Source organism: Rhodococcus sp. MurmanLake-1, assembly GCF_056945715.1.
Window position 1 is genome coordinate 57672 of record NZ_JBWZNF010000004.1, and the last position, 115343, is coordinate 173014.

General features: G+C 62.9%; 98 protein-coding genes and 3 tRNA genes (2 of these 101 cut by a window edge). 63 read left to right on the forward strand and 38 right to left on the reverse strand.

The window, feature by feature from the left end:
* Together AC2ETI_RS13140 and gdhA are read right to left on the reverse strand one after the other, a co-directional pair.
* A protein-coding gene (locus tag AC2ETI_RS13140) for a PucR family transcriptional regulator (RefSeq protein ID WP_046378785.1) crosses the window boundary here: on the reverse strand, positions 1–208 show its start. It extends 1052 nt beyond the left edge of the window; the window shows 208 of its 1260 coding nt (coding positions 1–208); it begins with the start codon at positions 206–208; its stop codon lies off the left edge, out of view.
* A gap of 486 nt (positions 209–694) precedes the next feature.
* Positions 695–2038 carry an NADP-specific glutamate dehydrogenase gene (gene gdhA, locus AC2ETI_RS13145; protein WP_003945368.1) on the reverse strand — a complete coding sequence of 448 codons (1344 nt, stop codon included), beginning with the start codon at positions 2036–2038 and terminating at the stop codon, positions 695–697.
* Between the two features lie 270 nt (positions 2039–2308).
* Between gdhA and AC2ETI_RS13150 the strand changes: the two genes are divergently transcribed.
* The gene (locus tag AC2ETI_RS13150) at positions 2309–3643 is read left to right on the forward strand and encodes a glycoside hydrolase family 183 protein (protein WP_195791420.1); all 1335 of its coding nucleotides are present in this window, start codon (positions 2309–2311) and stop codon (positions 3641–3643) included.
* Between the two features lie 84 nt (positions 3644–3727).
* On the opposite strand, the gene AC2ETI_RS13155 is transcribed toward AC2ETI_RS13150, so the two are convergent.
* Entirely contained in the window at positions 3728–5905 is a 2178-nt protein-coding gene (locus AC2ETI_RS13155; protein ID WP_019749120.1) for a glutamine synthetase III family protein, read from the reverse strand.
* Between the two features lie 225 nt (positions 5906–6130).
* Between AC2ETI_RS13155 and AC2ETI_RS13160 the strand changes: the two genes are divergently transcribed.
* On the forward strand, positions 6131–6400 hold the full coding sequence (locus tag AC2ETI_RS13160; protein WP_256921976.1) for a putative quinol monooxygenase: 270 nt from the start codon (positions 6131–6133) through the stop codon (positions 6398–6400).
* A 364-nt stretch (positions 6401–6764) separates the two neighbouring features.
* On the opposite strand, the gene AC2ETI_RS13165 is transcribed toward AC2ETI_RS13160, so the two are convergent.
* From AC2ETI_RS13165 to AC2ETI_RS13190, 6 genes are all read right to left on the reverse strand, one after another.
* Positions 6765–7580, reverse strand: a complete 816-nt coding sequence (locus tag AC2ETI_RS13165; RefSeq protein ID WP_477847572.1) for a class E sortase — start codon at positions 7578–7580, stop codon at positions 6765–6767.
* A 66-nt stretch (positions 7581–7646) separates the two neighbouring features.
* Entirely contained in the window at positions 7647–7790 is a 144-nt protein-coding gene (locus AC2ETI_RS13170; protein WP_003945342.1) for a hypothetical protein, read from the reverse strand.
* A 125-nt stretch (positions 7791–7915) separates the two neighbouring features.
* Positions 7916–12535 (reverse strand): DUF5979 domain-containing protein, encoded by a 4620-nt coding sequence (locus AC2ETI_RS13175; RefSeq protein WP_483634087.1) that lies wholly within the window; start codon positions 12533–12535, stop codon positions 7916–7918.
* A gap of 1132 nt (positions 12536–13667) precedes the next feature.
* Positions 13668–13811 carry a hypothetical protein gene (locus AC2ETI_RS13180; protein ID WP_021333432.1) on the reverse strand — a complete coding sequence of 48 codons (144 nt, stop codon included), beginning with the start codon at positions 13809–13811 and terminating at the stop codon, positions 13668–13670.
* Positions 13812–14263: 452 nt separating this feature from the next.
* Entirely contained in the window at positions 14264–14422 is a 159-nt protein-coding gene (locus AC2ETI_RS13185) for a hypothetical protein (protein ID WP_259119225.1), read from the reverse strand.
* A 119-nt stretch (positions 14423–14541) separates the two neighbouring features.
* Positions 14542–14617 (reverse strand) — tRNA-Arg (locus AC2ETI_RS13190).
* 97 nt (positions 14618–14714) lie between these two features.
* Between AC2ETI_RS13190 and AC2ETI_RS13195 the strand changes: the two genes are divergently transcribed.
* Complete coding sequence (locus tag AC2ETI_RS13195) at positions 14715–16850, forward strand: bifunctional copper resistance protein CopD/cytochrome c oxidase assembly protein (protein ID WP_259119227.1); 2136 nt, start codon at positions 14715–14717, stop codon at positions 16848–16850.
* A gap of 181 nt (positions 16851–17031) precedes the next feature.
* Positions 17032–17445: a single-stranded DNA-binding protein gene (gene ssb / locus AC2ETI_RS13200; RefSeq protein ID WP_007733347.1), complete on the forward strand. Its 414-nt coding sequence runs from the start codon at positions 17032–17034 to the stop codon at positions 17443–17445.
* Positions 17446–17449: 4 nt separating this feature from the next.
* Here ssb and AC2ETI_RS13205 read toward each other — a convergent pair whose 3' ends face one another.
* Positions 17450–17908 carry a MarR family winged helix-turn-helix transcriptional regulator gene (locus AC2ETI_RS13205; RefSeq protein ID WP_020970009.1) on the reverse strand — a complete coding sequence of 153 codons (459 nt, stop codon included), beginning with the start codon at positions 17906–17908 and terminating at the stop codon, positions 17450–17452.
* A 106-nt stretch (positions 17909–18014) separates the two neighbouring features.
* Here AC2ETI_RS13205 and AC2ETI_RS13210 point away from each other — a divergent pair, with 106 nt between their 5' ends.
* From AC2ETI_RS13210 to AC2ETI_RS13240, 7 genes are all read left to right on the forward strand, one after another.
* Positions 18015–19832, forward strand: a complete 1818-nt coding sequence (locus tag AC2ETI_RS13210; protein WP_049940979.1) for an ABC transporter ATP-binding protein — start codon at positions 18015–18017, stop codon at positions 19830–19832.
* A 95-nt stretch (positions 19833–19927) separates the two neighbouring features.
* Entirely contained in the window at positions 19928–21106 is a 1179-nt protein-coding gene (locus tag AC2ETI_RS13215) for an acyl-CoA dehydrogenase family protein (RefSeq protein ID WP_020908243.1), read from the forward strand.
* A gap of 166 nt (positions 21107–21272) precedes the next feature.
* On the forward strand, positions 21273–22952 hold the full coding sequence (gene ettA, locus AC2ETI_RS13220) for an energy-dependent translational throttle protein EttA (protein ID WP_007730925.1): 1680 nt from the start codon (positions 21273–21275) through the stop codon (positions 22950–22952).
* Between the two features lie 4 nt (positions 22953–22956).
* Entirely contained in the window at positions 22957–23376 is a 420-nt protein-coding gene (locus AC2ETI_RS13225) for an acyl-CoA thioesterase (RefSeq protein ID WP_019749099.1), read from the forward strand.
* A gap of 99 nt (positions 23377–23475) precedes the next feature.
* Complete coding sequence (locus tag AC2ETI_RS13230) at positions 23476–28323, forward strand: NAD-glutamate dehydrogenase (RefSeq protein WP_483634021.1); 4848 nt, start codon at positions 23476–23478, stop codon at positions 28321–28323.
* Positions 28320–28739, forward strand: a complete 420-nt coding sequence (locus AC2ETI_RS13235; protein WP_029255682.1) for an acyl-CoA thioesterase — start codon at positions 28320–28322, stop codon at positions 28737–28739. Before AC2ETI_RS13230 ends, AC2ETI_RS13235 begins: the two co-directional genes overlap by 4 nt.
* Positions 28732–29418, forward strand: a complete 687-nt coding sequence (locus AC2ETI_RS13240) for a DUF8010 domain-containing protein (RefSeq protein WP_020970006.1) — start codon at positions 28732–28734, stop codon at positions 29416–29418. The genes AC2ETI_RS13235 and AC2ETI_RS13240 overlap by 8 nt, the downstream gene beginning before the upstream one ends.
* A 66-nt stretch (positions 29419–29484) precedes the next feature.
* Here AC2ETI_RS13240 and AC2ETI_RS13245 read toward each other — a convergent pair whose 3' ends face one another.
* Complete coding sequence (locus tag AC2ETI_RS13245) at positions 29485–31083, reverse strand: glycoside hydrolase family 13 protein (protein WP_060939155.1); 1599 nt, start codon at positions 31081–31083, stop codon at positions 29485–29487.
* A 106-nt stretch (positions 31084–31189) separates the two neighbouring features.
* On the opposite strand from AC2ETI_RS13245, the gene AC2ETI_RS13250 reads away from it, so the two are divergent.
* Positions 31190–31681, forward strand: coding sequence for a cupin domain-containing protein (locus tag AC2ETI_RS13250; RefSeq protein ID WP_078377508.1), 492 nt, complete (start codon positions 31190–31192; stop codon positions 31679–31681).
* A 4-nt stretch (positions 31682–31685) separates the two neighbouring features.
* Here AC2ETI_RS13250 and AC2ETI_RS13255 read toward each other — a convergent pair whose 3' ends face one another.
* Complete coding sequence (locus AC2ETI_RS13255) at positions 31686–32093, reverse strand: globin (RefSeq protein ID WP_003944464.1); 408 nt, start codon at positions 32091–32093, stop codon at positions 31686–31688.
* A 182-nt stretch (positions 32094–32275) separates the two neighbouring features.
* Between AC2ETI_RS13255 and AC2ETI_RS13260 the strand changes: the two genes are divergently transcribed.
* The 3 genes from AC2ETI_RS13260 to AC2ETI_RS13270 all read left to right on the forward strand — a co-directional run bounded on the left by AC2ETI_RS13260 (position 32276) and on the right by AC2ETI_RS13270 (position 33878).
* On the forward strand, positions 32276–32974 hold the full coding sequence (locus AC2ETI_RS13260; RefSeq protein ID WP_020908239.1) for an HNH endonuclease: 699 nt from the start codon (positions 32276–32278) through the stop codon (positions 32972–32974).
* A gap of 174 nt (positions 32975–33148) precedes the next feature.
* Positions 33149–33412: an aa3-type cytochrome oxidase subunit CtaJ gene (gene ctaJ / locus AC2ETI_RS13265; protein WP_007730943.1), complete on the forward strand. Its 264-nt coding sequence runs from the start codon at positions 33149–33151 to the stop codon at positions 33410–33412.
* Complete coding sequence (locus AC2ETI_RS13270) at positions 33399–33878, forward strand: DUF5130 domain-containing protein (protein ID WP_019749092.1); 480 nt, start codon at positions 33399–33401, stop codon at positions 33876–33878. Before ctaJ ends, AC2ETI_RS13270 begins: the two co-directional genes overlap by 14 nt.
* A gap of 71 nt (positions 33879–33949) precedes the next feature.
* Here the strand turns inward: AC2ETI_RS13270 and pepN are convergent, their stop codons facing one another.
* Together pepN and AC2ETI_RS13280 are read right to left on the reverse strand one after the other, a co-directional pair.
* Positions 33950–36529 carry an aminopeptidase N gene (gene pepN / locus AC2ETI_RS13275; protein ID WP_283384931.1) on the reverse strand — a complete coding sequence of 860 codons (2580 nt, stop codon included), beginning with the start codon at positions 36527–36529 and terminating at the stop codon, positions 33950–33952.
* A gap of 65 nt (positions 36530–36594) precedes the next feature.
* On the reverse strand, positions 36595–37830 hold the full coding sequence (locus AC2ETI_RS13280) for an NAD(P)/FAD-dependent oxidoreductase (protein WP_020908238.1): 1236 nt from the start codon (positions 37828–37830) through the stop codon (positions 36595–36597).
* Positions 37831–37996: 166 nt separating this feature from the next.
* Between AC2ETI_RS13280 and AC2ETI_RS13285 the strand changes: the two genes are divergently transcribed.
* The gene (locus AC2ETI_RS13285; RefSeq protein ID WP_003944541.1) at positions 37997–38620 is read left to right on the forward strand and encodes a DsbA family oxidoreductase; all 624 of its coding nucleotides are present in this window, start codon (positions 37997–37999) and stop codon (positions 38618–38620) included.
* Here the strand turns inward: AC2ETI_RS13285 and AC2ETI_RS13290 are convergent.
* A complete protein-coding gene (locus tag AC2ETI_RS13290; RefSeq protein WP_021333424.1) occupies positions 38608–39486 on the reverse strand; it encodes a M48 family metallopeptidase in 879 nt (292 codons plus the stop codon). The two genes, AC2ETI_RS13285 and AC2ETI_RS13290, sit on opposite strands and share 13 nt — an antisense overlap.
* 100 nt (positions 39487–39586) lie before the next feature.
* On the opposite strand from AC2ETI_RS13290, the gene AC2ETI_RS13295 reads away from it, so the two are divergent.
* Positions 39587–40060 carry a ribose-5-phosphate isomerase gene (locus AC2ETI_RS13295; protein ID WP_003944571.1) on the forward strand — a complete coding sequence of 158 codons (474 nt, stop codon included), beginning with the start codon at positions 39587–39589 and terminating at the stop codon, positions 40058–40060.
* A 15-nt stretch (positions 40061–40075) separates the two neighbouring features.
* On the forward strand, positions 40076–40873 hold the full coding sequence (locus AC2ETI_RS13300) for an Fpg/Nei family DNA glycosylase (RefSeq protein WP_483634022.1): 798 nt from the start codon (positions 40076–40078) through the stop codon (positions 40871–40873).
* Here the strand turns inward: AC2ETI_RS13300 and AC2ETI_RS13305 are convergent.
* Both AC2ETI_RS13305 and AC2ETI_RS13310 read right to left on the reverse strand, forming a co-directional pair.
* Positions 40870–41664, reverse strand: a complete 795-nt coding sequence (locus tag AC2ETI_RS13305) for a DUF1542 domain-containing protein (RefSeq protein ID WP_483634088.1) — start codon at positions 41662–41664, stop codon at positions 40870–40872. The two genes, AC2ETI_RS13300 and AC2ETI_RS13305, sit on opposite strands and share 4 nt — an antisense overlap.
* 193 nt (positions 41665–41857) lie before the next feature.
* Positions 41858–41931: transfer RNA gene (locus AC2ETI_RS13310), tRNA-Gly, on the reverse strand.
* A 399-nt stretch (positions 41932–42330) separates the two neighbouring features.
* Here AC2ETI_RS13310 and AC2ETI_RS13315 point away from each other — a divergent pair.
* From AC2ETI_RS13315 to clpX, 5 genes are all read left to right on the forward strand, one after another.
* Positions 42331–42404, forward strand: a tRNA-Pro gene (locus tag AC2ETI_RS13315).
* A gap of 115 nt (positions 42405–42519) precedes the next feature.
* Positions 42520–43893 (forward strand): trigger factor, encoded by a 1374-nt coding sequence (tig, locus tag AC2ETI_RS13320; RefSeq protein ID WP_019749086.1) that lies wholly within the window; start codon positions 42520–42522, stop codon positions 43891–43893.
* Positions 43894–44109: 216 nt separating this feature from the next.
* Complete coding sequence (locus tag AC2ETI_RS13325) at positions 44110–44697, forward strand: ATP-dependent Clp protease proteolytic subunit (RefSeq protein ID WP_007730960.1); 588 nt, start codon at positions 44110–44112, stop codon at positions 44695–44697.
* 48 nt (positions 44698–44745) lie between these two features.
* On the forward strand, positions 44746–45408 hold the full coding sequence (locus AC2ETI_RS13330; RefSeq protein WP_003944539.1) for an ATP-dependent Clp protease proteolytic subunit: 663 nt from the start codon (positions 44746–44748) through the stop codon (positions 45406–45408).
* 369 nt (positions 45409–45777) lie between these two features.
* Positions 45778–47058 carry an ATP-dependent Clp protease ATP-binding subunit ClpX gene (gene clpX, locus AC2ETI_RS13335; protein WP_003944582.1) on the forward strand — a complete coding sequence of 427 codons (1281 nt, stop codon included), beginning with the start codon at positions 45778–45780 and terminating at the stop codon, positions 47056–47058.
* An 84-nt stretch (positions 47059–47142) separates the two neighbouring features.
* Here clpX and AC2ETI_RS13340 read toward each other — a convergent pair whose 3' ends face one another.
* The 3 genes from AC2ETI_RS13340 to AC2ETI_RS13350 all read right to left on the reverse strand — a co-directional run bounded on the left by AC2ETI_RS13340 (position 47143) and on the right by AC2ETI_RS13350 (position 51639).
* Positions 47143–48480, reverse strand: a complete 1338-nt coding sequence (locus AC2ETI_RS13340; protein ID WP_483634023.1) for an MFS transporter — start codon at positions 48478–48480, stop codon at positions 47143–47145.
* 190 nt (positions 48481–48670) lie between these two features.
* A complete protein-coding gene (locus tag AC2ETI_RS13345; RefSeq protein ID WP_060939201.1) occupies positions 48671–50893 on the reverse strand; it encodes a glycoside hydrolase family 3 C-terminal domain-containing protein in 2223 nt (740 codons plus the stop codon).
* A gap of 71 nt (positions 50894–50964) precedes the next feature.
* Complete coding sequence (locus AC2ETI_RS13350; RefSeq protein ID WP_269577847.1) at positions 50965–51639, reverse strand: TetR/AcrR family transcriptional regulator; 675 nt, start codon at positions 51637–51639, stop codon at positions 50965–50967.
* Positions 51640–51766: 127 nt separating this feature from the next.
* On the opposite strand from AC2ETI_RS13350, the gene aroQ reads away from it, so the two are divergent.
* The 3 genes from aroQ to AC2ETI_RS13365 are packed head-to-tail and all read left to right on the forward strand — an operon-like array spanning position 51767 to position 55004.
* Complete coding sequence (gene aroQ, locus AC2ETI_RS13355; protein ID WP_046378774.1) at positions 51767–52216, forward strand: type II 3-dehydroquinate dehydratase; 450 nt, start codon at positions 51767–51769, stop codon at positions 52214–52216.
* On the forward strand, positions 52216–53094 hold the full coding sequence (locus AC2ETI_RS13360) for a shikimate dehydrogenase (RefSeq protein ID WP_269577846.1): 879 nt from the start codon (positions 52216–52218) through the stop codon (positions 53092–53094). Before aroQ ends, AC2ETI_RS13360 begins: the two co-directional genes overlap by 1 nt.
* The gene (locus tag AC2ETI_RS13365) at positions 53091–55004 is read left to right on the forward strand and encodes a TIM barrel protein (protein ID WP_483634024.1); all 1914 of its coding nucleotides are present in this window, start codon (positions 53091–53093) and stop codon (positions 55002–55004) included. Before AC2ETI_RS13360 ends, AC2ETI_RS13365 begins: the two co-directional genes overlap by 4 nt.
* Here AC2ETI_RS13365 and fdhD read toward each other — a convergent pair.
* Complete coding sequence (fdhD, locus tag AC2ETI_RS13370; protein ID WP_428691933.1) at positions 54955–55824, reverse strand: formate dehydrogenase accessory sulfurtransferase FdhD; 870 nt, start codon at positions 55822–55824, stop codon at positions 54955–54957. The two genes, AC2ETI_RS13365 and fdhD, sit on opposite strands and share 50 nt — an antisense overlap.
* A gap of 1 nt (position 55825) precedes the next feature.
* Entirely contained in the window at positions 55826–58135 is a 2310-nt protein-coding gene (locus AC2ETI_RS13375; RefSeq protein WP_189637310.1) for an FdhF/YdeP family oxidoreductase, read from the reverse strand.
* Positions 58136–58255: 120 nt separating this feature from the next.
* Between AC2ETI_RS13375 and AC2ETI_RS13380 the strand changes: the two genes are divergently transcribed.
* From AC2ETI_RS13380 to AC2ETI_RS13390, 3 genes are all read left to right on the forward strand, one after another.
* Positions 58256–59263, forward strand: coding sequence for an iron-siderophore ABC transporter substrate-binding protein (locus AC2ETI_RS13380; protein ID WP_019749076.1), 1008 nt, complete (start codon positions 58256–58258; stop codon positions 59261–59263).
* A gap of 63 nt (positions 59264–59326) precedes the next feature.
* Entirely contained in the window at positions 59327–59941 is a 615-nt protein-coding gene (locus AC2ETI_RS13385; protein WP_003944518.1) for a GNAT family N-acetyltransferase, read from the forward strand.
* 12 nt (positions 59942–59953) lie between these two features.
* The gene (locus AC2ETI_RS13390; protein WP_069146890.1) at positions 59954–61987 is read left to right on the forward strand and encodes a S9 family peptidase; all 2034 of its coding nucleotides are present in this window, start codon (positions 59954–59956) and stop codon (positions 61985–61987) included.
* Positions 61988–62058: 71 nt separating this feature from the next.
* Here AC2ETI_RS13390 and AC2ETI_RS13395 read toward each other — a convergent pair whose 3' ends face one another.
* The gene (locus AC2ETI_RS13395; RefSeq protein ID WP_483634025.1) at positions 62059–62760 is read right to left on the reverse strand and encodes a hypothetical protein; all 702 of its coding nucleotides are present in this window, start codon (positions 62758–62760) and stop codon (positions 62059–62061) included.
* Between the two features lie 172 nt (positions 62761–62932).
* On the opposite strand from AC2ETI_RS13395, the gene AC2ETI_RS13400 reads away from it, so the two are divergent.
* The 9 genes from AC2ETI_RS13400 to proB all read left to right on the forward strand — a co-directional run bounded on the left by AC2ETI_RS13400 (position 62933) and on the right by proB (position 75415).
* Positions 62933–65614 (forward strand): valine--tRNA ligase, encoded by a 2682-nt coding sequence (locus tag AC2ETI_RS13400; RefSeq protein ID WP_483634026.1) that lies wholly within the window; start codon positions 62933–62935, stop codon positions 65612–65614.
* The gene (folC, locus tag AC2ETI_RS13405; RefSeq protein ID WP_019749072.1) at positions 65611–67050 is read left to right on the forward strand and encodes a bifunctional tetrahydrofolate synthase/dihydrofolate synthase; all 1440 of its coding nucleotides are present in this window, start codon (positions 65611–65613) and stop codon (positions 67048–67050) included. The genes AC2ETI_RS13400 and folC overlap by 4 nt, the downstream gene beginning before the upstream one ends.
* The gene (locus AC2ETI_RS13410; protein ID WP_019749071.1) at positions 67047–67502 is read left to right on the forward strand and encodes a DUF4233 domain-containing protein; all 456 of its coding nucleotides are present in this window, start codon (positions 67047–67049) and stop codon (positions 67500–67502) included. The genes folC and AC2ETI_RS13410 overlap by 4 nt, the downstream gene beginning before the upstream one ends.
* An 18-nt stretch (positions 67503–67520) precedes the next feature.
* Positions 67521–67940: a nucleoside-diphosphate kinase gene (gene ndk, locus AC2ETI_RS13415; protein ID WP_042952256.1), complete on the forward strand. Its 420-nt coding sequence runs from the start codon at positions 67521–67523 to the stop codon at positions 67938–67940.
* 471 nt (positions 67941–68411) lie between these two features.
* Positions 68412–71660 (forward strand): translation initiation factor IF-2 N-terminal domain-containing protein, encoded by a 3249-nt coding sequence (locus tag AC2ETI_RS13420; RefSeq protein ID WP_483634027.1) that lies wholly within the window; start codon positions 68412–68414, stop codon positions 71658–71660.
* A 319-nt stretch (positions 71661–71979) separates the two neighbouring features.
* Entirely contained in the window at positions 71980–72291 is a 312-nt protein-coding gene (gene rplU, locus AC2ETI_RS13425) for a 50S ribosomal protein L21 (RefSeq protein WP_003944533.1), read from the forward strand.
* Between the two features lie 42 nt (positions 72292–72333).
* Positions 72334–72603 carry a 50S ribosomal protein L27 gene (rpmA, locus tag AC2ETI_RS13430; RefSeq protein WP_003944532.1) on the forward strand — a complete coding sequence of 90 codons (270 nt, stop codon included), beginning with the start codon at positions 72334–72336 and terminating at the stop codon, positions 72601–72603.
* A gap of 212 nt (positions 72604–72815) precedes the next feature.
* On the forward strand, positions 72816–74267 hold the full coding sequence (gene obgE, locus AC2ETI_RS13435; protein ID WP_019749068.1) for a GTPase ObgE: 1452 nt from the start codon (positions 72816–72818) through the stop codon (positions 74265–74267).
* A gap of 44 nt (positions 74268–74311) precedes the next feature.
* Entirely contained in the window at positions 74312–75415 is a 1104-nt protein-coding gene (proB, locus tag AC2ETI_RS13440) for a glutamate 5-kinase (protein ID WP_019749067.1), read from the forward strand.
* Here the strand turns inward: proB and AC2ETI_RS13445 are convergent.
* On the reverse strand, positions 75388–76245 hold the full coding sequence (locus tag AC2ETI_RS13445; RefSeq protein ID WP_060939165.1) for an NAD-dependent protein deacetylase: 858 nt from the start codon (positions 76243–76245) through the stop codon (positions 75388–75390). The two genes, proB and AC2ETI_RS13445, sit on opposite strands and share 28 nt — an antisense overlap.
* 50 nt (positions 76246–76295) lie before the next feature.
* Between AC2ETI_RS13445 and AC2ETI_RS13450 the strand changes: the two genes are divergently transcribed.
* The gene (locus tag AC2ETI_RS13450; protein ID WP_029255668.1) at positions 76296–76817 is read left to right on the forward strand and encodes a VOC family protein; all 522 of its coding nucleotides are present in this window, start codon (positions 76296–76298) and stop codon (positions 76815–76817) included.
* Between the two features lie 44 nt (positions 76818–76861).
* Here AC2ETI_RS13450 and AC2ETI_RS13455 read toward each other — a convergent pair whose 3' ends face one another.
* The 9 genes from AC2ETI_RS13455 to AC2ETI_RS13495 all read right to left on the reverse strand — a co-directional run bounded on the left by AC2ETI_RS13455 (position 76862) and on the right by AC2ETI_RS13495 (position 86885).
* On the reverse strand, positions 76862–77794 hold the full coding sequence (locus AC2ETI_RS13455) for a D-isomer specific 2-hydroxyacid dehydrogenase family protein (protein WP_007731007.1): 933 nt from the start codon (positions 77792–77794) through the stop codon (positions 76862–76864).
* 9 nt (positions 77795–77803) lie between these two features.
* The gene (locus AC2ETI_RS13460) at positions 77804–78202 is read right to left on the reverse strand and encodes an ectoine synthase (RefSeq protein ID WP_003944463.1); all 399 of its coding nucleotides are present in this window, start codon (positions 78200–78202) and stop codon (positions 77804–77806) included.
* 15 nt (positions 78203–78217) lie between these two features.
* A complete protein-coding gene (gene ectB, locus AC2ETI_RS13465; protein ID WP_020969986.1) occupies positions 78218–79480 on the reverse strand; it encodes a diaminobutyrate--2-oxoglutarate transaminase in 1263 nt (420 codons plus the stop codon).
* Between the two features lie 48 nt (positions 79481–79528).
* Complete coding sequence (ectA, locus tag AC2ETI_RS13470) at positions 79529–80044, reverse strand: diaminobutyrate acetyltransferase (protein ID WP_019749063.1); 516 nt, start codon at positions 80042–80044, stop codon at positions 79529–79531.
* Between the two features lie 159 nt (positions 80045–80203).
* Positions 80204–82303 (reverse strand): RecQ family ATP-dependent DNA helicase, encoded by a 2100-nt coding sequence (locus AC2ETI_RS13475; RefSeq protein ID WP_416315476.1) that lies wholly within the window; start codon positions 82301–82303, stop codon positions 80204–80206.
* A 39-nt stretch (positions 82304–82342) separates the two neighbouring features.
* A complete protein-coding gene (locus AC2ETI_RS13480) occupies positions 82343–83164 on the reverse strand; it encodes a MerR family transcriptional regulator (RefSeq protein ID WP_019749061.1) in 822 nt (273 codons plus the stop codon).
* Between the two features lie 53 nt (positions 83165–83217).
* The gene (locus tag AC2ETI_RS13485; protein ID WP_416315474.1) at positions 83218–84099 is read right to left on the reverse strand and encodes a ribokinase; all 882 of its coding nucleotides are present in this window, start codon (positions 84097–84099) and stop codon (positions 83218–83220) included.
* Positions 84096–85538, reverse strand: a complete 1443-nt coding sequence (locus AC2ETI_RS13490) for an MFS transporter (RefSeq protein ID WP_019749059.1) — start codon at positions 85536–85538, stop codon at positions 84096–84098. The genes AC2ETI_RS13485 and AC2ETI_RS13490 overlap by 4 nt, the downstream gene beginning before the upstream one ends.
* A gap of 243 nt (positions 85539–85781) precedes the next feature.
* Positions 85782–86885, reverse strand: a complete 1104-nt coding sequence (locus tag AC2ETI_RS13495) for an NADH:flavin oxidoreductase/NADH oxidase (protein ID WP_020908218.1) — start codon at positions 86883–86885, stop codon at positions 85782–85784.
* A gap of 172 nt (positions 86886–87057) precedes the next feature.
* Between AC2ETI_RS13495 and AC2ETI_RS13500 the strand changes: the two genes are divergently transcribed.
* The 11 genes from AC2ETI_RS13500 to holA all read left to right on the forward strand — a co-directional run bounded on the left by AC2ETI_RS13500 (position 87058) and on the right by holA (position 98629).
* A complete protein-coding gene (locus AC2ETI_RS13500) occupies positions 87058–88344 on the forward strand; it encodes a glutamate-5-semialdehyde dehydrogenase (RefSeq protein ID WP_020969982.1) in 1287 nt (428 codons plus the stop codon).
* A 41-nt stretch (positions 88345–88385) separates the two neighbouring features.
* A complete protein-coding gene (locus AC2ETI_RS13505; RefSeq protein WP_019749056.1) occupies positions 88386–89297 on the forward strand; it encodes an AAA family ATPase in 912 nt (303 codons plus the stop codon).
* Between the two features lie 8 nt (positions 89298–89305).
* A complete protein-coding gene (locus AC2ETI_RS13510) occupies positions 89306–90769 on the forward strand; it encodes a vWA domain-containing protein (RefSeq protein WP_483634028.1) in 1464 nt (487 codons plus the stop codon).
* Positions 90770–90787: 18 nt separating this feature from the next.
* The gene (gene nadD / locus AC2ETI_RS13515) at positions 90788–91504 is read left to right on the forward strand and encodes a nicotinate-nucleotide adenylyltransferase (protein ID WP_003944462.1); all 717 of its coding nucleotides are present in this window, start codon (positions 90788–90790) and stop codon (positions 91502–91504) included.
* Between the two features lie 46 nt (positions 91505–91550).
* Positions 91551–91997 (forward strand): ribosome silencing factor, encoded by a 447-nt coding sequence (gene rsfS, locus AC2ETI_RS13520; protein ID WP_003944502.1) that lies wholly within the window; start codon positions 91551–91553, stop codon positions 91995–91997.
* Positions 91994–92668 (forward strand): histidine phosphatase family protein, encoded by a 675-nt coding sequence (locus AC2ETI_RS13525; RefSeq protein ID WP_019749053.1) that lies wholly within the window; start codon positions 91994–91996, stop codon positions 92666–92668. The genes rsfS and AC2ETI_RS13525 overlap by 4 nt, the downstream gene beginning before the upstream one ends.
* Positions 92655–93437, forward strand: a complete 783-nt coding sequence (gene octT / locus AC2ETI_RS13530) for a diglucosylglycerate octanoyltransferase (protein ID WP_019749052.1) — start codon at positions 92655–92657, stop codon at positions 93435–93437. The genes AC2ETI_RS13525 and octT overlap by 14 nt, the downstream gene beginning before the upstream one ends.
* 4 nt (positions 93438–93441) lie before the next feature.
* The gene (locus AC2ETI_RS13535) at positions 93442–94296 is read left to right on the forward strand and encodes a DegV family protein (RefSeq protein WP_019749051.1); all 855 of its coding nucleotides are present in this window, start codon (positions 93442–93444) and stop codon (positions 94294–94296) included.
* A gap of 81 nt (positions 94297–94377) precedes the next feature.
* Positions 94378–95298 carry a ComEA family DNA-binding protein gene (locus AC2ETI_RS13540; RefSeq protein ID WP_070797099.1) on the forward strand — a complete coding sequence of 307 codons (921 nt, stop codon included), beginning with the start codon at positions 94378–94380 and terminating at the stop codon, positions 95296–95298.
* Positions 95295–97655: a ComEC/Rec2 family competence protein gene (locus AC2ETI_RS13545; RefSeq protein WP_483634029.1), complete on the forward strand. Its 2361-nt coding sequence runs from the start codon at positions 95295–95297 to the stop codon at positions 97653–97655. Before AC2ETI_RS13540 ends, AC2ETI_RS13545 begins: the two co-directional genes overlap by 4 nt.
* Complete coding sequence (gene holA / locus AC2ETI_RS13550) at positions 97652–98629, forward strand: DNA polymerase III subunit delta (RefSeq protein WP_003944476.1); 978 nt, start codon at positions 97652–97654, stop codon at positions 98627–98629. Before AC2ETI_RS13545 ends, holA begins: the two co-directional genes overlap by 4 nt.
* Here the strand turns inward: holA and AC2ETI_RS13555 are convergent.
* Complete coding sequence (locus tag AC2ETI_RS13555; RefSeq protein ID WP_139120592.1) at positions 98541–99137, reverse strand: cytochrome d ubiquinol oxidase subunit II; 597 nt, start codon at positions 99135–99137, stop codon at positions 98541–98543. The two genes, holA and AC2ETI_RS13555, sit on opposite strands and share 89 nt — an antisense overlap.
* A gap of 158 nt (positions 99138–99295) precedes the next feature.
* Positions 99296–99556, reverse strand: a complete 261-nt coding sequence (gene rpsT / locus AC2ETI_RS13560; RefSeq protein ID WP_003944567.1) for a 30S ribosomal protein S20 — start codon at positions 99554–99556, stop codon at positions 99296–99298.
* 197 nt (positions 99557–99753) lie between these two features.
* Between rpsT and AC2ETI_RS13565 the strand changes: the two genes are divergently transcribed.
* Genes AC2ETI_RS13565 through AC2ETI_RS13580 form a run of 4 tightly spaced genes read left to right on the forward strand, consistent with a single transcriptional unit; the run spans position 99754 to position 104076 of the window.
* Positions 99754–101376, forward strand: a complete 1623-nt coding sequence (locus AC2ETI_RS13565) for a circularly permuted type 2 ATP-grasp protein (RefSeq protein WP_019749047.1) — start codon at positions 99754–99756, stop codon at positions 101374–101376.
* Between the two features lie 56 nt (positions 101377–101432).
* Positions 101433–102404, forward strand: coding sequence for an alpha-E domain-containing protein (locus AC2ETI_RS13570; protein WP_019749046.1), 972 nt, complete (start codon positions 101433–101435; stop codon positions 102402–102404).
* An 8-nt stretch (positions 102405–102412) separates the two neighbouring features.
* The gene (locus AC2ETI_RS13575; RefSeq protein WP_007731033.1) at positions 102413–103243 is read left to right on the forward strand and encodes a transglutaminase family protein; all 831 of its coding nucleotides are present in this window, start codon (positions 102413–102415) and stop codon (positions 103241–103243) included.
* A 59-nt stretch (positions 103244–103302) separates the two neighbouring features.
* Entirely contained in the window at positions 103303–104076 is a 774-nt protein-coding gene (locus AC2ETI_RS13580; RefSeq protein ID WP_019749045.1) for an aquaporin, read from the forward strand.
* 30 nt (positions 104077–104106) lie between these two features.
* On the opposite strand, the gene AC2ETI_RS13585 is transcribed toward AC2ETI_RS13580, so the two are convergent.
* Positions 104107–104640: a type II toxin-antitoxin system PemK/MazF family toxin gene (locus tag AC2ETI_RS13585; protein ID WP_041815038.1), complete on the reverse strand. Its 534-nt coding sequence runs from the start codon at positions 104638–104640 to the stop codon at positions 104107–104109.
* 72 nt (positions 104641–104712) lie between these two features.
* Between AC2ETI_RS13585 and lepA the strand changes: the two genes are divergently transcribed.
* From lepA to AC2ETI_RS13600, 3 genes are all read left to right on the forward strand, one after another.
* Positions 104713–106605, forward strand: a complete 1893-nt coding sequence (lepA, locus tag AC2ETI_RS13590) for a translation elongation factor 4 (RefSeq protein ID WP_003944564.1) — start codon at positions 104713–104715, stop codon at positions 106603–106605.
* A 6-nt stretch (positions 106606–106611) separates the two neighbouring features.
* Positions 106612–107541, forward strand: a complete 930-nt coding sequence (locus AC2ETI_RS13595; RefSeq protein WP_020908208.1) for an NAD(P)H-dependent flavin oxidoreductase — start codon at positions 106612–106614, stop codon at positions 107539–107541.
* Positions 107542–107621: 80 nt separating this feature from the next.
* Positions 107622–108602 (forward strand): ABC transporter substrate-binding protein, encoded by a 981-nt coding sequence (locus AC2ETI_RS13600; protein WP_257207966.1) that lies wholly within the window; start codon positions 107622–107624, stop codon positions 108600–108602.
* Positions 108603–108659: 57 nt separating this feature from the next.
* Here AC2ETI_RS13600 and AC2ETI_RS13605 read toward each other — a convergent pair whose 3' ends face one another.
* A complete protein-coding gene (locus AC2ETI_RS13605) occupies positions 108660–110618 on the reverse strand; it encodes a glycoside hydrolase family 15 protein (protein ID WP_003944557.1) in 1959 nt (652 codons plus the stop codon).
* Positions 110619–110700: 82 nt separating this feature from the next.
* On the opposite strand from AC2ETI_RS13605, the gene AC2ETI_RS13610 reads away from it, so the two are divergent.
* From AC2ETI_RS13610 to AC2ETI_RS13635, 6 genes are all read left to right on the forward strand, one after another.
* A complete protein-coding gene (locus AC2ETI_RS13610) occupies positions 110701–110907 on the forward strand; it encodes a hypothetical protein (RefSeq protein ID WP_003944489.1) in 207 nt (68 codons plus the stop codon).
* Positions 110908–111030: 123 nt separating this feature from the next.
* Complete coding sequence (locus AC2ETI_RS13615; protein WP_309599318.1) at positions 111031–111120, forward strand: Ms4533A family Cys-rich leader peptide; 90 nt, start codon at positions 111031–111033, stop codon at positions 111118–111120.
* A 196-nt stretch (positions 111121–111316) separates the two neighbouring features.
* Positions 111317–112348 carry a sulfate ABC transporter substrate-binding protein gene (locus AC2ETI_RS13620; protein ID WP_003944569.1) on the forward strand — a complete coding sequence of 344 codons (1032 nt, stop codon included), beginning with the start codon at positions 111317–111319 and terminating at the stop codon, positions 112346–112348.
* Between the two features lie 7 nt (positions 112349–112355).
* Positions 112356–113204, forward strand: coding sequence for a sulfate ABC transporter permease subunit CysT (cysT, locus tag AC2ETI_RS13625; protein ID WP_003944556.1), 849 nt, complete (start codon positions 112356–112358; stop codon positions 113202–113204).
* A complete protein-coding gene (gene cysW, locus AC2ETI_RS13630) occupies positions 113201–114007 on the forward strand; it encodes a sulfate ABC transporter permease subunit CysW (RefSeq protein ID WP_003944503.1) in 807 nt (268 codons plus the stop codon). The genes cysT and cysW overlap by 4 nt, the downstream gene beginning before the upstream one ends.
* On the forward strand, positions 114004–115053 hold the full coding sequence (locus tag AC2ETI_RS13635) for a sulfate/molybdate ABC transporter ATP-binding protein (protein WP_020908203.1): 1050 nt from the start codon (positions 114004–114006) through the stop codon (positions 115051–115053). The genes cysW and AC2ETI_RS13635 overlap by 4 nt, the downstream gene beginning before the upstream one ends.
* Before the next feature lie 125 nt (positions 115054–115178).
* On the opposite strand, the gene AC2ETI_RS13640 is transcribed toward AC2ETI_RS13635, so the two are convergent.
* Positions 115179–115343, reverse strand: the 3' portion of a protein-coding gene (locus tag AC2ETI_RS13640; protein WP_019749037.1) for a universal stress protein. The gene runs 732 nt beyond the window's last position; only the last 165 of its 897 coding nucleotides appear in the window; its start codon lies beyond the right edge, outside the window; the stop codon is at positions 115179–115181.

Below are 115343 nucleotides of genomic sequence, written 5' to 3' on the forward strand. Positions count from 1 at the left end.
ACTGGATCCCCACTTGGAGCCCCTGCACGATCACCGCAATCAGTTCCCGACGAACTGCCTCCGTTTGGAGGGAAGTCAACGTCGGGTTGGCACGGGACAGGTGATCTACGAGATCGCTTGCCAGTGGGATGACGTCGTAGACCGCTGTGGAGGCGGGCTTGCCTCCCAACATGAGCGGTCCCGGGTTGTTCAGCAGCGCTGGGGACATGGGTGGCCTCCTCTAGACAGGTGCGTCGCCTGGCACAGGCACCCGGAGGCTCGGCGCGTTACGAAGCGGGGTACACGCTGAGGCCTTGTTCGGGGGCATACTCGCCGCTGAAATTTGCGGATCGAATTGCGCCAGGCGTTGTGATTTCTACCACATGAACGATCGTCCAACTGTGAAATGGACAAATGTGAAGATAAGTCCATATGCCCCACGCGCTGCGGACCTAAACAATCGTCCACTTACGGTGTTTTTCGACGTCAGAGCGGAAAACGGATTCGGAGGACACCACGAGTTCCGTCTGGGATCATTGCCGGCGCCGACGGTGCTCGTCGCGGGCGATTTGCTCAGATCAAGCTCGAGGGCCCTGGGTCCTCGAGGACCCAGGGCCCTCGAGGCCTAGGTATTGATTCGACCGGTCCGATGTACGGGAACCGGTTCAGGGTGAGATCACCCCTTTTTGTACTGCTGTCTGTATTGCGGAAATCTCTAGATGACGCCCAGCGAAATCATGGCGTCGGCCACCTTCACGAAGCCGGCAATGTTCGCGCCGTGCACGTAGTCGCCCGGCTTTCCGTACTCGGCAGCGGTGTTGATGGTGCGCTTGTGAATGCCGCGCATGATTCCGGCGAGACGCTCGTCGGTGTACTCGAAGCTCCAGGAATCACGCGAAGCATTCTGCTGCATTTCGAGGGCGGAGGTTGCGACGCCACCGGCGTTGGCCGCCTTGCCGGGCGCGAAGGCTACGTTCGCGTCACGGAAGAGCTGGATGCCGCCGGGGGTGGTGGGCATGTTCGCGCCTTCGGCAACGGCCTGAACGCCGTTGGCGATCAAGGTCTTTGCGGCATCTTCGTCGAGCTCGTTCTGAGTCGCGCAGGGGAGTGCGACGTCGCACGGCACGTCCCAGATGGAACCATCGGCGATGAACTCGGCATGCGGAACTGCGTCGGCGTACTCGCTGATGCGGCCGCGGCGAACTTCCTTGATCTCCTTGAGGAGGTCGAGATCGATGCCCTTCTTGTCCACGATGTATCCCGAGGAATCCGAGCAGGCGATCGCGACGCCGCCGAGCTGGTGGATCTTCTGGATTGCGTAGATGGCGACATTGCCGGATCCGGAGATCACGACGTTCTTGCCTTCGAGGCCTTCACCCTTTGCCTTGAGCATTTCGGCGACGAAGTACGCGACGCCGTAGCCGGTGGCCTCGGTGCGAACCTGCGATCCGCCCCAGGTGATGCCCTTGCCGGTGAGGACGCCCGACTCGTACGTGTTGGTCAGCCGCTTGTACTGACCGAACAGGTAGCCGATCTCGCGACCGCCGACGCCGATGTCGCCGGCCGGAACGTCGGTGTATTCACCGATGTGACGCTGCAGTTCGGTCATGAAGGACTGACAGAAGCGCATGACCTCTGCGTCGGAGCGGCCCTTGGGATCGAAGTCCGAGCCACCCTTGCCGCCGCCGATGGGCAGGCCGGTGAGTGAGTTCTTGAAGATCTGCTCGAAGCCGAGGAACTTCACGATGCCCAGGTTGACGCTGGGGTGGAAGCGCAGGCCGCCCTTGTAGGGGCCGAGTGCACTGTTGTACTGCACGCGGAAGCCACGGTTGACGTGAACGTTGCCCTGGTCGTCGGTCCACGGCACGCGGAAGATGATCTGGCGTTCCGGCTCGCAAAGCCGCTCGATGAGTCCGGCGTCGGCGTAGCGGGGGTGGCGTTCGAGCACTACGTGAAGAGACTCGAAGACCTCTGCGGCGGCCTGATGGAACTCGGGCTCTCCTGCATTGCGAACCAAAACCTGATCGTAAATCTGCGCTACGCGGTCACGTACGGACACCGCTCACCTACCTCGTTGTGAGAACTCTTTTACATTTCCGTTACATACTAGGCGCCTTTATTGCTGTATCGGACAACTGTCCTGTGAAGGTGAAATCGGACACAGCTGTCACTTGTGTCAGTTGAACGGGCGATTTATAACAATTTGCTCAGCTTTCACTCTCTTAACACAGTCCAAATGGTTTGCTTCTGCGGTCGGGGATCACTGTGCCTGTGGTCCGAACGGGAGTCGAATTGATCAGAGGGGCTGCACGTGCGTAAAAAACACTCCATGTCGGCGATGTTGTCGATAGGCGTCGTCACGATTGCCGCGACGATTGCCGCAGCGCCGTCTGCGTCTGCGATCGGTGGACCGTGTGGGTCGGGAGGAAGTGGTTCCGCCGGATCGATGACGGGTTCGCTCGGTTCGCTGACCGGATCACTTGGCAGTGGTTCCGCCGGTACCGGCTCCCTCGCCAACGCGTTGCCGTGGATCACCGGCGCGCCCAACGGTGCTCTGCCGGTGCTGACCGGCCGCACCAAAGCGATCGAAATGGTCACTGGCCCAGGCAGTCCCAACAACACGATCGAGCGGTTCAACGTGTCGGGAACCGACCTCGGAATCATGTGGGACAACGGTCTTTCGGGGCCGGATCACGACGTTCTGATGGCATTCGGCGATACGGTTGGCGACTGCGACACCCCGGGTGACGACTGGCGCAGCAACGTGTTGTTCCGCAGCAACGACACCGCCATCGCCGACGGCATGAAGATCGACAGTTCTCCTTTGGATGGCCCCAATCATTCCAAGGAGATCATTCCGGGATTCGGCATTCCGGGCGAGTTCACCACCATCCCGACCGCTGGAATCTCTTACGGTGGTGTGCAGTACATCAGATTCATGTCCGTTCGGTCGTGGGACGAACCAGGAGCCTGGACCACCAACTATTCGGCTCTGGCTTTCTCCACGGACAACGGTGAGAACTGGGAGCTCGATCCGGCGACGGTTCGCGCGAACACGGAAGGACTCGGTATCCCGGGGATTCCGGCGGTATCACCGATCAATTCCAACTTCCAGCAGAGCGCCTTCCTCGACGGACGCGATGGTTACCTGTACGAATACGGAACTCCCTCAGGCCGTTTCGGTAAGGCGATCCTGGCGCGAGTTGCCGGAGCCGACATCAGAAACCTCGGCGCGTACGAATACTGGGACGGCTCCGGTTGGAGTCCGCGAGATACCGATGCGGTGCAGGTCATCAAAGCGCCGGTCAGTGAACTTGCCGTGCAGTGGAACGACTACCTGAACAAGTACGTCGCGATGTACACCAGTGCCGAGGGCAACCTCGTGATCCGTCAGGCCGACCAACCGCAAGGCCCGTGGAGCGGCACCCAAACTCTGTTGAGCGGAATCACGTTGCCCGCGTTGTACGGCGGATTCATGCACCCGTGGGCGAGCGGACAGTTCCTCGAATTCGTCGCGACCACGTGGGACCGTTACAACGTCATCTACATGCGAACCGACTTGAACGGACTCAAGATGGCGTCGTCGGATTCGCGCGATCGTCCTGACCCCGCGACCACCGGTGAGGCTCGCGTCCTCGAAGTCACGATGCCGGAAGACCGCTAGCCCGAGCAAGATTCGACAACTGTGGCCTGCAACTCGATCGAGTTGCAGGCCATAGTTCTGTGGGTAGTGATATTCGGGTGATGCTCAGAGAATGAAGAGCATTTCCTGATACGTCGGGAGTGGCCAGTGATCGTCGGCGACGATGGTTTCGAGGAAGTCGGCCGCTGCACGTACCTCTGCCATGGCGGGCAGGAGTGCGTCCTGTGCGTGCTTGGCCTGATCGAATGGCGACTCGCCGGCGTCGGTGTCGATTGCTGCGCGCAGGGCCGCGAGCGCTGTGCGCAGAGCCGCAACGGGCGCCGACACTTCTTCGAGCGGAGCTGAATCCGGTTCGAGGCCGGCGGACTTCAGTGCGACGAAGTTCTGCGCAACTTCCGTCTGGTGGCGCACTGCAGCCGGAAGGATCAGCGTCGTACCGATTTCGGCGGCCAGGCGTGCCTCGACGCCGATGCTCAGTGCGTACTGTTCGAGTCCGACCTCGTAGCGACTGTGCATCTCTCGGTGGTTGAAGACCTTGTACTTCTCGAAGAGTTCCATCGAGGACTCGGTGATCAGTTCAGGAAGGGCGTCCAGCGTCGTGCGAAGGTTCGGCAGGCCGCGAGACTCGGCCTCGATCTGCCAGTTCTCCGAGTAGCCGTCGCCGTTGAAGACAACCGCACCGTGGTTGGTGATGATCTCGGTGAGCAGATTCTGGACGGCGGTGTCGAAATCGGCGCCGTCGGCGACCGCGGCCTCCAGTTCGGTGGCCATGTAGTCCAAGGCCTCGGCCATGATCGTGTTGATGGTGACCATCGGGCCGTTGACTGTTTGCAGCGATCCTGGTGCGCGGAACTCGAAACGGTTGCCGGTGAAGGCAAATGGGCTCGTGCGGTTGCGGTCGCCCGGATCGGTCGGCAGGACGGGAAGGGTGTCGGCTCCGATCATCATGGTGCCCTTGTCCTTCGACGATGTTGCCGCGCCCTTGGCGATCTGCTCGAAGACGTCGGCCAGTTGATCGCCGAGGAAGATCGAGATGATTGCCGGGGGAGCCTCGTTGGCACCGAGACGGTGATCGTTGGTTGCCGATGCGACCGACGCGCGCAGGAGGCCGGCGTATTTGTGGACGGCCCGGATGACTGCGGCGCAGAATACGAGGAACTGGGCGTTGTCATGCGGATTGTCGCCGGGGACAAGCAAACTGCCGAGTTCGGAGTTGCCCAGCGAGAAGTTGACGTGCTTGCCGGAGCCGTTGACACCGTCGAACGGCTTCTCGTGGAACAGACATTCCATGCCGTGCTTCTTGGCGATGGTTTTGAAGGTGGTCATCAGCAACTGCTGGTGGTCGGCGGCGATGTTGCCTCGCTCGAACATCGGGGCGATTTCGAACTGGCCGGGCGCAACCTCGTTGTGCCGTGTCTTGGCGGGGATGCCGAGTTTGAACAGTTCCCGCTCGGTGTCCATCATGAATCCGAGCACACGTTCCGGGATCGCCCCGAAGTAGTGGTCGTCGAACTCCTGGCCCTTGGGCGGCTTTGCGCCGAAGAGTGTTCGGCCGGCGTTGAGGAGGTCGGGGCGGGCGAGGAAGAAGTGTCGATCGATCAGGAAGTACTCCTGCTCGGGACCGCAGAACGACACGATGTGCTCGGGGTCGTCGTGGCCGAACAACTTCAGGATTCGTTCGGCGTGGAAACCCATTGCCTGTTGTGAACGCAGCAGGGGAGTCTTGTGGTCGAGCGCTTCGCCGGTCATCGAAACGAACACGGTCGGGATACACAGTGTGTTGCCGTTGGGGTTTTCGAGAACGTAGGCCGGGCTCGTGACATCCCAGCCGGTGTATCCGCGAGCCTCGAATGTGTTGCGCAGCCCGCCGTTCGGGAAACTCGAAGCGTCGGGTTCACCTTGGATCAAGGTCTTGCCGGCGAACTCCGCCAGTGCACTGCCGTCGCCGACCGGCTCGAGGAAGCTGTCGTGCTTCTCGGCCGTCAACCCGGTCAGTGGATAGAAGACGTGGGCGTAGTGGGTTGCGCCTTTCTCCAACGCCCAGTCCTTCATCGCGGACGCGACCGCATCGGCGACCATGGGATCAAGCGGTTTGCCTTGCTCGATCGTCGCCATCACCGACTTGTAGACGAGCTTGGGCAGTCGCTTCTGCATGACCACCTTGTTGAAGACGTTGGCACCGAACACCTCGCCGGGTGTCTCGTCGGTGGTGAAACTGACCACCGGAGGTGTGTAGGCCTCGACGTCCTTGATCGCTTGCAAGCGAACTGCATTTCCACTCATGTGCTTACCCCTCGCCCGGGCCCAGGGCTGCGCTGCTGATTGCGAGCCCGACTTCGGCAAACCCTACGAACCTCCGGAGTCGGGGGTGTTTCGTAGATATTGCGCCTGTCCGCAAACTTCGAGTCACAACGGAAATGTCGATCTGTCGGAGGTCTACGGCAGACTTCGAGCCGACGGGCTATTGCAGGACAGTCGAATCGGAGAGTCTTTGTGATCAGGGTGTTGGTGTCAACAACGGTGGAGCAGGGCGATCTCGCGGAAGTGCTTCGGTTGTATGACGAACTTGTCACCGAGACCCGAAAAGAGGACGGCTGCATCAATTACGAGTTACTGCAGCGCACCGACAATCCCTGCGAGCTCGTGTTGGCGGAGGAATGGGAATCGCAGGAGCACCTCGACGCCCACACTCATACCGAGCACTTCGTCAGGTTGGTTGAGGCGCTGGACAAGCTCGAGACGGCAGCGCCGGCGCAGATCTTCACGAAGGTTCTGTAGCGGCGGAGTCCGGTCTCAGTGCTCGCTCAGGCGTCGAACGAACATTCCGGAGGCCCTCGAGCGTCAACTAGGCGAGCCGTTCCGACACACGCGGAAACTGGTTTGCATCGACACGCTAGAATCATCGTAGGTCCGTCGAGTCCGATGTAGGACAGCGCCTTCGGGCTCCAGCCGGGTCTTGTGCCGGTGTCGGCCGACCTGCACGGGCGCTCTATACGGTCACGTCGGAGTAGGGCATATGCTCTGACACCCAAGGAAATACGACTTCCATGAGTAGCAGCACCACCGCGACCAAGAGAACGATCGCCAGCAGGGCCTTCACTGGTCGGGGGCCGGGGAGCGCGCCCCAGAGGTAGCCGTACATTCATTGCTCCTGGAATGCCGCGGGAATGGTGCCCGAAGTCTTCGAGATTGTTTCGACGAGAACCGCGTGGACGATCAAGCGTTCGCTGTTCGAGTAGAGCGGATGGCACGTGGTCAGTGTCAACATACTTTCCAGCGTGGCGTCGGGCTCGGCCCAAGGGCTTCCGGGCAGCGGGTTGACGACCGCAACATCCCCGGGCACGGTGATGTGCCGCCCGAGGAGATGGGCGTAGTCGCCTTCGGAAACCCGATCGGCTTGCTCGGGATTCAAGCAGGCTTTCGCCGCAGCGCGACGTTCGGGCGAGGCCTGGTCGAGTGGGAGTAACCGGTACGTCATCCACTGGGACTCGGTCTCCACGACGACGGCATCGCATGCATCGAGTCGATCCAGGTGTTGGAAGACTGCGCCGGAACCATTGCGGTGCCCGGCGAGCGCGAAGTTTCCGGCTTCGCCGGGCATCTGCGAGTCCGGGTAGTGGCCGGGGCCGGCCCGCAGGTCCTCGTTGCGTGTGCCCTCGACGATTGCGTACGCGGCGCCGAGTGTGGGGAAATGCACGCGCGCGAATCCCTCGCCGAGCACAGGGATCAGCGGGGACACCGGCTGACCGTCGATCGCTCCTGGGGCTTCGGGGACTTCGGCCCAGGATTCCTCCAGACTGTTGTTGAGCTCGTCCTGGAGCCGCCCTGAGACGATATTGGTCCAGAACGCCTCATAGATGACGAACAGCAGGACGACGACCCCGGCCGTGAGGAGCAGTTCGCCGATTACCTGGCCTGTGCCCGGCCGCCGACGCCCTGGAACTTTGGTATCGCTCACGGACCGGGGTCTCCTCTTCACAGATCTACCGAGCTAGCTGATGTGTCGAATTGGTGCCGTATCGAACTAGCTGCCCGCGTTGATCGTGGCGCTTCCGGTACCGCCGAGGAGATCGTAAAGGAGTACGGACAGGCGACCGAGCCCGTCGATCGCGGCAGAACCAGTGGTCTCGATGCCTTCGATGACGATCGGGAACGGGAGGAATGACATGGTGTTTCTCCTTCGAGGGGTGGGCCACGGGGGCCGCGAGATAGATACGCCGTGACGGTGAAACAGGGCGGGGGCGACCAGGCGTAGGTCGCCACCCGCCCTGTTTCGGTATTCCTGGTTGGGAGTTACTCCCGGCCGGGTGCACGCTTGCGGTTACGCAGGGTGAGCCATGCGCCACCGCCGATCAGCGCCAGCGCCAGACCGGCGAGCCAGATGACGTTCGCGCCGGTTACCGGCAGGGACGATGACTGGTCCGGTTTGGCCTGAGCAGGATTTCCCGGAGCAGGCGTGCCCGGAGCACCGTTGTGTCCACCACCGTTATTGCCGGGAGTGTTGTTGCCGGGAGTCGACACGTCGGTGCCTGGTCCTCCGGGTACCTCAGAGCCCGGCCACGTCGGGATTTCCCACGGCGGCAGCGGGATCGGGATCGGGATGATGATCAGCCCATTGCTGCTGGTTTTGTTCTCGAGTCCCAGGACCACCGACTTGTTTGCTTCGCCGGTGAGCTTGACGGAAGTTGCGGTCGGTTCGCCGTCGATATTCGAGACGTCCGCCTTGCCTTCCTTGACGCCCCAGATCACTTCACCCCACTTGACGTTGGTGACGTCAGTTTGAGCACCGGTTTCTGTGAAAGTGATGTCGGTGTTCAGCGGGAACTGGACCCGGCCGTCGATGACGGCTGCGTCGCACTGGGCGGTCGGAGTGACCGAAGCGCCCGGTCTGACATCGAGAACACAAGACCTCGCCTCATTGTCGATGTCCGTCCACGTAGCCGTGACCTGGAAGATCGTGGATCCGTCCTTTGCCACCTGGCCGCCCTTGGGGCCGGTCACGATCTTGTCGATATCCACCTCGGTGGTCGGGATCGGGCGGTTGTGGATCTCCACCACAGCCTTCTCACCGGCTACCGCCTTGACGGTGTCGCGGTATTCGGCGTCACCGGCATCCGCGGACACGTAGTAATACGGCCGCGCCCAGTCGATACCGGCCAGGGGCTTGGGGTCGACCTCGGAGAAGGTGATCACGGTGTTCCGCGGCACAACCTCGTCGGACGTCCAGCTCCAGTCGTTTCCGGCATCGAGGGTGATGGTCTGGCCCACTGCCGGGAAATCGGTTCCGGCGGGGAGCGCCGGATCGATTCCGTCGATACGGACCTCAAACGTCGCGCTGTCAGGCAGGTCGGCCTCGGGGGCGCGGACGGGGTTGCCGTCAGCGTCGAGGATGAACTTCGTGAATTCGACCGATCCGAATTTCCACAGCGCCTCGTTCGACAGCGTGATCAGTCGACCGTCGGTCGGGTCGTCGGAGACTATGCCCGTCGCGATGCCGTCGAGGTTCGAATGCAGCCACGATTCGCCTTCCGGGCTGGTTCCCCAGGAGATCGTGCCCCACTCGACTCCGTCGACATCGGGACGGCCGGTCTCGGTGAAGGTCACCTCGGTGCCGACGGGGAGGTCGACGCCGAGCGGTGTGGTCTGTCCCTGCTTGACGCTCAGCACCTGGGTGCGGTATTCCACACCGTCGCGCCAACGCGCCTCGACCGTGAACTCCACGTCGTCGCCGACGGCCTCGGCGGCCTCACCGCCGACCTGCTTTGCGATGCGCAGAGTGCCGTCGTTGACGTCGACGAAGTTCGACACCTCGATCTTGCGCAGATCCTTGCCGATGGTCACCACGGCTGCGTTGTCCGGATTGATCCTGACATTCCCGGAGTATGCGGGCACGCCATAGGCGAGACCGTCACCGTTTGCCGGAACCAGCTCTGTCAGTGTGACTTCGGTGCCGCCGGGCAGGTTCTCGCCGAACGGAACCGCGGTGCCGTCGGACGGAAGAGACAGTGTCTTGCTCTGCGGTTTGTCGTCCGTATCGAGCCAGGTGGCAATCACGTCGAAGCTCGCCGGTACGGCCCTGTCGAACGCCTTCGGGCCCGTGAGTTTCTTGCTCACTTCGAAGGTGCCTTGCGTGATCTTGGCCTCGTTGGTGACGGAGACCGTGTTCGCCGACGCATCGGTGCCGATGGTGAGCATTTTCGGGTTGATCACCGGCTCCGACCAGGTCACGAGGTCGGTGTTCATCGGTTGTACCTCGGTGAAGGTGACTTTCGCTCCGATGGGCAATTTGCCCAGTTCGTAGTGCTGACCGTCCTTCAGAGTGAATTGACGCAACTCGTTGCCGGCGGCGTCGTCACCAAAGGCGATCTCTGCGTTGACGACGAAAGCCTCGAGTCCCGTGCGCGCTCCGTCACCGATGACGGACTTGGTGATCCGCGCCGATCCCAGACTCGCTTTGTTGAGCAGTGTGACACCGACATTGCTCTTCGGCGTGATGGTCACCAGCGCCTCGGTGCGGTCCCCGTTGAGCGTCACACCCTCTGACGGGCGGAAAGTCCCTCTCTCGAAATACACACCGTCAACGGTGGGGAGGTTGATCTCGGACAGTCGGATCTGCCAGCCGGTTCCGCGGGGGTTGATCCCACTGACCGGTGTCCCGTCAGCCTTCACCTTGATCTCGTAGGAGCTCACCGGGGCGTCGGTCGCTGGGATTTGCCCGGGGGCGAACTCCTCGACTTTCACGGTGAACTCGGTGTCTTGCGGGAATTTCTCGGAGAAGGGAGCGATCTCCTTCAGAAGCGAGAACGAGCCCCGCGACACACCTTGACCGGTGCCGCCACCGCCCCATTCCTGCTTGACACTCTGCGTCGACTGAGTCTTGCCGTTGTAGAAGACCGAGTTCCCGTAAACCGTGCCGCGCTGATCCAGCCCACCGCTGCTGGTGCAGAGGGTGTATTCGACGTAATAGCGTGTCTCACGGTTGTAGTCGCCCGCGTCCTTCGGGAGGGTGATGGCAATCCCGTTGTCGCCGCTGCGTGTGACCGTGGTGCCCGCGGTGATGTCCGTCCCGCCCTCTTTTGCAAGGAAGTCGCGCGCGGTGACCTTGAAATTGAGGTCCTTCTTCAGATCGCCGCTGACATCACACACCGCCAAGCTGTCGGAGAACGTGTCGGTGATGACCGCCGGTGCGTCGAGGCCCTCGAGGGTGTGCCCGGAGACCTGCACCTTCCAGTCGATGGTCGTGCCGGCAGGCTGCTTCTCGCCCGCGACGTCCTTCGGTTCGGTGTTGAGCGTGCCGGTCTTGCCGCCCTCGAACTTGGGCCCCGTCACCGAAGCGTCTTTGGAGATGCCGTTGACGACCGCCGTATTGGTGAACACATCAGAGGAGTCCGGCACCTCCTTCTCGATCACACAGGACCGGAACTTCACGTAGTAGTACTGCGTCGAGTCTTGCTTGATCTTTTCCTTCGGCGTGATGGTCATGCTGAAGGATTGGGCACTCGCCGTGGCACCGGAAGCGTCGATGTCGAACTCGGAGGTGACGTTGACGTGGTTGGTTGTTTCACCGTTCAGCCCGGGTAGACGGTTCGCGCGCCAGACCGTCGGGACGAGGCCGCCCTCGCAGACCTCGTGATTGGCGCCGAGAGTCTCCTTGATGATGACTTTCTGGTCGGGGAGGCTCGCGATGAAAGTGCCCGGAAGCGTTATGCTCCAGTCGATCTCGCTGTACCGGGTGCCCCCGGCCCAACCGCCGGACTTCGACGGCCCGGTCTGTGGCGACCAATCCTGGCCGACGCCTGCCGCGCCTACGGTGTTCCCGCCGATGGTCACGGAGTTGTCGTAGACGGTGCCCGTGTTGTCCACTTCGCCGCTGGTTGTGCACGAGGTGTACTCGATGCGGTAGAGCTTGTTTCTTTCGAAGGGGCCGCCGTTGTCGAGCGCGATGCTGACTGGATCTCCAGCGGCACTCTGGGTGACGGTGACGCCGCCTGCGACCGGCTTGAGATCGTTCGGGCGACCGGACAACAGCTTCGCGTTGAGCAGGTTGCCCGTACACAGCTTCATGTTCTCTGAGAGCGCGTCGCTCAGGGTCACCGAACCGGTGCCGCCCGCGTCCAGTGCGGCCAGATCGGCACCGGGAATGTCGATGGTCCAGCGCACAGACTGCTTGTTGCCCTGGAGTTGGCCGGACTTCTTGGCAGCGCTGATCACGCTGCCGTCGCTGATGCCGCCACCGCCGGGTAGCTCGTGCGTCACGTCGAAACTGCCGTTGATCGTGAAATCAACTTTCTCTTCGGTGGTGTACGCGACAGCCTTGGTGTAGACGAAGAAATCGCCCTTCACCTCGTCCGGGCGATCCGCCACGGCATCGGAGAGAACACACGTCATCAGATTGGTGGAAGCAACCAGATCGCATGTGCCCCAAACCGTCCCGTCGTCACCCTCGAGCGCGATCGTCGGGTTGGACTGGAGCTTCAACTCGTCAGGGAATCCGATGGTGAACTGGTCGCCCGGTTGCGGGCTCGCGCTTGACGCGTCCCAGGTGCCCTTCACCGTGACGGAGTCCCCGACCGTGATCTGCTGGTCGTTCTTTCCCTCGACCTGGACGTCGGTGATTTTCACATCGATGCCGGGATTGACTCCGCGTGCGGCCAGTCGCTGCGCCGCCACAGAAGTCGTAGACGGGGGCGCCGTGGTTGTGATCGGCGGTTTCGCAGAAGTGGGTGACTCCGACGTGGAAGTAGGCGGCGCCGTCGTTTTCGGTGGCGCCTCCGTCGTAGTCGCGGGCGGCTTCGTTGTGGTCGGAACTGTGGTGGTCGGACCTGTGGTGGTCGAGGTCCCGATGTCATCTGCTGAGGCAACTTGGACGAATGAGAACGACGATATGACCAGCGCCAGGACCGCAACGATCATCCCCAAAGCTGCCCACCGAGACACCACCCCCTCCCCGGCACGGCGTGGGAAGACACGGTTACGCATGACGAACACCTTTCGTTCAGAACACATGATTTGGGCCCCGTTTCCGGGGCCGTCGAATTGCGAAACGGGACCTTTGAGCAGCTCTGGAGCCTGGATGCGAGCGTTGGTGATTCTCAGGCGTCCTATTGCGGAGCCGAACAGTTGGTAATCGGACCTGGTTGGCGCCAGCGCAGACCGACGGCCGGCTCTGGGTAGGCCAGGAAATTCCAAGAAAGATCGACCGCCGGTATTACCTAACGCGACGACCTACGAGGTACTAAAGGCTGCGGCCGAGGATCTTTCCTGCGCGATTCATTGCAGTTCGGGCATGAGCACCATCCCGGATAGCAATAGCAACAGTGCGATGGCTCCGAGGGGGAGTCTTCGTGCTGCGTGCTTCGCTGCCGTGACGGTTTTCATGAAATTCCTTTCTTTGGCACAACGTAAAGAAATGTGCGCGGGGCCGTTCGCGAGAAGATGCAAATTCCGCGCAAACAACGCAGAAGGCGCAAACCGGGCGATGCGCAATCAGGAATCTAACACGAGCAAATCGCATAGCTGGACACGCCATGGACGTGCGTCCATGCAAGAAAAACTGCGCTTACCTGGGTATATCTATCTTCCGTTGATTTCTTTCAAGTTAACTGGCTGGTTCATCACAATTCGATCTCGACCATCAGTTGCATGCCTGCCTTGGCCCTTGTCGACAATCGGTGAGCGGCCGAGCCGAGTCGGCGCTGCTGTACCGAATGGGCCTTTATGCAGTTCACCGCCCCTTATTTGCTGTCGGAACGACAAGGCGTGGAGCGAATTATCTGTGCACACACGCTCGACATAAATGCAAATCATTTTTCTGTGTATAGGAGGAGGGTGAATTAGGGGGTGAATTCAGTCGCGCGTCATCGAAGCCCCTGTTCTGAAAGGATCCAGAGATAGGGGTCACATTAGATTCGTTTTTCTTAGCAGATTGGATTTCGGCCTGAGTTAACCGTCGCTAATGCTTCGGGGGCCGACATGGCATTTCGAGACGAAGAATCGCCCAGCTTTTCGTAGAAAGCCTTCGGTACGGTTACGTCAGTCCAGCTGATCACGCGCCGCAGCGACTTTTGGCGACGCTCTTGTGCGCACGGATGAGGCACTGCCTGGGATGTGAGTGGATCTCGGAAAATGCCACGTCGGAGGCTTCTTCGAAGATCTCGAGACCTCGCAAGTTCAGGTCGTTCTCGCGCATCTCGGCACGATGAAATGGCTTACTTTTCGAGCGCTTTCGATGCCCGGAGTCAAATGGTGACGGTCGTTGCGTAGTCGCTGACGGCGGATGCGGCCGGTTCGGTCGGTGCGCAGTCGCCACATCCGAGCAACCGCACCGAGTAGCCGCGAGGTCCCAGAGCCGGCGCCTCTCGCGGCTCCCTGGAAACTTCGAGAAATTAGAACTTCGAATCGAGTTCTCGCTCAACCATTCTGACGCAGCTTGTGTCAATGGTGCTACGCCCACGGCCGCCAGCAAGGTCCGACTACTCCGGCTGCTGTTACGCCCTGGGATCCGGAGCCCAGAGATTCTGTGACACTGTGCGGCGGCTCTGCTTAGCGTGTTGCATGCGACTCAGCCGGCAGTGGTGGATTCTTGGCTACCGGCTCGTTGTCGTAGAACTTCGTGAGACGACCTTTGCCACAGGGGAAGGGCTACAACGATTGGTCGGGTCCGGTCAACGAGGCGGGACCGGTCGTCGGGTGGTGTGCGCCGGTGAACCTCTCGACGACGGATACCACGACGATCGCGAGTGCCAGGATTCCAACGGTCCGGGCGAGTGACTTCAGGGTCTTCGGAAGTGCCTTCTTCATGCGTGGCAGATTACTGCGGACGGCACGTAATTTGTGGGCTAGGTTTCGGTCCGTATCGGACTGCTCTGCCCAGTGGCCGCTCGTCCACGCAGTGTGACTATCCGTGAATCAAAATCTTGTGGTGCCCCCGGCAGGATTCGAACCTGCGACCAAGAGATTAGAAGGCTCTTGCTCTATCCCCTGAGCTACGGAGGCGCGTGGAACATCATACTCGAGGGTTCGGGATGTGACGCGCGCCGCCCAACTCCGACGCGTTGTCGTAGTCGGTTCGCGAAGGTCCTACCCTTGAGGTATGGCTACACCCGACCTCGCGCCGACAGATTCCCCACCGGAGTCCACACAGCACAGCGGTGCACCCGCTTCTTCGACCGCGATATTCGTGGTCAGTGGACTCATCGCAGGGCTCACCGCAGCCGTCGTGGTGGGATTCTCCGCGTCGCAGGCACTGACTCTTCTGGGTATCCCGGATCCAGGTCCGATCACCACATACGGCCTCCCCGCGATGCGTGCACTGGGGGAGATCGCCGCGGTCATCGCGATCGGGTCACTGCTGTTGGCCGCGTTCTTCGTGCCGCCGCAGAAGTCGGGCGTCCTCGACGTCGATGGCTATCGAGCAGTCCGAACTGCATCGCACGCCGCGATCGTGTGGGCAATCTGTTCGTTCATGATGGTGCCTCTGACGCTCTCCGACACGTCGGGTCAGCCGTTCGCCGAAGCGATCAAACCGGCAAACCTCTGGTCGGGACTCGATCAGGTCGAGATCGCCGGCGCCTGGCGCTGGACGGCGATCATCGCGGTTGTTCTGGCGATCCTGGCCCGACTGACACTGCGCTGGTGGTGGACACCGCTCCTGCTGCTGGTCGGTCTTCTCGGACTGATGCCGCTTGCTCTCACCGGTCACTCGTCTTCGGGCGGCTCGCATGACATCGCTACCAATAGTCTGATCCTGCACCTCGTGGCGGCTTCGCTCTGGGCCGGCGGGTTGTTCGCGCTACTGGCACACGCGCGCCGCGGCGGCGATTACACCGACGTAGCGGCTCGACGCTTTTCGACGGTCGCATCCATCTGCTTCGTCGTCATGGGATTCAGCGGCGTCATCAACGCGATTGTCCGTCTGCCTCTCGACGACGTTTTCACCACGACGTATGGACGATTGATCGTCGCGAAAACGGTTGCACTGATCATCCTCGGGTTCTTCGGTTGGGCTCAGCGGAGTCGGGCGCTGCCGGCACTGGCGGAGAACCCGAAGAGTCGCTCTGCTCTGATTCGATTTGCCGGCGCTGAAACGATCGTGATGGCGGCGACCATCGGTCTCGCGATCGGCCTCGGTCGTACCCCGCCGCCTCCGCCGCTGTCGATTCCCTCGATCCCCGAGGTCGAACTCGGTTACAACCTTCCGGACCCGCCGTCGTTCATGGCGTTCGTGACGGACTGGCGATTCGACCTCATGTTCGGCACCGCCGCAATTGCTGCGGCGATTCTGTACGGCATCGGCCTGCGCAAGCTGGCCAAGCGTGGAGACTCCTGGCCCGTCGGCCGAACCATCGCCTGGATGAGCGGTTGCGCGGTGCTCCTGATCGCCACGTCGTCCGGTGTCGGCAAGTACGCGCCGGCAGTCTTCAGCGTTCACATGGGCGCACATATGGCGCTGTCGATGTTGGGCCCAGTCCTGCTGGTTCTGGGTGCGCCGATCACTTTGGCTCTGCGGGCGCTCGATCCGGCGGGCAAGGACGGCGTGCCAGGCATTCGCGAGTGGATTCTGACCGCGCTGCACAGCCCGTTCTCACGATTCATCACCCACCCGATCGTTGCGGCAGTTCTCTTCGTCGGCGGTTTCTACGCGCTGTATCTCGGCGGAATCTACGGCGCGACCGTCGACTCGCACAGCGCTCACCTGCTGATGAACCTGCACTTCATCCTCAGCGGCTATCTCTTCTACTGGGTGGCGATCGGAATAGACCCGTCACCACGCCAATTGCAGCCGGTGACCAAGCTGGCGATGGTCTTCGGCTCACTTCCGTTCCACGCGTTTTTCGGCGTGGCATTGATGAGCACCACCGCCGTCATGGGCGGCGCGTACTTCCGCTCGCTCGGACTCGGTTGGAACAACGACCTGATCGGCGATCAGCAGCTGGGCGGCAGCATCGCGTGGGCGACCGGCGAGATCCCACTCATGGTGGTCATGCTCGCGCTGCTGGTTCAGTGGTCGCGCAGTGATGGAAGGACCGCGCGCCGAACGGACCGTGCGGCCGAGCGTGACCACGACGCCGACCTCGCTGCTCACAACGCCATGTTCGCCGAATTGGCCAGGCGGGACCGCGAGGGGTGGAAACCGCGTGAGGCTGCTGACGCGGAGACTGCAAGCGAGGACTCTGCGGACGAGACACCCAGCGAGAAGAAATCCGACGAATCCTCCACTAGCACTTAGCTCCGACACTGCCCGGGCCGTTTGGCTCGGGCAGTGCTGTTTCTCCACAGCTGTCCCGCCGATGCACAGGTGGAAATCGAAATCCCGAGCCAGGCGTTTGCCGTTCCACAATCGAAACTGCCGACGCAGTGATCGGCCCCGCGGCAGTTGGCGGGTTCTGGAGTTCGAAGGGGGATCGGACATGTACGAAACGCATGCAACGGTTGTCGGAACCGTCATCACCAATCCGGTGAAGCGGCAGACAACCAATGGCGAAGAGGTGCTGAGCTTTCGGATGGCGAGCAACACGCGTCGCAAAGACGCGGTGACCGGAGAGTGGACGGACGGAGCGACCCTCTATCTCACGGTCAGCTGCTGGCGGCGGTTGGTCACCGGCGTCGGCGCATCCATCATGAAGGGTGATCCGGTCATGGTGGCGGGGGAGTTGCGCACCAACGAGTACACGACCAAAGAGGGTGTGCCTCGTTCCGATCTCGAGTTGCGGGCGACGGCAGTTGGCGCGGACCTTGCTCGTTGCATCTCGAAGATCGAGCGTCAGAGCAAGCCGACGTCGGCGGAGAATGTCGAGGACGCAGTCGACACCGTCGCTGCGTGAGAACTCAGATCGAGGGTTTCGGGCAGTCGCGGGGCCGAGAGTCGTGCCCCGCGTCCACTCGCTCGAGAAGTTCGGTGAGAGTTGCTCGCTCCGATTCGTCGAGGTCGTCGAACACATCCGAGGATTCTCGTCGTTGAGCTTTCGCGACGTCGGCAGCGAGGGTAGCGCCGGCGTCGGTGAGCTCGAGTAATACAGCTCGCCGATCGTTCGGATCGGGAGTGCGGCGCACCCATCCGGCCTCTTCGAGGGAATCCACGACGTCGGTCGCCGACCGCGGAACGATGCGCAATCGCTCGGCAAGAAACCCGAGTCGAACCGGCTCGCCCACTCGGGTCAGTACTCGCAGCGCTCGGCTTTGCGACGGCGAGAGACCGAATGGTTCCAGCGCTGCCACTTGGCGTCGGCGGATGAGCCGTGCCACGGACATCACGACGTCGGTGAGTTCGCGCTCTCGGGAATGCATGGCGTCAGTCTAGCGTTGTTGGTGTCAGCCTCATAGTGAGGTAACCTCATCAATATGAAACTAGGGTGAGAAAGCCTCCAGGAGGTAGAACGTGAAACCAGATCACATGCGAAACATCGAACGATCCGCTGTCGAGATCACTCCGGCGGACTCCGTACCGGCAAAGCGCGTACTCGGACTGTTCGCGCCGTATCGAACTCAGATCGCCATCGTCACCGCGGTCATCACACTCAGCGCGATCGTGGCGTTGGGCAGTCCGCTGCTCCTACGCGAAATGCTCGACAAGGCGATCCCGGACAAGAACCTCGGACTCGTCAGCGTTCTGGCCATCGGCATGATCGCCATTGCCGTGATCACGAGCTGTCTCGGCGTGGCGCAGACTTGGATGTCCAACAGCATCGGTCAGAAACTGATGCACCAACTGCGTGTGCGGGTCTACTCGCATCTGCAGAATCAGTCGCTCGGATTCTTCGCTCGAACCCGAACCGGAGAAGTTCAGTCGCGCATTGCCAACGACATCGGCGGTATGCAGTCGGTGGTCACCAACACGGCAACGTCCATCGCGCAGAATGCAACGACCGTGGCAGCCACCATTGTTGCTCTGTTCCTTCTGGATTGGCGGCTTGCCATCTTCTCGCTGGCGATCTTGCCGGTGTTCATCCGTATCGCACGCAAGATCGGTGACGAGCGCCGCAAGATCTCGGGTAAGCGGCAGAAGCTACTCAGTGATCTGTCGGTCCAGGTGGAGGAATCTCTCTCCGTCAGTGGCATTCTCCTCGGCAAGACGACCGGCGCGAAGTCGGCTCTGACGGATCGATTCACCGAGCGTTCAGCGGAAGTCGCGGACGTCGAACTCCGGGCCATGATGGCCGGCAAGTGGCGCATGGCGACCATGTCGATCACTTTCGCGGCCATGCCCGCACTGGTCTACTGGTTTGCCGGTTTCACTCTCGATCACGGCAACACCATCACCGTCGGCACCCTCGTCGCATTCACCACACTGCAGACCCAATTGTTCCGCCCCACCATGATGCTGCTCAACACGGGCGTCGAGGTGCAGAGTTCGATGGCACTGTTCAGTCGCGTGTTCGAGTACCTGGATCTGCCGATCGACATTGCGGATCCGGAAGAGTCGAAGAGCTTCGACCGCACCAAGATGTCCGGCGAACTTCGGTTCGACCACGTCGACTTCTCGTATCCAGGAACCGACAGCAAGACTCTCGACAACATCGACCTCACGGTCCCGGCCGGCGGAACCTTGGCGCTGGTCGGCTCCACAGGTTCGGGCAAGACCACCCTCGGATACTTGGCGGCACGTCTGTACGACCCGACTGCGGGATCGGTGAGAATCGACGACATCGATCTGCGGGACCTCGATCTGGCGACGGTCTCCGATCTGGTGGGCGTGGTGTCGCAGGAGACGTACCTCTTCCATACGACGATTCGTGAGAACCTTCGGTTCGCGAAACCCGATGCCACCGACGCCGAGATCGAGCAAGCAGCGCGCATCGCGCAAATCCACGAGTTCATCTCCGGTCTCGACGACGGGTACGACACCATGGTCGGCGAGCGCGGCTACCGATTCTCCGGTGGTGAGAAGCAGCGCATCGCGATCGCGCGCACAGTTCTGCGGAATCCGCCGATCCTGGTCCTCGACGAGGCGACGAGCGCCTTGGACAATCGCACTGAACGTGCGCTGCAGGACGCGCTCGACGAGCTGATGGTCGGACGCACCACTCTTGTTGTAGCGCACCGACTCTCCACGGTTCGAGATGCGGATCTCATCGCGGTCCTCGACCAGGGCGTGGTTGTGGAAAAGGGCACCCACGACGAACTTGTGCAACAAGGTGGGCGATACGCACAGTTGCTTGCGGCCTCGGGTAGCGACGCCGTCGAACTCCCGTCGGAACTGCAGACCGTGTGAGTGCAAGAAATATCGGCCATTTCACTTCCGCAAATTTCTAGAACGTGTTCTACTTTAATGGTCGTTGATCGACTATCAGTGGAGGCGGAAAGATCATGGGTCAGGTTCTGGACAACATCTCACAGTTCGCCGACGAGATCCGCGCCGACGGAGTCGAGGGCGACAAGCTGATGCGCTTGACGGACGGCAGCGCGAAGCGTTTGCGCGACGCCGGCGTCATCCGGATGTTGCAGCCGAAGGAGTTCGGAGGCCTCGAGGCGCATCCGCGTGAATTCGCCGAGACGGCAATGGCTATCGGTGCGATGGACGGTGCCACGGGCTGGGTCAGCGGCATCGTCGGTGTTCATCCGTGGGAGCTTGCGTTCTTCGACCGCAAGGCTCAGGAAGAGGTGTGGGGAACCGATCCTGATACGTGGATGGCGTCGCCGTATGCGCCGATGGGTGTGGCGAGGCCGGTCGAGGGCGGCTACATCCTCAACGGTCGTTGGTCGTTCTCGTCCGGTACTGATCATTGTGACTGGATCATGATCGGTGCGATGGTCGGTGACGAGTCCGGTAAGCCGTTGATGCCGCCGAAGATTCTGCACGTGTTGTTGCCGCGCTCCGATTACGACATCGACCAGGACAGCTGGAATGTCGTGGGCCTGCGCGGTACGGGGTCGAAGGATCTGATCGTCAAGGATGCGTTCCTGCCGACGTATCGGACTCTTGATGCGGGAAAGGTTTTCGACGGGACGGCGTGGAAGGAAGCGGGCCGTACGGAGACGTTGTACAAGTTCCCGTTCTCCTGCATTTTCCCGTTGGGGATCACTTCGTCGTTGATCGGTATCGCGGAGGGTGCGTTGGCGTGCAATATGGCGGCGCAGCGTGAGCGTGTGACGGTCAGTGGTGTTCCGATCAAGGAAGATCCGTACGTGTTGTTCGCGATCGGTGAGGCTGCGGCCGAGATCGCTGCTTCTCGGGCTGCGATCTTGGAGACGGTGGATCGTTTCTGGGACATGACGGAGAAGGGGCAGGAAGTTTCGTTCGAGCTTCGTGCGATCGGTCGGCGTACGCAGACTGCTGCGGCGTGGCGGGCGGTGCGGGCGGTGGACGAGATCTTTGCTCGTTCCGGTGGTGGCGCGTTGCAGTTGAACACGCCGATGCAGCGGTTCTGGCGTGATGCTCATGCCGGTCTCGCGCACGCGATCCATGTGCCTGGTTCCATTTTCCATTCGTCGACGCTCTCGCAGCTCGGTGGCGAGCCGAAGGGCATCCACCGGGCAATGATCTGAGCCGTCCTGGGGACACCTGGAGGTGTCCCCATCGCGGTTTTCGTGGGGGTCGATGAGCGTGTCGGCGAATCTGGTCGGTGACCTCGGACTGTCCGCAGAACCCGCATCGGTGTGAGCGTCAACGCGCAATGTGGGTTATAGGACAAACACCGATAGGCTGGCGGTCATGGCTGAGTTCATTTACACGATGAAGAAGGTGCGCAAGGCGCACGGTGACAAGGTCATCCTCGATGACGTCACGATGAGCTTTTACCCCGGCGCGAAGATCGGTGTCGTCGGACCGAACGGCGCTGGTAAATCCAGCATCCTCAAGATCATGGCCGGACTGGACCAGCCGGGCAACGGCGAGGCATTCCTGGCTCCGGGCGCGACCGTCGGCATCCTCATGCAGGAGCCGGAGCTCGACGAGACCAAGACGGTTCGCGAGAACGTCGAGGACGGTCTCGGAGAGACGATGGTCCAGCTCAAGCGGTACAACGAGATCGCCGAGCTGATGGCCACGGATTACTCCGACGAGCTCATGGAAGAGATGGGCGAACTGCAGGAGAAGCTCGATCACGCAGACGCGTGGGAGATCGACTCGCAGCTCGAGCAGGCTATGGACGCCCTGCGCTGCCCCCCGCCGGAAGAGATGGTCACCCACCTCTCCGGTGGTGAGAAGCGACGCGTTGCGCTCTGCAAGCTGCTGCTGAGCAAGCCCGACCTCCTGCTCCTCGATGAGCCCACCAACCACCTCGACGCCGAATCTGTCCTGTGGCTCGAGCAGCACCTCGCTGCTTACCCCGGCGCAATCCTCGCCGTGACCCACGATCGTTACTTCCTCGATCACGTCGCGCAGTGGATCTGTGAAGTCGACCGCGGACGCCTGTACCCGTACGAGGGCAACTACTCCACCTACCTGGAGCAGAAGGCTGCACGCCTCGAAGTTGCCGGCAAGAAGGATCAGAAACTGCAGAAGCGCCTCAAGGACGAGCTCGCATGGGTTCGTTCCGGCGCCAAGGCCCGCCAGGCCAAGAACAAGGCTCGTCTCGATCGCTACGAGGAAATGGCGAACGAAGCCGAGAAGACCCGCAAACTCGACTTCGACGAGATCCAGATCCCGGCACCGCCGCGCCTGGGTGACGTGGTCGTGGAGGTCTCGAACCTCGACAAGGGCTTCGACGGCCGCGTGCTGATCAAGGATCTTTCGTTCACGTTGCCGCGCAACGGAATTGTCGGCGTCATCGGCCCCAACGGCGTCGGTAAGACGACGCTGTTCAAGACCATCGTCGGTCTCGAGGAGCCTGACGCCGGTGAGGTCAAGATCGGTCAGACGGTCAAGCTGAGCTACGTCGACCAGAACCGTTCCGGAATCGACCCCAAGAAGACGGTCTGGGAGACCGTGTCCGACGGGCTCGATTTCATCGTCGTCGGCCAGACCGAGTTCCCCTCGCGTGCGTACATCAGCTCGTTCGGTTTCAAGGGCCACGATCAGCAGAAGCCGGCCGGCGTCCTCTCCGGTGGTGAGCGCAACCGCCTGAACCTGGCGATGACGCTCAAGCAGGGCGGCAACCTGATCCTGCTCGATGAGCCCACCAACGACCTCGACGTCGAAACCCTCGGCTCGCTGGAGAACGCTCTCGAAGAGTTCCCCGGCTGCGCCGTCGTGATCTCGCACGATCGCTGGTTCCTGGACCGCACCTGTACCCACATCCTCGCGTGGGAAGGTGGCTTCGGCGACAACGAGGCAGCTTGGTACTGGTACGAGGGCAACTTCGAGGGCTACGAGGCGAACAAGGTCGAGCGACTCGGCCCCGACGCCGCACGCCCGCACCGCGTGACTCACCGCAAGCTCACCAGGGACTGATCCGGTGTCCGACGTATACACAGCGCAGATCCAGGTCCGGTGGGGCGATTCCGACCGGTTGGGTCACGTCAACAACACGCGTTACGTCGAGTACATGCAGGAAGCTCGCATCCAGTTCCTGGAAGCGAAACTGGCGCCGCTCGGCGGCCGGCCGGGATACCTCGTGGTTCGAAAGATGACCATCGAGTTCCTCAAGCCGGTCACCGATCGGTCCGGTCCGTTGAACGTGGAGATCTTCACGACTCACGTCGGGACTTCCTCGTTCACGGTTCGGCACGTCATCCGTGACAACGCGGGTGTCGAATGCGCCTTCGGCGACGCGTTGATGGTCGGATTCGACACCGTGTCCGAAAAGTCCAGACCGCTGGCGGACAGCGAACGTGCGGTGCTCGAAGCATCGCTTGTTCAGATGACGACATCGTAGATTTCGTTTCTCAGTTCACCCTAGGTACTGGTTGCCGCGGCTAGTCTCGAGTCAGAGATTGGTCGCGGCGATCAGAACCCACAAGGATGTGAGCCAGGAATGACAGACCGTGTACGGCAGCAGGGCACAGGCCTCGACGAAGCGACGTTGTTGACGCGTCTTCGCGAGGCCTTTTTCACGCACATCGACGAGGGTGACAGCGACGACGTCATCAACGGTCGATCGGATCGAGTCCTGCTCGCGCATCTCGCGCTCGGGAGGCAGCGGACGCCAGGCACGGCTGTATGGCGTGTGTACCGCCCGTCAGGATCCGAGGGTCTCGGCGCTGCCGTCCAGATCGTCACCGACGACATGTCGTTGCTCGTCGAGTCCGTTACCGCGATGCTCAACCGACAAGGCGTGGGAATCAGTCAATTCGCCCATCCGATCCTGACGGTTGAACGCGACAACGCGGGCAATCTGATTTCCTTGGGCGACAGCGGTATCCAAGAATCCTGGATGCACGTCCAGTTGGACTCCGAAGTCGAGGATTCCGATCTCGACGCGATCGAAGCCCACCTCGGCAAAGTGCTCGCGGACGTCCGCCAGGTGGTTGGTGACACCCCGGACATGAAGGCACTGCAACTGCGCGTTGCCGACGAGTTGGAGAGTGCTGCAGAAACTGCCTCCGGGAGGATCACCCCCGAAGAATTCTCCGATACCGCTCGGCTGCTCCGGTGGATGGCGGACGGAAACTACGCCGTACTCGGATACCGGCGATTCGAGGGCACGAAGGACGGCTCACGCACGGTCGCCGGCAGCGGGCTCGGCGTGCTGCGCTCCGACGCGGTCACCGAAGGCCCGATGAGTTTGCCTCCAGTTGCAGATCTCCCGGATCGACCGCTTCTGGTCCTGACGCAGGGATCGTTCCCCGCCACGGTGCACCGCGCTGTCTACCCGTACTTCGTGGGTGTCTCGATCCTCGACGACGAGGGAAACATCGTGGGGGAGCACAGATTCCTGGGTGTGTTCACCGTGGTCGCACTCCACGAGAACGTCCTCGCGATTCCGCTGATCGAGCGACGCGTCCGCGAAGTCATCGCGCGTGCCGGTGTCGACCTGCATTCGTACTCCGGGCAGGCGATGCTCGAGGTCATCCAGTCCTTCCCGCGCACCGAGTTGTTCTCGAGCGATGCCGAGACCTTGTTCGAGACCGTCCACGCCGTGCACAGCATCGGGCTGCGTCGACAGGTGCGACTCTTCGTCCGCGAGGACACGTTCGGACGGTTCGTATCCTGCTTGGTGTATCTGCCTCGCGACCGGTATACGACGCGGGTGCGACTGGCGATGCAAAACCTGTTGTGGCGCGAATTCGGCCCAGGCACAGTTGATTACACCGCCCGGGTTACCGAGAACGATCTTGCGCTGTTGCACGTGACGATCCGGCGCGATCCGGACAGTGAGCCGGTTCATCTGGATGTCTCCGAGGTCAACCGCGAGCGAGTTCAGGCCCTGCTGACCGAAGTCAGTCGTAGCTGGGACGACCGCATCAACGACCTTGTTCGCGACATTCCGGGTGTGGATCCGGAACTGGTGCAACGGTATTCGCGGGTGCTTCCCGATGGATACAAGGAGGACTTCGAACCGTCACGCGCGCTGGCCGACATCGCCAGGCTCGAGGCGTTGGCGCCAGGCGCGATCGACGTACTGCTCTATCGCGCTGTGGACTCCGCGCCCGGTGCCTGGCGCTTCACGCTCTTCGTCGGCGGCGACGGTATCTCGTTGAGTCAGGTGCTCCCCGTGCTGCAGTCACTCGGCGTCGAAGTTCTCGACGAGCGACCGCACGTCGTGCAGCGACTCGACGGCGTTCAGTGCTGGATCTACGATTTCGGATTGTCGGTACCGGCGGATCTTCGGGCGTCGGTCGAGATCGACCTCGATGCGCAGGTGCCACTCGAGACCAGTACCGCCCCGCTGACCGAGGTCCAGAAGCGATTCACGGCTGCATTCGGTGCAGTCTGGTTCGGCCGGGCAGAAGCTGACCGATTCAACGAGTTGGTGCTGCGGGCCGGAATGTCCTGGCGGCAAGCCGTGGTGTTGCGTGCTTACGCTAAGTATTTGCGCCAGGCCACATTTCCGTACAGTCAGTTCCACATCGAAGGAATCGCGCTTACGCACCCGCAGACCGCGTTTGCATTGGTGCAGTTGTTCGAGGCGATGTTCGACCCCGAGAAGCAGGACGACATCCGCGTCGCCGAATTGGACGAGCAGTTGCGTGCGTCCATCGACGAGGTACTCAGCTTGGATGCCGATCGCATTCTGCGTGGAATGTTCTCCTTGGTGAAGGCGACCTTGCGTACCAATTTCTACGTCGTCGACGCCGACGGCCGCTCTCGCGACTACCTGTCGGTCAAGCTCGATCCCTCGCGGATCAGCGAGTTGCCCAAGCCGCGGCCGGCTTTCGAGATCTACGTGTACTCACCCGAGGTCGAAGGCGTCCACCTGCGATTCGGCGCAGTCGCGCGCGGCGGACTCCGCTGGTCCGACCGGCGCGAGGATTTCCGCACCGAGGTGCTCGGCTTGGTGAAGGCTCAGGCCGTCAAGAACGCGGTGATCGTCCCGGTCGGCGCCAAGGGCGGCTTCGTCGTGAAGAATCCGCCTCTGCCGACGGGTGATCCGGCCGCTGATCGAACGGCGACGCTGGAAACGGGCAAGGCCTGCTACACCACGTTCATCTCCGGATTGCTCGACATCACCGACAACGTGCACGCGGCCACCGGCGAAGTTGTGACGCCGGATCGAGTGGTGCGCAAGGACGATCAGGATCGCTACCTGGTGGTCGCCGCGGACAAGGGCACGGCGACGTTCTCGGATCTCGCGAATTCGGTTGCCGCCAAGTACGACTTCTGGCTCGGCGACGCGTTTGCCTCCGGTGGCTCCGTGGGATACGACCACAAGGGCATGGGAATCACCGCTCGCGGCGCCTGGGAAAGCGTCAAGCGGCACTTCCGCGAACTCGGGGTCGACACGCAGACGCAGGATTTCACGACGGTAGGCGTCGGCGACATGAGCGGAGACGTGTTCGGCAACGGAATGCTCCTCAGTCGGCACATCCGTCTGGTGGGCGCGTTCGACCATCGACACATCTTCCTCGATCCGAACCCGGATGCAGCGAGCTCGTTCGTCGAACGTCAACGACTTTTCGAGTTGCCACGGTCGTCATGGGCCGACTATGACAAGAGCCTGATCAGTGAAGGTGGCGGCGTCTGGGACCGCACGGTCAAGTCGGTTCCGATCGCCGAAAGCGTCCGGATCGCACTGGGTCTGGCCGAGGGGGTCACGAAGCTCTCGCCGCCGGAATTGATGCAGGCGATTCTGTCGGCACCGGTGGATCTGCTGTGGAACGGCGGAATCGGTACATACGTCAAAGCGTCGACCGAGACCAATGCGCAGGTTGGCGACAAGAGTAACGACGCCGTGCGTGTCGACGGTCAAGATCTGCGGGTCAAGGTGATCGGGGAGGGCGGCAACCTCGGCGTCACTGCTCTGGGAAGAATCGAGTTCAGCGCCAGCGGCGGTCACATCAACACCGACGCCATCGACAACTCGGCCGGCGTCGACTGCTCCGATCACGAAGTGAACATCAAGATTCTTCTCGATTCGCTCGTGCGTTCGCAGTTACTGCCCACGCAGGAACGGAATCCGTTGCTGGCGTCGATGACCGACGACGTGGCGGCGCTGGTGTTGGCGGACAACATTGCTCAGAACGCGCTGCTCGGAATCTCCCGCGTGACCGCGCCGCAGATGCTCGGTGTTCACCGCCGTCAGTTGACGGATCTGACCAAGGCACGTGGCCTTGACCGCAAGCTCGAGGCGTTGCCGACCGACAAGGAGATCGAGCGTCGACTCGAGGCCGGTGTGGGTCTGACGTCGCCGGAATTGGCGACGCTGACGGCGCACGTGAAGCTTTCACTCAAGGACGATCTGCTCGCAACCGAGTTGCCGGACAACGATTTCTTCGCCCAGCAGATCCCGCAGTACTTCCCGACCGCTGTTCGCGATCGGTTCGAAACGGAGATCAAGGCACACCCGTTGCGGCGGCAGATCGTCGCGACGATGCTCGTGAACGAAGTGATCGACAACGGCGGAATCACGTACGCCTACCGCTTGGCCGAGGAGACCGGAGCGAGCAGTACCGACTCGATCCGTGCCTACGCCGCTGTGCGAGAGGTCTTTGCGCTCGACGAGGTGTGGTCGCGAATCCGCTCGGCCGGCGTCAGTGCAGAGATCGAAAACGAGCTGATCGTGGAGTCATGCCGCTTGCTCGACCGCGCGTCGCGGTGGTTCCTGGCCAATCGGCCCCAGCCGATCGCGGTCGGCGCCGAAGTTGCGCGCTACTCGGCAGCGTATCGGGCGACGGCGCCGCTGGTTCCGGGGCTGCTCGCCGGCCACCAGCTCGACGATCTGCTCGTGCGCGCTCAATCCGTGATCGATCGCGGGGCTCCGGAAGCGTTGGCGCTGGACGTGTTCCGACTGCTCGACGTCTACTGCCTGCTCGACATCGCGGATATCGCCGACATCGCAGATCACGACATCACCGAAGTCGCGGAGCTGTACTACGTCTTGGACGCGCATCTGGGAATCGACTGGCTGCTGAGCGCGGTCTCGGGACTCGAGCGCGGCGATCGCTGGCACTCGCTTGCTCGGCTCGCGTTGCGAGACGACCTCTACAGTTCGCTGCGGCAGCTGACGATGGAGGTTCTGGCCGGCGGCGAGCCGGGGGAGTCGCCGCAGGAGAAGATCGACGAATGGGAATCGACCAACGCCTCGCGGCTGAGTCGGGCGAGGGCAGCTCTCGTCGAGATCTTCGAGTCTGGGACGCTTGACCTCGCGACGCTCTCGGTGGCGGCGCGTCAGGTTCGTAGCATGGTGCGCAGCATGGGCACCCGATCGGAGGTAGGACGTTGAGCGAAGGATTCCACGCCGAAGTTGTGGTTCGGTGGTCCGACATGGATGCCTTCCAGCACATCAACCACGCACGGATGGTGACGTTGCTCGAAGAGGCGAGGATTCCTTGGTTGTTCGAAGACTCGCGCCCGACGGTCACCCTGCGTGACGGGGCTGTGATTGCCGATCTCCATGTGCGGTACCGCGGGCAACTGCGGCACGAAGATTCACCGCTCGATGTCTTCATGTGGGTGGAAAAGGTTCGCGCGGTGGACTTCACCATCGCGTACGAGGTTCGCCCCCGCGGCGCCGATCTCAGCGTCCCGCCGTCCATCGTGGCATCGACTCAGATCGCGGCCTTCGATATCGACACTCAACGGCTGCGCCGCCTCAGCGGGCCCGAGCGGGAGTACCTGGAGAGCTGGCAACGTGCATGAACGTGTACTGACCGTGCCCGAGGAGGCCGAGCGAAAGAACTTGGCCGGCTTCATCGGTCACGCCTTGCGTTTGGACGAGTCCGCGGTCATCCGAATGCGCCGACGCGGCGATGCGCACCTGAGCGTCTGGGCGTCAACGGGTTTCGACGCTCTGGCGACGCGAACCGTGGCGGGCACCATCAACCCTGACGACACGTCGGCTGCCGGCGATCAGTTGCTCTCGGCGGTGGAGCAGGCAACAAGTGAGCTGATCGATCCGGGGTTCGCCATGGATTCGGCGTGGCGTGGGGCGTTGCCGCCGATGGACGGCTTCGAGCACCTGGACGACGTACCCGCCCGGGTGTTGATCGAACTGGCGCAGCGGGGCAACGCCTTGGCGCTCGAGCATGGAAGTAGCCACGGCCCGCCGGCGTCGTTGCTCGATCAGGACGTGCTCGAGGTCAGTGGTCCGTCAGGCACGGTCGGGATCTCGATGCGAGTTATTTTTGCCTTGACCGCAATGGGATTCGTTCCGCACGCCGGATCCGAAGCGATGACTGCGGACATCGATCTCGAACAGATCGACGCGTCGGAACTGGTTCGGGTGCGGGCGAGTAGATCGTGGGTGCGCCTCGATGCACGGTTTGGTTCGATCTACCGTCACCGCGGTGGTTCGATACCGCTGATGGTTGCGCGGTAGGAGTTCAGGCGACGGCCACCACCAGCGCGATGGGGCCGCCGCCTGACGACGTGCGAGAGTGTTCGGTCAGATCAGCCACGCCGCAGCGTTGACGGGCAACTGACCGTCGACGAGTGGTGCGCTGCTCAACAGCAGCTGCCCGCTCGGCAGTGCGATCGGCACCTCCGTGGTGTTGAGAGCACAGATCAGACCGCCGCGTCGACGGAAAGCGAGGCAGCCGGGGGGACTGCCGTACCAATCGATGTCGGTGCCGGAAAACTCCGGCCTGGCGCTACGAAGTTCGAGGGCGGCGCGATACAGCGAGAGCATCGAGTCGACGTCCTCGATCTGAGCCTCCACGGTGAGCGTCGACCACTCGGCCGGCATCGGCAGCCAGGTACTCGCACCGGTGGTGAATCCGAAAGGCGGCTCGGTTCCTTCCCAGGGAAGGGGCACTCGACAGCCGTCGCGTCCTCGCTCGGCATGTCCGGATCGTTCCCAGACCGGGTCCTGTAGTGCATCGTCGGGCAGGTCGACGTTCGGCAGGCCGAGTTCGGCTCCGTTGTAGATGAAGCTCGCGCCCGGAAGCGCCAACTCGACGAGGATCATCGCCCGTGCGCGTTGCGTCCCGATCTCGCCCCCGCCGTAGCGCGTGACTTCACGTTCGACGTCGTGATTCGACAGTGTCCACGTGGGCACACCCCCGACCTCGGCGACGGCCGCGAGGGAGTTCTCCACGGCCTCTCGGACGGACTCGGCGGAGAATTCGGTTTCTGCAAGCCGGAAGTTGAATCCGAGATGCAGTTCGTCTGGCCGGATGTATTCGCCGAACTTCTGGTTGTCCTTCACCCAGATCTCGCCGACGGTCATCGCCTCCGGGAACTCGTCCATGACCTTGCGGATGCCGCGGTGGATTTCGTGAACTGCCGGATTGTTGAACCGCGGGTCGTCGTCGGAATTGCGCATGAGCTCGTTGAGCTCCCAGTCGTGGTCCGGCAAACCGTCCGGCTTGGCCATTCCGTGGGCCACGTCGATGCGGAATCCGTCGATTCCGCGCTCGAGCCAGAAGCGCAGAGTCTTGGCGAGGTCGTCGAAGACCTCGGGGTTGTCCCAGTTCAGGTCCGGCTGTTCCTTGGCGAAGATGTGCAGGTACCACTGGCCGGGTGTTCCGTCGGCTTCGCTGACGCGGGTCCATGCCGGGCCGCCGAAGATGCTCGGCCAGTTGTTCGGCGGTTCGTTGCCGTTTTCACCTTTGCCGTCTCGGAAGATGTAGCGGGATCGCTCCGCAGAACCTGGCGCCGACGCCAGGGCTGCCTTGAACCACTCGTGCTGATCACTCGTGTGGTTCGGGACCAAGTCCATGGTGACCTTGATTCCGCGCTCGTGGGCCGACGTGATCAGCGAATCCATCGTCGCCAGATCGCCGAACAGGGGATCGATGTCGCGAGGATCCGAGACGTCGTAGCCGTGGTCTGCCATCGGTGACTTCATCACCGGGCTCAACCAGATCGCGTCGATGCCGAGCAGCTCGAGGTAGCCGAGTTTCTCCTCGACTCCGCCGAGGTCGCCGATACCGTCACTGCCCGAATCGGCAAAGGAACGCGGATAGATCTGATAGAAGACCGCCTCGTTCCACCACGGGGCTTCGGGCCGGCTTACAGAGGACGAATCCGCGGGGGTGCTCACAGCAGTTCATAGTGCCAAACGTCTGGCACTCTCACGACTTGGACACGGCAAAAGCGTGACTCTTTACCTAGCCTTGGTGTACTTTGCATTCACGCGGTGACTTCATGTGGCAACTTTGGTGTTACTGCCGGGGGAGAAGTATCGAGAATACAACCAAGGGGGCTTGGCCTTGACTTTGTCGGCAATCGAAGCGGTCAGTTTGGATCACGTACTGCTCGACGATGATCCGATCAACCGGGACTGGATAATCTTCGGCACACCGGTTGCACGGTCGGCGCAATGGTCGGCGAGTAAAGACGGGACCACGACTACGCACGTCTGGGATTGCACGAAGGGGCGCTTCCGCTGGTACTTCCATGCGGACGAAATCGTGCACATCATCGAAGGGTCGGTCACCGTTCAGGGCGACGGAATCGCGAAACGAACCCTGGGCGTCGGCGACGCCGCACTGTTCCGGGCGGGCAGCTGGTCGGAGTGGGAGGTCGAAGAGTACGTGCGCAAGCACGCAATCTTGAGTTCTCCGCTACATCCCACGGTGTCGTTCGGGGTACGGGCAGCCCGCCGGATCGCGCGTGTGTTCAGGCCGAAGGCGAAGTAAACGGTCAGATGGCGGAGTTCACCATGGACGCAGCAGCCATCTCCATGTAGTCGATCAACTGCTTGCGGTGCACCGGGCTCAGGGTCTTCTCGTCGATGGACGCGATGGCGACGTGCATGCACCTAAGCCACGCATCACGCTCGATCGGGCCGATCACGAAAGGATTGTGGCGCATCCGCAGACGCGGATGCCCACGCTCCTCCGAGTACGTGTGCGGCCCGCCCCAGTACTGCTCGAGGAACATCCGCATCCGCCGCTCGGCCGGGCCGAGATCGGCCTCGGGGTAGAGCGGGCGCACAACCTCGTCCTTCGCGACTTCTTCGTAGAATCGCGCGGTGAGCTTGTGAAACGTCTCGGCTCCGCCGACGGCGTCGTAGAAGGTCTGCTGCACGTCGTGCTGTACGTCATTCATGGCAAGTTCCATTGTGCCTGACGGCCGTAGTGGTCGGTTTCCGGGTCGACGACGGTTGCATCGGGTCGGAATGCGTACCCATTCACCGGAAATTCACCGGCCGTCCTGGCAATTTTGTTCGAAATGGGAGTGCGTAACGCGATCATCCGTGGTCAACTTGGGGGCAGTCTCCCGGAGGTCGTATGAAGAACCGACATGCTGCACGCAATCACCGACAACTCCAGCCCACTAGCGCGCGGAACGACCACGCGTTAGGGGCTGTTCTGGAAGTTGTTCCTGACGGGTTCGCGCACACTGCTGACCCACTCTTTTCCGAAGAGCATTCTCACCTCGAGATGTTCCCTCCCGATCGCGTTGTGCCCGAGTGGGTAAAACGTCGGGTGCTACTGCTCAACGTCACGTACGAACCGCTGACCGCCCTTCCTGCCAGGCGCGCGGTCGTACTGATGGCCTGCGGCAAGGCCGATACCGTCCACGAGGACGAACAGGGCCCGGTAGTCCATTCTGCGGACTGGTCGGTGCAGGTTCCCTCGGTCATTCGATTGCGCACCTACGTGCGCGTTCCGTATCGCGCCCGCATCCCCATGACCCGTGCCGCACTGATGCATCGTGACCACTTCCGATGTGCGTACTGCGGAGCCAAAGCCGAAACCATCGACCACGTCGTTCCTCGCAGCCGAGGTGGCGGGCATTCGTGGGAGAACTGCGTCGCGTGCTGTGCCCCCTGCAATCACCGCAAGGCCGACAAGATGCTCAGCGAACTCGGATGGACTCTCCGTGCGGAATTGGTTCCGCCGTCCGGACCGCATTGGCGTCTGCTCGCGGCGACCAAGGAATTGCATCCGGCGTGGATGCCGTATCTCGGCGTGGGCGCAGCCTGAGCTATGTGTCGGCGTGGGCGCAGCCTGAGCTATGTGTCGGCGTGGGCGCAGCCTGAGCTATGTGTCGGCGTGGGTGCAGCCTGAGCGGCGTTCTGTCGTCACCGAAACGAAATTGCCCGAGAATTTGTGGCCCTGACGCTTTCCTTCCTGGCGTTCTGGGCTACGTTATCTGGTGTGAGCATTCTCGAGGTAGTACTGATATACGTTGGGATTCCGGCCTTGATCACCGCGTTCTTCGCGGCTGCGTCCTTCCTCGGGAAGAAGACGCCGGGACCGGTTCCGCCGGCGTTCCATCTCGGTGAGTCGTGGGATCACGCTCCCGTGCTGTGGAGTGCTGTCGACGAAGTCACCGTTCGCGGTGGCCATCACGGCAGTGCACACGCAATCGAAGCCGGTTCGGCTGATCTGATCGGAGGGTCCGCAAGTGGCAAGTGGTGATCATTCGACCGCGCTCGCAGTAGCGCCCGAGGACCTGCCCGTCGGCAGCGTCGTCACGTCCAGCGGACGCGTTTCCGGTGTGCACCGCATCGGCGAGCCGTTCACCGACGATCTTCCGTTCGAGACCATGGATCTGGTCGCGCTCGACGTCGCGATGACCGAAGCGACGCGGGCCACCAAGGTGCGATTCAACGCCTACATCGGTGATCTCGGTTCTGATCCGGCAGCGGGTGCCGACGCACTGTTCCCGACCACGCCCGAAGCCGAGCGTTCCGTGCTGATCGCCGTCTCGCCCAACCAGCGCACCGTCGAGGTACGCAGCGGGCGGGCAATCGCCGATCGGGTCACTGATCGCGTTACCCAGCTCGGAGCAACGGCAGCTGTTGCATCCTTCAGTGAAGGCAACCTGATCGACGGACTGATCAGTGCCATCCGCGTTATGGCAGCCGCAATTTCAGCGCCGTAACTGTTTGTCAGACACAGGCCGGTGCCCGCGTCGATTCGTGAGAATCGACGCGGGCACCGGCCTTTCGCATGTCAGCTCGCGTCGAACTTTCGTGCTGCGAGTGAACGAACCACACCAGCCTGGCCTTCGACGACCAGACGACGTAACGCGGGAGGGATGTCGCCTTCGAGGAATCGGTCTGCCGCCGCGACGGATTCTGCGGAGATCGACCACGCCGGGTAGAGCCCGATGACGACGGTCTGTGCCACTTCGCTCGAGCGTCGTTCCCACACCGCCGCGATGTCGGCGAAGTAGCGGGAGACGAAGGGTTCGAGCAATTCGTCCTGGCCTTCGCGAGCGAACCCGCCGATGATCGATCGTGCGGTGATGTTGGGCACCGAGTCGTCGCCGACGACCTTCCCCCAGACCTCTTCCTTGACAGCGGCCTGCGGACGTCCGGCCGCGGCCGCCGCGGCTTGACGAGCGCCCGCAGCGGTCGGGTCACGCTGGGCTTCGGCGTCGATGAACGGAGTTGCGGTTCCTTCGGCGTCGATCTCACCGGCAGCTGCCAGTGCCCCGACGATGCGCCAGCGCAGGTCCGTGTCGACGATCAGGCCGTCGAGCCCAACGGTGGAGGGATCGGCGTCGAGCAATTCGCGCAGTACCTCGGTGTGCCACGGTGAGAGTGCTGCACCGGTGAGTGCGTTGACGAATGCCAGCTGGTGGTCGGACCCGGGCTCTGCCTCACGCGCGAGTTCGAGCAACCGATTGGCGAAGCTCGCCGCGCCTTCGGCCTCGGCCCAGGCCGGATCTGCGTAGGAGCCGATGGCGGTTTGGGCTTGGAGCAAGAGACGTTGCACCACACCGACTTCGGTCTCCGAACTGATACCGCGCTCGACCAGTGCGACGAAGTCGCGTGCCTTCAGTTCGGCCTGACGGGTCATTTCCCACGCCGCCGACCAGACCAGGGTGCGGGGGAGTGAGTCGGTGATGTCGCCGACCCGCTCGATCGCCGTCGCCAAAGATTCGGGATCGAGTCGCACGGAGCCGTAGGTGAGATCGTCGTCGTTGACCAACACGAGTGCACCGCGGGCGACGCCGACAAGTTCGGGGACATCCGTGCTTTCCACGGCATCGAGGTCGAGTTCGACGCGATGGCTTCGTACCAACTTGCCGTCGACGTCGTCGTAGATGCCGATGGCGATCCGGTGGATTCGCCGCTCGCCGGCGCCTGGTGCCGCACCGTCCTGCAGGACGGCGAAGCGGGTGAACTTTCCGTCTGCGTCGACATCGAAGTCGGGGCGCAGGATGTTCAAACCGGTGGTCTTGAGCCACTGTCGACCCCAGTCGGAAAGGTCACGGCCCGAGGACTTCTCGAGTGAGCCCAGCAGATCGTCGAATGTTGCGTTTCCGAATGCATGCTCACGGAAGTACTCACGCAGTCCGGCGAGGAACGGCTCGAGTCCGACGTATGCGACCAACTGCTTGAGGACGCTGGCGCCCTTCGCGTAGGTGATGCCGTCGAAGTTGACCTCGACGGCAGCCAGGTCCGGAATGTCCGCGGCAATCGGGTGCGTCGACGGCAACTGATCCTGGCGGTATGCCCACGACTTCTCGACGTTGGCGAACGTCGTCCAGGCGTTCGTGTACTCCGTGGCCTCGGTCTGGCACAGGACCGAAGCGAAGGTCGCGAACGACTCGTTGAGCCACAGGTCGTCCCACCACGCCATCGTGACGAGGTCGCCGAACCACATGTGCGCCATTTCGTGCAGCACCGTCTCGGCACGACGCTCGTACGAGTAGCGGGTCACCTTGGACCGGAAGACGTAGTCCTCGAGGAAGGTCACGGCGCCGGCATTCTCCATCGCGCCCGCATTGAATTCGGGGACGAAGAGCTGGTCGTACTTGCCGAAGGCATAGGGAACACCGAAGTTGCGGTGGTAGAAGTCGAATCCCTGCTTGGTCTCGGTGAAGAGCCGCTCCTCGTCCATGAACTCGGCCAGCGAAGCGCGGCAGAAGATTCCGAGCGGGATGTCGCCGTGCTCGTCGGAGTAGTTGTCGGTCCACTGCGCGTAGGGACCGGCGATGAGCGCCACCAGGTACGTGCTCATCTTCGGGGTGGTCCGGAAAACGTGCTTGCCGGGATCGGCGGCAAGGGTCTCGACGACCGCGGAGTTGGAGATGACCTTCCACGACGTGGGAGCGGTGACGTGGATGTCGAACGTGGCCTTCAGATCGGGCTGATCGAAGCACGCGAACATGCGCTTGGCGTCAGCCGTCTCGAACTGTGAGTAGAGGTAGACGGCGTCATCGGTCGGATCGACGAATCGGTGCAGTCCCTCGCCGGTGTGGGAGTAGATGCAATCGGCCTCGATGACCAACTCGTTGTCGGCAGCGAGGTCGGGAAGGCTGATGCCCGTCGACTCGTCGTAGTCGGAGACGTCGAGTGCGGTGCCGTTGAGGACCGCGGAATGGACTCGGGCCGCGACGATGTCGATGAAGCTGCTTGCTCCGGCCGTAGCCGTGAACGTGACGGTGGTCTTCGAAGAGAACGTCTCCTCGCCGGGTGCGTCGTTGCCGTCGGTGAGATCGAGTTCGATCAGATAGTTCTCGACGGTCAGGATTGCTGACCGTTGCGCTGCGGTTTCGCGTGTCAGGTTCGGTGCGACCACAAAGATCTCCTCGTAGATGGTGCGGATCTATTACGTCCATCCCATCACGAAGAGAACGGCTTTACTCAAGCGGACACTTCTGCCAGCGGAATCTCCGGATCGGCCAGCCGCTCCGGATCGACAGGACGCGAAGAGGCGACCAATTCCTTGATGGCGTCACCGGCATCCCAGATGTTCACGTTCATGCCGGCGAGCACCTTGTTCGCGGAATCGAGCCAGAAGGCCAGGAACTCGCGCTTGTCGACGTCGCCGCGAGTGACGACACGGGAGTAGCCGCCGTGCGGCGCGTGACCCACGTATTCCATCCCGAGGTCGTACTGATCGGTGAAGAAATACGGCATGCGCACGTACTCGGCGGGCCGACCCAACATGGTGTCTGCGGCCGTCTCGGGTTGGTTGAGTGCGTTTGCCCAGTGCTCCACCCGAATTCGTGCATTCAGAATCGGATGCTGTGCGGCCGCGATGTCGCCTACTGCAACGACGTCGGGGTCGCTGCTCTGCAGACCGGCGTCGACGAGAACTCCGTTGTCGACGTCGATACCCGCCTCCGACGCCAACTCGGTGTTCGGCAACGCGCCGACAGCAATCAACACGGCGTCGGCCGGAATCACGGTGCCGTCGCTCAAAGTGACGCCGGCGGCGTGATCGCCGTCGACAGAGATTGCGCTGACGTCCGTGCCGGTGCGCAAGTCGACGCCGTTCTGGCGGTGCAGAGCGGCGAAGACCTCACCCATTTCCGGGCCCAGGGTCGATTCGAGCGGAAGGCCGGCATGTTCGAGCACGGTGACGTCGACGTCGAAACCGCGAGCCGACGCGGCAATTTCGAGACCGATCCAGCCGGCACCGATCACGACGAGTTTCTTGTCGGCGGCCAGGGTGCGCAGTAGCGCAGCGGCTTGATCGACTGTTCGCACGTAGTGAACGCCCTCGGCGTCGGACCCCGGGATGTCGAGGCGCCGCGAACGTGAGCCGGTGGCCAAGGCGAGCTTGTCGTAGCTGATCGTGGAACCGTCCGGAAGTGACACGGTGTGCGCAGCGGGGTCGATGGCCGTTGCCGTCGTTCCCGGACGAAGATCGATGTGATGGTCGCGGAACCACTCGCCGTCGTGGACGGTGAATTCGGGGAGTGTCTTCTTGCCTGCGAAGAACTCTTTCGACAGCGGCGGCCGCTCGTACGGAAGGTGGTCTTCTTCGCTCAATACGGTGATCTCACCGTCGAAATCTCTGTCACGCAGGGCTTCTGCGATCTTTGCGCCCGCGAGCCCGCCGCCGACGATCACGAATCTCCGGTTGGTGCTCATTACTGAACCACTCCTTCGTACTCGTTTCTTTTCGACACTACTGCGATCGGAAGGTGGTTCGGGGGAAAGCGCGGGAAGGATTACGGGTTCATGATTGTTGGCAGAACGGGAGTATGTCCCCGATCTGATAGAACCTGACCGACAAGAACTGATAGGGAGTTTCTTCGTGAGCGCAACCTCGAGTAAGACCACGGACACTGCTGACTTCTGGTTCGACCCGCTCTGCCCGTGGTGCTGGATCACCTCGCGCTGGATTCTCGAGGCCCAGCAGGTACGCGACATCGAGGCCAAGTTCCACGTGATGAGCCTTGCGGTTCTCAACGAGGGCCGCGACCTCCCCGACGAGTACCGCGAGATGATGACCAAGGCCTGGGGCCCGGTCCGCGTCGCTATCGCTGCAGCGCAGCTGAAGGGTGACGAGATCCTGCTGCCGCTGTACACGGCCATGGGTACGAAGATTCACAACGAGGGCAACAAGGACTTCGCCGACGTCATCAAGTCGTCGCTCGCCGAGGTCGGACTGCCGCCCGAACTGGCCGAGGCTGCCGACACCGACAAGTACGACGAGGCACTGCGTGAGAGCCACCACAAGGGCATGGACGCCGTCGGACCCGACGTCGGAACCCCGACGATCCATGTCAACGGCGTGGCGTTCTTCGGTCCCGTGCTGTCACGTATCCCGCGCGGCGAGGATGCAGGCAAGGTGTGGGACGGCGCCGTCGCGCTGGCCGGCTACCCGCACTTCTTCGAGCTCAAGCGGACCCGCAACGAGGATCCTCAGTTCGACTGAGCGGTAGTGAGCGCCGGATTTCGGTAGAGCTGACCGGGCCGGAAGAACAGATGCCCTGAGTGCGTGCGGTTGCGAAGCGCGGCCGCACGCCAGGTCAGCACCGGATGCGACGACAAGATGTTGACGAACCACGGGAAGAAACCGGATTCGAGTGTCGCGCGATCGGCGAGTTCGTCGAACCCGACCAGACCCACGAGATACTTTCCGGCGCCGAGGACACCCATGGCGCCCGGTGCGCCCTGTGGGCGCATGTGAAAACCGAAGTTGTCTGCCGTGTACTCCATGGAACGCGACAGCGAAGATCCGATCACCGGAATGTAGTTCGACGCGAACTGTCCCCACTGGCGCCAGTACGACGCATGCCCAGCAGCGATGTGGCCGACCTCGTGACCGATGATGAATGCGAGCGCATCGGGCTCGCGGGCCTGCCCACCGACCTCGAACAGGTCGCTGTATACGACGACGAAACGCCGAAATCCGTGCCCTGACGCAAATGCGTTGATCCGTCCGTTCCCCAGCACGACGTAGGCATCCGGCGGAGTTTTCATGCCGAACCGTGCCGCGGCCTCGGCAACCAGCTGATACCCCTCCGGAAATTGCGAAGGCGTCATCTTGATTCCGTTGACCTGCTGCGATCCGTACAGCTGACCTCGCGCGAGGAACAGCAGGATCGGAGCCGCGAGCACCACGAGGATCCACGTCGACAGATCACCCGCAGCGATCAGAACGATCGCCACCACATAGGTGACGACTGTCGTCAGAACGGCGAGCACGAGTAGCGGGATTTCCCACGGGTGGCGAACCGCGTCACTGCCTGGTGACACACGAACGGCGGGTGCAGCGGCCTGGCCGTTGACGGGGTACATGGGCACCACGATAGGTGCGCTCGCGCGGCGATGCGTGTTCCTGAAAGTGTGACGTCGACCCGGGTGCGCCCGGCTGTTCGGGCCTGAGAGAATTGTCGCCATGCGCGTATACCTGGGTGCCGACCATGCCGGATTCGAACGTAAGAACGAGATCATCGAACACCTCAAAGCGAACGGCCACGAGGCCATCGACTGTGGTGCTCACGAGTACGACGCCGTGGACGACTACCCGGCATTCTGCATCGAAGCCGCAAAGCGCGTCGTTGCCGACGAGGGCAGCCTGGGAATCGTCCTGGGTGGCAGTGGCAACGGTGAGCAGATCGCCGCGAACAAGGTTCCCGGCGCACGGTGCGCTCTCGCTTGGAGCGTCGAAACGGCGAAGCTGGCCCGCGAGCACAACAACGCTCAGCTGATCGGCATCGGTGGACGTATGCATTCCCTCGAGGAATCACTCGCCATCGTCGATGCTTTCCTCGCCACCGCATGGTCGGGTGAAGAGCGTCATCAGCGTCGTATCGACATCTTGTCCGAGTACGAGAAGACCGGCGTCGCACCGGCTCTGCCGCAAGCCTGATCCGAAAGTTGTTCCGTGCCTGAAGGTCATACCCTGCATCGACTGGCACGGTTGCATGCCCGCAAGTTCGTCGGTTCACCGGTCCGCGTCCTCAGCCCGCAAGGCAGATTCGCCGAGGACGCGCGTCTGGTGGACGGACACGTACTCACGTCCTCGGATGCCTGGGGGAAGCACCTCTGGCACACCTATGACAACGGATTGACAGTTCACGTACACCTCGGGCTGTACGGAAAGTTCACCGACTCCGCCCTGCCGATGGAAGAACCGGTAGGCCAGGTCCGGATGCGAATGGTCGGTGCCGATTTCGGCACCGACCTTCGTGGTCCCACCGCCTGCGAAGTCCTACTGCCGCCTCAGGTCGCCGCGATCGAGGCCAGACTCGGGCCGGACCCACTGCGCCGCGGCGCGGATCCACACCAGGCATGGGTGCGAATCTCCAAGTCCAAGAAGGCGATCGGCGCGCTGCTCATGGACCAAGCTGTCCTGGCGGGTGTCGGCAACGTCTATCGCGCCGAACTTCTCTTTCGCCACGGAATCAACCCCGAACGACCGGGGAATCTCGTCTCTCACGACGAATGGACTGCCATGTGGGCAGATCTTGTCGAATTGATGAAGGTTGGTGTCAGGCGCGGGAAGATGCACGTCGTTCGCGCCGAGCACGACAACGGTGATCCGGCGTACGCGAAGGATCGTCCGCGGACTTACGTTTACCGAAGAGCAGGATCGCCGTGCCGCGTGTGCGGCACACCGATCCTGCATTCCGTCATGGAGGCGCGAAACCTGTTCTGGTGCCCGGTGTGCCAGTCGGTTTAGAAGTCGAAGCCGCCGAAGTCTCCGCCGCCGAAATCGCCGCCTCCGAAGTCCCCGTAGTCGCTGCCTCCACCGTCTGCGGTGAAATCGGTGTTGTCGACACTTCCTTGATCCGCGCCGGAGTCACCGGCGTCCATACCCTGATCTCCCGAGTCGCCCTGATCTCCCGAGTCACCCTGATCTCCCGAGTCGCCGGCTCCCGTATCGCCACCCTGCGCGAAAGCTTCTGCGCCGTAAGGAACCCCGGCCATGCCGGAGAACATGGTCGAGAACAGCATCATCGAACCCAGACCCCAGGCACCGGCGACGAGGGCAGGCTTCCACCAGGGTTCGGAGTACCAGCCGGCCGGGACCGGGCGTCCGGCGACTCGGCCACCGGGGTAGTAGTTGGGTGTGTGCGACGACGGATTGGGTGATGCCGCGACCTTGCGGCCCTCGAATTCGATCTCACGGTCTTCGGTGACCGAACCCGCAGCCTTCTGTCCGTCGATGGAAGGAACTTCCGGTCCCGGATCCATGCCCATTGCCACCCGCGCCGCGCGGATGTAGTAAAGCCCTTCCAGCGCAGTCTGTTTCGCGAGACGTGCCTGAACCGGCGTTGCTGCCTGATCGATCTGCGAGCCTGCGGCGTTGTACCGTTCGGCCGCGTCGGCGAGGGCTTGGCGCGACGCGTCGTCACTGCCGGTCAGGTTGTAGACCTGACCGCCGAGGCGTTCGATCGCCTGCCTGGCATCGGCTTTCGCGTCGTCGAGTTGTGTTGCGCTGTGGCCGGAACCGCGTTGCTGGCTTTTCATGACCAGAAATACGACTACGGCCAGAACGACGAGTATGAGAAGAATCGTGGTCACGAGTGGCCTCCCGAGCAGAATCGATCCGGACAACTCCAGGATACGGACCACAGGGGAGTGGCCTGAGTGCACAAAGTCTGAACACAAAAAATCCGCACCGGCCAGGCCGATGCGGATTTTTGTGGAGTTTCCCTCCTCATGGAGGGGATGACGGGAATCGAACCCGCGTGATCAGTTTGGAAGACTGAGGCTCTACCATTGAGCTACATCCCCGTGCATACGACAACTCGGGATCGCCGTGTTCGTCGTCTGCGATACGAAACTGTACCCAATGCCCCACCGGATTTCATAATCGGGGGGTTGGAGAAGTTCGATACCGTCGTTCACCTGGGGAATTGCCGAAATGCCCGGCGAGTCGGGGTGTCTTGCCTTGCGGCCCGGCTTCTAATTCCGGCTGTCATCACGTTTCGTTCAGCCAAGGCTGTATGTGGCGGCGGTCGGATGACATACTGACGGGGTCGGACAGGCGGGCCGTGTACAAACGACGGTCGGGTTCGTGAGAGAGTAGTGAGCGCGATAGGGTTGTGCGCGGTCACCGGTGGTGGCTGCCTTTGTGGCCCGCTGTCTTTGTGGCCTCGGATGGCCGTATCGTGTGTTTCATGTGATCGGAAACGGGATGTAGCGCAGCTTGGTAGCGCATCCGCTTTGGGAGCGGAGGGTCGCAGGTTCAAATCCTGTCATCCCGACAAGTACGTACATGGCACTTCACCTCCAGTAAGTCCGGGAGTGAAGTGCCGCGCCAGACAGCAGTACCGATTCAACACAAGTTGTGAGCAAGACCAGACGAAGGAGCGAAGTTTCGTGAAGAGCACCGTCGAGCAGCTCAGCCCGACGCGAGTCCGTATCAACGTTGAGGTGCCCTTCGCGGAACTCAAGTCTGATTTCGACAAGGCCTACAAGGCCCTCGCGCAGCAGATTCGTCTCCCCGGCTTCCGTCCCGGCAAGGCTCCGGCTCGCCTCCTCGAAGCACGTGTCGGTCGCGGCGCTGTGCTCGAGCAGGTCGTCAACGACGCTCTGCCGTCGCGTTACTCCGAGGCTGTCACCAGCGCCGGCGTGAAGGCCATCGGCCAGCCCGAGATCGAGGTCACCAAGATCGAAGACGGCGAGCTCCTCGAGTTCACCGCCGAGGTCGACGTGCGCCCCGAGATCGAGCTCCCTGACTTCAGCTCCATCAACGTCGAGGTCGATCCGATCGAGATCACCGACGAAGCCATCGAAGAGCAGTTGCTTTCGCTGCGTCAGCGTTTCGGCACCCTCACCGGCGTCGACCGCGCAGTCGAGGACGGCGACTTCGTCTCCATCGACCTGTCGGCCACCGTCGACGGCGAGAACGTTGCCGAGGCAACCGCTAGCGGACTGTCGCACGAGGTCGGATCGGGCCAGCTCATCGAGGGCCTCGACGAAGCCATCATCGGCCTCAAGGCGGGGGAGTCCAAGGACTTCACGTCGACGCTGGTCGCCGGCGAGTACGCGGGCAAGGAAGCTGTTGTCACCGTGACCGTGCAGACGGTCAAGGAGCGCGAGCTTCCGGCTGAGGACGACGAGTTCGCTCAGCTCGCCAGCGAGTTCGACACCCTGGAAGAACTGAAGGCTGACCTCCGCGAGCGCGTCGCACGCGTCCGCAAGGTCGAGCAGGCCGGTCAGATCCGCGACAAGGTTCTCGAGCAGCTGCTCGAGACCGTCGAGGTTCCGTTGCCGGAAGCCGTCGTCAAGGCTGAGGTCGATGCTGCACTGCACGACGCCGTTCACGGTCTCGATCACGACGAAGAGGCACTGAACAAGCTCCTCGAAGAGCAGGGCAGCAGCCGCGAAGAGTTCGACAAGGATGCCCAGGAAGCCGCTGAGCGCTCCGTCAAGACGCAGCTCTTGCTCGACTCGATCGCCGATGCGGGCAACGTCACCGTCGGTCAGGACGAGCTCACCGAGCGCATCCTGTTCCAGGCGCAGCGTTACGGCATGGCTCCTGAGCAGTTCATCCAGCAGATCCAGCAGGCCAACCAGCTCGGCGCCGTCTTCGCAGACGTCCGTCGTGGCAAGGCTCTCGCGTCCGTCGTCGAGTCGGCCGGTGTCAAGGACACCTCCGGCGCCGTTGTCGACACCGCTGAACTGTTCGGCAGCAGCGAGGACGAAACCGAAGCGGATGCGTCTGATTCCGCCGAGAGCGAAGACAAGTAAAAACGCAGGCGGACGGGTGTTTTCACCACGATCGACTGCACTGAGTTTTCCGCTTTGAGCGAAGTAGGGCGGCACCGGGACTCCGGTGCCGCCCTACTTCGTTACTGTCTGTGTCAGTAGAAGTGTTTCGCATAGACGATCCACCGCACAAGTAGATCCACATAGAAGGCAGGTACCGTGACTTCCAATCACCTGGAGACTTTGCAGAGTCCCGCCATGACTTCAGCGACCGCTGGGTTGAACCTCAGCGACTCGGTGTACGAGCGCTTGCTGCGAGAGCGCATCATTTTCCTCGGTACCCAGGTCGACGACGACATCGCCAACAAGCTGTGCGCGCAGATCCTGCTGCTCTCGGCCGAGGACCCGACGCGAGACATCTCGCTCTACATCAACTCGCCCGGTGGATCTGTCACCGCAGGTATGGCGATCTTCGACACGATGCAGTTCGCCGAGTGCGACATCGCCACCTTCGGTATGGGCCTTGCGGCGTCGATGGGTCAGTTCCTGCTCTCGGCAGGCACCAAGGGCAAGCGTTACGCACTGCCTCACGCCCGCATCATGATGCACCAGCCGTCCGCCGGTATCGGTGGTTCCGCCAGTGACATCGCGATCATGGCCGAGCAGTTCAAGCACACCAAGCGCGAAATGGCCGAGCTGATCGCTCAGCACACCGGCCAGACGGTCGAGCAGATCACCGCGGACTCCGACCGTGACCGTTGGTTCACGGCGAAGGAAGCTCTCGAGTACGGCTTCGTCGACCACGTCGTCTCCCGTGCGAATCAGGCCGGCGGCACCGGCAACTGAGCCGGTTCGTCCATCCTTTCGCTGCCCAATTCATACTTTGGAGAACTGATGACCAATCTTTTCGGAGCTAACTCGCTGGGCGGCCAGGCGCCGTCGGGCCCCCAATCGCGTTACATCCTGCCCCAGTTCACGGAGCAGACCAGCTACGGCGTCAAGACGTCCGACCCGTACAACAAGCTGTTCGAGGAGCGCATCATCTTCCTCGGCTCGCAGGTCGACGACGTCTCCGCCAACGACCTCATGGCACAGTTGCTGGTTCTCGAATCGCAGGATCCGGACCGCGACATCACCATGTACATCAACTCGCCCGGTGGTTCGTTCACCGCGCTGATGGCGATCTACGACACGATGCAGTACGTCCGTGCCGACATCTCCACCGTCTGCCTCGGTCAGGCTGCTTCGGCAGCTGCTGTGCTTCTCGCCGGTGGTACGCCGGGCAAGCGCTTCGCGCTCCCCAACTCGCGCATTCTGATTCACCAGCCGGCCACGGGCGGCATCCAGGGTCAGGTTTCCGATCTGGAGATCCAGGCTGCGGAAATCGAGCGTATGCGTCGACTCATGGAGAGCACGCTGTCGCTGCACACTGGCAAGGATCCGGAGACCATCCGCGTCGACACCGATCGCGACAAGATCCTCACGGCCGAGCAGGCCAAGGAGTACGGCATCATCGACGACGTGCTGGCTTACCGGAAGCTCAGCGCACAGAAGTAGTCGATTTCCGCCTCGTGTCGAGGATCTGTATTCCGATTCCCGACACGAGGCGGACACGTCGAGAAGTGCCTGGTGGAGCGCTCGCCAGGCTGAGATCTCGACTCTTTTCTTTTTTATCCGCAGGCGAAACGCCGAGAACAGGTCGACCCCGTTCGGGATCTGCGGGTACCGTCACTTCACGGGCTGGTTCTCGACCGGCGTTCTGCGATTGTTCGACCAGATTTGTTCGATCGGTTTGTTGATCAGTTTGTCTGATCCGACAACTTCTGATCTGACAACTTCTGATCTGATACCGAGTACTGCGGAGCGTCTCGACCGATCGAGTGGCGGCGAGTGCACGTACATGATGGAAAGTAGGGACCTCACGAGATGGCACGCATCGGCGACGGCGGGGATCTGCTCAAGTGCTCTTTCTGCGGCAAGAGTCAGAAGCAGGTCAAAAAGCTCATTGCAGGACCCGGGGTGTACATCTGCGACGAGTGCATCGACCTCTGCAACGAGATCATCGAAGAGGAATTGGCCGAGTCGAGCGAGGTCAAGCTCGACGAGCTTCCCAAGCCTGCGGAGATCCGAGAATTCCTCGAGAACTACGTCATCGGTCAGGATTCCGCCAAGCGGACGCTGGCCGTGGCCGTCTACAACCACTACAAGCGCATTCAGGCCGGAGACAAGGGCCGTGATGCGCGGGGTGAGACGGTTGAGCTCGCGAAATCCAACATCTTGATGCTCGGCCCCACCGGCTGTGGCAAGACGTACCTCGCTCAGACTCTCGCGAAGATGCTCAACGTCCCGTTCGCCATCGCCGATGCGACGGCGTTGACCGAGGCCGGCTACGTCGGTGAGGACGTCGAGAACATTCTGCTCAAGCTGATTCAGGCTGCCGACTACGACGTCAAGCGCGCCGAGACCGGAATCATCTACATCGACGAGGTCGACAAGATCGCTCGCAAGAGCGAGAACCCGTCGATCACGCGTGACGTCTCCGGCGAAGGTGTTCAGCAGGCGTTGCTGAAGATCCTCGAAGGTACGCAGGCGAGCGTCCCGCCGCAGGGTGGTCGCAAGCATCCGCACCAGGAATTCATTCAGATCGACACCACGAACGTGCTGTTCATCGTCGCGGGCGCTTTCGCTGGTCTCGAGCGGATCGTCTCCGATCGTGTCGGCAAGCGCGGTATCGGTTTCGGCGCCGAGGTTCGGTCGAAGGCCGAACTGGATACGGTCGATCGTTTCGCCGAGGTCATGCCGGAGGATTTGATCAAGTTCGGTCTGATTCCCGAGTTCATCGGCCGTTTGCCGATGATCGCGTCGGTGACCAACCTCGACAAGGAATCGCTCGTTCAGATCTTGTCGGAGCCCAAGAACGCTCTCGTCAAGCAGTACCGTCGTCTCTTCGACATGGACGGCGTCGAACTCGAGTTCACCGAAGAAGCGCTCGACGCTATTGCCGATCAGGCGATCTTGCGTGGAACCGGCGCTCGTGGCCTGCGCGCCATCATGGAAGAGGTTCTTCTTCCGGTGATGTACGACATCCCCAGCCGTGACGACGTCGAAAAGGTGGTCGTCACCGCGGAGACCGTCAACGACAACGTACTTCCGACCATCGTTCCGCGTAAGCCGGAGCGTGGCGAGCGTCGCGACAAGACGGCGTAGAAACTTCAAAACGACTGTGGCCCGGTATCTCTCGCGAGATGCCGGGCCACAGTCGTTCGTGCAGGGTGTCTGGGGGGTGTTCGGCTAGATCGGGTTGCCGAGTTCCTTGAGGGGAGCGCGGAACGTCTCCTTGGCGGTGAACGCGGAGATCGAGCAGATGACGCAGGCCACCGATGTCAGAATGGCAACGGGCATCCAGTGTGTCTTGTCCCCGCCCATGAGGGCGTTGCCGATGGCGGGCGCAAAGCCTGCGAGGGCGAAGCCGACCTGGGTGCCGATCGCGATGCCGGAGTAGCGGACCTTGGTGTTGAACATTTCGGAGTAGAACGACGGCCAGATGGCATTCGGGGCAGCGTAGAAGACGGACATCAATCCGATTGCGGCCAGGAAGATCAGCGGGACGTTGCCGCTGGCGATTGCGCCGAAGTACACGTAGATGAACACCGCGCTACCGAGGGCGCCACCGATGAACAGCGGCCTGCGACCGATCCGGTCGGAGAGAATCGCCCACGCGGGCTGGCTGAGCAAGGCCACGGCGTTGGCTGCGATAGCCACCCAGAGCATGGTCGACTTCGGGATCCCCACTTCCTCGGTGGTCGCGAAGGCGAGTCCGAAGACGGAGAAGATGGTCGAGACGACGGCGATGAAAGCGCAGCAGATCACGCGAATCAGATTTGCGCTGTGGGTGCGAAGGAGATCGGCAACAGGCAATTTGGCGACGGCCTTCGACTCCTGCTGCTCGGTGAACTCTTCCGGCTCTTCGAGCTTGAGACGCATGATGTATGCAGCCACGAGAACGATCAGGCTGCCCCAGAACGGGATTCGCCAGCCCCACGTGTAGAGGATGTCGTCGGGGAGTGCGGCGATGGGCAGGAAGACGAGGCTGGCGAGGATGAAGCCGGCCTGGGTGCCGTTGAGGGTCCAGCTGCAGAAGAATGCCCGTCGACCTTCGGGAGCATGTTCGAGAGTCAGTGAGCTGGCGCCACTCTGTTCGCCAGCGGCGGAGATGCCCTGAGCGATTCTCATCAGGACCAGCAGTATCGGTGCAAGAACTCCGATCGAATCCGCGCTGGGAATACATCCGATGAGGAATGTTGCTGCGCCCATCATGATGAGCGTGAGCAGCATGATCTTCTTGCGGCCGACGCGGTCACCGAAATGGCCGAGGACTACAGCGCCGAGGGGACGCGCGACGTACGCGACACCGAAGGTGGCCAGCGAAAGCAGTGCCGCATGTCCGCTGTCCGGGAAGAACACGGTGGGGAAGATGAGTGCAGCGGCGGAGGCGTAGATGTAGAAGTCGTAGTACTCGAGCATGCTGCCGAGAAACGACGACGTTGCGGCGCGCTTGACCTTGGTCGTGTCCGGCCTGGCCAAGGATCCCGCCTCGGGGCCGGACGGTGTAACCGTGCTAGCTGACATGCTCATCTCCTGGGTGGAAGCGTCGTGGAGGCTCTACATCCGCCGATGGTGTTCGTATCGAGAACGTCTGTGCGGAGAGCGATACAAGGAATGTAACCGACGCCACAGCGACTACACAAGATTATTAACCAAATAGTTCATAAAAATCTACCGGCGGACTCTTCGCACGTCGAAACCGCAGTTCAGGCGGTCAGGAGCCTGGCTGCGCGGCGGCCGCCACCAACTGCGCCACCTGTTCCTCGGTGATGCCGAGGCCGAAGGTGGCGAGTTTTCCGAGCGGCATCGAGCCTGCGAGTGCCATCATCTCGGGGCTGACCGCCTGTGCGCCGTCGCCCGCTGCGGCAGCCATGGCGGCGCCGAGAACTGCGCTGCCGACGGGATGGGCGAGCCATTCGCCGATGGTCGACATGGCGTCGAGCGTGCCGACGCCGACGTTCCCGGCCAGGGTGATCGTGTCGGTGGTTGCGATGTCCCGAGACGAGAAGCCGACGCGGATCTCGTAGTCGCCAGGTTCGATCGCCCAGTCCTGCGCCGCGACGGACCAATAGGCGAATGCCCTGGTGTCGAGCGTGATGGTCACAGTCGCGGATTCGTCGGGGTCGAGGTGGACCTTGGCAAAGCCCTTCAATTCCTGCGCGGGTCGATCGATGCTTGCCGAGGCGTCGTGGACGTAGACCTGAACGACGGTGCTGCCCGATCGGTCGCCGCTGTTGCGCACGGTGACGGTCACTTCGGCGGAGTTCTCACCGGCCTCGACGGAGGTATCGGTGATGTCGAAGGTGGTGTAGCTCAGCCCGAACCCGAACGGGTACGCCACTTCGCGCAGCGCGGAGTCGTAGTAGCGGTATCCCACGTACAGGCCTTCGCCGTAGCGGACGTGCTGCTGTGATCCCGGGAAATGCAGATACGACGGATTGTCTTGGAGGCGAAGCGGAATGGTCTCCGTGAGGCGGCCGGACGGATTCGTGATGCCGAACAGAAGATCGGCAATCGCCGAGCCGCCCGCCTGGCCGAGTAGCCAACCCTCGAGGATTGCGGCGGCATGATCCTTCCAAGGCTCGGTCGAAACCACACCGCCGTTGGCGAGCACGACGACCGTGTTCGGGTTCGCGCCGTGGACCGCTTCCAGCAGGGCGATCTGGTCAGCCGGCAGTTCGATGTCGGTTCGGTCGAATCCTTCGGATTCTGTGGCGGACGGTAGTCCGAGGAACAGCACCGCGACGTCAGCGCGGCGTGCGGCGTCGACAGCCTCGGTGACCATGTCGTCGTTCGGAGTGCCGTCGAAGGTGAAGCCCGGTGCGAAAGTGACGCGGTCGGCGCCTTCTAGGTCGAGGATCGCGTCCAAGGCATTGTCGAGCTTGGTGGGAACCACCTGTGAACTGCCGGCCCCCTGGTACCGCGGGCTGCACGCGAATTCGCCGATCACCGCGACAGTTTGCCCGCCGGGGGTCAGCGGCAGTAGTTCTCCGTCGTTGGCCAGCAAGACAGCGGACTCCGCTGCAGCGGTCCGTGCCAGTTCGTGGTGACGCTCGACGTCGTACGTGTGGCCCTCGGTGCGCGCGGCGGCGGTGCGTTTCACCAGCGTAGACAGGCGCTCGGCGGCAGTGGTGAGCACTGATTCGTCCAGGTCGCCGCCGCGCACGGCGTCGACGATCTGGGTATCGGTTCCGGTCGGCGGCATTTCCAGGTCGAGGCCCGCGGCGAGTGCCGCCACGCGGTCGTTGACCGCTCCCCAGTCCGAAACGACGAGGCCGTCGAAGCCCCACTGTTCGCGGAGTACCTCGGTGAGCAGCCAATGGTTCTGGCTCGAGTACACACCGTTGATCTTGTTGTACGAGCACATGACCGTCGTCGGGGCCGCGGTCTTGACGGCGTATTCGAAGCCGGCCAGATAGATCTCGCGCAGCGTCCGTTCGTCGACGTCGGCACTGACTCTCATCCGGTCGTGTTCTTGGTTGTTGGCAGCGAAGTGCTTGAGCGAGGTTCCGACGCCGCGAGACTGGATGCCGGTGATCAGCGCTGCCGCGACGCGGCCGGAGAGGAATGGGTCCTCGGAGACGTATTCGAAATTCCTGCCACACAAGGGTGACCGTTTGATGTTGATGCCTGGGCCGAGGAGGACCGAGACCTGTTCGGCTTTGGCTTCGTCGCCCAGAGCCTCACCGACCTGGCGGATGAGGTCGAGGTTCCACGACGAGCCCACCCCGACCGCCGGTGGGAAACATGTCGCTGGAATGCTGTGGCCGAGTCCGAGTGCGTCGCCGCCCTCGGGTTGTTTCCGGACTCCGTGCGGACCGTCGGTCAGGAGTATCGATTCGATTCCGGCAACGGACTGGCTGTGCCAGAAATCCGAGCCGGACGTCAACGACGCCTTCTCCTCGAGTGAAAGCCCGTCTACGTAATTCTCGGTCACGTCATTCCTCCCGGTGGCAGCTGTGAGTTCCACTCACCACCGTAGGGGGATTTTTCGGACTTCGGGGTAGGTCAGGACGGCGCCTTCGAGGTCAGGAACGCAACAACCATGTCGCCGAGCATTGTTCGAAGATGCTCACGATGCGTCGAGTCGGTCAGATCGCGGTCGAAGAGCGCTTTGAAGGTGTACCGATTGGCGATACGAAAGACGCAGTAACTGCTGATCACCATGTGAATGTCGAGAGCATCGACGTCGGAGCGGAATGCCCCAGACTGCTGCCCGTCGTGCAGGATCTGCGAGACCAGGTCGGCGGCAGGGGCGCCGAGGCCGCTGAGTAACTCGGATTTCTCGATGTGCTCGCCGCGGAGCATGTTCTCGTTGGCCACGAGGCGAATGAAATTCGGGTGCTGTTCGTGGTGGTCGAAGGTGAGTTCGGCCAAAGCGCGGACTGCTGCCGTGGGGTTCAATCCCTCGAGATCGAGTTCACGTTCCTGCGCACGAATGACGCTGTACGCATGCTCGAGTACCGACTTGTACAGCCCTTCCTTGTCGGTGAAGTAGTAGTAGATCATGCGCTTGGTGGTATGCGTCTTGGTTGCGATCTCGTCGACTCGGGCGCCGGCGAAGCCTTTGTCGGCAAACTCCTCGGTGGCGACGGCGATGATGTTCACCCTGGTCAGATCGCTGTTTCGGCGTCGTTTCTCCGGCTTCGACACCACGGAGTTCACTGACTGCTCGGAAACCATGTGCTCACTCTATCTGCCAGCAGTTTGTCGACTTTGCTTGTCGAGTTCGCGTCGGGGGAGTAACGTCCAGTGAACTAACTCACTAGTTCGTACATTAGTTTCGAGCGTCAACCCCGAGGTGCCCCTGATGACTCCATCTCTACCGGTTCTGGTTCTCAACGGACCCAACTTGAATTTGTTGGGCCAGCGCCAACCGGAGTTCTACGGGAGAGGCACCCTGGACGACGTCGTTTCCCGCTGTGAAGCGGCGGCCGCGAAGTTCGGCGCGGTGGTCGAGGCAAAGCAGTCGAACCACGAGGGCCAACTGATCGATTGGGTCCACGAGGCCAGGGGAAATGTCGCGGGCATCGTCATCAATCCCGGTGGGTACTCGCACACCTCCGTTGCGTTGCGCGACGCTCTGGTCACACTGGATGCCCCCGTCGTGGAGGTGCACATCAGCAACATCCACAGTCGCGAAGAATTCCGTCACCACTCGTATGTCTCCGGCATCGCCGACGCCGTCATCTGTGGATTGGGAATCGACGGATACAGCGCCGCAGTCGAATTCGTCTGCATCCGAGAAGGGAAGAACTGATGAGTGATTCGATCCTCTGCGGTCTGATCGGCACCGGAATCGGAGCCTCCTTGACTCCGATCATGCACGAGGAAGAAGGGCGCAGACAGGGCCTGCCGTACATCTACCGCATCCTCGATCTCGACGTGATGGGAATGGCGCCGTCGGACATCGGTGAACTTCTCACCTATGCACGACGTTTCGGCTTCCGCGGCCTCAACATCACTCACCCGTGCAAGCAGTTGGTGATCGAACACCTCGACGAGCTCTCGCCGGATGCGAGCAGGCTCGGTGCGGTGAACACGGTCCTCTTCGACTCCGGCAAGGCGATCGGACACAACACTGATTGGTCGGGCTTCGGCCGAAATTTCGACGACGGACTTCCCGGCGCACAGCTCGATCGTGTCGTGCAGCTCGGTGCCGGCGGAGCCGGTGCGGCGGTTGCCTATGCCGCGCTCACCCGCGGCGTCGGGACACTGACGTTGGTCGATTCGAGCCTGCCTCGCGCGGAGGAACTTGCACAAACCTTCGCGCAGCAGTTTCCGGCGCAGGTTGTCGAGGCGCGGCACACGAGCGACCTCGCCGAAGTGCTCGGCAGCGCAAACGGATTGATCCACGCGACTCCGATGGGAATGGCGGCTCATCCTGGAATGGCATTCTCGCCAGATCTGCTCCGTCCAGATCTGTGGGTAGCGGAAATCGTCTACCGCCCGCTCGAGACCGAGCTGTTGCGTCAGGCGAGGTTGATCGGAGCCCCGACGCTCAGCGGAGGCGGAATGACTGTCTTTCAGGCCGTCGACGCGTTCCGGATCTTCACGGGCATCGAGCCCGACAGTAAGCGGATGCTCGCGCACATGACGGAACTCGTGCACGGCGAACAGACTGCGGCAGCGCTGTGAGTGCCCCGGTCCGGACGTCGATCGCGACGGTATCGCTCAGTGGGACTCTCGAGGAGAAGCTCGACGCCATCGCTGCTGCCGGCTTCGACGGCTTCGAGGTGTTCGAGCCGGATTTTGTCGCTTCGCCGTGGTCCCCGAAGGAATTGCGAACGCGGGCTGCGGATCTGGGCTTGACCCTCGATCTGTATCAGCCATTCCGTGACTTCGACACGGTGGACGAGGCCCAATTTGCTCGGAATCTTGTTCGAGTGGAACGCAAATTCGAGCTCATGGATCAACTGGGGTGCGAGACGCTCCTGGTGTGCTCCTCGCCCCTGCCGACCGCAAGTCACGATGACGGTCAGTTGACAGAGCAATTCGGAGCTCTCGCCGAACTGGCGTCCGAGCACGGCAAGAAGGTTGCCTACGAGGCGCTCGCATGGGGTGCCCACGTCAACACGTACGGTCATGCTTGGAGGATCGTCGAGGGAGTCGATCACGCGGCGCTCGGAACCTGTTTGGACAGTTTCCACATCCTCTCGCGCGGTGACGATCCCGCCGGAATTCGCGAGATTCCCGGCGAGAAGATCTTCTTCCTCCAGTTGGCGGACGCTCCGTTCTTGGCGATGGACATCCTCCAGTGGAGCCGGCATCACCGAAACTTCCCGGGGCAGGGCAGCTTCGATCTCAGTGCGTTCGCTCAGCATGTCTACGCCACCGGTTACGACGGACCGTGGTCGCTCGAGATCTTCAACGACGTATTCCGACGCGCGGACACCCAGCGGACGGCAATCGACGCTCATCGGTCGCTCCTCCATCTGGAAGAACAGGTCGCCGCCGCGAACCCTGCCGCCGGTGGACCCACGCTGTTCACCGCCCCGGAGCGCACCCCGCTCGAAGGGATCGTGTCTCTGCGAATCGCTGCGGGTCCGGCTAAACAGGACCAGGTGCACTCGATGCTCTCCCGCGTCGGTTTTCATCTGGTCGGACGGCACCACGATCACGACTTGCAGTTGTGGCGGCACGGACCGCTCACCGTTGCCGTCGACGCGACAGCGGGCACGGTGTGGACGGCGCCCGGGCTGCCCGCGGATCTGCCGGTTCTCACTCAGATCGGCATCAGGGCAACCGAACCCGAAGTGTGGGGAGAGCGCGCTCTGGCACTCGAAGTACCGGCGACGCGCGTGCAGTTGCCCGGTTCGAGCGACGAGAACTCCGAGGTACCGGACGTCGTACGCTTGAAGGTCACCGATGCGACATCGATCGACCTTCGTGGCCCTGGCAGCGCTGCAGCGTGGGAATCGGCATTCGAGATCTACCCGCTGCCCGCCGAGCGCAATCGTGAACAGGGCGCAGTGTTCACCGGGATCGACCACGTGGCACTGGCAGTTCCGGCGGAGAGTTGGGACGGCATCATGCTGCTCCTGCGTTCCGTGTTCGAGATGCAACCGCACGAGGGGCAGGACGTCACCGATTCGGTCGGACTCATGCGGAGCCAGGCACTCACGCTCGTTCAGGACGGTGACGGACATACCCTGCGGATCTCACTGAACATGGTGGAGGGCAGTCGAAGCGGGCTGCCGATGGTCCGTCGCGGCGGCGTCAGCCACGTCGCTTTCGCGTGTGAGAACATCTTCGGTGCCGCTGCGTCCATGCAGGACTGGGGCTTTGCTCCGCTACCCATTTCCCCGAACTACTACGACGATCTGGACGCACGTTTCGGCCTGAATTCAGAACTGCTCGACCGGATGCGCAGCGCCGGAATCCTTTACGACGCTGACGCCCGCGGTGAGTTCTTCCACCTGTTCACCCCGACGGTCGGGGGAGACCTGTTCTTCGAGGTCGTGCAGCGAGTGGGTGGATACGAGGGCTACGGGGAGGTCAACTCCGCTGTGCGACTGTCGGCTCAGTTGCGCGCGAATCAGACGTGACCTCGACTCGGTGCGGGTGCGAGTAGATATTCATCGAATCGCCGCGGATGAAACCGGCGAGGGTCAACCCCGATTCCTGTGCCAACTCCACGGCCAATGACGACGGCGCGGAGACTGCGCCCAGAATCGGAATGCCCGCCATGACGGCCTTCTGGACGAGTTCGAACGACGCCCGCCCACTGACGATCAGGATCGTGTCGTAGAGCGGCACTCGGCCGTCGGTGATTGCCCAACCGATCACCTTGTCGACTGCGTTGTGCCGGCCGACGTCCTCGCGCAGCGCCAGGAGTTCGCCGGTGGCGGTGAACAATCCGGCTGCGTGCAGGCCTCCGGTGCGCTCGAAGATCCGTTGGCTCTCCCGAAGCGTGACCGGCATGGCCGACATGACGGTGGAGGTGACGGAAGTCGTGTCACCGACCAGCGGATGCCGAGTGGTGGTTCGGACGGCATCGAGTGACGTCTTGCCGCACACGCCGCACGCGGAACTGACGACGGTGTTGCGATCGGTGGTGTGATCGGGCAACGGCACTCCGGGAGCGAGCGCGATGTCGAGGACGTTGTATGTGTTCGCGCCGGTTTCGTCGACGCCGTCGCAGTACCTGACGACGCTCACGTCGTCGCGGGTACCGATGACGCCTTCGCTGAGAAGGAATCCGTGGACGAGGTCGACGTCGTTGCCTGGTGTTCGCATCGTCACGGCCAGCACCTGACCGCCAACCCTCATTTCGAGTGGTTCTTCGACGGCCAGCGTGTCGGGGCGCGTGACGACCCGATCACCCGAGATTCGAACGACCGGTGTTCGTGCGGTGACCCGTCCCATCTCAGGCGCCTGATGCTTCGAGTCGAACAGTGACGGCCTTCGAGACCGGCGTGTTCGACTTGGCTGCAACGTGTTCGAGGGGAACGAGCGGATTTGACTCGGGGTAGTACGCCGCCGCATTGCCGCGGGGGGTGTCGTAGGAGACGATGCGGAATTCCGTGACCCGACGCTCTTCGAGTGTTCCGTCTGGTGTTGTCCACTCGGACACGATGTCGACGAGATCGCCGTCGCGGAATCCGAGTGCAGTGATGTCTTCGGCATTGACGAGGATGACCTTGCGTCCGCCCTTGATACCGCGGTATCTGTCGTCGAGGCCGTAGATCGTGGTGTTGTACTGGTCGTGGCTGCGCATGGTCTGCAGTATCAGGCGCCCGCTCGGAGTGGGTATCCAGTGCAGTTCGTTCACGCCGAAGTTGGCTTTGCCGGTGTGCGTGCGGAACTCACGCGAGTCACGCGGTGGGTGTGGGAGCTGGAATCCATCCGGCTGGCGAACCCGGGTGTTGTAGTTTTCGCATCCGGGCACCACTCGTGAGATGGAGTCGCGAATCAGGTCGTAGTTGCCCTCGAAGGCCGACCAGCGGACGGAGTGATCGCTGCCGAGTAGCTCGCGGGCGAGTTGGCAGATGATGGCGACTTCGCTACGTAGGTAGGGGCTGACCGGCGTGAGGCGTCCGCGCGACAGGTGCACCATGGACATCGAATCTTCCACGGAGACAAGCTGCTTTCCGCCGGCCTGGACGTCGAGGTCCGTACGTCCGAGGGTGGGCAGGATGATTGCGGTCTGCCCGTGAACGACGTGGCTTCGGTTCAGTTTGGTGGAAACCTGAACGGTGAGTTCGCATTGGCGCAGCGCGGTTTCGGTGGCTGCGGTGTCCGGGCTGGCCTGGATGAAGTTGCCGCCCATCGCCATGAAGAAGCTTGCCTTGCCGGCATTCATCGCGCGGATCGCGTCCACGGTGTCCCACCCGTGCTTGCGAGGGCTCGAGATCGAGAACTCGGTGTCGAGCGCGGCCAGGAACTCTTCCGGCATCTTCTCCCAGATGCCCATCGTGCGGTCACCCTGGACATTGGAGTGTCCTCGCACCGGACAGACCCCGGCACCGGGTTTGCCCATCATTCCACGCATGAGCAGCAGGTTGACCGCTTCTTCGATGGTGGCGACTCCGTGTGTGTGCTGAGTGATGCCCATGGCCCAGCAGGTGACGGTTCGCTCGGATCGGGCAAGCGCGGCAGCCGTTTCCTCGAGCTGCGCCATCGACAGGCCCGTCGCCTCGAGTACCGTGTCGAGATCGACCGCGCGGATGTGCTTCTCGTATTCGTCCCAACCGGCGCAGTAGCGGTCGACGAATGCGCGATCGACCACGGTACCGGGAGCGCGATCTTCCTGCTCGAGCAGCAGCTTCCCCAGACCTTGGAACAGCGCCATGTCGCCGCCCAGCCGGATCTGCAGGAACTCGTCCGCGATGTCGACTCCGTGCCCGATCACGCCGGAGACTTTCTGCGGATCCTTGAACCGTCGCAATCCCGCCTCGGGGAGGGGATTGATGGCAATGATCTTGGCGCCGTTGCCCTTTGCCTTCTCGAGTGTCGAGAGCATTCGAGGGTGGTTGGTGCCGGGATTCTGTCCGGCGATGAGGATGAGATCGGCGTTCTCGAGGTCGGGAACCGTCACCGAGCCTTTGCCGATGCCGATGGATTCGGTCAGTGCGCTTCCGGACGACTCGTGACACATGTTGGAACAGTCGGGCATGTTGTTGGTGCCGTAGCTACGAATCATCAACTGGTAGAGAAACGCTGCTTCGTTGGACGTGCGACCGGAGGTGTAGAACACTGCTTCGTCCGGCGACGCGAGGCCGTTCAGATGTTCGGCGATCAGTGCGTACGCGCCGTCCCAGTCGATCGGCTGGTAATGGGTTGCTCCCGGGGTCAGGACCATCGGGTGCGTCAGTCGGCCTTGTTGGCCGAGCCAGTAATCGGTCTTGCCTTCAAGGTCGGCGATCGAGTGCTCCGCGAAGAATTCAGGCGTGACCGTGCGAAGCGTTGCTTCCTCGGCAACGGCCTTCGCTCCGTTCTCGCAGAACTCGGCGGGCTTGCGATGTCCGGGAGTCTCCGGCCACGCACACCCCGGGCAGTCGAAGCCGTGACGCTGGTTGAGCCTGGTGAGCGTTCGGGCGGTCCGCAGGGCTCCCATCTGCTCGATTCCTCGTTGCAGCGACACCAGAACAGCCGGCACTCCGGCGGCGTAGTCCTTGGGGTGCGTGACTTCGAGATCCGATTCGTCGATGTCTTTCGAGGGGCCCTGGCGCGTCATGTCTCCATACTGGCCCGAACGGCGCGGTACTGCCATCGAATGGGCCGGTCGAACTCACCGGAATGCGACATTCATCGGCTAGCCTTACCTACCGAACGAGCGGACTTAAGGGGTAAGAGCATGGATCGAACGGACGCAGGTCGGCTGACCCGGCGCGGATTTCTGATCGGCACGTCGGGAGCGTTGCTGGCATTCGCCGCAGCCTGCTCCAGTTCGAACGACGAGGACACGCCCCCCAGCGGGGACTCTGCGGGATCGATCACCCACAAATTTGGGGCTACCGAGCTGCCCGAGGATCCGCAGCGGATCGTCAGTGTCGGATACAACGATCAAGATGCGATCCTCGCCCTCGGTGGGACTTTGGTCGGAACCTTCGACTGGTACGGCGATTACCCCTACGGTGTGTGGCCATGGGCGCAGCCGTTGTTGAACGGGGCGACTCCCGAGATCATCGGAACCGCGGGCACCACCATTCAGATGGAGAAGGTCGCTGCCACGACACCCGACCTGATTGTCGGCACCTACTCCGGGCTCACTCAGGCGCAGTACGACAAACTCAGTGCCATTGCGCCGACGGTGGCGCAGCCGAAGGAGTTCGCGGATTACGGAATCCCCTGGCAGAACCAGACGACCATCATCGGCGAAGCGCTGGGGCAGCAAGGAAAGGCCACCGAGCTGATCGCCGGCGTCGACAAGAAGTTCGCCGACGTGAAGACGGCCAATCCGGCGTTTGCCGGCAAGACCGTTCTGGTCGGCGCGTTGAAGGGGCCGGGGCAATTCGGGGTCTACGGACCGGAAGACCCCAAGGTGAGGTTCTTCACTGAACTCGGATTCGTGAATCCGCCTGTCACCGATCAGATCACGGGTAACTTCGCCGAGATCAGCACCGAGCAACTCTCGCTTGCGGACGTCGACGTACTCGTCTGGTACGCCGGTGGTGGCTACGGCGACAAGCTTCGGGCGGAATTGGACAAGACCCCGATCTACCAGGAACTCGACGTCGTGAAGGACGGCCGCGCGATCATTCTGGAAGACGCTGCTGCCGAAGCCATGACGTGGAGCACCGTACTGAGCTTGCCCTATGCGCTCGAACAGATTCCGCCGCGGATTGCGGGCTTGCTCGTCTGATCGGTTCAAGGACAGCGCTGTTCAAAGTCCAGGGATTCGGACAGTCGGCGGTACTCTCGCCTCATGGGTGTACACGTGCGGCCGGCTGTCCGATCCGATATTCCGGCGCTGTCGGCGGTGTTGGCCGAGGCGTTCGAAGATGATCCTTTGATGGCCTGGATGTTGCCGGACGAGGACTCCAGGGCTGAGCGCCTGACGAAACTGTTTGCCGCAGAAGCTCGTTACCACCACTTCGCCGGTGGCGGTGTCGAGGTAGCCACCGATGACAACGGCGTGATCGGCGGGGCAACTCTGTGGGATCCGCCGGGGCGGTGGAAGCAGTCGTGGATTTCCGGGCTCGTGAGCCTGCCCGCAATGGTGCGTGTCTTCGGCAGGGGGCTACGACACGCGGCCGAGGTGAGCTCCGTTCTCGAAGGAGCACATCCGAATTCGCCGCACTGGTATCTCGCGACGGTCGGGACCGGCAGCGCGGCGCGCGGTGGGGGATACGGCAAAGCCCTACTGAACTCCCGGTTGGAGCGTTGCGATCGTGAACACGTCGACGCTTACCTCGAGAGCAGCAAGGAATCGAACATCCCGTACTACAACCGCTTCGGTTTCGAAGTGACCCGTGACATCGTCATGCCAGGCGGCGGGCCGACGATCTACGCAATGATGCGTCAACCGCGGGGCGCGTGATACCAACTAGTGGTGACCCAGATTCCCGAGCTCCACGCAGGCACACCGTTCGACGAACTCGACGACTACATCGCCTTGGCCAGGTTGTCCGGCCTGGTGTTGTCACCCGACGGCTCGCTGCTGATCTGCGCGCGCGCCGTTCTCGACGACAAGAGCGCCGAATACGTGTCCTCGTTGTGGGAGATCGACCCGGAAGGTCGGCGTCCGGCGCGTCGGTTGACCTGGGGCTCGACCAGCGAGTCCGGTGCTGCCTTCGCGTTCGACGGCGACGTGCTCTTCACCGCCACGCGAGCCGTGCCGGGCGAGAGCGATCCGCAACCCGCACTCTGGCGCTTGCCCGCGGCGGGCGGAGAAGCTCAGCTGTTGATCTCACGTCCCGGTGGTGTCTCGTCGGTATCAGCGGCCAAGGCGGCGCCGACGTTCGTGGCCCAGACGTCGGTCATGGCTTCGGCGATCAGCCTCGACCAGGACGATCAGGTGCGATCGGCGCGCAAGGACAAGAAGGTCACGGCGATGCTGCACACCGGGTATCCGGTGCGCCACTGGGACCACGACCTGGGTCCCGATCATCCGCATCTGGTTGTCGCCGAGACAGATTCGAAGGAATCCGTCGAATTGCGGGACATCACACCAACTGCGGGCGCGGCGCTGCGAGAGACGTCGACCACGATTTCCGACGACGGTCTCTTCGTCGTGACAACGTGGACTGTCGGCGATGCGAGTGCCGCCCGCCGATCGACGTTGGTTCGGATCGACACGGTGACCGGCGACCGAACCACCCTTGTCGACGAGGCTGACGCGGACGTCTACAACCCGGTGCTCTCGCCGGACGGAACCAAGCTCGCGTTCATCCGGGAGACTCTCACCACGCCGGAGTCCGCACCGCGAATGACTCTGCAGCTCTACGACTTCGGATCCGGTGCCGTGACCGGCGTGGCCGACGGCTGGGATCGCTGGCCTACCTCACTTGCCTGGCTACCCGACGGATCCGGGCTGGTGGTCACCGCCGACGACGGCGGCCGAGGGCCGATCTTCACCATCGACCTGTGGGGCCAGCCGGTGCGCCTGACAGCCGACGACGCGGCGTACACCGATGTTCGAGTGGCGCCGGACGGCGAGTCGATCTACGCGTTGCGAGCCTCGTACGAAGCGCCCCCGCACGTGGTGCGGGTGGATCTGGGATCCGGTGAGATCACCGCACTTCGTGGACCCGACGCATTGCCGGAGCTGCCGGGAACACTGACCGAGATCACCGCTCGCGCCGAGGACGGTTCGACAGTCCGGAGTTGGTTGGCACTGCCGACCGGCGCCGCACCGCACGCGCCGGTGCCGTTGCTCCTCTGGGTCCACGGCGGTCCACTCGGTTCGTGGAACACCTGGTCCTGGCGGTGGAACCCGTGGCTGCTCGTCGCCAAGGGCTATGCCGTACTGCTGCCCGATCCCGCACTCTCGACCGGATACGGGCAGGACTTCGTCCAGCGCGGGTGGGGTCAGTGGGGCAAGGCGCCCTTCACCGATCTGATGGCGATCACCGATGCTGCCGTCGCGCAGCCCGAGATCGACCCCAAGCGAACCGGCGCGATGGGTGGTTCGTTCGGCGGTTACATGGCCAACTGGATCGCCGGCCATACCAACCGTTTCGACGCGATCGTCACCCACGCAAGCCTCTGGGCACTCGATCAATTCGGCCCGACGACGGACGCGGCCTGGTACTGGCAACGCGAGATGTCGCCGGAGATGGCCGTCGAGAACTCGCCACACCTGTACGTCGCGGACATCACGACTCCGATGCTGGTCATCCATGGCGACAAGGACTACCGGGTTCCGATCGGTGAGGGCTTGCGACTCTGGTACGAACTGCTCGCCGAGTCAGGTCTGCCCGCCGACGACGACGGGAAAACGGACCATCGCTTCCTGTACTTCCCCGACGAGAATCACTGGGTGCTCAAGCCGCAGCACACCAAGATCTGGTACGAGGTGGTCACCGCGTTCCTCTCCGAGCACGTTCTCGGCGAAGATGTCGCGCTGCCGGAGATTCTGGGCTGACGCGCGCGTGCCTCGTTCGGCTGAAGCAGCCGAACGAGGCACGATCGTCTTCGCGCGGATCCGGACCGGACTCAGGCGTCGGGGCAACGAACGGTGTACGCCCACTCGGTGTGGTCGGGGCCGGTGACGCGAACCAGCACGGACGATGCACCGCCGGCGGGCACGTTGACGACCGCCGAACCGGTTCCCTCGTTGATGTTGTCGCCGATGTATCCGGTGCTGTGGATCAACCGTCCTTCGTAGTACACCTCGATCAGGTCCGGGATGTCCTCGGTTTCGTAGCCGAGTACGAACGACGTCGGTCCGCCGCGGCCGAGTTCGTGCTTGGTGCTGGTGATTCCTGCGCCGCCGGAGACGGTCGAGGCGTCACACCGTTGCGTGGGTGCAAACGATCCGCCGCCGCCGCTGCCGCTGGCCAGCCCACTGAGAATGTCCCTGACGTTGCCACTGGCCAGGCCGTTGACGATGTCCGTCGCGCTGGTCGAGCCGGCGTTCAGGCCGCCGAGGACGTCGTTGAGGTTCCCAGTGGCGATCCCGCCGACGATGTCGCCCACGCTGCCGCTGGCGATGCCGTTTGCGATGTCGTTCCCGATATCGCCGACGCTTCCGTTGATCGTGGCGCTGCCACTGTCGATGCTTCCTTGCACACTTTCTTCGATGCCGGGGGCAGCGGACGCAGTCGCCGGAAGCACGAGGGCAACCGCCGCTCCGATCGTCGCGGCCGCCGCCAAGGTTCGAACGCTGGGAGGGCGAGAACTCCAGTTGTTCAACATATTTGCTCCACAGGTAGTTGGTCGGTCGTCCTTCAGAGCGATCCTGTCAGCGGAGCGGATCGGTGAATATCGTTTGTTCGGCTGACCCCGGACTGCGGGGCAGTCGTTCGTGTGCGCCGCGGCGGCCGACGGGCGAATTCGTTCACGACGGGGGAGTCATTAGGATCAAGTGGTGACCAGTGCAGCTCCAGAGAACCCCCAGACCCCCGCCGACGCCCTACCCAAGAGCTGGGACCCCAGCGCTGTAGAGGCCGATCTGTATCAAGGCTGGGTAGACGCCGGGTACTTCCAGGCCGACGCGACCAGCGACAAGCCCGGCTACTCCATCGTGCTGCCGCCCCCGAACGTCACGGGCAGCTTGCACATGGGCCATGCCCTGGATCACACCCTCATGGACGTGCTCAGCCGTCGCAAGCGGATGCAGGGCTACGAGGTGCTGTGGCTACCTGGCATGGACCACGCCGGTATCGCCACGCAGTCCGTCGTCGAGAAGCAGCTCGCTGCCGACGGCAAGACAAAGGAAGATTTCGGCCGCGACCTCTTCATCGACAAGGTCTGGGACTGGAAGCGCGAATCCGGTGGAACTATCGGGGGCCAGATGCGGCGCATCGGTGACGGTGTCGACTGGAGTCGCGATCGTTTCACGATGGACGAGGGCCTCTCGCGCGCCGTTCAGACCGTCTTCAAGCGCATGTTCGACGAGGGTCTGATCTACCGCGCCGAGCGTCTCGTGAACTGGTCGCCGGTGCTGCAGACCGCGATCTCCGACATCGAGGTGAAGTTCGAGGACGTCGAGGGTGAGCTGGTTTCCCTGCGCTACGGCTCGCTCGACGACAACGAGCCGCACGTCATCGTCGCGACCACTCGCGTCGAGACGATGCTCGGTGATACCGCAGTGGCGGTCCATCCCGAAGACGAGCGCTACAAGCACCTCATCGGAACCACTCTCGATCATCCGTTCACCGGGCGTCAGATTCCGATCATCGCGGACGACTACGTCGACCCCGAGTTCGGAACCGGCGCAGTGAAGATCACGCCGGCTCACGACCCCAACGACTTCGAGATGGGCCTGCGGCACAACCTGCCGATGCCCACCATCATGGACAAGACCGGCAAGATCGCCGACACGGGAACCGAATTCGACGGTATGGACCGCTTCGAGGCTCGCGTCAAGGTTCGCGAAGCTCTCGCCGAGCAGGGCCGCGTCGTCGCCGAGAAGCGCCCGTACCTGCACAGCGTCGGGCACTCCGAGCGCAGTGGCGAGGCCATCGAGCCTCGTCTCTCGTTGCAGTGGTGGGTCAAGGTCGAGACGCTCGCCAAGGCTGCGGGTGACGCGGTTCGCAACGGGGACACCGTCATTCACCCGGCGAGCCAGGAACCGCGATGGTTCGACTGGGTCGACAACATGCACGACTGGTGCATTTCCCGCCAACTCTGGTGGGGCCACCGCATTCCGGTCTGGTACGGCCCCGAGGGTGAAGTTGCGTGCTTCGGTCCCGACGAAACGGCACCGGAAGGCTGGGTCCAGGATCCCGACGTCCTCGACACCTGGTTCTCCTCGGGACTGTGGCCCTTCTCGACGATGGGCTGGCCGGACAACACGCCCGAGCTCGAAAAGTTCTATCCCACCAGCGTTCTCGTCACCGGCTACGACATCCTGTTCTTCTGGGTCGCCCGTATGATGATGTTCGGCACCTACGTGTCCGAGGACGAGTCGATCACCGCCGGTCCGGGTAAGTCCGGTGCGCAGATGCCGTTCAAGGACGTGTTCCTGCACGGACTGGTCCGCGATCAGTACGGCAAGAAGATGTCGAAGTCTCGCGGCAACGGTATCGACCCACTCGACTGGGTCGATCGTTTCGGCGCCGATGCCCTGCGATTCACACTCGCGCGCGGCGCCAACCCGGGCAGTGACCTGTCCGTCGGTGAGGATTCGGCGCAGTCCTCGCGCAACTTCGCGACCAAGTTGTTCAACGCGACCAAGTTCGCACTGATGAACGGCGCTGCTCCCGCGCCGCTGCCTGCTCGAAGCGAACTGACCGACGCCGATCGTTGGATCCTCGACCGTCTCGACACGGTCCAGGCCGAGGCGGACGCCGCATTCGATCGCTACGAGTTCAGCAAGGCGTGCGAAGGCTTGTTCCACTTCGCGTGGGACGAGGTCTGTGACTGGTACCTCGAACTCGCCAAGGTGCAGTTCGCCGCCGACGAGGCTGTCGCCGCGAACACCCGCGCCGTGCTCGGCAACGTTCTCGATGCACTGCTCCGCCTCCTGCACCCGGTCATTCCGTTCGTGACCGAAACCCTGTGGAAGGTGCTCACCGGCGGCGAATCCGTCGTCGTCGCCGACTGGCCGACGTTGTCCGGTGTGGCGGTCGACGCCCAGGCCGCCACCAGGATCGAAGACACGCAGAAGCTGATCACCGAGGTGCGACGTTTCCGAAACGATCAGGGGCTCAAGCCTTCCCAGAAGGTTCCGGCTCGTGCGTCCGGGCTCTCGGAGGCAGGCATGGACGGCCAGTTCGCCTACGTGGCGGCGCTTGCCAAGCTGACCGAACCCGAAGAGGGGTTCACCGCGTCGATCTCCGTCGAGGTGCGTCTGAGCCAGGGCACCGTCACGGTCGACATCGACACCTCGGGCACCATCGACCTCGGCGCGGAGAAGAAGCGTCTCGAAAAGGACCTCGCGGCAGCGCAGAAGGAGCTCGTCACCGCTGACAACAAGCTGGCGAACGAGGCCTTCCTGGCGAAGGCGCCCGACGCCGTCGTCGACAAGATCAAGACACGTCGCCAGATCGCCGTCGAAGAGATCGAGCGCATCACAGGACGTCTGAAGGAGTTGGCCGACAAGTGAGTTCGTACGAGCCGTCCCAATTCGACGCTCAGAGTTCGGTTCCGACTCCGGTCGACATCGCCGAACTGGCGCTGGTGGAAGCAGAACTCGACAAGCGTTGGCCTGAGACCAAGATCGAGCCGTCACTGACTCGTATCGAGGCGCTCATGGATGTCCTGGGCTCACCGCAGCACAACTATCCGTCGGTGCACGTCACGGGAACCAACGGCAAGACGTCGGTGACGCGCATGATCGACTCCTTGATGAGCGCTCTGCATCGTCGTACCGGCCGAACCACCAGCCCTCATCTGCAGATCGCGACCGAGCGGATCAGCATCGACGGTCATCCGATCTCCCCGCGGCTCTACGTGGACACGTTCCGCGAGATCGAGCCGTACGTGCAGATGATCGACGCACAGTCGCAGGAAGCCGGGGGACCGGCGATGAGCAAGTTCGAAGTGCTCACTGCGATGGCCTATGCGGCATTCGCGGAGGCTCCGGTGGACGTCGCCGTGGTCGAGGTCGGCCTCGGCGGACGCTGGGACGCCACGAACGTGATCGACGGACAGGTCGCGGTGATCACGCCGATCAGCCTCGATCACGCCGAGTACCTGGGCACCGACCTGGCCGGAATCGCGGAGGAGAAGGCCGGGATCATCAAGAAGGGCCGCGAGGACTTGGTTCCGGTGGACACCGTCGCGATCATCGCCGAGCAGACTCCAGAAGTCATGGAGGTATTGCTGCGCCGAGCAGTCGAGGTCGAGGCCGCGGTCGCGCGTGAAGGCTCGGAGTTCAAGGTGCTTGCTCGCCAGATCGCGGTAGGTGGACAGCAGCTCGAACTTCAAGGCCTGAGTGGTGTGTACACCGACATCTTCCTCCCCCTTCACGGTGAGCATCAGGCGCGCAACGCCGCGCTCGCGCTCGCTGCCGTCGAAGCGTTCTTCGGCGCCGGTCCGGATCGACAACTCGATCAGGACGCTATCCGCAACGGGTTCGCCTCGATCGTCAATCCCGGTCGCCTCGAACGTGTTCGGAGTGCGCCGACGGTCTTTCTCGACGCCGCCCACAATCCCGACGGTGCGCGTGCTCTCGCCGCCGCACTGGCCGCGGAGTTCGACTTCCGCAAGCTCGTGGGAGTTGTCAGCGTGATGGCGGACAAGGACGTCGACGCAATCTTGACCGCATTCGAATCCGTCTTCGACGAGATCGTCGTCACCCACAACGGGTCACCCCGGGCGATGGATGTCGAGGAGCTGGCGAACATTGCCGTCGCGAAGTTCGGCGACGAGCGCGTCGTCGTGGCGCCGGTGCTTGCCGACGCGTTGGAAGTCGCGATCGAAATCGCCGAGCAGGTCGCCGAACCCGGCGAAGCCGTATCAGGGGCAGGTGTGGTGGTGACGGGATCCGTCGTGACCGCAGGCGCCGCCCGCACGCTGTTCGGAAAGGACCCCGCGTGAGTACCCCGTCAGATGCCAATCCCGAGTCCGGAGGCCACGAGCCCGGAGACCCCGAGTCCGGAGACACTGCCGGCGAGTTCGGGCCTCCGACCAAGGACCCCTGGAAAAGTTTCCGCGGAGTGATGGCCGGAACCCTGATCCTCGAGGCGATCGTCGTGCTGCTGGCTTTGCCGGTTGTCGCGGTCGTCGGCGGTGGCCTCACCGCGGCCTCCGCGGGATTCATCATCGGGTTGGCGGTACTGATGATTCTGGGAGCCGGCGTCCAGGGCAAGCCGTGGGCGATGGGGTTCAACGTCGCACTGCAGGTGATTCTTCTATTCGGATTCTTCGTCCACCCGTCGATTGCCGGTGTGGCGATCACCTTCGGGATCGTCTGGGGATACCTCGTCTACCTGCAGAGAGACATCAAGCGCCGGATGGACAAGGGCCTGCTTCCCGGCCAGCGGGACTGACCATTTAGGCTGTCCGCTGTGACTGAGCGCACCCTCGTACTGATCAAGCCCGACGCCGTTGCCCGTGGATACGTAGGAGAAATCCTCAGCCGTATCGAGCGCAAAGGCCTGACAATTGCAGCACTCGAACTCCGTGTAGCTTCCGAAGAGGTGGCTGGTAGCCACTACGCAGAACACTCCGAGCGCCCGTTCTACCCGAGCTTGTTGGAGTTCATCACGTCCGGTCCGCTGGTGGCCGCAGTGCTCGAAGGCCCCCGCGCCATCGCTGCTTTCCGTCAGTTGGCCGGCGGAACCGACCCGGTCGACAAAGCTCTTCCGGGCACCATCCGTGGCGACTTCGGACTCGAAGCGCAGCAGAACCTCGTTCACGGCAGTGACTCCGTGGAGTCGGCAGAGCGCGAAATCGCTCTGTGGTTCCCCGCGCTGTCGTCCATCTGAATCTTCGATCGGGGCCTCTGGCCCACATGTAACGGGCCTCCGGCCCACATGAACGGGCCTTCGGCCCACATCTCCACAGCGAATTCTCGGCACGTATCCCACATCGGTGCGCCCTTTGCAGTTGCAGGCGCGTTGGTGTGGGATACTGCTTTCAGTTGAACCGCAATTTGTTTTACGCACGTTCAACCGGATGACACCTAGGTTCGATGCCCTTTCATCGCTGCTCCAGGTCAACAGGAAATCCCTGGACCTCTGCACGCTGGATGATCAGGCGCTCGCGCACAGGACAACGGCCATCCAGCCAGGCACTTCATGTGCTCGCAGTGAATAACGGGCATTGCGGACCATGCGGAGCGAGACCTTACAATCTCGCACTCACTTCTGAGTGCGAGTACACACAGCACGCTCCCGCGTGGCCGCGTGACAACTCGACTTCTGGGTTGGACGCGCCCGGGGGCTGAGGAGACTTACGTGGCCGATCAATCCCCAACCGAATCAGATTCCAGCACCACCCCGGAATTTCCCGACAAGATGCGCGTACACGCGCTGGCGAAGCTGCTCGGTGTCACCAGCAAGCAGGTCCTTGCCGAAGCCGCAGCGCTCGGCACCGAATTGCGCAGTGCGCAGTCGAGTCTCCAACGGGACGTTGCCCAGCGGATTCACGCCTCGCTGACTTCCGCGGCCGAGGCCATCGAGCCGGTCGTCGCCGAGCTCGATAGCCTCATAGACCCGGTTGTGGAGGCCCCTGTTGCGGAAGCGCCTGCTGCAGAGGCTCCGGCCGAGAAGCCTGTCAGGGCTCGTCGCACCCGCAAAAAGGTCGTTGTCGAAGAACCGGCTGCCGAAGAACCGGCCGCCGAAGAACCTGCAGCAGAAGAAACAGTGGATCCGGCTGTCGCCGAGATCAGCGCTGGACTCGACGCCGCAGCTGCGCTGCAGAGCAAGGAAGCCGAGCAGTCCGATCTGTTCACTTCCTTCGAGGCACCGCAGACCCATCAGCCCGAGGTGGCTCCCGCCGCGCCGCAGGTCCCGCTGTTCCTGCAGCCGGATCTCGAAGCCGCCGAGGTAGCTCCGCGTCGCCGTCGCGCACGCCGCGAGCCCGCTGCACCGGCGGTCGTCGAAGAGAAGCAGACAACTACGGAAGCCGAAACCGTCGTTCCCGAGGCAGCACCGGTTGCAGTTCCTGCCGTCGAAGAGCCGGCTGTGACCGCACCGCAAACCGAGGGCGAGAGCGCCGAGTCCGAGGACGAGGACGACGATCAGCCGCGTCGCCGTCGTCGTGGACGCCGTGGACGTGGTCGTGGTCGCGGTGAACAGGGTGGCGAGCAGGGCTCGGACGAAGAGTCGGATACCGCTACCGAATCGGAGCAGGAATCTGCCCCTGCGGCAGTCGAGAAGCAAACCGACGACGCTGCCGGCGAAGAATCCGGTGATAAGTCCGAGTCCACCGCTGATGCGGATTCCGAGAATGCCGACGATTCCGATCTCGATGCCGACGGATCGAGCCGCCGTCGCCGCCGTCGTCGTCGTCGCAAGACCGGCACCGACGGCGCCACCGACGCGACTGCGACGTCCGAGGACGATCCGCCGAACACCGTCGTTCACGAGCGCGAACCTCGCAACAAGACCCGCGTCAAGGACGAGGTCCAGGGCATCAGTGGTTCGACACGTCTGGAAGCGAAGCGTCAGCGTCGCCGCGACGGTCGTGACGCCGGCCGTCGTCGTCCGCCGATTCTGACCGAGTCGGAGTTCCTCGCGCGTCGTGAGGCCGTCGATCGCGTCATGGTTGTGCGTGATCGAGCAGACAGCGGTCAGCCGCATGCGACTACACAGGTAGCAGTCCTCGAAGACGGAGTGTTGGTCGAGCACTTCGTCACCAACTCGGCGTCCGCGTCGATGGTCGGCAACGTGTACCTCGGACGTGTCCAGAACGTGCTCCCCAGCATGGAAGCGGCGTTCATCGACATCGGACGTGGCCGCAACGGCGTTCTCTACGCCGGTGAGGTCAACTGGGAGGCTGCCGGTCTCGGTGGCAACTCGCGCAAGATCGAGCAGGCCCTCAAGCCGGGCGATCAGGTGCTCGTTCAGGTCAGCAAGGATCCGGTCGGTCACAAGGGTGCTCGACTGACCACACAGATTTCGCTTGCCGGTCGTTTCCTCGTCTACGTACCCGGTGGTACGTCCACGGGTATCAGCCGCAAGCTTCCGGACACCGAGCGCAAGCGTCTCAAGGAAATCTTGCGCGACATCGTTCCCGCCGACGCCGGCGTGATCATTCGCACGGCGTCCGAGGGCGTCAGCGAAGAAGAGTTGGCGCGCGACGTGACTCGTCTGCAGGCTCAGTGGGCCGGCATCGAGGAGCAGGCCGCGGCTGCGGACACCGGTAAGTCCGGCAACCCGCAGGCGCTGTACGAAGAGCCTGACATGCTGGTCAAGGTCATTCGTGATCTGTTCAACGAGGACTTCTCCAAGCTGGTCATCGAGGGCGAGAAGGCGCATACGACGGTCGAGAACTACATCAACTCCGTTGCGCCCGACCTGCTTCCGCGACTCGAGAAGTACACGCCGAACAACGGTATCGACGTCTTCGCTGCTCGCCGTATCGACGAGCAGTTGGCCAAGGCACTCGATCGCAAGGTGTGGCTGCCGTCCGGCGGCACCTTGGTGATCGATCGCACCGAGGCCATGACCGTCGTCGACGTCAACACCGGAAAGTTCACCGGAGCCGGTGGAAACCTCGAAGAGACCGTTACCCGCAACAACCTCGAAGCAGCCGAGGAGATCGTTCGCCAGATGCGCCTGCGGGACATCGGCGGAATGATCGTCGTCGACTTCATCGACATGGTCCTCGAATCGAACCGGGACCTGGTCCTGCGTCGGCTCACCGAATGCCTGGGTCGCGATCGCACGCGCCATCAGGTGTCGGAGGTCACGTCACTCGGACTCGTGCAGATGACGCGCAAGAAGTTGGGCACCGGATTGGTCGAGGCCTTCTCGACCACCTGTGAGCACTGCCACGGCCGCGGCATCATCGTCCACTCCGAGCCGGTCGAGGTGAAGTCCTCGGACGACGGGGGATCGCGTTCGGGCTCGCAGCGAAGCGAATCCGGCACCTCGCGCAAGAACAAGCGTGGCCGCGGAGACAAGTCGCCTTCGACCGAGTCCAACGGACAGGAAGCTCCGGCGCCGGAGGTTCCGGCTGTCGACGCGACCGTCAAGCGGGCTCATCCGGTGGCATTGGCGATGGCCTCGCATCACCACGACGACGACGAGACCGTCGCGGCCGACTCGATCGAGTCTGATTCCACCGGTACGTCTTCGGGGGATGATGCATCCAAAAGTACCGATCGGCAACAGGATCGGCCGATCGATACTCCTGCTGCTCCTGAGCGCCATGACGTTCCTGTTGTGGACTCTGCTGCGGAAGAAGTTTCCGCAGTGGACAACGAGTCGGCGGCAGCTTCGACCGAAGCTGCTCCGCGCGGTCGTCGGCGTAGTCGCCGGGCGTCGCGGGCAGCGTCGGCACCGGTTGCCGAGGCAGCTCCCGAGGTGGGTACGGTCTTCGTGATTCCGACTCCGGAACCCGTGGCAGAAGCGGTCGTGGAAAACGTTCCGGCTCCGGCCACCGAAGTTCCGGCTGAGGAAGAAGTTGTCGTCGTCAAGCGACCCCGTCGCAGGCGTGCAGCAGCACGTCCCGCAGGTCCTCCGGTAGACGGAGAGTAAGAACTACTGGCTTTCGGTCGGTTGGATGACTTTGCGATGAGCGAGGACATCCAACCGTTATCCGAAGTTTCAGCTGGTAGAAGCAGTACAGAGTAGTGAGCACCACCCCTCGGCGGGGCGGTTTGACCCTGACGGTTGCTTTCCCGTAACCTTGGAGGGTCGCCACCCGGCGGTAGAGATTCCGTGTGCCTAGAGTGCGCGTGAATGTCCCGGTACGTCAGTGCCGAGCCGAGGTGACATAAACCAGACCAGTCGCGATGCATTTGAAGCCTCAGGCAGCAGCGCGAGCAAGTTCGAAGAAGCAAGGGGTAGCCCTCCGATGGCAACGTACGCGATCGTCAAGACCGGCGGAAAGCAGTACAAGGTCGCTGTTGGTGACCTCGTCAAGGTCGAGAAGATCGAGGGTGAGCCCGGCACTGCTGTCTCGCTTGCTCCCGTTCTCGTGGTCGACGGATCTGACCTGACCACCGACGCGGCCAAGCTGGCCAAGGTCGCAGTCACCAGTGAGATCGTCGAGCACACCAAGGGCCCGAAGATCCGCATCCACAAGTTCAAGAACAAGACCGGTTACCACAAGCGTCAGGGCCACAGGCAGCCGATCACGGTGCTCAAGGTCACGGGCATCAAGTAACCAGTTCTTTCTAGCTAATTTCACCCGAGGAGGGTCAATAGCATGGCACATAAGAAGGGTGCATCCAGCTCCCGTAACGGTCGCGATTCAAACGCCCAGCGCCTCGGCGTGAAGCGCTTCGGCGGCCAGTCGGTCAGCGCAGGCGAAATCCTGGTTCGCCAGCGCGGCACGCACTTCCACCCCGGCGTCAACGTCGGCCGTGGCGGCGACGACACCCTGTTCGCTCTCGCTGCCGGTGCAGTCGAGTTCGGCCAGAAGCGTGGACGCAAGACCGTGAACATCGTTCCGGCCGTCGTTGCGGCTGAGGTCTAGTCTTTCTCGCTAGTTGTGCGTCACCGGTTCTACTTTCGGTAAGAGAGTGACGCGTTCCAAGCTCCCGATAGGGGCGGACCAGGGTTGAAATAACCCGGTCCGCCCCTATCGTTTGTTTAAGTAGTGCCAGTTTTACCCCGAGCAACCCTGCTCACCAGAAGTTCAGCTCATCGCGTGAGACCCGCAATTGACTGAGGAAGGATCCGGCAGTCATGTCCCGATTCATTGACCGTGTTGTGCTGCACGTCAGCGCTGGAAAAGGCGGCAATGGTTGCGCCTCCGTACACCGCGAGAAGTTCAAACCGCTCGGCGGTCCGGACGGTGCCAACGGAGGTCGCGGTGGCGACGTCATCCTCGTGGTCGACGAGAACATCCACACCCTCCTCGACTTTCACTTCCATCCCAACGCGAAGGCGACCAACGGCAAGCAGGGCGCCGGCAGTAACCGCGAGGGTGCAAACGGTGAAGACCTCATCCTCAAGGTCCCGGATGGAACTGTGGTTCTCGATACCGACGGCAACGTCCTTGCCGACCTCGTCGGTGTCGGCTCGCGCTACGACGCCGCTCAGGGCGGCCGCGGCGGACTCGGCAACGCAGCACTCGCCTCGAAGGCTCGCAAGGCCCCAGGTTTCGCACTCCTCGGTGAAGACGGTGTCGAGCGTGACCTGGTTCTCGAACTCAAGTCGGTAGCCGACGTCGGTCTGCTCGGATTTCCCTCTGCCGGTAAGTCTTCGCTGGTGTCCGTTCTCTCGGCGGCCAAGCCGAAGATCGCCGACTACCCCTTCACCACTCTGGTCCCCAACCTCGGCGTCGTCTCGAGCGGTGACACCACCTTCACCGTCGCCGACGTGCCCGGACTGATCCCCGGTGCCAGCGAAGGCCGCGGTTTGGGCCTGGACTTCCTGCGCCACATCGAACGCTGCGCCGTATTGGCGCACGTGATCGACTGCGCCACCCTCGATCCGGGGCGTGACCCGATATCCGACATCGACGCCCTGGAAGCAGAGCTGGCCGCGTACACGCCCGCGCTCTCCGGCGACTCGGGACTCGGTGACCTCGACAAGCGCCCGCGCGTCGTCATCCTGAACAAGACCGACGTTCCGGAGGCAGCCGAGCTGGCCGAAATGGTCACACCCGAGATCGAAGCTCGCGGATGGCCGGTCTTCACCATCTCGGCGGTGAGCCGAGAAGGTCTGCGACCGTTGACATTCGCGCTGGCGAAGATGGTCCGCGACTACCGCGAAGCTCATCCGAAGCCCGAGCCGAAGCGCCAGGTCATTCGCCCGGTCAAGGTCAAGGATTCCAGCTTCACCATCGAGAAGGATCCCGATATCCCTGGTGGGTTCGTCGTCCGAGGCACCCGCCCGGAGCGGTGGATTCGTCAGACCGCCTTCGACAACGACGAAGCCGTTGGTTACCTCGCCGACCGTCTTGCACGCTTGGGTGTCGAGGACGCATTGGTCAAGAAGGGCGCTCAGCCAGGGGCTTCCGTCACCATCGGTGACGTCAGCTTCGAGTGGGAGCCGATGACGCCGGCCGGTATCGATCTGACCCGTACGGGCCGTGGAACCGACCCGCGTCTCGATCAGGTGGAGCGTATCGGCGCCGACGAGCGCAAGCATGCTCGTCGCGTCCGCCGCGGGCTGCTCGACGAAGACGCCTGACTCACGCGATTTCAGGACGAAAACCGAAGAGAGGGAACGGGACTGTGCTCGGGTCCACCAGGGAGTCGATAGCGTCGGCTCACAGTATCGTCGTGAAGATCGGGTCGTCTGCGCTCACCAGTCTGGTGGCGGGACTCGACACTCACCGACTTGATCTGTTGGCCGATGCCATCGAGGCCCGCATGCGCGCGGGCTCCGATGTAGTCGTCGTCTCGTCCGGTGCCGTCGGCGCCGGACTGGCGCCGCTGGGACTGACCAAGCGACCGCGGGATCTCGCGACCAAGCAGGCCGCGGCCAGCGTCGGTCAGTTGGCGCTGGCTCACGCCTGGGGTACGTCGTTCGCCCGTTACGGGCGTACCGTCGGGCAGGTTCTACTCACGGCGGACGACATCGCTCGACGGACGCAGCACCGCAACGCCCAACGGACACTCGATCGTCTACGGGCATTGCACGCGGTCGCGATCGTGAACGAGAACGACACCGTTGCCACCACCGAACTTCGATTCGGTGACAACGATCGGCTGGCTGCTCTGGTTGCTCATCTCGTCGGCGCCGACGCGTTGATCCTGTTGTCGGATGTGGACGGTCTGTACGACGGGGATCCCCGAAAGGGCGATGCCACACTGATTCCCGAGGTCAACAGTCCCGAGGATCTCGACGGTGTGGTTGCCGGTTCGGGTGGCGCTCTCGGTACCGGAGGCATGGCGTCAAAGCTCTCAGCAGCACGCCTGGCCGCTGATTCCGGAGTGCCGGTGCTGCTCGCGGCAGCATCGGACGCTGCGCAGGCACTCAGTGGTGCCGATGTCGGAACGGCATTTGCGCCCCGGCCGACGCGATTGTCGGCTCGCCGATTCTGGGTACGTCACGCCGCTGACACATCGGGTGACCTTCACCTCGACGAAGGCGCCGTTCGCGCGGTGGTGTCCAAGCGTCGAAGCCTGCTGTCCGCGGGCATCGTCGGTGTGTCCGGCGATTTTCACGCCGGCGATGTCGTGTCGCTGATGGGACCGGGGGAGAAGCCCGTCGCTCGGGGTGTCGTTGCGTTCGACGCTACGGAGATCGAGGAGATCCTGGGGCGCTCCACCGCCGATCTACCGGCCGACATGCAGCGTCCCGTGGTTCACGCGGACGACTTGGTGGCGCTGTAGCTGTCGTACTCGACCAGGGCGGAAAGTGCTTCAGCACAACCGGCTTCGAGCTTGAGGTCGGCGTATTCGTCACCTCGGGTCGTTCCGCGATTGACGATGGCGATCGGCTTCCCGGTCTTGGCGGCATGCCGCACGAAACGCAGACCGGACATCACCGTCAACGACGACCCGGCTACCAACAGTGCATCGGCTTGGTCGACGAGGCTGTACGCCCGGGCCACACGTTCCTTGGGGACGGATTCACCGAAGTAGACGATGTCCGGCTTGAGTAGCCCACCGCACACGGCGCAATCCACGACGCTAAAGTGTGCGGTGGATTCGATCACGGCATCCGCATCGGGCGCGATCTCGACTCCCGTTGCAGCAGCCACAGTTTCGGCAAATCCGGGGTTGGCTTCCTCCAGTCTCTCGGCGAGAGTGGTGCGGGAGATCAGCCGCTGGCAGCTCAGGCATCGAACCTGCGCGTAGGTGCCGTGGAGGTCGATGACGTTTCGCGCGCCGGCCTTGGTGTGCAGGAGGTCGACGTTCTGGGTGATCACACCGACGGCTCGCCCTGTTCGCTCGAGTGCCGCGACGGCCCGGTGGCCCTGGTTGGGCCGCGAGCTGTCCATGTATCGCCAGCCGATGTGGTTACGCGCCCAGTAGTGACGTCGAAACGCCGGATCCCCGATGAACTGCTGGAACGTCATCGGATTGCGCGGGGGTGAATCGGGGCCACGGTAGTCCGGGATTCCGGAGTCGGTGGAGATGCCTGCACCCGTCAGAACTGCCAGGCGACGGCCGGCCAGGAGCTCGGGAAGGGCGTCGAGGCGGCTGTTGTCGGTAGGCACCGTTCCAGGATAGGCGCGTGTGCGAGACGGCGGCGCGGAGGAAGTCCGAAATGTTCAATAGAACACGTGTACGACTGTCGATACTCGTAGACATGAACACAGTGAACCCAATTCCCGCTGGTTACCGCACGATCACTCCCTACCTTGCGGTGCCGGACGGGCATGCCGCACTCGACTACTACAAACGAGCACTCGGAGCTGAGATCGTCGACGCGATGAATGCACCTGACGGCACTCTCATGCATGCCGAGATTCGGATCGGTGATTCGATGCTGCAGCTTTCGCAGGAGATGCCGGACTTCGGTCTCAGGTCGCCGCAGGACGGCTGGGTGCATTCGTCCATCGTCGTTTACACCGAGGACACGGATGAGTTCGTCGATCGGGCCGTCGCCGAGGGAGCCACGCTGGTCACGGCGGTCGCCGATACGTTCTCGGGTGACCGGCACGGAGTGTTTCTCGACCCATTCGGCCATCGGTGGGCCGTATGCACGAAGGTCGAGGACGTACCTGCGGAGGAGGTGGCTCGCCGGGCGCGGGCGCTCTTCTTCCCGGATACGGATTCGCCACAGTAACTTTCGGCAGCTTTCGCCGGATCATTCAGGCTGCGGCGGCGTGCTCAGTATCCGGCGACCGGGTCGACGAGGGCAGCCAGTGCCTCGCCCTTCGCGAAGCGGGTCACGTTCTTGGAGACGTGATCCGCAAACGCGGCGGGGCGAACTCCCGGCGGATTGGAATCGTGGGGTGTGATGATCGCATTCGTCAGATCCCACAGCGGGTGACCGTCCGGGAGGGGTTCGGGGTCGGTGACGTCGAGACCGGCGCCGCCGATCTGCTCCGACTCGATTGCCTCGACCAGCGCGTCGGTATCGACCAGTGATCCGCGCGCGACATTGATCACCCAGGAATGGGGTTGCATCGCCGCCAACTGCGCGCGGCCAACGAGGTGACGGGTGGCCGGGGTGGCGGGCGCAGCGATCACGAAGTGATCTGCGCGAGAATAGATTTCATCCATCCTGGATGCGGGGTACGTCGAGATGGCCCCGGGAACCGGGCTACCGGAACGATTGACTGCGATGCTGTCCGCCCCCTGCGCGGCCAGCATCGGAATCAGCGCGCGGCCGATACCGCCTGCGCCGATGATCGCAACCGTCGAGCCACGAAGGGTGCCGATCTTGGGAAAGAACTCGAACTGACGCCACGTTCGAGCTTCGATGTGTGCGGGCAGGTGACGAACTCCGGCCAACAGCAGCATGAGCGCGTGCTCGGCCACCGAGGCCGAAAACGCGCCGGCCGCCGAGGTCCACGTGATTTCGGTGTCCTTCGGAATCACACCGGAGTCGAACCAATCCTCGATTCCCGCCGACGGCAGCTGCACCCACCTGACCGACGCCGGTAACTCCGACGGAAAAGTTTCGGGTGAGCCCGCCCAGATCAGGGCGTCGGCAGTGTCGATCGGACTGATCAGACCTCCGCCCCGAAGCACCGCGCTGTCGAGCAGTGCATCGGGGACGGGGCCGATCGCTACGCGTGGAGAGGTGTCAGTCGCCATGACTAGACGCTACGCGGGGACCTCCACCAGTGGGTAGACACCGTTCTCGTCGTGTACCTCACGCCCGGTGACCGGCGGATTGAAAACGCAGAGCATGCGCATCTGCGTATCGGGCTCGACGCGGTGACGCTCGTGACCGTTGAGCAGGTACATCGACCCCGGTGCGAGATCGTATTCCTTGTTGTTGTCCAGGTCGATCAGCTTGCCGGTGCCCTCGACGAGCCAGACCGCTTCGACGTGGTTGGCGTAGTGGAACTCGTTGACCGAACCTGCCTTGATGGTGGTTTCGTGGAACGAGAACCCGACGCGGTCGCCGCCGAGGACGATGCGCTTACTGCGCCAGTTGCCGTCCTCGCTCGTGATGTCGCGGTCGGTGTCGGTGATCTCGGTGGTGGTGCGAACGATCATGGGAGAGTCCTTCCTCTAGCTGCAGACCTTGAGTGTCGCCTCGGCCAGAATGGAGAGGCCGTGCTCGAGCTCGTCATCGGTAATCGTCAGTGCCGGAAGCAGTTTCACAACCTGGTCGGAGGGTCCGGAGGTCTCCGCGAGCAATCCCTCGTCGAATGCCAGCTGGCAGACCTTGCCGGCGCGCTCGGGCTGATCGAAAACGAGGCCCTGAACCAGGCCGCGTCCACGGTGCGAGACCTCGCCGGGGAACTGATCGGAGAGATTGGCGAAGCATTCGCTGATGCGTGCGCCCTTCTTCAAGGTTGTCTTCGTCAGTGCGTCGTCGGACCAGTAGTGGTCGAGTGCAACCTTGGAGGTGACGAACGCCGGGTTGTTGCCACGGAAGGTGCCGTTGTGTTCGCCCGGTCCCCAGACGTCGAGTTCACGCTTGAACAGCGTGAGCGCCATCGGCATTCCGTAACCGCTGATCGACTTGGACAGCGTGACGATGTCGGGAACGATTCCGGCCTCTTCGAAGGAGAAGAACGGCCCGGTGCGGCCGCAGCCCATCTGGACGTCGTCGACGATCAGCAGGATGCCACGATCCGAGCACAGTGTTGCCAGCGCCCGAAGCCATTCGGGGCGAGCGACATTGACGCCACCTTCACCCTGAACGGTCTCGACGATCACTGCCGCGGGACGGTTGATGCCGCTACCGGAATCATCGAGAACGCGGGAGAACCACTGGAAATCCTCGGTGACGCCGTCGAAGTAGTTGTCGAAGGGCATCGGTGTCGTGTGCACGAGCGGAACACCGGCGCCCGCGCGCTTCATCGAGTTGCCGGTCACGGAGAGTGCACCAAGTGTCATTCCGTGAAATGCGTTGGTGAAGTTGATGACTGCCGAACGTCCGGTCACCTTGCGAGCCAGCTTCAGTGCGGCCTCGACGGTGTTCGATCCGGTCGGGCCGGGGAACTGGACCTTGTAGTCCAGGCCGCGCGGCTCGAGGATGTTGCGCTGAAAGGTCTCGAGGAACTCGCGCTTGGCGACTGTCGACATGTCGAGGCCGTGCGTGATGCCGTCGCTCATGATGTAGTCGACCAGCGCCGATTTGAGCACCGGGTTGTTGTGGCCGTAGTTGAGGGCGCCGGCACCGGCGAAGAAATCGAGGTATTCGCGTCCGTTTTCGTCACGAATCCAGGATCCGGATGCGCTGGTGAACACTGCAGGCCAGTCACGGCAGTAGCTGCGGACCTCGGACTCGAGGGTTTCGAAAATGCTTGCTTCGTTGATATTCATATCTTCTTTGTTCCTCCGGGGCATGCTGTATGCCGAGCGCGAAGTGCGCTAGGCGCCGATCGTGTAAAGATCTTCGGCTTCGTGTCCATCGGGAAAATCTTTGGGCGAGAACAAGTTCTGCCTGGTTATCGGTACTTCGCGTCGACGTGCGAGCGCAGTGAAGAGTGCGATCGAAGCCTCGTTGTCGGGGCTGATCGTCGTCTCCAGATGTGTAACACCCAGTGGGGCAGTGCGATCCATCAAGTCGGACAGCATGCGAGCAGCAATTGCCTTGCCGCGCTGGTCCTCGTCGACCGCGACTTGCCACACGAACAGGGTTTCCTGCGCGCTGGGACGGGTATAACCGGAAACGAATCCGACTACGCGGCCGTCTACCTCTGCGACGATGGACGTCGCGCTGAAATCCCTGCACCACAACAGGTATGCATAACTCGAATTGAGGTCGAGCACCTTCGAATCACGTGCGATCTCCCAGAGCCGGACTCCGTCATCGATCTGTGGGCTTCTGAACAACACCGCGTCCGGCGCGGTGGTCGGGATAGCTCTCGTATCAACAGGCTTCATCGGTCATCTGAACGTAACAATCATTGCTGTCGAAGTCATGCAGATGTCCGTTTCGGGCCGTGCGGAACCCGTTGCGCCCCAGGTGAGGACATGAATGTGATCGTGCTCACATTATGTAACTTTTGGTGTTGTCCGAGCGACTATTTCGGGCCAAAACTGCTATTTGGGGCTCGCGAGCGCCAATGGGAGGATCGAATGCGCACCTGCCTGCCGAAGTGCGCGTGCGGCCATCGTGAAAGTCCAACCGGTGTCGGCGATTGCGTCGACGAGAAGTATCGGTCCCTGATGGATACTCATGTCCGGAACTTCCCAAACATCGACCAGTCCGGACACGCGATAGGCGGAGTTCGCTGCCGACACCGGAGGGTGGTCGGGTCGCAAGCGAAGGGTGCCCAGGTCGGTCAATCGCCCGACCTCGGCCAGCTTGGCAGCCAGGCTCGACACCAGCAACGGATGCGTCGTGGATTCGAGGGCCATGACACCGGTGGGGCGCTCGGCCCAATTCCAGGCGGCCAGAACGCTGATACACGCGCTGACCACCGCATCGGGTACCTCGGCGTCGGGACCGTCGAAAAGCGCACGGAGACGTTGGCCCCAGCCCAGGTCCGACATCCGTCCGAGAATGCGCCCGGTTTCCGGTCCCTCGGTGATCTTCCCGGACAGCTTGACGCCCAGCTTGCTCAGGCCGGTCGGCCACATCTTGCGCGGCTCCAGGTCGAATCCGGGGCGCTGCAAGCGCGCCCGAGTCTCGTCGAGGGCGGTGGTGTCGACAGTGGTGTCGTAGCGATTGCCGGTGCAGTTGTCACAGCGTCCACACTGTGAGTTCTCCGATGTCAGACCAGGATCGTCGAGTTGTTCACGCAGGAAGGTCATTCGGCACGTGGTGATGCTCTGGTACTCGACCATTGCAGCCTGCTCGGCCTGGCGAGCGTCGTCGAGTCGACCGTAGCGCTCGGCGTCGTACACCCAAGGTTCTCCGGTGCTGATCCAACCGCCCTTGACTCGTTTGACCGCGCCGTCGACGTCGAGAACTTTGAGGACCATTTCCAGACGGGTGCGATTGAGCTCCACCAGCGGTTCGAGTGCCGGTGTCGACGTGGCCTTTTCGGTGTCGAGGTGCTCGATGACGCTGCGGACCAGATGCTCGCGGGGGAAGGCGACCGAGGCGAAGTAGCTCCAGATCTGTTTGTCCTCGGCGCCCGGCAGCAGGATCACGTCTGCCCTGTCGGTTGAACGCCCGGCGCGGCCTACCTGCTGGTAGTACGAAATAGGTGACGACGGTGCGCCGAGGTGGACGACGAACCCGAGATCAGGCTTGTCGAAGCCCATCCCGAGGGCCGAGGTGGCCACCAGAGCCTTGACGCGATTGCCCAACAGGTCCTGCTCGAGGGATTCACGTTCGGTGGGATCGGTCTGGCCCGTGTAGGCGGCGACGGTATGACCGCGCTCGGAGAGCAGGCTTGCGAGGTCGCGAGCCGCCGAAACCGTCAGCGTGTAGATGATGCCCGATCCCGGCAGCGTCTCGAGCATGTCGGCGAGCCAGGCAGCGCGCGCCGTCGCCTCGGGAATGTGAACCACGGAAAGGTGAAGTGACTCGCGCTCGAGCCCGCCACGAAGTACGAGCGTTTCCTCGCCGCCGACGCCGAGTTGCGCGGACACGTCCTCGACGACGCGGTTGTTGGCCGTAGCCGTGGTCGCGAGGACGGGAATGCCCTCGCCGAGTTCGGCGATCAAAGTCCTGATACGCCGATAGTCGGGACGGAAGTCGTGTCCCCAGTCGGAAACGCAGTGAGCCTCGTCGACCACTACCAAGCCGGCATCAGCTGCCAGGGACGGGAGAACCTGATCGCGGAAGTCGGGGTTGTTCAGGCGCTCGGGGCTGACCAGCAGTACGTCGAGATCGTTGGCTGCAACGCGGGCGTGGATGTCGTCCCACTCCGTGACATTGCCCGAGTTGATGGTCGCGGCTCGCACCCCGGCACGCTCGGCAGAACTGACCTGGTTTCGCATCAGGGCCAACAACGGAGAGACGATGACCGTGGGGCCATGACCTGTTGCCCGGAGCAGCTTCGCCGAGATGAAGTAGACCGCAGACTTGCCCCAGCCGGTCCGCTGGACGACGAGGGCACGCTTGCGTTGCACCACCAGCGCCTCGATGGCCGTCCACTGGTCCTCGCGTAGGCGGGCATCCGGCCCCGCGAGTTCACGGAGCAGTCGCTCGGCTTCGTCGCGCATGGCTGGGGCAGTGGCGGTGGTCATGGACCCCATGGTGCACGACCCTGCCGACACGTGCGGGCTTCAGGCCTTGGCAACAGGCTCCTGCAGCTCGGTGACCCAGCCGTCGACGTCCTCCGGGCACGCCAGCGTGACCTCCCGGCTGGGGCCGGCATTGCGGTATCCCGCTGCGTCGATCCACTGAGCCAAGGCTTGATAGGCGGGCAGGCAGTTGTCCATCGACCCCTTGTGCAGCAGCGAGGCCACCTGAGCTTCGGCCTGCAGTTCGACGACCGCGAACTCGTAGTCGCCCTCGGGATCCGCATCGACCGGTAGCGCGGCATGCACGACGACGTTCTCGTCGTCACCGGCATCCTCGTAGTACGCGAGCGCAGGTCCGATCGCGGCGATACCGGCACGATCCAAACCGGTGCACAGGCGCTCGTACAGCCCGCGAACCACCGGACCGATCGACGACGGATCCATCGTCTTGGCGGTACCGGTCAACTCCGCGACCCGCAGCGCCGGAACGGACTTGATCACAACCTCGTATGCGGACATCTGTCCCTCACTTTCGATGATGCGTAGGCGCGCCTGTACATGCGCCAGTCGCGCGGTGTCTTCCTGGATTCGGGTCTCGAGTTCTGCTCGGCGAAGCGTGAGCATCCCGCGGATTTCGTCGACGGTGACCGCCGACTCCACCACCTGCTGGACCTGGGCCAGGGTCAGGCCCAGCTCCTTGAGCGCGACGATGCGGTTGAGCAGCGCCAACTGGCCCGCGGTGTACGAGCGGTACCCGGTGGATGCGTCGACCCTCGCGGGCACGAGCAGGCCGATGGCGTCGTAGTGGCGGAGCATGCGCACCGACACACGACCTGCTCTCGCGAAGTCTCCGATGCTCAACATGGTTACTTGCCCCGTTTCTCCCTCACGAACCCGACACCTACAGGTTTAGAACCTCACACGGTGTCAGAGTCAAGCTGTCGGTTCAGGACTTTTTCAATCGCATCGCGAGTGGGCGACGACACCGACGCGCCGCGGACCGTCGTCGCCAGACTTCCCGCCGTGGCAGCGAACTGCAGGGCGCGGTCCTGGTCCTGCACCCACTCCACGGCGAAGGCCCCGGTGAAGGCATCGCCGGCGCCGGTGGTGTCGACGGGTGTCACGGCCGGGGAGTCGGCGTGGATTGTCTCGTCGCCGGTCTTCAGATCCGCGCCGCCCGCTCCGAGCGTCGTGACGAGGTGCGCGACGCGACCGGTGACCGCGGCCAGCTGCTCCGACTCGGTCTGGTTCACGATCAAGATGTCGACTGCATCGATCAGTGGAGTCGGAAGTTCTTGTACGGGAGACGGATTGAGGATGACCGTCGTCCCGTTGGCGTGCGCGTGCTCGGCTGCCGCTGTAACTGTCTCGACCGGGATCTCGAGTTGGCACAGGAGGATGTCGGCGCGGGAGATCGCGTCGAGGTCTGCTTCGGTCAACGAAGTGATCGAGGAATTGGCGCCCGGGACGACGATGATGTTGTTCTCCGCGTCTTCGCTCACGGTGATGGCCGCGACGCCACTCGGGCCGTCGACACTACGAAGCAACGCGGTGTCGACCCCGGCGTCTTGTAGGGTCTCGCGCAATTGGGTGCCGAAACCGTCGTCGCCGACCGCGCCGATGAAGGACACGTCCCCACCGGCCTTCGCGGCGGCGATGGCCTGGTTACTGCCCTTACCTCCGGCCGCGGTGGCAAAGGCAGTGCCGAGCAGCGTTTCTCCCGGAGCGGGGAATCTGGACACTGACGTGGTCAGATCCATGTTGATACTGCCGACGACGACGATTCGAGGCGTGCTCATACCTCGAGGTTATCGGCCTTCATTCTCTTGCGGCGAACCTTGCGGATGATCCGGCGTGCTTCCTCGTCGGTGGCCACGGCGGGCGGAGAGCCGTCCAGTGGCTTCCGTGCGGTCTCGGGGATCATCAGGACTGCGATACCGCCGATCACCGCGGCGATCATCATGTACATCGGTGCGACCAGATTGCTGCCCGTTGCACTTTCGAGAGCTGTCAGCACCAGGGGAGTGGTTCCACCGAAGATCGACACCGCGAGGTTGTATCCGATTGCCAAGCCGCCGTACCTGATTCCGGTCGGAAAGAGCGCGGGAAGCACGGACGGGAACACCCCGACGAACAGCAGGAGCAAGCCGCCGAGAATTGCGAGTCCCAGGAAGACCGTCACGTAGTTGCCGATGCCGATCAGCAGGTAGGCAGGCAGGGACAGGACGAAGAATCCGATGAAACCGCTGAGCAGCAAGGGTTTACGCCCGACGCGGTCCGAGAACTTTCCGACGTAGCTGATTCCCATCATCATCACGATCATGACGATGATCATCAGAACGAGTCCGTGGGATTCGTCGTAACCCAACGTGTTGGTCAGATACGTCGGCATGTAGCTGAGCAGGCCGTAGTGAGCGATGTTGTACGTGGCCACCAGGACGATGCACAGAACAAGCGGACGCCAGTTGTCGACGAGAGTTTCGCGTAGTTTCTTGCCTGTGGATTCATCTGCGAGGGAGCGCTCTTCGGCCTGCTCCATCATCTGGAATGCGGGAGTTTCCTCCAAACGCAGACGGAGGTACAGGCCGATGAGACCCAGCGGTCCGGCAATGAGGAAGGGGATGCGCCAGCCCCACTGGAGGAGGTCCTCGGCACTGACGACGGTCTGGATGATCGTCACGATGCCCGCTGCCGCCACATATCCTGCCAGAGTCCCGAATTCGAGGAAGCTGGCGAAGAAGCCGCGGCGCTTGTCCGGTGCGTATTCGGCGACGAACGTACTGGCCCCGCCGTATTCGCCGCCCGTGGAAAAGCCCTGCAACAGGCGTAGGAGTACCAGCAGGATCGGGGCGGCGATACCGATGGACTCGTAGCTCGGGATGAGGCCGATGGCGAAGGTGCTGCCCGCCATCAGAATGATGGTGGTGGCAAGGACTTTCTTGCGTCCGATGCGGTCACCGAGTGGACCGAAGAACAATCCGCCGAGAGGGCGGACGATGAAGGCAGCCGCAAAAATTGCAAACGTCGAGAGGAGTTGAGCGCTGCCGCTCGCGTCCGGGAAGAACACTTTTCCGATAGTGGTAGCTAGATATGCGTAAACGCCGAAATCGAACCACTCCATGGCATTTCCGAGCATCGTCGCCTTGACAGCGCGCTTGACGGACGCATTGTCGGTGACGCAGACATCGGGTGATTCGGCCACTTCGAGAGCGCTGATCGAGTTCTCTGGTGTAGTCATGACATGCGCTCCCCAGCGCAATCATCGAACCGAGCGGGGCACGTACCTGATGCACGCATCTTTTCGTTGCCCACTCGCCGATGAGCCGGTCGGGAAATCGAGCGTCCGCGTGCCCTGTGGCTCGTTGCGACCCCCGTCGCACGGCTCTGGCCCGCGGCAGTGTCCGGAGCCCACAGGGCTCCGGACTACCGGCAAGTAAGACGCTTACGCTATCAAAGTTGGGCGCGGGAGCCGATTTTCGGGCTAGAAGGCGCGGGCGTACTGCGACGGGATATGTGGTCCAACCTCGGCGTTCAGTTCCCGCGCCGCCCGGCGCGCCCAGTACGGATCACGCAACAGTTCGCGGCCGAGGAGCACCGCTACTGCGCTTCCGTCCTCGACGATCTTCTCGGCCTGTTCGGGTTCGGTGATGAGGCCGACTGCGGCGGCCGGTAGCAGGCTCTCGTTCTGCAGGCGACGGGCGAACGGAACCTGGTATCCCGGTTCCACCGGAATCTGTGCCGCCGGTGAATTGCCGCCAGTGGAGACGTCGACGAGATCGACCCCGTAATCGGAGAGGATGTTGGCCAGGGCAACGGTCTGATCCGCGGTCCAGCTGTCGACCTCGAGCCCACGCTCTTCCGTCAGCCAATCGGTCGCCGAGACCCGGACGAAGAGCGGTAGCTCGGCCGGCCACACCTCGCGGACTGCTGTCAGGATTTCGAGGAGCAATCGAATGCGGTTCTCGAAGCTGCCTCCGTAGCGGTCCGTTCGCTTGTTGCTCTCGGGGGAGAGGAACTGATGGATCAGGTATCCGTGGGCCGCGTGAATTTCCACGACCTTGAATTCGGCCTTCAATGCGCGGGTAGCCGCCGCTGCGAAGTCCGCGACGACCTTCTCGATGCCCTCCGTGGTGAGCTCTACCGGATCGGCAAGGTGACCGAACGGAACCGCGCTCGGGGCAACCGTCTGCCACGAGAGTCGGTCGTCGGCGGGCAGGCTCTTGCCGCCGCGCCACGGAACCTGCGTCGACGCTTTTCGTCCGGCGTGCGCCAACTGGATTCCGGGCACTGCGCCGAAGTACGCGAGTTGCGCGTTGATCTCGGCGAAGGCTTGCGCCTGCGTGTCGTTCCAGATCCCCAGATCAGCTGCCGATATCCGGCCTTCGGGACTGACGGCCGTCGCCTCGGTGAGAATCAGGCCGGTGCCGCCGATTGCACGGCTCACCAGATGCGTGCGATGCCACTCGTTGGGCACTCCGACCTGGTCGCCGATGACGTCGGCCGAGTACTGGCACATCGGTGCCATCCAGACGCGGTTCGGGATGGTGACGCCACGCAGGGTCAAAGGCTCGAACAACACACTCACGGATGGCTCCTGACTCGAAGAAGAAGGTCGGTGGGTGCAACAGCGCCGCGCATCGGAATTGTTCCCCGGCGGTCCGCCGAAATGTTCGCAGCCGGTCCGCCGAAATGCTCCCGGGTGGTCACAGCCTCGTTCCGCCGAGCAAGCCGCGGAGGTGGGTGGTTAATGTGTATTCATGACCGCTGTGACTTCCAACGCAGAAACCGTCGACTCGAACGCGTCCGACACCAAGTCCGTCGTGCACGACGCCGCACGCCGAGCCCGTAAGGCTTCGCGTGTCCTGGCTCTGCTGACCACGGCGCAGAAGGATGCTGCTCTCCACGCCGCAGCCGACGCAGTTCTCGCGGCAAGTGATCGGATTCTCGCGGCCAACGCTCTCGATATCGACACCGCGAAGGCGGGTGGCACCGAGGAATCGCTGCTCGACCGTCTTCGTCTGACGGCTGACCGGATCGAGGGCATCGCGTCAGGTCTGCGCCAGGTTGCCGGACTACCTGATCCGATCGGCGAAGTTCTTCGCGGCTCCACTCTGCCGAACGGTTTGGAACTACGGCAGCAGCGCGTTCCGCTCGGTGTCGTCGGCATGGTGTACGAGGCTCGTCCCAACGTGACCGTGGACGCGTTCGGGCTGACTCTCAAGTCGGGAAATGCTGCGCTGCTTCGGGGTTCGTCCTCGGCAGTCAAGTCCAACGAAGCGTTGGTGGCGGCGCTACGCGCGTCGTTGGTTGCTCAGGGGCTCCCCGAGGACTCCGTTCAACTTCTGCCGAGTGCGGATCGGTCGACGGTCACACACCTCATCCAGGCCCGTGGCCTCGTCGACGTCGTCATCCCGCGCGGTGGCGCCGGCCTGATCAGCGCCGTAGTTCGCGATGCCACTGTCCCCACCATCGAGACCGGTGTCGGTAACTGCCACGTCTACGTTCACTCGGCCGCCGATCTTCTGATGGCCGAGAAGATTCTTCTCAACTCCAAGACCCGTCGGCCCAGCGTGTGCAACACCGCGGAGACGGTGTTGGTCGACGCCGCCATCGCCGAGACGGCCGTGCCGAAGTTGCTTCAAGCGCTTCAGATGCACGACGTCGTCGTGCACGGCGATCTGCCGGGACTCGTCCCGGCCACCGAGGACGACTGGTCGAAGGAGTACCTCACGCTCGACGTCGCGCTCAAGGTCGTCGAGAACCTGGACGCTGCGGTCGAGCACATCGACCAGTACGGGACCGGCCACACCGAAGCCATCGTGACTTCCGATCTCTCGGCTGCCCGTGAGTTCAGCGCTCGCGTCGACGCCGCCGCCGTCATGGTCAACGCGTCGACTGCCTTCACCGACGGTGAGCAATTCGGGTTCGGCGCCGAGATCGGCATCTCCACCCAGAAACTGCATGCGCGTGGCCCTATGGGGTTGCCGGAACTGACGTCCACCAAGTGGATCGTCTGGGGCGACGGGCACACCCGACCCGCCTGAAAAGTTCACCAGACTTGCCCCACCCTTTTTAGGAGTTAACCGTGGACCGAGCACTTCCCGATACAACACCGTTCTTCTCGAGCGTCGACGACGTGATCGAGCGTTTGGCTGAGACGGGTTACCTGTCCGACAAGGGCACTGCAACGGCAGTGTTCCTTGCCGACCGACTGGGCAAGCCCCTGCTCATCGAGGGACCGGCCGGTGTCGGAAAGACGGAACTCGCCCGCGCAGTCGCCCAGACCACGGGCGCAGAACTGGTGCGTCTGCAGTGCTACGAGGGCGTCGACGAGGCTCGTGCACTCTACGAGTGGAACCACGCGAAGCAGATTCTTCGGATTCAGTCGGGCGGGGCGAGCGGAGCGAGGGGTGATGTCGCGGTCGACCACAGCTGGGACTCGACGAAGGCGGATGTCTTCTCGGAGGAGTTCCTGCTCGCACGTCCACTGCTCAAGGCCATTCGCCGCGAGGACCCGACGGTGCTGTTGATCGACGAGACGGACAAGGCAGACGTCGAGATCGAAGGTCTGCTCCTCGAAGTGCTCAGCGACTTTGCGGTCACGATCCCCGAGCTCGGAACGATCACCGCCACCCGCAAGCCGTTCACGGTGCTGACGTCCAACGCCACGCGCGAACTCTCGGAGGCTCTGAAGCGTCGTTGCCTCTTCCTGCATCTCGATTTCCCGGACGCCGACCTGGAGCGTCGTATCCTCGCAAGCCGGGTGCCGGAGCTTCCTGAAGCGATTGCCGAGCAGCTGGTCAACACCATTCGTGTTCTTCGCGGAATGCAGCTCAAGAAGGTTCCCTCGGTGTCCGAGACCATCGACTGGGGACGCACCCTCCTCGCGCTGGGCATGGACACGCTCGACGACGACGCCGTACGCGCCACGCTCGGTGTCATCCTCAAGCACCAGTCCGATCAGGTGCGCGCCGCCGCTGAACTTCGGCTGAACTGAGGTCTGTCATGGCTCCCGCAGGATCGACGTCGCCGCTCTCACCCGGCGGCCTGGCAGCGCCGCACGGGATTCCCGGTCACCTCGTCGATTTTGTCGAGGCTCTGCGACGACGCGGAATCATGGTCGGCCCGTCCGAGACCGTCGACGCCGGTCAGGTCATGTCGGTTCTCGACCTGCTCGATCGTGAAGCGCTTCGTGAAGGGCTGGCATGCTCGCTCCTGCGTCGACCTACCCACCGGGCGACGTTCGACGCCGTCTTCGACCTGTGGTTCCCCAAGGCGATCGGTGACCGTGCGGTCGGCGACGTCGACGTCACACTGCCGCGCAAGCCAGACGGCTCGATCGACCTGCAGGCATTGCGTGAGCTGATCGCCGAACTGCTGACAGACGGCAGTGACGAGGCGATGGAGATGACCGAACTCTTGACCGCCGCGATGGTCGAGGAACTCGGGCAGTACCAGTCGAGTAATGGCCCGTCGTTCTCCGCCTATCAGGCGCTGCGTGACGTCGCCCCGGAGACGTTGCTCAACAAGATCCTGCAAGGTCTACTCGGCAACCAGGAAGGCTCCGGGTCCGAGGGCAAGGACAACTCCGACTATCAGTCCGAGGTCGCCAAGCGCACGGCAGCGCAGCGCATCGCGGACTTCCGCAAGATGGTCGAGAAGGAAACGCGTCGACGCACCGCCGAGAATCTGGGTAAGGAACGCGTCGCCACGTACGGCGTTCCGAAACTCGCCGAGGAAGTCGACTTCCTGCGGGCCTCCGACGCCGAACTCACCACACTGAAGAAGAACGTCGCACCACTCGCTCGTCTGTTGGCCAGCCGTCTCGCGGTGCGTCGTAGCCGCTCCCGCTCGGGTTCGATCGACCTGCGTCGCACGTTGCGCAAGTCCATGTCGACGGGCGGAGTGCCGATCGATCTGGTGCAGCGCAAGCCGAAGCGAGCGCGGCCGGAACTTGTGGTGATGTGTGACGTGTCGGGTTCGGTGGCGGGATTCAGCCATTTCACCCTGCTCCTCGTCAACGCGTTGCGCGAGCAGTTCTCACGAGTGAGGGTGTTCGCGTTCATCGACACGACCGACGAGGTCACGCGGTTCTTCGACTCGAACGCAGACCTCGGGTCCGCGATGTCACGGATGGTGCGTGAAGCCGAACTGATCACCTACGACGGCCACTCCGACTACGGGCACGCCTTCGGGGTCTTCCAGGAGAAGTTCGCGCAGTCGATCACCAGTCGCACGTCGCTGCTGGTACTCGGCGACGGTCGCAACAACTACCGCGATCCCAACCTCCAGTCGCTGTCGCAGATGGTTGCGGTTGCCAAGCACGCACACTGGCTCAACCCTGAGCCGAAGGGGCAATGGGGAACGGGTGACTCCGCGGCGAAGGTGTACAACGAGGTCATCAGCATGCACGAGTGCCGCTCGGCCCAGCAGCTCGCTGAAGTCGTGTCCCGACTGCTGCCGGTCTGACCCGTAAGCTCGACACTCGTGCAGAAGGGACTATCGGTGGAACGTGCTCGACGCCTCGGAGTGATGGGTGGCACTTTCGACCCCATTCACCATGGGCACCTCGTTGCGGCCAGTGAGGTCGCAGACAGGTTCGGACTCGACGAAGTGATCTTCGTCCCCACCGGACGGCCCTGGCAGAAGCAGGGGAAGGGTGTCAGTCCTGCCGAGGACCGTTACCTCATGACGGTCATCGCCACCGCCTCCAACCCGCGGTTTTCCGTCTCTCGGGTCGACGTCGATCGTGAAAAAGTCACGTACACCGTGGACACACTGCGAGACCTCCGGGCCTACCACCCCGACGCCGAACTCTTCTTCATCACCGGTGCCGATGCGCTGGCCAGCATCCTTTCCTGGCAAGATTGGGAAGAGTTGTTCGCATTGGCGAAGTTCGTCGGGGTATCGCGACCGGGTTTCGATCTCAATGCCGAACACCTGGCCGGTCACCTCGACACCATGCCCGCCGACGCGGTCACGTTGATAGAGATTCCGGCACTTGCCATTTCGTCGACCGAATGTCGGCGTCGGGCAAGTGAAGACCGCCCCGTCTGGTACCTGGTGCCGGATGGAGTGGTGCAGTACATCTCGAAGCGGAACCTGTATCGACCTGTCGACGCGGAGCGCCGCGACGGAGCTACAACGATGTCGGAGCCCGCACCGGGGAAGTCGGAAGCCGTCCCGGGCGCCGAATCGAGCTAGCCGAGAACAACAAGTACTTTCTGAAGACGAAACTGGAGAAATTCGAGTGAGTGCAAACACCGAAGCCATCGACATGGCACGCATCGCGGCCTTGGCAGCCGACGAGAAGCTGGCCACCGAAGTGGTGGTGCTCGATGTGTCCGAACAGTTAGTCATCACGGACTGCTTCGTGATCGCATCTGCGACCAACGAGCGTCAGGTCAACTCGATTGTCGAGAACATCGAAGACCGCCTCCGCGAAGCGGGACACAAGCCGGTCCGTCGTGAAGGCACCCGCGAGGGCCGCTGGGCACTGCTCGACTACGCCGACATCGTCGTCCACGTCCAGCATGACGAGGAGCGCAACTTCTACGCTCTCGATCGTCTGTGGAAGGACTGCCCGACGGTCGAGGTCGAAGGCCTCGGACAGAACCGTCCCGGCCCCGCCGATGCCAACACGGTGTTCGAGACCGACACGGTTTCCGAGCCGGACGCGCAGGATCCCTCGCTGTGACTTCGTCGGCGCCCAGTGCGGCGTCGAACCCTGTCCGCCGGCTCATCCTGCTGCGTCACGGACAGACCGAATACAACGCCGACTCTCGGATGCAGGGGCAACTCGACACCGACCTGTCGGAGTTGGGACGCACGCAGGCCAAGAGTGCAGGTCCGGTGATCGCAGATCGCAGACCGTTGACGATCGTGTCCTCGGATCTGCGGCGCGCGTATTTCACGGCAGTCGCTGTCGGTGACGCCGCCGGACTTCCGGTCCTCACCGACACGCGTTTGCGTGAGACACACCTGGGTGAATGGCAAGGCCTGACTCATCATGACGTCGACGAGCGCACTCCCGGTGTGCGATCTGCCTGGCGAGCGGATGCCACGTTGGCGCCGCCCGGCGGCGAAAGCCGAATCGACGTCGCGAATCGCAGCCTCCCCGTAGTTCACGAATTGCTCGACACGCACCCGGACTGGGCCGAGCGGCCCGTAGTTCTGGTGGCGCACGGAGGCTTGATCGCGGCACTGACAGCGGCATTGCTCGACCTACCCGTCGATCGCTGGGCCGTCCTCGGCGGATTGGGAAACACCAGTTGGGTGCAACTCAGCGGACACGGCGACGTCAAGTCGATCGAGTGGCGACTCGACGTATGGAATGCTTCTGCGAGTGTCGCAAATGACGTCCTCTGAAAGTGCCGACGGGCAGCGCCCCGTCCTCCTCGTGCTCGCGGATTCGCTGTCGTATTTCGGCCCCAAAGGCGGCCTCGCGGCAGATCATCCACGCATCTGGCCCAACATCGTGGCCGACGAACTCGGCTGGGACGTCGAGTTGGTCGCCCGTATCGGCTGGACGTGCCGCGACGCGTGGTGGGCACTGACTCAGGATCCTCGTGTGTGGGCGGCGGTGCCGAGGGCCGGCGCCGTCGTGTTCGCGGTCGGCGGTATGGACTCGCTACCGTCCCCATTGCCTACCGCGCTCCGCGAGACCATCCGCTACGTTCGTCCTCCGGCGCTTCGACGCGTGGTGCGCGAGGGTTATCAGTGGCTGCAGCCGCGGCTTGCACCTCTGGGCCGCCCGGTCGCACTTCCGCCCAAGCTGAGCGTCGAGTATTTGGAAAGCTCGCGAAATGCGTTGGAGTACATGCGGCCGGAACTGCCGATGATCGCGACCCTGCCGTCGGTGCACCGCAGCGATGCCTACGCGAGCGTGCATGCCGGCCGGCCTGCCGCGGTGTCCGCGATCACCGAGTGGGCTACGGAGAAAGACGTTCCCGTAGTCGATCTCGCGGATGCAGTGCGTGACAACGTCTTTTCCGAGAACGGCAACCCCGACGGTATTCACTGGGGTTGGGACGGTCATGTCGGTGTAGCCCGCGCGATGATCGCTGCGATTCGCGGGGTGGAGTCGAAGAAAGTGGTTTCGCCGCAACTGGTATCACCGCCGAGCGAAGTCGGGTAGCAGAATGCCGGTCGTCGTCGTCACGGATTCCTCCGCCTGCATCCCGCAGGAGTCGGCCGACGCATGTGGGATTCAGGTGGTTCCGCTCCATGTGCTCCGTGACGGCTGCGACTTGCGTGAGGGTGTCGACGCAATGCCGAGCGACCTGTCAGGAGTGACAACGGCCGGAGCGTCGCCCGCCGAGTTGTCCGAAGCGTATGCACGCGCCCTGGACATGAGCGACGGTGACGGCGTTCTCGCCGTGCACATTTCACGGCAACTCTCGGGAACGTGGGAAGCCGGACGAGTCGCAGCCCAGGAGTTCGGAGGAGCCGTCCGGATCGTCGATTCGCAGTCGGCCGGAATGGGTTTGGGCTATCCCGCTCTCGAAGCTGCGCGCTTGGCCGAGAAGGGCGCGTCACTCGAAGAGGCGTACGGCCGGGCGGTCGACGTCGCGAGTCGTGGGCGCTGCTACATCGTCGTCGACAAACTTGATCAATTGCGTCGGGGCGGACGAATCGGAACCGCAGCCGCGTTGTTGGGTACTGCATTGGCGATGAAGCCGATCCTGCATCTGGTGGACGGCAAGCTCGTGCTCGGTGAAAAAACACGTACGACCACCAAAGCGCTTGCACGCTTGGTGGATTCGGCAGTCGAGCGCGCCGGTCTCGGCCGCGTGGCGATAGCCGTGCATCACATGCGAGCGCGAGAGCGTGCCGACGCGATAGCGGAACAGTTGGCCGAGCGCATTCCCGATGTGGCGGAATCCGTGGTCACCGACTTCAGCGCGGTTATCGGAGCGCACGTCGGTGTCGGCGCGATCGGTGTTGTCGTGTGTCCGCTGCCGGAGATCGACAGCGCGGTGGACGCGAACACCTGATCGTTTCTCCACAATCCGCGAGTTCTCCACAGATTGAAATTGCTCGTCTTCGGCGGCATGGTCTCTCGTTAGCGTCCAGTCATGAGGATCAGCGAGGAGCGCGAGCGGGCGCGTGATCGCCTCGCGGCGATGGACGGGAACTACCGGCAGCGACAGGCCGTCGACGACTTCGAGGATTCAGCGTCTTTCGAGAGGTCCCCGCAGCCATTCGAGAGGTCCCCCGAGTGGCTTCAGGACTTCGACGAAGACGAATACGAGGCTCAACCCGACTCGTCACGGTTCGATCGGCTGCCCGAGCGCTGGCGCGGTACACGTTGGCGCCCGAGCCGATCGGCGACCTGGGTGTTGGCGATCGTTGCAGTTCTGGCCACGGCAATCGGCTTGTTCACGGTGTGGTGGGATTCTCCGAGTTTGCAGGCGGTCCCACCGTTGCCCTCGCCCCAGAATGTCACGGAGCAGAATGTCACGGCGCAGAATGTCACTGCCGACGATGGTGAATCAGCCAGTCCCGTACCGACCGGCGTCGTAGCGGAGCAGCCGCCTGAGGCTTTGGTGGTCAGTGTCGTCGGACTCGTGCGCACGCCTGGGCTCGTCAACCTACATTCGGGCTCGCGCATCGCCGACGCGCTCGCTGCGGCAGGTGGAGTGCTCGAGGGCGCAGAGACGGTGGGCCTGAATCTGGCACAGAAGCTTGCCGATGGTGATCAGATCGTGGTGGGGGCCGCCGATCAGTCCGGTGGTGTTTCAGCGAGTTCGAGTACCACTGCGGGAGGGACCGGCCCCGCCGCCGCGGGGGAATCCGGCGGGGCTGGTCTGGTGAACCTCAACACCGCTACCGAGGCCGAACTGGACGACCTTCCCGGGGTAGGGCCGGTAACGGCTGCGGCGATCATCTCCTGGCGAACTTCCAACGGAAAATTCACGGACATAGAACAATTGGGGGAAGTCGACGGGATCGGCCCGGCAAGGTTGGCCAAACTGCGAGTGCTGGTATCGGTGTGAACGAACCGGAAGTCTCGCCGGTCCTTGACGCTCGACTGCTACCGTCGGCCGTCGCAGTGTGGGGGAGCAGTGCGGTGGGGATCCTGTTCGGCGCGGTCGCCGCGTGGGTACTGGCGGTGGCATGCGCTATTCCAGCGGCAATCCTCACTTACGCGGTTGTGCGCCGGACATCAGCGGTGTGGGTACGAATCATGTTGGTTGCATTGCTGTTCGGTGCCGGATGCAGTGTCGTCAGCGGGTGGCGGGCGTCCGAGGTCGAGGGGCACCCACTGACCCGGGCTGCCTTCGAAGGAGCGTGGGTGAGTGTCGAAGTGGAACCCTCGGAGGATCCGCACGCAGTCTCTGGCGCGGCGGGTCAAGGTCAGATTTTCTTCAGGGCAACCGTCAATTCGGTGACTTCCCAGAATCACAGGTACTCCGGAGGCGGCCTGGTCACGATCCGGGCGCCCAGTTCGTCGTGGCTCGAAGTTGTTCCAGGGCAGAGCCTCACGGTTCGCGGCCGGGCGAGTCAGCCATGGCGTAGCGATTCCACGCTCGCCGTGATCACGTCCGAAGGGCCTCCCGTCGCGGTGGGAGAAGTGCCCTGGTATCAGCGATGGGCGAGTGTAGTGCGTACTCGTTTCGCCGCTGCGTGCTCGGCTGCGCTCCCGCCGGATCAGGCAGGTCTGCTGCCTGGCCTCGTCGTCGGAGACACATCGGCGTTGTCGCCGGTGGTGAAGGACAACTTCACCGTTGCCGGGCTTTCCCATCTGACCGCGGTGTCCGGCGCCAATATCAGCATTCTGCTCGGGGCGGTTCTGCTGCTGGTCAGAGCCGCGGCGCTCAGTCCGCGCGTCGGTGCTGCTTTGGCGCTGGTAGCCCTCGTTGCGTTTGTTGTCGTCGCGAGGCCGTCGCCGAGTGTTCTGCGCGCCTCGGTGATGGGCCTGATCGGCCTGCTCAGTCTGGTGACCGGTCGACGCAAACAGGCACTGCCTGCTCTTGCCGCAGCCGTCATCGTTCTGGTTGTCGTGATGCCCGAACTTGCCGTCGACTGGGGGTTTGCGCTGTCGACCACGGCCACGGGCGCGCTGGTGATCATTGCTCCGGTGTGGGTGGAGGTGCTTCGTCGACGAGGTTGGCCCCGTTGGTTTTCGGAGATGACAGCCGTCTCGAGTGCTGCGTTTGTCGTGTCTGCGCCACTGGTGGGCGCCATGGCGGGAACCTTCAGTGTGGTTACGATTGCCGCGAACATGGCCGTGGCGCCTGTGATCGGAATCATCACGGTGTTCGGTGCGGTGATTGCCTTGTGTGCGCTGATCTGTCCACCGATCGCGGTGTTCATCACGCCGCTGGTCCGGCCGCCGATGGGGTGGCTGCTGTACGTGTCCGAGCGGGCGGCGGCGCTTCCCGGAGCGTCGGTGGTGGTGCCGTCAGGGCTCATCGGTGCTCTGATCGTCGTGGGCGTCTTACTGGCCGCGGCCCTGACGCTGTGGAATCGGATCTCGAGATGGGTCGTCGGCGTCCTCGTTCTGGGAGTTGTTCTAGCCCTCGTCTTTCAGCACGTGTTCGGCGGTGGTCGTATTGCTCCGGGGTGGGTACTGGTGATGTGCGACGTCGGTCAAGGGGACGGTCTTGTGCTCTCGACTGGAGACGGCAGGGTGATCGTCATCGATGTCGGTCCTGATCCCACGTCGATGGATCGTTGCCTGAACATGTTGGACGTCAACGACATCGCGTTGCTGATGATCAGTCATTTTCACGCCGATCACATCGGTGGATTGGAAGCAGTCCTGAGTGGGCGTTCGGTCGCTGCGGTCGGAGTCGGGTCGATGTTGTTGCCGGAGTCAGGTTTTCGGGCGGTGAAGGATGCGGCCGAATCGCAGGCCGTTCCGGTTGTCTCGTTGCGTGCAGGTATGGAGTTGACGTTGGGATCGGTGAACATGGAGGTTCTCGGACCGTTGCTTCCGGCTCCCCGCGATACGGGGGACGGCGCGGACGCCGCCAACGATCAGTCGCTGGTGGTGATGGCACACACGGACGCGGGTCGAATTCTGTTGACGGGCGACGCCGAAGTTGCGGGGGAGAAGGCCGTCCTCCGATCGGGAACGGACGTGAAGGCCGATGTGTTGAAGCTGCCCCATCACGGTTCTCGGACCACATCGTCGGCATTTCTGGAAGCGGTGCGTCCGAGGTTGACGATGATCAGCGTCGGCGACGGCAACAGTTTCGGGCACCCGAATGAGGAGGTTCTCGACGAACTGGTTTCGTTGGGCGGGGCGGTGGTTCGGACCGACGCCGACGGCACCGTCGCTGTGTACGGCGGGGGCGGCGGGTCTGTGTCGATCGTGTCGGTTCCTCGTGGGACCATCTTCGGGTGAGTAATCCGTCTGGAGTCGATCCGCTGCATCTTGTTCTCGGGGACGACGAGTTCCTGATCGACCGCACGGTATCGCAGCTCATCAGAGCCGTCCGCGGTGACCGCGGCCAGGGTATTTCGGATCTCCCGGTGACCAAGATGCGTGCCGGAGACACCAATGCTCCCGAGTTGGCTGAGCTGCTCAGCCCCTCTCTTTTTGCCGAAGACCGTGTGATCGTCCTGGAATCGGCCGCAGAAGCAGGCAAAGATGCCGTAGCTCTTGTTCTCGAGGCGGCGCGTGAGCCGGCAGAAGGCGTCGTTCTGATCGTCGTGCACTCGGGCGGCGGTCGCGCGAAGGCGTTGGCGCCGGCCCTCGAGAAGCTCGGCGCGACGGTTCACAACTGCGGAAAACTGAACAAGAGTCAGCTTGTCGACTTCGTCCGGGGTGAGTTTCGGACCGCCGACGTGAGGGTTGCTCCCGATGCGATCGCCGCGATGATCGAAAGCGTCGGCTCCAACCTTCGCGAACTTGCGTCGGCCTGCTCGCAATTGGCGGCAGATACCGGCGGCAAGATCGACGTGGATGCAGTCCACAAGTACTACTCGGGCAAGGCCGAGGTTTCCGGATTCGATGTGGCCGACAAAGTTATCGTCGGCGATACCCGGGGTGCGCTCGAGGCTCTGCGATGGGCTGACCAGATCGGAACTGCGCACGTTCTGCTCGCTGACGCCCTCGCCGATGCAGTCCACACCATCGCCAAGGTCGGCCCGTTTGCACGGGGCGGTGACCCGTTCCGGTTGGCGTCGGATCTCGGGATGCCGCCGTGGAAGGTCAAGAAGGCGATCAAGGAAGTCGGCGGTTGGGATCCCACGTCGATCGGCGCTGCGATGCAGATCGTCGCCGCTCTCAATGCCGACGTGAAGGGCGCCGCAGTCGACTCGTCCTTCGCTCTGGAGATGGCAGTGCGGAAAGTGTGCGCGTTGCGGAAGAACTGAGGACAACATGGCCGATCGCGCGGCCGGCCAGAAGTAGTCCGACGACAGTGGCGGCCGTGGCCTCGGCCACCCGGTAGTCGAGGCGTTTCACGCAGGCTTGCTCCAACTGGGTGTGCGGAATGGCCTGAGGCCGTGTCGTTGGTTCACCAGTCCTGATGTCGGTCACTCGTAGGGAGTAGTTCGGCGCCGGATTCATCACACTGCCGCAGACAATTGTTTCTTGGCCGATGCTGTCTACCGGCACCTTCACGGTGGTGAGTAGCGCTCGTCCAGCGGCGAGAAACGCCAAGACTGCAACGAGCGAACACACCACGCCGAAGAAGATCCAGAATTCGCTGCGGCGCCTGCGGCTCCACCATCCGTAGCTTGCTGCGACTCCGACGACTGCAACCGTCAATGATTCCCACCAACGAGGGATCCCCAGGGCCGCCAATACGCCGAAAGCGACGACCGCCCAGAAGACAGTCGTGAACAACCAGCTGCGAGGGCGTTTCCCGTTGACCGCCATCATCAGATGGTCACAGCCCGATCCACATATTCCGTGCAAGACATGGATGGCGGGTTGTCGCTCTGATCCGATTGAGCACGCAAAATAGCCGCCTGGTCTTTCGACCTGGCGGCTATCGAGACGAACCAGTATGACGGCGAACCGTCACAGTGGAAACGTCAGAGCTTGTTGGCAGCCTGCGAGAGTGCAGACTTCTTGTTGGCAGCCTGGTTGGCGTGAATGACGCCCTTGCTGGCTGCCTTGTCGAGCTTGCGGCTGGTGGAGACGAGGAGCTCGTTGGCCTTGTCCTTGTCACCGGCTGCCGCAGCCTCGCGGAATGAACGGATCGCGGTACGCAGCGAGGACTTCACCGACTGGTTACGGAGTCGGGCCGCCTCGTTGGTACGGATTCGCTTCACCTGGGACTTGATGTTGGCCACGCGTAAAATCCTTGTCGTCTTTAGCTGGTTACGGTCGAGAAAGCTGTGGGCGCACTGATGCACCGACTGGCAAGATTACCAGCCGAGGGCCCAAGAACCCAAACCGTCGCACGTTGCGTCTGTCGAGAAGAGTACACCGAGCGCCCGATTTCTCGCCGCGCTGCCGAATAGCCCCACTTGTAGCAGCATGTTGCCCTATGACGCCGCCGCCTTCGAAAAGTTCGAGTAAAACAGGTTCGACCACCACCCGAGCGCGTCCTGCCGCAGTGTTCGACGGATATTCAGACATCGGTCGCTACGAGTTGGCTTTCGACGAGATGTTCGAGCCCGACGGCTCGGTGCGTGCCCCGTACAAGGGTGTGTACAAAGCCCTGGCGCCGACGAGCAGCGCCGACCTTGCCGCGCGTGCCGACGCACTCGGACGCGCATTCATCGACCAGGGCGTGACGTTCTCGCTGTCCGGGCAGGAGCGACCGTTTCCGTTGGATCTGGTGCCGCGCGTCATCGCCGCGCAGGAGTGGTCGCGGCTGGAAAAGGGCATCAAGCAGCGAGTGAAGGCGCTCGAGTTGTTCCTTGCGGACATTTACGGCGAGCAGCGAATCCTGCGCGATCACGTGTTGCCGCGCCGCCTGGTGACCTCGTGCGAGCACTTCCACCGTGAAGCAGCCGGCATCGTGCCGCCCAACGGTGTGCGAATCCATGTCGCGGGTATCGACCTGGTCCGAGACGAGGCGGGAGAGTTCCGAGTTCTCGAGGACAATCTGCGATCTCCGTCCGGTGTCTCCTATGTGATGGAAAACCGTCGCACCATGACTCGGGTGTTCCCGGATCTGTTCATGTCCCACAAGGTGCGGGCGGTAGGTGATTACGCAACACACCTGCTGAGGGCGCTGCGTGCGGGTGCTGCACTCAACGAAGCGGACCCGACAGTGGTTGTTCTCACACCGGGTATCGCCAATTCCGCCTATTTCGAGCATTCATTGCTCGCTCGTCAGATGGGTGTGGAACTCGTCGAAGGTCGCGACCTGTTCTGCCGCGACAACATGGTGTACATGCGCACGACGGAAGGCGAGCGTCAGGTCGACGTCATCTATCGCCGCATCGACGACGAGTATCTCGACCCGATGCACTTCCGTCCGGATTCGATTCTCGGCGTCGCAGGCCTACTGAATGCGGCGCGAGCGGGCAACGTGGTGATCTCGAGTGCCGTCGGCAACGGAGTCGGTGACGACAAACTCGTCTACACCTATGTCCCGCAGATCATCGACTACTACCTCGGTGAGAAGCCGCTCTTGCAGAACGTCGACACGTTCCGCTGTTGGTTGGACGAGGAGTGCGAGCAAGTCCTCGACCGCGTCGCCGAACTCGTCATCAAGCCGGTGGAAGGGTCCGGCGGCTACGGAATCGTCTTCGGACCGGACGCGAGCCCCAAGGAACTGGCCGCGATCACCCGCAAGATCAAGGCAGACCCGCGCGGGTGGATCGCGCAGCCTCTCGTGCAGTTGTCCACGGTGCCGACCAAGATCGACGACGTTCTCTCGCCGCGCCACGTGGACTTGCGACCCTTTGCCGTCAACGACGGTGAGGACGTGTGGGTGTTGCCCGGCGGCCTGACCCGGGTGGCACTTCCGGAAGGTTCGCTGGTGGTCAACTCGAGCCAGGGCGGCGGAAGCAAGGACACATGGGTGCTCGCCAGTCGCAGCTCGGACGAGGACCCAGAGCTGTCCGGTGAGGAACTGGTGTCCGAGCCCCCGGAATCCGCGGAGCCGGTGCAGGGACCCGAACTGAGCACCTCTCAACAGCAGCAGCAACAACAGTGAACACCTCAGAAGTGCCCAGCTACCAAGAACTATCAGCGAACGGAGCGTGGTGACCGATGCTTGCTCGCAACGCAGAGTCCCTCTACTGGATCGGCCGCTACGTCGAGCGCGCCGACGACACCGCTCGGATCCTCGACGTCGCCGTCCACCAACTGCTCGACGACGCAACCGTCGACCCGGACCGCACGTCGCGTCTGCTCCTGCGTGTCCTCGGCATCGAAGCGCCGGAGGAGAAGCTCGACGTACGCTCGCTCACCGACCTGGTTGCGTTCAGCCGCAATCAGGTTGGATCGATCGTGGACTCGCTGGCGAGTGCCCGTGAGAATGCTCGCGGAGCACGTGAGGTCACGTCGAGTGAGATGTGGGAGTGCCTGAACACCACGTACAACGGACTGGCTGAGCGTGAACGCGCGTCACGCAGGCTGGGGCCACACGAGTTCTTCCGTTATGTGGAGGAACGCGCAGCGATGTTCGCGGGGCTGGCGGATTCCACGCTCAGCCGCGACGACGGTTACCGGTTCCTTCTGCTGGGCAGGTCGATCGAACGTGTCGACATGATTGTGCGGATGCTCCTGGCGCGCGCCGGTGACCGCCCGTCGTCGCCGGCGTGGGTCAGTGTTCTTCGCTCGGCAGGCGCACATGACACGTATCTGCGTACGTATCGCGGAGCGCTCGACGCCAATCGGGTGGTCGAATTCATCTTGTTGGACAGACTCTTTCCGCGCTCGGTGTTCCACTCGATCAGGCAGGCCGAGAAGTGCCTGCAGGAACTCGACCCGCAGCCGGGCAGTCGCGTCGGAATCCGGGCGGAGGCGCCGCGGCTTCTCGGCCGCGCACGCAGCGAACTGGAGTTTCTGCCGCAGGGCGTGTTGCTCGAAGATCTGCAAGGACGGTTGCTCGGTTGGCAGGAGACCTGCCGCGAACTGGGTGAGGCGATTGCATTGCAGTACTTCCACGCTGCGCCGTGGGTCGCGTGGACGGATGCCGGCGCCGCGTATGCGGAGTCGACGGTGGAGGGAGAGCTGTGAGCTGGCGAATGAGGGTCGTGCACACCACGGGATATGCGTACGACGCCCCGGTGACGTCGTCGTACAACGAAGCGCGATTGACGCCCCGCGGCGACACCAGGCAGACGGTGATCCTCACGCGCGTCGAAACCCAGCCGGCAACGCGTTCCTATCGGTACACCGATTACTGGGGCACCGCGGTGACCGCCTTCGACTTGCACGCCCCGCACACGGAGCTGGAAGTGACCGGACTGTCGGTGGTGGAGACGGAACCGTTTGTTCAACCCGAGGAAACCGTCGACTGGGATGAATTGTCGGGAAACGCGATTAAAGATCGATTCAACGAGCAACTGAGTTTCACGAGATATGTTCCGCGTGATCGTAAGCTGGCGACAATTGCCAAGGAATTGCGCAAAGATAAATCACCTGAAGATGCAGTAGTGGCTGCGTCGCAATGGGTTTACGGTGAAATGTCATATGTTCCGGGTACGACCGGAGTGCATACGTCGGCGGTCGAGGCCTGGTCGGCCAGGAAAGGTGTCTGCCAGGATTATGCGCATCTGACCTTGGTGTTGCTTCGAACGATGGGCATTCCGTGTCGATACGTTTCCGGCTATCTCCACCCCAAACGTGATGCGGCAGTCGGGGACACGGTCGTGGGTGAATCGCACGCGTGGATCGAAGCGTGGACCGGCGCCTGGTGGGGATACGACCCGACCAATGCGATAGCTGTGAATGAACAGCATGTCTCCGTCGGAATAGGAAGGGACTATTCGGATGTGCCGCCTTTGAAGGGAATCTTTTCCGGTGGACGCTCCACAGATCTCGAAGTTGTTGTGGAGATCACCAGGCTTGCGTAAAGTCCGGCAAATCTAGGCGCGTGAGCATTACTACCGTTCGATGAGAAGAAGGTGGGAATATGTCTCCAACTGCACAGGAATTGACTGAGATCGAACCGATCTCGGATGTGAAGAAGTATGCGGCCGAAGCGGTGGGGACATTTGTGCTCGTGTTCTCCGCGGTCGGAACTGCCGTCTTCGCAGGTGCGAAAGTCGGCAATCTCGGAGTTGCCTTCGCATTCGGCTTGACCCTGCTGTTCCTCGTATATGCGATCGGACCGATTTCCGGTTGCCACGTCAACCCAGCCGTGACTCTCGGCCAATTCGTGATCGGGCGCATCTCGGCCGTCAATGCGGCGATTTACGTTGTCGCGCAAGTGATCGGCGGCTTGGTCGCCGGTGTCGTGATCTACACGGTGGCCAACAGTCTCCCGGCGTACAACCGGGCCGCAGACGGCCTCGGCGCAAACGGTTGGGGCGCACACAGTCCGTCGGCCGAGAAGAATCTTCTCGGACAGGTGGTTTCCGACGGTTACGGCATCGGTGCCGCGATGATCATCGAGATCCTTCTGACCGCACTGTTGGTATTCGTCGTTCTCGCGTCGACCGACCAGATCTCCGACGTGCCGCTCGCCGGGGTGTCCATCGGCTTCACCCTGGCCGTCATTCACCTGATCTCGATCCCGATCGACAACACCTCCGTCAACCCTGCTCGAAGCCTCGCTGTCGCGCCGTTCCAGGACGGTGCACTAGGTCAGGTGTGGTTGTTCATCGTGTTCCCGCTGATCGGCGGTGCGCTCGGTGCACTCATCTATCGAGCGCTCTTCGGACGGTTCAACCGTCTGGACAGCTGATCGATACTGTTTCCATCGTTCGGGTCGGCTTCAGCTCCAGCTGAAGTCGGCCCGAAGTTTTGCCGCGACCACGTCGAACTTCTTGTGATCCATGACGGCGCCCTCGCGCCGAATCCCGCTCTCGGGAACGTCGAGCACCCGGTCGAGCCGGACCCAGCTGGGCCTGCCCTCGCCGTCCCACGGGCCCGAACCGATTGCGAGCCAATCACGCTCGCCTTCGCGTTTGCTCTGCGAGGACAGCATCAAACCGAGCAGCGTGTTGCCGTCACGGCCGACAACCAGCACCGGGCGGTCTTTGCCCTGGGTCGGATCCTCCTCGTAGGCAACCCAGGTCCAGACGATCTCGCCCGGATCGGCCTTGCCGTCGAGGTCGGGGGAGTACTCAACCTTGCGGGCGCGATGTGCGGTCGGAGACGTCCGCGCGGCGATCGGCCGGCCGGACGGACCCGGCTTCGAGGCAGACGACTGAGACGTGGACGACTGCAACTGGCGCAGCAACGCAGGGCCCTTCTCCACCGCGAGGGCGCCGAGGGTTCTGCCGATCTGCTTCCACATGCTTGCCATAGCGTTCGAGCATAATCACCCACCCGTGGGAACCCCTGGTACGGCGGCGCCGAGACTTGGATATCCTGAGGGTTGACAGTGGCCCGGATCCGGGCCGGTGCCGGTCCGACTAAGGGGTCTCCCATCAGCAGCTTCGCCGACAAGACGTTCACGGATCCTGCGCAGATCCGGAACTTCTGCATCATCGCGCACATCGACCACGGTAAGTCGACGCTGGCAGATCGCATGCTTCAGCTCACCGGCGTGGTCGAAGAGCGGGCGATGCGTGCGCAGTACCTGGACCGCATGGACATCGAGCGTGAACGCGGCATCACCATCAAGGCCCAGAACGTTCGTCTGCCCTGGACCGTCGACGGCGAAGAGTTCGTCCTCCACCTCATCGACACACCCGGCCACGTCGACTTCACGTACGAGGTCTCCCGCGCGCTCGAAGCATGTGAGGGTGCAATTCTGCTGGTCGACGCAGCTCAGGGCATCGAAGCTCAGACGCTGGCCAATCTGTACCTGGCGATGGAGAAGGATCTCAAGATCATTCCCGTCCTCAACAAGATCGACCTCCCGGCCGCGGATCCCGACCGCTATGCCGAAGAGATTGCGCACATCACCGGCTGCGAGCCAGGCGATGTCCTGCGCGTCTCGGGCAAGACCGGCATGGGCGTCAAGGAACTGCTCGACGAGGTGATCAAGCAGGTACCTGCACCCGTTGGCGATGCAGACGGCCCCGCCCGCGCGATGATCTTCGACTCCGTTTACGACGCGTACCGCGGCGTGGTCACCTACGTGCGTGTGGTCGACGGTCGGATCCGTCCCCGCGAGAAGATCACGATGATGTCCACGGGCACCACACACGAACTGCTCGAGGTCGGCATCATCTCGCCCGAGCCGAAGGCCAGTATCGGTCTGGGCGTCGGCGAGGTGGGCTACCTCATCACGGGTGTGAAGGACGTCCGCCAGTCGCGCGTCGGTGACACCGTCACCACAACCCGCAACGGCGCGACCGAACCGCTGGTCGGCTATCGCGATCCGAAGCCGATGGTCTATTCCGGTCTCTACCCGATGGACGGCTCGGACTACCCGGTGCTGCGCGACGCTCTCGACAAGCTCCGTCTCAACGACGCGGCCCTGGCGTACGAACCGGAGACGTCGGTTGCCCTCGGATTCGGCTTTCGCTGCGGCTTCCTCGGCCTGCTGCACATGGAGATCACCCGCGACCGCCTCGAACGTGAGTTCGGCCTCGAACTGATTTCCACTGCGCCCAACGTCGTCTACCGCGTCGTGATGGAGGACGGGGCCGAGGTCATCGTCACCAACCCGTCGTACTGGCCGGAAGGCAAAGTTCGCGAGGTCTACGAGCCCGTCGCCAAGTGCACCGTCATCGCCCCGAGCGAGTACGTCGGCGCCATCATGGAGCTGTGCCAGTCCCGACGCGGTGAGCTCGGCGGCATGGACTACCTCTCCGAGACTCGCGTCGAACTGCGCTACGAACTGCCCATGGGCGAGATCATGTTCGACTTCTTCGACGCCCTCAAGTCCCGCACCAAGGGATACGCCAGCCTCGATTACGAGGAGGCCGGTGAGCAGCAGGCCGACCTGGTGAAGGTCGACATCCTTCTGCAGGGTGAGGCCGTCGACGCGTTCTCGTCAATCGTGCACCGCTCCAACGCCGGGGCTTACGGCGGACGCATGACGTCGAAGCTTCGTGAGCTGATTCCGCGCCAGCAGTTCGAGGTTCCGATTCAGGCCGCGATCGGCGCGAAGATCATCTCGCGCGAAAACATTCGCGCAATCCGCAAGGACGTTCTTGCCAAGTGCTACGGCGGCGACATCAGCCGTAAGCGCAAGCTGCTCGAGAAGCAGAAGGAAGGCAAGAAGCGCATGAAGACCATCGGACGCGTCGAGGTGCCGCAGGAAGCATTCGTGGCGGCCCTGACGTCGGAATCGGTCGGCGAGAAGCCCAAGAAGTAGGAGCGCATGGTCACCACCTGGTTGTCCCGAGAGTTCGGAGTCGAAATCCCGGTTCTCGGGGCGCCCATGGGTGGTCGCGCGGGCGGCGCGCTCGCCGGAGCTGTATCGGCGGCCGGTGGGTTGGGTCTGCTCGGTGCGGCCCGGTACAACACACCGGAGTGGATCGAGGCCGAAGCCGAAGTGGCCCGCTCGATCGGCGGAAAGTTCGGCGTCGGCCTGATGACCTGGTCGCTGCCCGAGAACGAGTTGATGCTCGACGCTGCGATTGCCGTCGAGCCGACCATGATCACCTTGTCGTTCGGTGATCCCGCCGCGTATGTCGGACGAATCCACGATGCGGGCATTCCCGTTGTGTCACAGATCAATACGCTCGAGGACCTTCGCATTGTCGAGGCCGCAGGTGTCGACGCTGTGATCGCGCAAGGCGGTGAGGCAGGCGGTCACACGGGCCGAATCGGAACCTTGCCGCTGCTGCAGGAGATCCTCGAAGCGACGTCACTTCCGGTGCTGGCAGCCGGCGGAATCGGAACCGGACGCGGTTTGGCCGCCGTCCTGGCAGCCGGCGGCGAAGGCGTGATGATCGGAACGGCGCTGCTCGCCAGCCCGGAGACGGTCGGGCCGGACTATGCCCGCGACCGCGTCGTCGAAGCCGGAAGTGCGGACACGATTTACACCTCGGTATTCGACCGAGCGCGCAGTCAACCGTGGCCGCAGCGGTGGGGTGGCCGCGCGGTGGCCAACGAGTTCACTGCCGCGTGGCACGGAGTCGACGCCGACGAGGAAACGCTGGCACAGGCGTACGACCCGTCGGATCCGCACAGCGGAGTCGTCTACGCCGGAGAAGCTGTCGGACTCGTGCACGGAACCCATCCGGCCGGCGACGTGGTTCGACGCATCGGCGCCGATGCGGAGCGTCTGCTCTCTCGTTTCGCCTGAAAGCAAGGTCGGACACAGCCGGGTCCCATATGAGAAGGTAAGCCTCTACTAACTAGTGGAGGAGTATTTTCGTGCGTGCGATGAAGTTCTCGGCGGTGGCTCTCTTGGGAGCACTGGTCGTAGGTATCAGTGGATGTTCGTCCTCGGACGCCGACGAGATCGCGGACGGTCGGGTCACCACGATCGACCACAAGTTCGGCGCCACCACGATCACCGGGACGCCGACGCGTATCGTCGCGGCCGACACCCAGTGGCTCGACGCTCTGCTCGAACTCGGAATCCAGCCGGTGGGGTACCTGGCTGCCGGCCCGATGGGCGACGAGCGTGGCCTGTTCCCGTGGGAGAGCGGCGTGGACGCGTCGGCGAAGGAACTTGATCGCTCGGCGATCCAGCAGTTCGGTGTCCCGCTCAAAGCAGAAGAAATTGCAGCCTTGGATCCCGATCTGATTCTCGGCGGGTTCTCCGTCGCCGATCAAGACGATTTCGACCAGTTGAGCAAGATCGCGCCGACAATTGCCGGTCTGTCCGACGTCCAGGTCGATCCGTGGCAGGACCAGGTCGAGATTCTCGGTCGAGTTCTCGACAAGGAGTCGCGCGCCGACGCGATCGTCGAGGCGACAAACGGGCAGATCGATGCGCTCGCACAGCGACTGCCAGGCCTGAAGGGCAAGACGGCGCTTCTGTCGCAGTACGTCTTCCCGACGTCGCAGTTGGTGATCGTCGCCGATCCCAAGGACGGCGCATCGGGATTGTTCACTAGCCTGGGAATGTCGTTGCCGCCCAAGCTCGTCGAAGAGGCGGGCGTTACCGGTGGCCGGCTGATGCTCAGCCCGGAACGGGTCGACGCTCTGAGCGCCGACGTCGTGGTGTTACTGCCGAACGGCGGAACGCTGGAAGACATGATGAAGCTGCCGGGGTTCGCTGACCTACCCGCAGTCAAGAGTGGCGGTCTGGCCATCGTCGACTATCCGACTGTCGCCGGGTTGAACACTCCGTCGTCGCTGTCGCTGAAGTACTCGCTCGAATCGATAACGCCGCAGCTCGAAGCGGTAGCCGGCTAGCACTGCTGTGCGCCTTTATTAACCGCGGGCGGTTAATAAAGGCGCACAGCAGGGGGTCTAGGTCGCGTTGTGCGCGGGCTGGAAAGCTCCGGCTTCGGCAGCTTCCTCGGCGCGGATCACGTGGACCACGGCGTTGATCAGCGCCAGGTGTGTGAACGCCTGCGGGAAGTTACCCAGATGGCGACCGGTGTGGGCGTCGATCTCTTCGGCGTACAGCTTGAGCGGGCTCGCGAACCCGAGCAGGCGCTCGCAGAGATGCTTTGCCCGATCCAGTTCGCCGATCTCGACGAGGGCGGAGACGAGCCAGAAGGAACAGATGGTGAACGTGCCCTCCTCTCCGCTCAATCCGTCGTCGGTGGTGTCGACGCGATAGCGCAGGACCAGCCCCTCCTCGGTGAGCTCGTCGGCGATCGCCAGCACCGTCGCCCGGATGCGCGGATCGTCGGCCGGCAGGAAGCGCAGCAGCGGTGCCAACAAGAGCGACGCGTCGAGTGAATCGTGGCCGTACCGTTGTGTCAGAACTCCGCGCGAGTCGACGCCGTGCGCGAGGATGTCGGCCTTGATCTCGTCCGCGATGGCCGTCCATTGCTGCGCAAAGCTCTTCTCGCCCTGCATCTCCGCCAGCTTGGCGCCGCGATCGAGTGCGACCCAGCACATGATCTTCGACGACGTGAAGTGCTGTGGTTCGCCGCGCACTTCCCAGATCCCACGGTCGGGTTGGCGCCAGTGCTTGATCGCTTCCTCGACCTGCTTCTTGAGTAGCGGCCACAGCGCTTCGGGGACACGCTCGCGGGTGCGGATGTGGAGGTACACCGAGTCGAGCATGGTGCCCCAGATGTCGTGCTGCTGTTGATCGAATGCGCCGTTGCCGATGCGCACCGGACGGGCACCGTCGTATCCGGAGAGATGGTTGAGTTCGGATTCCTCGAGTGTGCGCTCGCCGCCGATGCCGTACATCACCTGCAAGGGATGCGGCTGACCGTTGTCCGAACTCGACACGTCGTAGATGAAGTTGAAGAAGTCGTTGGCCTCACGGTCCAACCCGAGCGTGTAGAGACCCCACAGTGCGAAGGTGGAATCGCGAACCCACGCGTAGCGGTAGTCCCAGTTACGTTCTCCGCCTGGTGTTTCCGGAAGCGAGGTCGTCGACGCCGCGAGCAAGGCTCCGGTCGGCGCGTAGGTGAGCCCCTTGAGTGTGAGCGCACTGCGCTGCAGGTATCCGCGCCACGGGTGATCGGGGAACTTGCCGATCGTCACCCACTCGCGCCACGACTTGGACGTCTGCCACATCTTGTCGGCGGCCTCGTCGAACGTCTGCGGCGCGGGAAGATCCGACCACGAGAGCGCGACGTACACGTTGTCGCCTTCGACCAGTCGCGTCCGGGCCCGTGCCTCACGACCTTCCAGGCCCAGTCGTAGGTCGGTGGTCAAGCGCAGAGTTGGGTGGTCTCCGGGCTTGGCGGAGCGACACGTTGCCGTTGCTTCCTCGTAGACCTTTCCGGTGTACTCCCAATTTGCCGTGCCGCGGTGATAGTCGAACGCGGGCTCGCAGCTCATCTCGAGTTCAACGGTGCCGCTGACGCATTTGACCGTACGGAGAAGGGTGTGTTCGGCATCCCAGTCTGTGGGTGTGCGCTTGTGGGTGTTCGATCGCTTGTCGACGTTGTGCCAAGGACCGAGGACCAAGGCATCGCGTACGACGAGCCAGCCGGTCTCGGTCTGCCAGGTGGTCTCGAGAATGAGTCCACCCGGCAGATAGCGTCGGGCGGCCGGGACGTTCTGGCCGTACGGGCCGATGCGGAAATGGCCTGCGCTGCGGTCGAGGATGGCACCGAACACGCTGGGGGAGTCCGGGCGGGGAACGCACATCCACTCGACAGATCCGTTACGGGCAATCAGGCACGAGGTTTCGCAATCGGAAAGAAACGCGTAGTCGTCGATAGGGGGAAAGTTGCTTCGATGGTGACCCGTGGAGGCGGGAGGAATCGTCTGCACCACTTCGTCGTCAGCACTCATTCGGCCATCATCCGGCCAGAATCGACACACGTCCAATCCACACGCTGTCGGGACCGTATCGTCCGAAGGATAGGGTGTTGGCGTGGATCGGATAGCGGATTGGTGGGACAGCTTCGAGCTGTGGATGGCGGGGCTCCCGTTCATCCCGCAGGTCGCGTTGGTCCTGATCGTCGTCGTTCCGCTGTGCCGCCTGGTGGCCATCGGTCTGGATCGCGCGTTGGCCGCCGTTCTCGCTCTGCCGCTCTTCGGCTGGTTGCGTAGGAATTCTCGAGAAGTAGAGGAAAGCTGATGCCCCGCTCACGGGTCACTCTCGCCCTGATAGCCCTGATTCTCCTCGTGATCGTCGCGTGGCTTCTCACCCGTTAGTTCTCCCGATTAGAGCGGGCGCCGGTGCTCTGCTAAAGTCCACCGCGTGTCCGAAGCAACAGCTCCCGTAATCCGCCACCAGTTGGCGTTGATTGCTGTCGGCATGCTCGACGTCGCTGACGTCGCCTGTTGTTGATTTCCTGAGTTCGACCTCTCCGGTGGTGCTGCGCACCCCACTCGAACTTCTCTGCGCGTAACTCGCGCCCCCGATTCAGGGCTCATTGCCCGTCGGCTCTCCATGTCTGAACATCCCGATGGAATCAGCCCCAGAGGTCTCGGACTTGTCGTTTGACCAACCCTCGTTTGTCAGTCCTTTCAGGAAGGTATCTGCAATGAAACGCCGTTCCCGCACACTTCTCACTGCTATCGCGACCATGGGGGCCGTGGTACTCACAGCGTGCAGTGGTGGCTCGAGCGACACCGTGGGTGGTGACAGCGCCGCCAGCGACGGTAGCGCCGGCACGATCAACCTGTTCGCCTACGCCGTGCCGAAGCCCGGCTTCGACAAGCTCACCGCAGCCTTCCAGGCGACAGACGAGGGCAAGAACGTCAACTTCAATCCTTCGTACGGCGCCTCGGGCGACCAGTCGCGCAAGGTGAAGGACGGCGCCGAGGCAGACTTCGTCAACTTCTCCGTCGAGCCCGACATCACCCGCCTGGTCGATGCCGGTCTGGTAGATCAGAACTGGAACCAGGACGCCTACAACGGAATTCCGTTCGGATCGGTAGTCACCATCGTGACGCGTCCGGGGAACCCGAAGGGCATCAAGGACTGGGACGACCTGCTTCAGCCCGGCCTCGAGGTCGTCACGCCGAACCCGTTCAGCTCCGGCTCGGCCAAGTGGAACCTCTTGGCGCCGTACGCCGCCAAGAGCGACGGTGGCAAGAACCCGCAGGCGGGTCTCGACTACGTCACCGCCTTGGTCAACGATCACGTCAAGATCCAGCCCAAGTCGGGACGCGAGGCTTCGGAAGCCTTCCTGCAGGGCAGCGGTGACGTTCTGATCAGCTACGAGAACGAGGCACTGTTCATCGAAGGCAACGGCGACCCGGTCGAGCACGTCACCCCGCCCACGACCTTCAAGATCGAGAACCCGGTTGCCGTGATCTCGAACAGCAAGGTCCTCGACAAGGCGACCGCGTTCAAGGACTACCTGTACACGACCGAGGGTCAGACGCTCTGGGCCGAAGCAGGATTCCGTCCCGTTGATCCCGCCGTCGCTGCCAAGTTCACCGACAAGTTCCCCGAGCCGACCAAGCTGTGGACCATTGCAGACCTCGGCGGCTGGAAGGCCGTGGACAGTGCTCTGTTCACCAAGGACACCGGTTCGATCGCAGTGATCTACGACAACGCGACCAAGTAAGACTGACGTGACTGACACTATTGACCCCACCCCCGTGGCTCGTCGGCGAAAACTCGCGCGGGTCACGGGGAGTGTGGGGCCGCTCGGAATCGGAGTGGCCACCCTGTGGCTCTCCGTGATCGTTCTGCTTCCGCTCGCCGCGTTGACCGCCACCGCGTTCGACGAGGGGATCTCCGGATTCTGGGACGCCATCACCGCACCCGTCGCCTTGGCGTCGTTGCGCGTGACGTTGTTGGTCTCGGTGATCGTGGCATTGATCAACGTCGTGATGGGCACGATCATCGCGTGGGTGCTGGTCCGGGACGACTTCCCGGGCAAGCGCATCGTCAACTCGATGATCGATCTGCCGTTCGCACTACCGACCATCGTGGCGTCGATCGTGCTGCTGTCTCTTTACGGCCCGCAGTCACCGATCGACATCCACCTCAATGCAACCCAGCCCGGACTGATCGTGGCATTGGCCTTCGTGACCTTGCCGTTCGTGGTTCGCTCGGTGCAGCCGGTGCTGATGGAGGTCGACCGCGAAGTCGAGGAAGCCGCTGCATCGTTGGGGGCTTCCAACTGGACGATCTTTCGTTCCGTCGTTCTTCCGACGCTGGCGCCTGCCGTCATCTCCGGCGCGGGGCTCGCATTCGCCCGAGCGATCGGTGAATACGGCTCGGTCGTTCTGATCGGCGGCAACATCCCACGCGTGACACAGATGACGTCGCAGTACATTCAGCAGCAGATAGAGATCGATCGTCCGACCAACGCCGCTGCCGTCTCGGTAGCGTTGCTGGCCATCGCATTCGTGACGCTGTTCGTCCTGCGAATCTTCGCCTCGCGGGGACAGCGACGTGAGGAGAGTTCCCGATGAACGTGTCCAGAGGATCGAAGATCGGTCTGCGGACCATCGCTCTCGTCTACCTGTTCGTGTTGTTGGTCGTGCCGATCGGTGTGATCCTGACGCGAACGTTCGAGAACGGAATCGGCCCGTTCCTCGAATCGATCACGACACCGGCAGCGATCTCCGCGCTGAATCTTTCGCTGATCATCGTGGCGATCGTGGTCCCGATCAACGTGGTGTTCGGTGTTGTCACGGCTCTGGCACTCGTGCGTGGGCGTTTCCCGGGGCGGGGCGTACTGCAGTCGGTGGTCGACCTGCCCTTCGCAGTCTCGCCCGTCGTCGTCGGTGTGTCGTTGATTCTTCTGTGGGGTGCCAACGGTTGGTTCGGCGGCATCGAATCGTTGGGGTTCAAGGTCATCTTCGGCTTGCCAGGCATGGTGATCGCGACGATTTTCGTGACGCTGCCCTTCGTCGTCCGGGAAGTCGAACCCGTACTTCACGAGATCGGCGACGAGCAGGAACAAGCAGCCGCGACGCTCGGTGCCTCGGGCTGGCAGACGTTCTGGCGGATCACCTTGCCCGCGATCCGTTGGGGCTTGACGTACGGAATCGTGTTGACGGTGGCGCGTTCGCTCGGTGAATTCGGCGCAGTCATCATGGTCTCTTCCGGCTTCCCGGGGGTATCCCAGACACTGACATTGCTGGTGCATTCGCGATACATCGACGACCACAACACTTTTGGTGCGTATTCGGCGGCAACGCTGCTGATGGGCATCGCCATCATTGTCCTGTTGCTGATGACGCTGCTGGACCGTAAGAGGAGCACCACATGATCACAGTGACCGGGGCCCGCAAGAACTACGGTGACTTCGCGGCGCTCGACGACGTGACGGTCAACATTCCCTCGGGTTCGTTGACGGCATTGCTCGGGCCAAGCGGCTCGGGAAAGTCGACGTTGCTGCGTTCGATCGCAGGGCTCGAAGAGCTCGATTCGGGAACCATCACCATCGCAGGCAAGGACGTCACCGGCGTCTCGCCGCAGAAGCGTGACATCGGTTTCGTGTTCCAGCACTACGCAGCGTTCAAGCACATGACGGTGCGAGACAACGTGGCGTTCGGGCTCAAGATCCGCAAGCGCCCGAAGCCGGAGATCGAGAAGAAGGTCAACGAACTTCTCGAGATCGTCGGCCTCGACGGCTTTCAGCATCGGTACCCCGCGCAGCTGTCCGGCGGTCAACGTCAGCGCATGGCGTTGGCGCGCGCTCTGGCGGTGGATCCGCAGGTGCTCCTGCTCGACGAGCCCTTCGGCGCCCTCGACGCGAAGGTCCGTGCCGACCTGCGCACGTGGTTGCGTCGCCTGCATGACGAGGTGCACGTCACCACCGTCCTGGTCACACACGACCAGGAAGAGGCTCTCGACGTCGCCGACCGCATCGCGGTGCTGAACAAGGGGCGGATCGAGCAGATCGGTGAACCTGCCGACCTGTACGACCGCCCGTCCAACGACTTCGTGATGTCCTTCCTCGGATCCGTCGCGAAGCTCAACGGGCAGTTGGTCCGTCCGCATGACATCCGTCTCGGCCGCGATCCGAGCATGGCTCTCGCTCAGGAGTCCGGAACGGCCGAGTCCCTCGGCGTCACACGCGCAACCGTCGAGCGCGTCGTGTATCTCGGCTTCGAGGTTCGAGTCGACCTGCGCAACGAGGCAACCGGTGAGTTGTTCTCGGCTCAGGTCACCCGCGGTGACAGTGCAGCTCTGCACCTCGAGGCGGGGGAGACGGTCTACGCCCGGGCTACCCGGGTGCCGGATCTGCCGGAGACTCCGGTGGTGACGCCGGAGCAGGAACCGGTGACGGTGAGCGTCGTCGGCCAGGTATGACCCGCTAGCCCTGTTTGACCTGTTTCACCCCCACTCCTGTTTGAGCGAACGGCACTTTCGGCCTCCTGATAGCGCCGAAAGTGCCGTTCGCTCAGAGGTGGGGGTCGGGCAACAGCGAGACGAGTTCAGCCCTCTCGGCAGACGAGGACCGGGCATTGGGCGTGGTGGATGAGGCTCTGACTGGTCGATCCGACTATCGACGCCATGAACGGGCTGCGGCCGTGGCTACCGACGACTACGAGTTGCGCTTCCGCCGAGTGCTCGAGCAGTGCCTTCATCGGTCCGCTGCG

What these genes read in the sequence shown, in the direction of transcription:
- AC2ETI_RS13150 (WP_195791420.1), top strand. Translation starts at nt 2,309, where the DNA reads ATGTCGGCGATGTTGTCGATAGGCGTCGTCACGATTGCCGCGACGATT.
- AC2ETI_RS13155 (WP_019749120.1), bottom strand. Translation starts at nt 5,905, where the DNA reads ATGAGTGGAAATGCAGTTCGCTTGCAAGCGATCAAGGACGTCGAGGCC.
- AC2ETI_RS13170 (WP_003945342.1), bottom strand. Translation starts at nt 7,790, where the DNA reads ATGTCATTCCTCCCGTTCCCGATCGTCATCGAAGGCATCGAGACCACT.
- AC2ETI_RS13175 (WP_483634087.1), bottom strand. Translation starts at nt 12,535, where the DNA reads ATGATCGTTGCGGTCCTGGCGCTGGTCATATCGTCGTTCTCATTCGTC.
- AC2ETI_RS13180 (WP_021333432.1), bottom strand. Translation starts at nt 13,811, where the DNA reads ATGCGCGAGAACGACCTGAACTTGCGAGGTCTCGAGATCTTCGAAGAA.
- AC2ETI_RS13185 (WP_259119225.1), bottom strand. Translation starts at nt 14,422, where the DNA reads ATGAAGAAGGCACTTCCGAAGACCCTGAAGTCACTCGCCCGGACCGTT.
- AC2ETI_RS13195 (WP_259119227.1), top strand. Translation starts at nt 14,715, where the DNA reads ATGGCTACACCCGACCTCGCGCCGACAGATTCCCCACCGGAGTCCACA.
- ssb (WP_007733347.1), top strand. Translation starts at nt 17,032, where the DNA reads ATGTACGAAACGCATGCAACGGTTGTCGGAACCGTCATCACCAATCCG.
- AC2ETI_RS13205 (WP_020970009.1), bottom strand. Translation starts at nt 17,908, where the DNA reads ATGCATTCCCGAGAGCGCGAACTCACCGACGTCGTGATGTCCGTGGCA.
- AC2ETI_RS13210 (WP_049940979.1), top strand. Translation starts at nt 18,015, where the DNA reads ATGCGAAACATCGAACGATCCGCTGTCGAGATCACTCCGGCGGACTCC.
- AC2ETI_RS13215 (WP_020908243.1), top strand. Translation starts at nt 19,928, where the DNA reads ATGGGTCAGGTTCTGGACAACATCTCACAGTTCGCCGACGAGATCCGC.
- ettA (WP_007730925.1), top strand. Translation starts at nt 21,273, where the DNA reads ATGGCTGAGTTCATTTACACGATGAAGAAGGTGCGCAAGGCGCACGGT.
- AC2ETI_RS13230 (WP_483634021.1), top strand. Translation starts at nt 23,476, where the DNA reads ATGACAGACCGTGTACGGCAGCAGGGCACAGGCCTCGACGAAGCGACG.
- AC2ETI_RS13255 (WP_003944464.1), bottom strand. Translation starts at nt 32,093, where the DNA reads ATGAATGACGTACAGCACGACGTGCAGCAGACCTTCTACGACGCCGTC.
- AC2ETI_RS13260 (WP_020908239.1), top strand. Translation starts at nt 32,276, where the DNA reads ATGAAGAACCGACATGCTGCACGCAATCACCGACAACTCCAGCCCACT.
- AC2ETI_RS13280 (WP_020908238.1), bottom strand. Translation starts at nt 37,830, where the DNA reads ATGAGCACCAACCGGAGATTCGTGATCGTCGGCGGCGGGCTCGCGGGC.
- AC2ETI_RS13290 (WP_021333424.1), bottom strand. Translation starts at nt 39,486, where the DNA reads ATGTACCCCGTCAACGGCCAGGCCGCTGCACCCGCCGTTCGTGTGTCA.
- AC2ETI_RS13295 (WP_003944571.1), top strand. Translation starts at nt 39,587, where the DNA reads ATGCGCGTATACCTGGGTGCCGACCATGCCGGATTCGAACGTAAGAAC.
- AC2ETI_RS13305 (WP_483634088.1), bottom strand. Translation starts at nt 41,664, where the DNA reads ATGAAAAGCCAGCAACGCGGTTCCGGCCACAGCGCAACACAACTCGAC.
- AC2ETI_RS13325 (WP_007730960.1), top strand. Translation starts at nt 44,110, where the DNA reads ATGACTTCAGCGACCGCTGGGTTGAACCTCAGCGACTCGGTGTACGAG.
- AC2ETI_RS13330 (WP_003944539.1), top strand. Translation starts at nt 44,746, where the DNA reads ATGACCAATCTTTTCGGAGCTAACTCGCTGGGCGGCCAGGCGCCGTCG.
- clpX (WP_003944582.1), top strand. Translation starts at nt 45,778, where the DNA reads ATGGCACGCATCGGCGACGGCGGGGATCTGCTCAAGTGCTCTTTCTGC.
- AC2ETI_RS13340 (WP_483634023.1), bottom strand. Translation starts at nt 48,480, where the DNA reads ATGTCAGCTAGCACGGTTACACCGTCCGGCCCCGAGGCGGGATCCTTG.
- AC2ETI_RS13350 (WP_269577847.1), bottom strand. Translation starts at nt 51,639, where the DNA reads ATGGTTTCCGAGCAGTCAGTGAACTCCGTGGTGTCGAAGCCGGAGAAA.
- aroQ (WP_046378774.1), top strand. Translation starts at nt 51,767, where the DNA reads ATGACTCCATCTCTACCGGTTCTGGTTCTCAACGGACCCAACTTGAAT.
- AC2ETI_RS13360 (WP_269577846.1), top strand. Translation starts at nt 52,216, where the DNA reads ATGAGTGATTCGATCCTCTGCGGTCTGATCGGCACCGGAATCGGAGCC.
- fdhD (WP_428691933.1), bottom strand. Translation starts at nt 55,824, where the DNA reads ATGGGACGGGTCACCGCACGAACACCGGTCGTTCGAATCTCGGGTGAT.
- AC2ETI_RS13375 (WP_189637310.1), bottom strand. Translation starts at nt 58,135, where the DNA reads ATGACGCGCCAGGGCCCCTCGAAAGACATCGACGAATCGGATCTCGAA.
- AC2ETI_RS13380 (WP_019749076.1), top strand. Translation starts at nt 58,256, where the DNA reads ATGGATCGAACGGACGCAGGTCGGCTGACCCGGCGCGGATTTCTGATC.
- AC2ETI_RS13385 (WP_003944518.1), top strand. Translation starts at nt 59,327, where the DNA reads ATGGGTGTACACGTGCGGCCGGCTGTCCGATCCGATATTCCGGCGCTG.
- AC2ETI_RS13395 (WP_483634025.1), bottom strand. Translation starts at nt 62,760, where the DNA reads ATGTTGAACAACTGGAGTTCTCGCCCTCCCAGCGTTCGAACCTTGGCG.
- rplU (WP_003944533.1), top strand. Translation starts at nt 71,980, where the DNA reads ATGGCAACGTACGCGATCGTCAAGACCGGCGGAAAGCAGTACAAGGTC.
- rpmA (WP_003944532.1), top strand. Translation starts at nt 72,334, where the DNA reads ATGGCACATAAGAAGGGTGCATCCAGCTCCCGTAACGGTCGCGATTCA.
- obgE (WP_019749068.1), top strand. Translation starts at nt 72,816, where the DNA reads ATGTCCCGATTCATTGACCGTGTTGTGCTGCACGTCAGCGCTGGAAAA.
- AC2ETI_RS13450 (WP_029255668.1), top strand. Translation starts at nt 76,296, where the DNA reads ATGTTCAATAGAACACGTGTACGACTGTCGATACTCGTAGACATGAAC.
- AC2ETI_RS13455 (WP_007731007.1), bottom strand. Translation starts at nt 77,794, where the DNA reads ATGGCGACTGACACCTCTCCACGCGTAGCGATCGGCCCCGTCCCCGAT.
- AC2ETI_RS13460 (WP_003944463.1), bottom strand. Translation starts at nt 78,202, where the DNA reads ATGATCGTTCGCACCACCACCGAGATCACCGACACCGACCGCGACATC.
- ectB (WP_020969986.1), bottom strand. Translation starts at nt 79,480, where the DNA reads ATGAATATCAACGAAGCAAGCATTTTCGAAACCCTCGAGTCCGAGGTC.
- ectA (WP_019749063.1), bottom strand. Translation starts at nt 80,044, where the DNA reads ATGAAGCCTGTTGATACGAGAGCTATCCCGACCACCGCGCCGGACGCG.
- AC2ETI_RS13475 (WP_416315476.1), bottom strand. Translation starts at nt 82,303, where the DNA reads ATGACCACCGCCACTGCCCCAGCCATGCGCGACGAAGCCGAGCGACTG.
- AC2ETI_RS13480 (WP_019749061.1), bottom strand. Translation starts at nt 83,164, where the DNA reads ATGTTGAGCATCGGAGACTTCGCGAGAGCAGGTCGTGTGTCGGTGCGC.
- AC2ETI_RS13485 (WP_416315474.1), bottom strand. Translation starts at nt 84,099, where the DNA reads ATGAGCACGCCTCGAATCGTCGTCGTCGGCAGTATCAACATGGATCTG.
- AC2ETI_RS13490 (WP_019749059.1), bottom strand. Translation starts at nt 85,538, where the DNA reads ATGACTACACCAGAGAACTCGATCAGCGCTCTCGAAGTGGCCGAATCA.
- AC2ETI_RS13500 (WP_020969982.1), top strand. Translation starts at nt 87,058, where the DNA reads ATGACCGCTGTGACTTCCAACGCAGAAACCGTCGACTCGAACGCGTCC.
- AC2ETI_RS13510 (WP_483634028.1), top strand. Translation starts at nt 89,306, where the DNA reads ATGGCTCCCGCAGGATCGACGTCGCCGCTCTCACCCGGCGGCCTGGCA.
- octT (WP_019749052.1), top strand. Translation starts at nt 92,655, where the DNA reads ATGACGTCCTCTGAAAGTGCCGACGGGCAGCGCCCCGTCCTCCTCGTG.
- AC2ETI_RS13535 (WP_019749051.1), top strand. Translation starts at nt 93,442, where the DNA reads ATGCCGGTCGTCGTCGTCACGGATTCCTCCGCCTGCATCCCGCAGGAG.
- AC2ETI_RS13540 (WP_070797099.1), top strand. Translation starts at nt 94,378, where the DNA reads ATGAGGATCAGCGAGGAGCGCGAGCGGGCGCGTGATCGCCTCGCGGCG.
- AC2ETI_RS13555 (WP_139120592.1), bottom strand. Translation starts at nt 99,137, where the DNA reads ATGGCGGTCAACGGGAAACGCCCTCGCAGCTGGTTGTTCACGACTGTC.
- AC2ETI_RS13565 (WP_019749047.1), top strand. Translation starts at nt 99,754, where the DNA reads ATGACGCCGCCGCCTTCGAAAAGTTCGAGTAAAACAGGTTCGACCACC.
- AC2ETI_RS13570 (WP_019749046.1), top strand. Translation starts at nt 101,433, where the DNA reads ATGCTTGCTCGCAACGCAGAGTCCCTCTACTGGATCGGCCGCTACGTC.
- AC2ETI_RS13575 (WP_007731033.1), top strand. Translation starts at nt 102,413, where the DNA reads ATGAGGGTCGTGCACACCACGGGATATGCGTACGACGCCCCGGTGACG.
- AC2ETI_RS13580 (WP_019749045.1), top strand. Translation starts at nt 103,303, where the DNA reads ATGTCTCCAACTGCACAGGAATTGACTGAGATCGAACCGATCTCGGAT.
- AC2ETI_RS13585 (WP_041815038.1), bottom strand. Translation starts at nt 104,640, where the DNA reads ATGGCAAGCATGTGGAAGCAGATCGGCAGAACCCTCGGCGCCCTCGCG.
- AC2ETI_RS13595 (WP_020908208.1), top strand. Translation starts at nt 106,612, where the DNA reads ATGGTCACCACCTGGTTGTCCCGAGAGTTCGGAGTCGAAATCCCGGTT.
- AC2ETI_RS13600 (WP_257207966.1), top strand. Translation starts at nt 107,622, where the DNA reads ATGAAGTTCTCGGCGGTGGCTCTCTTGGGAGCACTGGTCGTAGGTATC.
- AC2ETI_RS13605 (WP_003944557.1), bottom strand. Translation starts at nt 110,618, where the DNA reads ATGAGTGCTGACGACGAAGTGGTGCAGACGATTCCTCCCGCCTCCACG.
- AC2ETI_RS13620 (WP_003944569.1), top strand. Translation starts at nt 111,317, where the DNA reads ATGAAACGCCGTTCCCGCACACTTCTCACTGCTATCGCGACCATGGGG.
- cysW (WP_003944503.1), top strand. Translation starts at nt 113,201, where the DNA reads ATGAACGTGTCCAGAGGATCGAAGATCGGTCTGCGGACCATCGCTCTC.
- AC2ETI_RS13635 (WP_020908203.1), top strand. Translation starts at nt 114,004, where the DNA reads ATGATCACAGTGACCGGGGCCCGCAAGAACTACGGTGACTTCGCGGCG.